At 31.7% G+C, this 100,117-nt stretch carries 86 protein-coding genes, 2 tRNA genes, 1 pseudogene and 1 riboswitch; of the genes and pseudogenes, 14 read left to right on the forward strand and 75 right to left on the reverse strand.

All coding sequences use genetic code 11. The features are described 5' to 3' along the window. Nucleotides 1–87 precede the first annotated feature (87 nt). A complete protein-coding gene (locus BLV79_RS05610; RefSeq protein ID WP_074716963.1) occupies nt 88–558 on the reverse strand; it encodes a hypothetical protein in 471 nt (156 codons plus the stop codon). Between the two features lie 136 nt (nt 559–694). Continuing rightward, the gene (locus BLV79_RS05615; protein WP_074716965.1) at nt 695–895 is read right to left on the reverse strand and encodes a hypothetical protein; all 201 of its coding nucleotides are present in this window, start codon (nt 893–895) and stop codon (nt 695–697) included. Between the two features lie 210 nt (nt 896–1,105). On the opposite strand from BLV79_RS05615, the gene BLV79_RS05620 reads away from it, so the two are divergent. Further along, nucleotides 1,106–2,092: a helix-turn-helix domain-containing protein gene (locus tag BLV79_RS05620; RefSeq protein WP_074716967.1), complete on the forward strand. Its 987-nt coding sequence runs from the start codon at nt 1,106–1,108 to the stop codon at nt 2,090–2,092. A gap of 87 nt (nt 2,093–2,179) precedes the next feature. Here the strand turns inward: BLV79_RS05620 and guaA are convergent, their stop codons facing one another. Beyond that, complete coding sequence (gene guaA, locus BLV79_RS05625) at nt 2,180–3,757, reverse strand: glutamine-hydrolyzing GMP synthase (protein WP_074716969.1); 1,578 nt, start codon at nt 3,755–3,757, stop codon at nt 2,180–2,182. Nucleotides 3,758–4,037: 280 nt separating this feature from the next. Between guaA and BLV79_RS05630 the strand changes: the two genes are divergently transcribed. The 3 genes from BLV79_RS05630 (at nt 4,038) to BLV79_RS05640 (ending at nt 7,773) form a co-directional block, all read left to right on the forward strand. Continuing rightward, nucleotides 4,038–4,880 carry an alpha/beta hydrolase family protein gene (locus tag BLV79_RS05630; protein WP_083354468.1) on the forward strand — a complete coding sequence of 281 codons (843 nt, stop codon included), beginning with the start codon at nt 4,038–4,040 and terminating at the stop codon, nt 4,878–4,880. Between the two features lie 116 nt (nt 4,881–4,996). Beyond that, complete coding sequence (locus tag BLV79_RS05635; protein ID WP_074716971.1) at nt 4,997–5,734, forward strand: glycoside hydrolase family 25 protein; 738 nt, start codon at nt 4,997–4,999, stop codon at nt 5,732–5,734. Between the two features lie 95 nt (nt 5,735–5,829). Then, a complete protein-coding gene (locus tag BLV79_RS05640) occupies nt 5,830–7,773 on the forward strand; it encodes an EAL domain-containing protein (RefSeq protein ID WP_074716973.1) in 1,944 nt (647 codons plus the stop codon). Between the two features lie 161 nt (nt 7,774–7,934). On the opposite strand, the gene BLV79_RS05645 is transcribed toward BLV79_RS05640, so the two are convergent. The 8 genes from BLV79_RS05645 to BLV79_RS05680 all read right to left on the reverse strand — a co-directional run bounded on the left by BLV79_RS05645 (nt 7,935) and on the right by BLV79_RS05680 (nt 19,775). Then, nucleotides 7,935–9,533: a xylulokinase gene (locus BLV79_RS05645; protein ID WP_074716975.1), complete on the reverse strand. Its 1,599-nt coding sequence runs from the start codon at nt 9,531–9,533 to the stop codon at nt 7,935–7,937. Between the two features lie 33 nt (nt 9,534–9,566). Then, nucleotides 9,567–11,066, reverse strand: coding sequence for an L-arabinose isomerase (gene araA / locus BLV79_RS05650; RefSeq protein ID WP_074716977.1), 1,500 nt, complete (start codon nt 11,064–11,066; stop codon nt 9,567–9,569). 525 nt (nt 11,067–11,591) lie between these two features. Continuing rightward, nucleotides 11,592–12,221 (reverse strand): ATP-binding cassette domain-containing protein, encoded by a 630-nt coding sequence (locus tag BLV79_RS05655; RefSeq protein ID WP_200795872.1) that lies wholly within the window; start codon nt 12,219–12,221, stop codon nt 11,592–11,594. Nucleotides 12,222–12,276: 55 nt separating this feature from the next. Then, a complete protein-coding gene (locus BLV79_RS05660; protein WP_074716981.1) occupies nt 12,277–13,968 on the reverse strand; it encodes a hypothetical protein in 1,692 nt (563 codons plus the stop codon). 159 nt (nt 13,969–14,127) lie between these two features. Further along, the gene (locus BLV79_RS05665) at nt 14,128–15,204 is read right to left on the reverse strand and encodes a GntR family transcriptional regulator (protein ID WP_330389938.1); all 1,077 of its coding nucleotides are present in this window, start codon (nt 15,202–15,204) and stop codon (nt 14,128–14,130) included. Next, a complete protein-coding gene (locus tag BLV79_RS05670; protein WP_074716985.1) occupies nt 15,197–17,971 on the reverse strand; it encodes a translation factor GTPase family protein in 2,775 nt (924 codons plus the stop codon). Before BLV79_RS05670 ends, BLV79_RS05665 begins: the two co-directional genes overlap by 8 nt. Before the next feature lie 154 nt (nt 17,972–18,125). Further along, nucleotides 18,126–18,854, reverse strand: a complete 729-nt coding sequence (locus tag BLV79_RS05675) for an ABC transporter permease (RefSeq protein ID WP_074716987.1) — start codon at nt 18,852–18,854, stop codon at nt 18,126–18,128. Between the two features lie 3 nt (nt 18,855–18,857). Further along, on the reverse strand, nt 18,858–19,775 hold the full coding sequence (locus BLV79_RS05680; protein WP_083354469.1) for an ATP-binding cassette domain-containing protein: 918 nt from the start codon (nt 19,773–19,775) through the stop codon (nt 18,858–18,860). 385 nt (nt 19,776–20,160) lie between these two features. Here BLV79_RS05680 and BLV79_RS05685 point away from each other — a divergent pair, with 385 nt between their 5' ends. Beyond that, the gene (locus BLV79_RS05685) at nt 20,161–21,489 is read left to right on the forward strand and encodes a DUF4317 domain-containing protein (protein WP_074716989.1); all 1,329 of its coding nucleotides are present in this window, start codon (nt 20,161–20,163) and stop codon (nt 21,487–21,489) included. A 136-nt stretch (nt 21,490–21,625) separates the two neighbouring features. On the opposite strand, the gene BLV79_RS05690 is transcribed toward BLV79_RS05685, so the two are convergent. The 6 genes from BLV79_RS05690 to BLV79_RS05715 form a co-directional block, all read right to left on the reverse strand. After that, complete coding sequence (locus BLV79_RS05690) at nt 21,626–22,228, reverse strand: hypothetical protein (protein WP_074716991.1); 603 nt, start codon at nt 22,226–22,228, stop codon at nt 21,626–21,628. A gap of 173 nt (nt 22,229–22,401) precedes the next feature. Then, nucleotides 22,402–23,196: an alpha/beta fold hydrolase gene (locus BLV79_RS05695; protein ID WP_074716993.1), complete on the reverse strand. Its 795-nt coding sequence runs from the start codon at nt 23,194–23,196 to the stop codon at nt 22,402–22,404. Between the two features lie 122 nt (nt 23,197–23,318). Then, nucleotides 23,319–24,182, reverse strand: a complete 864-nt coding sequence (gene map, locus BLV79_RS05700) for a type I methionyl aminopeptidase (protein WP_242871435.1) — start codon at nt 24,180–24,182, stop codon at nt 23,319–23,321. A gap of 96 nt (nt 24,183–24,278) precedes the next feature. Next, complete coding sequence (locus tag BLV79_RS05705) at nt 24,279–24,977, reverse strand: hypothetical protein (RefSeq protein WP_074716997.1); 699 nt, start codon at nt 24,975–24,977, stop codon at nt 24,279–24,281. Between the two features lie 51 nt (nt 24,978–25,028). Continuing rightward, complete coding sequence (locus BLV79_RS05710; protein ID WP_074716999.1) at nt 25,029–26,273, reverse strand: C40 family peptidase; 1,245 nt, start codon at nt 26,271–26,273, stop codon at nt 25,029–25,031. A gap of 871 nt (nt 26,274–27,144) precedes the next feature. After that, on the reverse strand, nt 27,145–27,387 hold the full coding sequence (locus tag BLV79_RS05715) for a Veg family protein (RefSeq protein WP_022749594.1): 243 nt from the start codon (nt 27,385–27,387) through the stop codon (nt 27,145–27,147). Between the two features lie 353 nt (nt 27,388–27,740). Here BLV79_RS05715 and BLV79_RS05720 point away from each other — a divergent pair, with 353 nt between their 5' ends. Then, nucleotides 27,741–28,442, forward strand: a complete 702-nt coding sequence (locus BLV79_RS05720) for a lysophospholipid acyltransferase family protein (RefSeq protein WP_330389939.1) — start codon at nt 27,741–27,743, stop codon at nt 28,440–28,442. A 93-nt stretch (nt 28,443–28,535) separates the two neighbouring features. On the opposite strand, the gene BLV79_RS05725 is transcribed toward BLV79_RS05720, so the two are convergent. The 5 genes from BLV79_RS05725 to malQ form a co-directional block, all read right to left on the reverse strand. Next, nucleotides 28,536–30,272 carry an alpha-amylase family glycosyl hydrolase gene (locus tag BLV79_RS05725; protein WP_074717003.1) on the reverse strand — a complete coding sequence of 579 codons (1,737 nt, stop codon included), beginning with the start codon at nt 30,270–30,272 and terminating at the stop codon, nt 28,536–28,538. 106 nt (nt 30,273–30,378) lie between these two features. Further along, a complete protein-coding gene (locus BLV79_RS05730; protein WP_242871436.1) occupies nt 30,379–31,272 on the reverse strand; it encodes a sugar ABC transporter permease in 894 nt (297 codons plus the stop codon). Beyond that, entirely contained in the window at nt 31,272–32,642 is a 1,371-nt protein-coding gene (locus tag BLV79_RS05735; RefSeq protein WP_173335726.1) for a carbohydrate ABC transporter permease, read from the reverse strand. The genes BLV79_RS05730 and BLV79_RS05735 overlap by 1 nt, the downstream gene beginning before the upstream one ends. Nucleotides 32,643–32,816: 174 nt before the next feature. Next, on the reverse strand, nt 32,817–34,064 hold the full coding sequence (locus BLV79_RS05740; RefSeq protein WP_074717005.1) for an extracellular solute-binding protein: 1,248 nt from the start codon (nt 34,062–34,064) through the stop codon (nt 32,817–32,819). 110 nt (nt 34,065–34,174) lie between these two features. Continuing rightward, the gene (gene malQ, locus BLV79_RS05745; protein WP_242871437.1) at nt 34,175–35,713 is read right to left on the reverse strand and encodes a 4-alpha-glucanotransferase; all 1,539 of its coding nucleotides are present in this window, start codon (nt 35,711–35,713) and stop codon (nt 34,175–34,177) included. 243 nt (nt 35,714–35,956) lie between these two features. Between malQ and BLV79_RS05750 the strand changes: the two genes are divergently transcribed. Both BLV79_RS05750 and BLV79_RS05755 read left to right on the forward strand, forming a co-directional pair. Continuing rightward, nucleotides 35,957–36,961, forward strand: a complete 1,005-nt coding sequence (locus BLV79_RS05750; protein WP_074717007.1) for a LacI family DNA-binding transcriptional regulator — start codon at nt 35,957–35,959, stop codon at nt 36,959–36,961. A 119-nt stretch (nt 36,962–37,080) separates the two neighbouring features. Beyond that, entirely contained in the window at nt 37,081–39,198 is a 2,118-nt protein-coding gene (locus BLV79_RS05755; RefSeq protein ID WP_143470219.1) for a hypothetical protein, read from the forward strand. A 125-nt stretch (nt 39,199–39,323) separates the two neighbouring features. On the opposite strand, the gene BLV79_RS05760 is transcribed toward BLV79_RS05755, so the two are convergent. The 34 genes from BLV79_RS05760 to BLV79_RS05925 form a co-directional block, all read right to left on the reverse strand. Continuing rightward, nucleotides 39,324–39,407, reverse strand: a tRNA-Leu gene (locus BLV79_RS05760). Between the two features lie 39 nt (nt 39,408–39,446). After that, nucleotides 39,447–39,528 (reverse strand) — tRNA-Tyr (locus BLV79_RS05765). A 574-nt stretch (nt 39,529–40,102) separates the two neighbouring features. Next, nucleotides 40,103–42,142 (reverse strand): ATP-dependent zinc metalloprotease FtsH, encoded by a 2,040-nt coding sequence (gene ftsH, locus BLV79_RS05770; protein WP_083354475.1) that lies wholly within the window; start codon nt 42,140–42,142, stop codon nt 40,103–40,105. Between the two features lie 45 nt (nt 42,143–42,187). Continuing rightward, a complete protein-coding gene (hpt, locus tag BLV79_RS05775) occupies nt 42,188–42,727 on the reverse strand; it encodes a hypoxanthine phosphoribosyltransferase (RefSeq protein WP_074717011.1) in 540 nt (179 codons plus the stop codon). Between the two features lies 1 nt (nt 42,728). Continuing rightward, entirely contained in the window at nt 42,729–44,222 is a 1,494-nt protein-coding gene (gene tilS / locus BLV79_RS05780) for a tRNA lysidine(34) synthetase TilS (RefSeq protein WP_074717013.1), read from the reverse strand. A 5-nt stretch (nt 44,223–44,227) separates the two neighbouring features. After that, a complete protein-coding gene (locus tag BLV79_RS05785) occupies nt 44,228–44,524 on the reverse strand; it encodes a septum formation initiator family protein (RefSeq protein ID WP_074717015.1) in 297 nt (98 codons plus the stop codon). Between the two features lie 14 nt (nt 44,525–44,538). Continuing rightward, the gene (locus BLV79_RS05790) at nt 44,539–44,778 is read right to left on the reverse strand and encodes an RNA-binding S4 domain-containing protein (RefSeq protein WP_074717017.1); all 240 of its coding nucleotides are present in this window, start codon (nt 44,776–44,778) and stop codon (nt 44,539–44,541) included. Nucleotides 44,779–44,919: 141 nt separating this feature from the next. Further along, nucleotides 44,920–45,195 carry an HU family DNA-binding protein gene (locus tag BLV79_RS05795; RefSeq protein ID WP_074717019.1) on the reverse strand — a complete coding sequence of 92 codons (276 nt, stop codon included), beginning with the start codon at nt 45,193–45,195 and terminating at the stop codon, nt 44,920–44,922. Between the two features lie 109 nt (nt 45,196–45,304). Beyond that, complete coding sequence (locus BLV79_RS05800) at nt 45,305–46,696, reverse strand: hypothetical protein (RefSeq protein ID WP_074717021.1); 1,392 nt, start codon at nt 46,694–46,696, stop codon at nt 45,305–45,307. Between the two features lie 85 nt (nt 46,697–46,781). Beyond that, nucleotides 46,782–48,128: a CCA tRNA nucleotidyltransferase gene (locus BLV79_RS05805; protein ID WP_074717023.1), complete on the reverse strand. Its 1,347-nt coding sequence runs from the start codon at nt 48,126–48,128 to the stop codon at nt 46,782–46,784. 166 nt (nt 48,129–48,294) lie between these two features. After that, on the reverse strand, nt 48,295–49,734 hold the full coding sequence (gene proS, locus BLV79_RS05810) for a proline--tRNA ligase (RefSeq protein ID WP_074717025.1): 1,440 nt from the start codon (nt 49,732–49,734) through the stop codon (nt 48,295–48,297). Nucleotides 49,735–50,091: 357 nt separating this feature from the next. Next, nucleotides 50,092–51,264, reverse strand: a complete 1,173-nt coding sequence (locus tag BLV79_RS05815) for a hypothetical protein (RefSeq protein ID WP_074717027.1) — start codon at nt 51,262–51,264, stop codon at nt 50,092–50,094. A 19-nt stretch (nt 51,265–51,283) separates the two neighbouring features. Beyond that, a complete protein-coding gene (locus BLV79_RS05820) occupies nt 51,284–51,991 on the reverse strand; it encodes an ABC transporter ATP-binding protein (protein ID WP_074717029.1) in 708 nt (235 codons plus the stop codon). Between the two features lie 246 nt (nt 51,992–52,237). Next, nucleotides 52,238–52,906, reverse strand: coding sequence for an RluA family pseudouridine synthase (locus tag BLV79_RS05825; RefSeq protein ID WP_074717031.1), 669 nt, complete (start codon nt 52,904–52,906; stop codon nt 52,238–52,240). Between the two features lie 77 nt (nt 52,907–52,983). Next, nucleotides 52,984–53,676, reverse strand: coding sequence for a response regulator transcription factor (locus BLV79_RS05830; protein ID WP_074717033.1), 693 nt, complete (start codon nt 53,674–53,676; stop codon nt 52,984–52,986). Next, nucleotides 53,669–55,156 carry a sensor histidine kinase gene (locus tag BLV79_RS05835; RefSeq protein ID WP_074717035.1) on the reverse strand — a complete coding sequence of 496 codons (1,488 nt, stop codon included), beginning with the start codon at nt 55,154–55,156 and terminating at the stop codon, nt 53,669–53,671. Before BLV79_RS05835 ends, BLV79_RS05830 begins: the two co-directional genes overlap by 8 nt. Before the next feature lie 124 nt (nt 55,157–55,280). Continuing rightward, entirely contained in the window at nt 55,281–56,399 is a 1,119-nt protein-coding gene (locus BLV79_RS05840; RefSeq protein ID WP_074717037.1) for a hypothetical protein, read from the reverse strand. Beyond that, entirely contained in the window at nt 56,386–57,810 is a 1,425-nt protein-coding gene (locus BLV79_RS05845; protein ID WP_074717039.1) for an HlyD family secretion protein, read from the reverse strand. The genes BLV79_RS05840 and BLV79_RS05845 overlap by 14 nt, the downstream gene beginning before the upstream one ends. 47 nt (nt 57,811–57,857) lie before the next feature. Further along, complete coding sequence (locus BLV79_RS05850; protein ID WP_074717041.1) at nt 57,858–58,712, reverse strand: carbohydrate ABC transporter permease; 855 nt, start codon at nt 58,710–58,712, stop codon at nt 57,858–57,860. Then, complete coding sequence (locus tag BLV79_RS05855; protein WP_074717042.1) at nt 58,702–59,556, reverse strand: carbohydrate ABC transporter permease; 855 nt, start codon at nt 59,554–59,556, stop codon at nt 58,702–58,704. The genes BLV79_RS05850 and BLV79_RS05855 overlap by 11 nt, the downstream gene beginning before the upstream one ends. Then, nucleotides 59,546–60,292: an ATP-binding cassette domain-containing protein gene (locus tag BLV79_RS13165; protein WP_330389944.1), complete on the reverse strand. Its 747-nt coding sequence runs from the start codon at nt 60,290–60,292 to the stop codon at nt 59,546–59,548. The genes BLV79_RS05855 and BLV79_RS13165 overlap by 11 nt, the downstream gene beginning before the upstream one ends. Next, a complete protein-coding gene (locus BLV79_RS05865; protein WP_074717046.1) occupies nt 60,264–61,172 on the reverse strand; it encodes a cysteine peptidase family C39 domain-containing protein in 909 nt (302 codons plus the stop codon). The genes BLV79_RS13165 and BLV79_RS05865 overlap by 29 nt, the downstream gene beginning before the upstream one ends. Before the next feature lie 3 nt (nt 61,173–61,175). Beyond that, complete coding sequence (locus BLV79_RS05870) at nt 61,176–63,302, reverse strand: hypothetical protein (protein WP_074717048.1); 2,127 nt, start codon at nt 63,300–63,302, stop codon at nt 61,176–61,178. Between the two features lie 67 nt (nt 63,303–63,369). Then, a complete protein-coding gene (locus tag BLV79_RS05875; protein ID WP_074717050.1) occupies nt 63,370–63,561 on the reverse strand; it encodes a hypothetical protein in 192 nt (63 codons plus the stop codon). A gap of 95 nt (nt 63,562–63,656) precedes the next feature. Beyond that, entirely contained in the window at nt 63,657–65,780 is a 2,124-nt protein-coding gene (locus BLV79_RS05880; RefSeq protein WP_074717052.1) for an extracellular solute-binding protein, read from the reverse strand. Nucleotides 65,781–65,848: 68 nt separating this feature from the next. Then, nucleotides 65,849–67,030: a methionine adenosyltransferase gene (metK, locus tag BLV79_RS05885; protein ID WP_074717054.1), complete on the reverse strand. Its 1,182-nt coding sequence runs from the start codon at nt 67,028–67,030 to the stop codon at nt 65,849–65,851. Between the two features lie 124 nt (nt 67,031–67,154). Continuing rightward, a riboswitch (SAM riboswitch) is annotated at nt 67,155–67,268 on the reverse strand. 202 nt (nt 67,269–67,470) lie between these two features. Next, nucleotides 67,471–68,763, reverse strand: coding sequence for a UDP-N-acetylglucosamine 1-carboxyvinyltransferase (locus BLV79_RS05890; protein WP_074717056.1), 1,293 nt, complete (start codon nt 68,761–68,763; stop codon nt 67,471–67,473). Between the two features lie 148 nt (nt 68,764–68,911). Further along, complete coding sequence (locus BLV79_RS05895; protein WP_074717058.1) at nt 68,912–69,415, reverse strand: shikimate kinase; 504 nt, start codon at nt 69,413–69,415, stop codon at nt 68,912–68,914. A 114-nt stretch (nt 69,416–69,529) separates the two neighbouring features. Continuing rightward, nucleotides 69,530–70,546 carry a peptidylprolyl isomerase gene (locus tag BLV79_RS05900; protein ID WP_074717060.1) on the reverse strand — a complete coding sequence of 339 codons (1,017 nt, stop codon included), beginning with the start codon at nt 70,544–70,546 and terminating at the stop codon, nt 69,530–69,532. 68 nt (nt 70,547–70,614) lie between these two features. Continuing rightward, entirely contained in the window at nt 70,615–74,220 is a 3,606-nt protein-coding gene (mfd, locus tag BLV79_RS05905; RefSeq protein ID WP_074717062.1) for a transcription-repair coupling factor, read from the reverse strand. A gap of 3 nt (nt 74,221–74,223) precedes the next feature. Continuing rightward, nucleotides 74,224–74,799: an aminoacyl-tRNA hydrolase gene (pth, locus tag BLV79_RS05910; RefSeq protein ID WP_074717064.1), complete on the reverse strand. Its 576-nt coding sequence runs from the start codon at nt 74,797–74,799 to the stop codon at nt 74,224–74,226. Nucleotides 74,800–74,948: 149 nt separating this feature from the next. Continuing rightward, nucleotides 74,949–75,215: a septation regulator SpoVG gene (gene spoVG / locus BLV79_RS05915; RefSeq protein ID WP_022749476.1), complete on the reverse strand. Its 267-nt coding sequence runs from the start codon at nt 75,213–75,215 to the stop codon at nt 74,949–74,951. Between the two features lie 54 nt (nt 75,216–75,269). Beyond that, nucleotides 75,270–76,388: a glucose-1-phosphate adenylyltransferase subunit GlgD gene (gene glgD, locus BLV79_RS05920; RefSeq protein WP_074717066.1), complete on the reverse strand. Its 1,119-nt coding sequence runs from the start codon at nt 76,386–76,388 to the stop codon at nt 75,270–75,272. After that, nucleotides 76,385–77,659: a glucose-1-phosphate adenylyltransferase gene (locus tag BLV79_RS05925; protein WP_278320465.1), complete on the reverse strand. Its 1,275-nt coding sequence runs from the start codon at nt 77,657–77,659 to the stop codon at nt 76,385–76,387. Before BLV79_RS05925 ends, glgD begins: the two co-directional genes overlap by 4 nt. A gap of 281 nt (nt 77,660–77,940) precedes the next feature. On the opposite strand from BLV79_RS05925, the gene murC reads away from it, so the two are divergent. From murC to BLV79_RS05945, 4 genes are all read left to right on the forward strand, one after another. Further along, the gene (gene murC, locus BLV79_RS05930) at nt 77,941–79,320 is read left to right on the forward strand and encodes a UDP-N-acetylmuramate--L-alanine ligase (RefSeq protein WP_074717067.1); all 1,380 of its coding nucleotides are present in this window, start codon (nt 77,941–77,943) and stop codon (nt 79,318–79,320) included. A gap of 284 nt (nt 79,321–79,604) precedes the next feature. Beyond that, nucleotides 79,605–80,828 (forward strand): DnaD domain protein, encoded by a 1,224-nt coding sequence (locus BLV79_RS05935; protein ID WP_074717069.1) that lies wholly within the window; start codon nt 79,605–79,607, stop codon nt 80,826–80,828. 29 nt (nt 80,829–80,857) lie between these two features. Continuing rightward, the gene (locus BLV79_RS05940; RefSeq protein ID WP_074717071.1) at nt 80,858–81,841 is read left to right on the forward strand and encodes an ATP-binding protein; all 984 of its coding nucleotides are present in this window, start codon (nt 80,858–80,860) and stop codon (nt 81,839–81,841) included. 295 nt (nt 81,842–82,136) lie between these two features. Continuing rightward, entirely contained in the window at nt 82,137–83,333 is a 1,197-nt protein-coding gene (locus BLV79_RS05945; protein WP_074717073.1) for a ribose-phosphate pyrophosphokinase, read from the forward strand. A 193-nt stretch (nt 83,334–83,526) separates the two neighbouring features. Here BLV79_RS05945 and BLV79_RS05950 read toward each other — a convergent pair whose 3' ends face one another. Together BLV79_RS05950 and mnmA are read right to left on the reverse strand one after the other, a co-directional pair. Further along, the gene (locus BLV79_RS05950) at nt 83,527–86,070 is read right to left on the reverse strand and encodes a hypothetical protein (RefSeq protein WP_074717075.1); all 2,544 of its coding nucleotides are present in this window, start codon (nt 86,068–86,070) and stop codon (nt 83,527–83,529) included. Between the two features lie 95 nt (nt 86,071–86,165). Continuing rightward, entirely contained in the window at nt 86,166–87,227 is a 1,062-nt protein-coding gene (mnmA, locus tag BLV79_RS05955; RefSeq protein ID WP_074717077.1) for a tRNA 2-thiouridine(34) synthase MnmA, read from the reverse strand. A gap of 175 nt (nt 87,228–87,402) precedes the next feature. Here mnmA and BLV79_RS05960 point away from each other — a divergent pair, with 175 nt between their 5' ends. Further along, nucleotides 87,403–87,768, forward strand: a complete 366-nt coding sequence (locus BLV79_RS05960; RefSeq protein WP_074717080.1) for an ArsR/SmtB family transcription factor — start codon at nt 87,403–87,405, stop codon at nt 87,766–87,768. Between the two features lie 33 nt (nt 87,769–87,801). Here BLV79_RS05960 and BLV79_RS05965 read toward each other — a convergent pair whose 3' ends face one another. The 3 genes from BLV79_RS05965 to BLV79_RS05975 are packed head-to-tail and all read right to left on the reverse strand — an operon-like array spanning nt 87,802 to nt 89,492. After that, nucleotides 87,802–88,281: a GNAT family N-acetyltransferase gene (locus tag BLV79_RS05965; protein WP_074717082.1), complete on the reverse strand. Its 480-nt coding sequence runs from the start codon at nt 88,279–88,281 to the stop codon at nt 87,802–87,804. Between the two features lie 27 nt (nt 88,282–88,308). Further along, complete coding sequence (locus tag BLV79_RS05970; protein WP_074717085.1) at nt 88,309–88,833, reverse strand: 2'-5' RNA ligase family protein; 525 nt, start codon at nt 88,831–88,833, stop codon at nt 88,309–88,311. 29 nt (nt 88,834–88,862) lie between these two features. Further along, on the reverse strand, nt 88,863–89,492 hold the full coding sequence (locus BLV79_RS05975; RefSeq protein ID WP_074717087.1) for a class I SAM-dependent methyltransferase: 630 nt from the start codon (nt 89,490–89,492) through the stop codon (nt 88,863–88,865). A gap of 207 nt (nt 89,493–89,699) precedes the next feature. Here BLV79_RS05975 and BLV79_RS05980 point away from each other — a divergent pair, with 207 nt between their 5' ends. Further along, nucleotides 89,700–91,451, forward strand: coding sequence for a glycoside hydrolase family 13 protein (locus BLV79_RS05980; RefSeq protein ID WP_074717089.1), 1,752 nt, complete (start codon nt 89,700–89,702; stop codon nt 91,449–91,451). A gap of 187 nt (nt 91,452–91,638) precedes the next feature. Here the strand turns inward: BLV79_RS05980 and BLV79_RS05985 are convergent, their stop codons facing one another. From BLV79_RS05985 to BLV79_RS06045, 14 genes and pseudogenes are all read right to left on the reverse strand, one after another. Next, nucleotides 91,639–92,109 (reverse strand): GNAT family N-acetyltransferase, encoded by a 471-nt coding sequence (locus BLV79_RS05985; RefSeq protein ID WP_074717091.1) that lies wholly within the window; start codon nt 92,107–92,109, stop codon nt 91,639–91,641. A 38-nt stretch (nt 92,110–92,147) separates the two neighbouring features. Further along, nucleotides 92,148–93,047, reverse strand: a complete 900-nt coding sequence (locus BLV79_RS05990) for an NAD-dependent epimerase/dehydratase family protein (RefSeq protein WP_074717093.1) — start codon at nt 93,045–93,047, stop codon at nt 92,148–92,150. Nucleotides 93,048–93,163: 116 nt separating this feature from the next. After that, nucleotides 93,164–93,709: a DUF2716 domain-containing protein gene (locus BLV79_RS05995; protein ID WP_083354473.1), complete on the reverse strand. Its 546-nt coding sequence runs from the start codon at nt 93,707–93,709 to the stop codon at nt 93,164–93,166. Nucleotides 93,710–93,723: 14 nt separating this feature from the next. After that, nucleotides 93,724–93,885 carry a GrpB family protein gene (locus BLV79_RS13345; RefSeq protein WP_408606286.1) on the reverse strand — a complete coding sequence of 54 codons (162 nt, stop codon included), beginning with the start codon at nt 93,883–93,885 and terminating at the stop codon, nt 93,724–93,726. Nucleotides 93,886–93,964: 79 nt separating this feature from the next. Continuing rightward, nucleotides 93,965–94,390, reverse strand: coding sequence for a hypothetical protein (locus tag BLV79_RS06005; RefSeq protein ID WP_074717097.1), 426 nt, complete (start codon nt 94,388–94,390; stop codon nt 93,965–93,967). A 53-nt stretch (nt 94,391–94,443) separates the two neighbouring features. Next, entirely contained in the window at nt 94,444–94,545 is a 102-nt protein-coding gene (locus BLV79_RS12875) for a flavodoxin family protein (RefSeq protein ID WP_143470220.1), read from the reverse strand. Between the two features lie 275 nt (nt 94,546–94,820). Beyond that, entirely contained in the window at nt 94,821–95,147 is a 327-nt protein-coding gene (locus BLV79_RS06010; RefSeq protein WP_330389943.1) for a hypothetical protein, read from the reverse strand. 84 nt (nt 95,148–95,231) lie between these two features. Then, nucleotides 95,232–96,086 carry a CPBP family intramembrane glutamic endopeptidase gene (locus BLV79_RS06015; RefSeq protein WP_074717100.1) on the reverse strand — a complete coding sequence of 285 codons (855 nt, stop codon included), beginning with the start codon at nt 96,084–96,086 and terminating at the stop codon, nt 95,232–95,234. A gap of 358 nt (nt 96,087–96,444) precedes the next feature. Continuing rightward, on the reverse strand, nt 96,445–96,810 hold the full coding sequence (locus tag BLV79_RS06020; RefSeq protein ID WP_074717102.1) for an ACT domain-containing protein: 366 nt from the start codon (nt 96,808–96,810) through the stop codon (nt 96,445–96,447). A gap of 29 nt (nt 96,811–96,839) precedes the next feature. Further along, a complete protein-coding gene (locus tag BLV79_RS06025; RefSeq protein WP_074717104.1) occupies nt 96,840–97,316 on the reverse strand; it encodes a pyridoxamine 5'-phosphate oxidase family protein in 477 nt (158 codons plus the stop codon). 10 nt (nt 97,317–97,326) lie between these two features. After that, on the reverse strand, nt 97,327–97,647 hold the full coding sequence (locus BLV79_RS06030) for a DMT family transporter (protein WP_074717106.1): 321 nt from the start codon (nt 97,645–97,647) through the stop codon (nt 97,327–97,329). A gap of 175 nt (nt 97,648–97,822) precedes the next feature. Continuing rightward, nucleotides 97,823–98,206: pseudogene (locus BLV79_RS06035) on the reverse strand (ATP-binding protein); the annotation flags it as partial. Nucleotides 98,207–98,325: 119 nt separating this feature from the next. Further along, nucleotides 98,326–98,544: a hypothetical protein gene (locus BLV79_RS06040; RefSeq protein WP_278320468.1), complete on the reverse strand. Its 219-nt coding sequence runs from the start codon at nt 98,542–98,544 to the stop codon at nt 98,326–98,328. 200 nt (nt 98,545–98,744) lie between these two features. Then, the gene (locus tag BLV79_RS06045) at nt 98,745–99,485 is read right to left on the reverse strand and encodes a class I SAM-dependent methyltransferase (protein ID WP_022750255.1); all 741 of its coding nucleotides are present in this window, start codon (nt 99,483–99,485) and stop codon (nt 98,745–98,747) included. Between the last annotated feature and the right edge of the window lie 632 nt (nt 99,486–100,117).

The following is a 100,117-nucleotide window of genomic DNA, read 5'->3' on the forward strand; positions in this document are numbered from 1 at the left end:
GATCATATAGAGTCAAAGATTATATTAAACCATCAGAGTAATTGTACATAATAATATAAAACTTTTTGTACATAAATACTTGACACTTTATATGTCTGCCGGTTCTACACTATACTCTCCTCTACTATCCTTACCTTTACTAACCTCAACTACACTACACTGTGCTGACATATGTCCGTCCATGGACGGTCCAGATTTCTTTACTAAATCAGAACGTTCTCTACGTTCTAACAATTCAACCTCCGGTTCCATTTGTAAGAGAAGATTGGTATATATACTATCTTTCTTACGGTCAGGTCTAATTCTGTTTTGTTCTCTCCAATCTGCAATATAAGTCACAAGATCTTCATTTAGAATTCTTACAAAGCCCTTACTGTATAACACTCTTAAATCATCCTCATTGGCTTTTATAAGATTGATTACCGAATACCCTTCTACAATTCCATCATCATCTGCATTCATTCCAAGATGGAAATACAAATTCTGCGAGGATACTGGCATTTTTAAGAACCTTGCACTTTCCACTACAGACTTAGCAAACATTCTTCGTTCCGCCATTAAAATATGCTCCTTTCTCTGAATTTTCTTGAAAAGAAGCACCTGCCATGCTAATATGAATTTACGAGATAACATGTTAGCAATGACATGTGCAGCCCCTTTGCAGAGGGGCTTTTTTCTTTTCTATCATCTTTCATTAGTGTGTTCCTGCCTTTAGGCATGCTTCTTCATACCAGATTCGATTCACTTTCCCAGCTACAACAATTGCACGTGGATTTTCCTTCTTTAATTCCTTATTCAGCTGTTTAATCACGTCATATGCTTTAGCTCTGGATACTCCCAAATCAAAAATCACGGTATCTACTCCAACAAATAGTGGCTGACGTTCCTCTGCCATAGGTCACTCCTCCTTTCCTTGTGTTCTGCCTATTTTGGTTCTGTACCGACATTTATATATGTCGGTTGTAATTATAATACATCCGAAATATATGCTTGTCAATATCAATAGTCATATTTTTATGTCTATTTATTATTTTATATCTTCCTTTTTTGTGTCTATTGTGTTAATATATAGGAAGAAATCTATGTTTATTATGAGGTGAAACTTATGACTCTAGGAGATAAAATCAGAAAATATCGTACCTTGCAGGATATGACCCAAAAGGATCTAGGATTAAAAGCTGGCTTTTCTGCAGCAACTGCTGATTCAAGAATACGAAAATATGAAAAAGATATTATGGCACCTAAGGATGATATCCGTCAGAAGCTTATTGAAGCTCTGGATGTGGATCCTTCTGCGCTATCTGATATCAATATTGAATCTTATGAAGATATCATGCAGGTATTCTTTTTATTAGAAGATGAACTAGGATTAGAAATCGAAAGAAATGATGAGACTACAAGCCTTATTTTAAAAAATGATAATCCTGGCCATGCGATTTTATTAAGCTATTTATATGCCTGGTACGTTCAAAAGAAGAATCTTCCAGATGAGGATAACGAAGCAAGTTTTAGTGCACACACACAATATGAAAAGTGGCAGGCTCGCTTTCCAAGAGATTTAAAAGAATTTTGGAATGAACAAAGAACTGCTGTAGATAATTTCTACAATCCGTTAGTCCATGATGCTGCTAACGAACCTAAGGTTAGTAGACTTTCAGAGTTTTTAGTTGATATTCGCGCTTTAATACAATCTGGAATTAGTATCAATGCGGATACAAAGTATTATGGAGTTGGAGATATCGGCCTGATTCTAAGCTTTACGGTTTCAGAATTATTAAATGGTGACAATAAAGTTTGTCATAAAGCATTTACTAAATTTCTTTGTGACATCAACACAATGAATGGATACGGCATGCCATACTACATAGATATGTATTCTAATGAATCAGGAACAAAAATATCCTACACATTAAGATGGTCTGCCCTTCCTGCATTTAAAAATACCATTTATAAAATGCAAGAACACGAGATTCAAAAAGAAACATTACCGGATTTTGAAATTGATTTATTCGAAAAGACATTATCATCTGACTTAAAGATGTATGACTTAGATTTAAAAGAAGAGATTAAAATCAGTTGTAATAAGAATTGAAAAAACAAAACCACTGATTTTAATAGACGAAATGTAGACGTAAAAAACGGGAGTCCGCTATTTATGCGGGCTCCCGTAGTTTATATGCTATTCCATCTCTATTGTTCCTGGTGGCTTACTTGTTAAATCGTAGAATACACGATTTATACCTTTTACTTCGTTTATAATTCTGCTCATTACTGTCTGTAATACCTCAAATGGGATTTCAGCAGCTTCAGCTGTCATAAAGTCAATTGTTTTTACTGCACGAAGTGCAACTGCATAATCGTATGTTCTTTCATCCCCCATAACACCTACTGAACGCATATTTGTAAGTGCTGCGAAGTATTGATCTGGTTTCCATGAAGGATTTTCATTGTTGTGCTGTGCTTTCCATTCTTTAGCAGCTTTATCAACTTCTTCACGATATATTGCATCTGCATCTTGTACAATTTGAACTTTTTTAGCATTTACTTCACCGATGATTCTAATTCCTAATCCAGGACCTGGGAATGGCTGACGATATACTAAATCTTCAGGAATTCCAAGCTCTAAACCAGCTTTTCTAACCTCATCTTTAAATAAATCTCTAAGTGGTTCAATAATCTCTTTGAAATCTACGAAATCAGGAAGTCCGCCTACATTATGGTGTGATTTAATTACGGCTGATTCTCCACCTAAACCTGATTCAACAACATCTGGGTAAATTGTTCCTTGCGCTAGGAAATCAACTGCACCGATTTTTTTAGCTTCTTCTTCAAATATTCTAATGAACTCTTCACCGATAATCTTTCTCTTCTTCTCTGGTTCTTCTACACCTTTTAACTTAGCATAATAACGATCAGCTGCATTTACTCTAATAAAGTTCAAATCGAAGTTACCATTTTCTCCAAAAACAGACTCAACCTGATTCCCTTCATCTTTTCTAAGTAAACCATGATCAACGAATACACATGTTAACTGTTTCCCAATAGCTCTTGAAAGTAAACCTGCTGCTACTGATGAATCAACACCACCTGATAACGCTAAAAGAACTTTTCCGTCTCCAACTTTTTCTTTAATCTCTTCAATAGTTCTTTCAACAAAAGAATCCATTTTCCATGTACCATTACATCCACAGATTCCTTTCACAAAGTTTTCAAGCATCTTTGTACCTTCAACTGTGTGAAGTACTTCTGGATGGAATTGGATAGCATATAAATTTTTATCTGCATTTTCTGCTGCTGCAACAGGGCAATCTGCAGTATGTGCGATAATCTTAAACTCTGGTGCTACATTAGAAATATAGTCAAAATGACTCATCCAACAAATTGTTTTCTCTGATACATTTGCAAATAATTTGGAAGTATTATCAACAAATACTTCTGTTTTTCCATATTCACGTACTGGTGCTTTTTCTACTTTTCCGCCTAAAACGTGCTGCATAAGCTGTGCACCATAGCATAATCCAAGTACTGGTATACCTAATTCAAATAATTCTTTTGAACAAGTTGCAGAATTTTCTAAGTAGCAACTATCTGGTCCACCTGTCAAAATAATACCTTTGGGATTCATTTCTTTTATTTTTGCAAGATCTGTTTTGTAAGAATAAATCTCACAGTAAACATTGCACTCTCTGACACGACGTGCAACTAACTGATTGTACTGCCCGCCAAAATCAATAACAATTACTTTTTCCTGATTCATTTCAGATATCCTTTCTAAAAATAATTACGCCTATTGCGTCTTTATCATTGAAACTATTATACTTGTCAATTCAAAGTATTACAAGATAATTTCTGACTTTTTTCTATATTTTTAATAATTCTCCATAAATCCACTCTAAGCACACCTCATATTAGTTGATTTTACAAGGTTTTTTTGTTTTTTTTAACCCTTTTCTATTTACAGATTACAAGGTCTATCGTACAATTATCTTATATAATTTTTCATTTTTTAATATATTTTGAGGAACAGGGGAAATAAAATGGAAACAACACTTAACTTACAAAATGATTGTGCAAAAACAGATATGGAATGTAACACATCAACTGACAATCATGCATTTAACACTGAAGAATTCCATATCAAAAACACTTTTTCAGCTGAAACAATTTATGGGAAAATCTATATTCCAAATGGCAACTTAAAACATTATCCAACTGTAATTTTAAGTCATGGATACAATGGTTGCTGTGATAACTTTATATCCGAATGCAAATATTTTGCTGCGAACGGATATGTTGCTATCGCTTTTGATTTTTGCGGCGGTTCAACACGTAGTCAAAGTAGCATGTCTACTATTTGCATGTCACTATTTACTGAGAAAAGTGATTTGCTGTCTGTGCTTAGCTATGCGAAAGAATTAAACTACGTTGATAATTCAAAGATTTTTCTATTAGGCGGAAGTCAAGGTGGATTTGTTACAGCTCTTACAGCTGAAGAAATCGAAGAGCAAATTTGTGGAATGATTCTTTATTATCCTGCATTTTGCATTCCAGACAATTGGCGCGATAACCTAAGCGAATTAAAGCAACTTCCAAAAATAATCAATTTTTGGGACATGCCAATTGGTGAACCTTATTTCAAATGCGCACTTTCTTTAAACACTTTTGAAGAGATTGGGAAGTTTTCAAAAAATGTTTTGATTATCCATGGTGATTTAGACACTGTAGTTCCACTTTCATACTCGCAAAAAGCCGTTGAATTATATCCAAATGCTAAACTTTTTGTTCTCGAAAATGAAGAACATGGTTTTTCCGAAAAAGGTACAAATTTTTCTAAACGTATAACATTAAACTTTATGAATGATATTATTAATAATTTATAATTGTAAATCGCCGCGCATAATTGAGCATAAAGTAAAAACTAACATAATTAGGTTTTAAAGTACGTTTTAAAATGTGTATCAAAAATATAGATAAATAGATAATATAAGGAACACATATGAAAAAAAGAAATATATATTTTATTTTTTTTATTATTATACTTGTATGCTTTATAGGTTCTTCTATAAAAGTCGGTATACTTATACATGAAAAGAAATTTAATAATTATTTTGTGTCAAAGAATTATGCAAAAGGCATAGACCTCTCACACTATCAGGGTGATGTCGATATGGCTTCAATGAAGAAACAAGGTGTTGATTTTATCTACACAAAAGCAACAGAGGGTAGCTCTTGTGTAGATTCTAAATTTTTTGCTAATTACAACAACTCTCGAAAACACAATATATATACTGGCGCATACCATTTTTTTTCATTCGAAAGCGATGGTGAAACCCAGGCTAAACACTATATAGATATTGTTGGAAATTTAAAAGGCGATTTAATCCCTGCCGTAGATGTTGAGTTTTACAAAAAAGATATAAAAATTGACAAGGAAACACTACACAGGGAATTAAAAAAATTTTTAAATGTCATTGAAAAACACTATGGTGTAAAAGCAATGATATATACAACACCTCGTTTTTATTACAAATATATAAACGGATACTTCAATTCAAATCCACTTTGGATAAGAAGCGTAAATGTGCCTGCACACATTATTACAATTGGTAAATGGACTTTATGGCAATATACTGACAACGAAGTGCTTGAAGGCTACAACGGCTACGAAAAACACATAGACAAAAACGTTTTTCGCGGCGATAAAAACAAATTATCTCAACTAATTATCTCCTAGCATATTTGATTAAACCTTTTTTATATTTATTATTATCATTAATAATTATATTGTCGATATTAAGGGTATGGAAGTATGCTAAGGAGGGTTTTTTTATGATAGATTGGCTTAGTACGTATAATTATGATTATGCAATTGCATCTATACCCATTCAACTCATAATTATAGTTTTTTATTTTTCTCACAAAAACTTACCAATAAGAAAAACACGTGTTTTCTTCGCGGTATTATTTAGTAATTTGGTTATGACATGCGCAGATATAATTTCATGCGAAATGAATGTTCTTCACAAAGAAATAAGCCTACCATTTTTGTATGGTATAAATATATTGTATTTTATAATGTTTTTTGTACGAAACTGGGCTCTATATGAATACACTGCTGAAGAATGTAAAATCAGAAAAATTTCACCTGGTTTTATGTTTTATCTTATGACAATTCCATTAATAATTACAATTTTGGTAACTTTATCAACTCCATTTACTCACTGGCTATTTTACTTTAATTCCACAGGATACCATAACTCCGTTATATATTCTATTTTATATACCACATCCTGGTTTTATCGTATAACATCCATTTTTGTTATTTTAGTAACGGTGAAAAGAAACCAAATGTCAACTAGTATTTCACTAATTGCAGTTAACTCTGTTTTAATGATTGGTCTTGTACTACGTAAATCATTTGCTAGCACATTAATTATGAGTTATTTTAGTGTTATCTCATTATTAATTATTTATTTAGCATCACAAAATCCAGACCTCTTCCGTGTCAGAAAAATAGATTTGTTTTCTGATGAGGCTTTTTCAAAAATTATACCTGATTTAATTCGAAAAAAAAGACCTTTTGAGTGCCTTTGTATATGTATTCAAAACTTTGCTACTGTAAACACACTGTATAATTCTTATAATGTAAACTTAGTTTTAGGACAAGTGGGCAAATGGTTATTACGCCAATTTCCACATTGCACAATTTTTTATTTTAGAGAAGGACAGTTTATTATTCTAAACGCACATAATAAATATGCTTTACAGGATAGAATTGATATCATTACAGATAGATTTTCGAAACCTTGGAAATATAAAGATTTTGAAATTTCTTTTACAATTACGTTTGCTTATATGCCAAAAGAATTAACAATGGATTCTGTTTCTACAGCATTTGAATGTCTTGAACTTGGAATGTCAGAGTGTTCTTTGCCTTTTAAAACACCAAATTCTGTAGTAATAATTAATGAATCTTATCTAGAAAAGGTACACCGCACAGAACAGGTTGCACGAGCTATAGGAAAAGCAATAAAAAATCGAAGTTTAATGATTTATCTGCAACCTCTTTATTCCTCAAAAGAGCAACGTGTAACCGCTGCTGAAGCTCTTGCTCGCCTGCATGACGATGAACTTGGTTTTATTCCACCTAATGAATTTATTGCTATTGCAGAAAATAACGGACAAATCATTGAATTAGGCAGGCAGATTTTTGATGAAACCTGCAAATTTATAAGTGAACATGATTTAGACGCTATGGGTATTGATTTTATAAACGTTAACCTTTCGCCAACTCAATGTATGAATGAAAATCTGGCTGATGATTTACTTGCAACTATTTACAAATATAATATTCCAACCTCCAGAATCAACTTGGAAATTACCGAATCTTCCATTGATGATATAGGCACTATTCGCAAGCAAATGGAACGACTTTCTAATATGGGACTAAGGTTTTCTATGGATGATTTTGGTTCTGGAACATCTAATGTTTCGAGACTAGTTGAACTTCCTTTTACAATTGTAAAACTAGATATGGCTCTTGTATGGTCATATTTTAGAGGCACAAGTAAAATTTTAAAATCACAAATTGAGATGTTTTTAAATGAACAAATGAAAATCGTTGCTGAAGGTGTCGAAGATGAACATATGGCCAATGAGCTTGTATCCCTCGGTTGCGAATACGCGCAGGGATATTACTACTCTAAACCCTTGCCTATAAATGAATTTATTGAATACATGAACTCCAACTCACATGTTAACAAAACAAAATAGATCATTGAAGAAATTAAATATCTCATCAATGATATTATCAAAAGAATAGAAGACACTGGGAATCACGTCAACTTGTTTCATTCCCAGTGTCTTTTTTTATTTTTATAATTTCATAAGAAGAATGGTCTTATATGAAAAGAAAAGCTATATTATATACAATACTACACAAGGGTTTCTACTGCTGCGCGCTCAATTTCCAATCCCTTTGTATATCTTTCTATGTATATATTAAATCCGTCAACATCGTTTTTTTCAGGACTAACTTCATAGCCTGTTTCACTTTTATAAACTTCATCTTGTAAGTAATCTGCAAGTGACTGATTATCTTTTTTATTTATCATGTAACTAGCCAGCAATGCCATTCCCCAGGCACCACCCTCACCTGCAGTTTCCATAACAGAAACTGGAGTATCTAATGCTGCTGCCAAAATATTTTGTCCTACGCCTTTTGTCTTAAACAATCCGCCGTGCCCGTATATTTTGTCTAATTTCACACCCTCTTTCTTTAATAAAATATCTAAACCTGTTTTTAAAACGCTAAGCGATGCATATAAATTAGTTCTCATAAAATTGGCAAGATTAAATTTACTTTCTGGAGTTCTTACAAAAACAGGTCTTCCTTCCTCAAAACCAGTAATATGTTCTCCTGAGAAATAATTGTATGCCACTAAATTTCCGCAATCAGCATCGCCCTTCATAGCATTTTTATATAACTTTGAATATAAATCATCAATAGTAATATCCACATCAAAAAGCTCTGTAAACTCTTTAAAAATATTTATCCACGCATTTAAATCTGATGTACAGTTATTACAATGAGCCATTGCTACCAAATCACCAGAAGGTGTTGTAACAAGGTCAATTTCATCATAAACTTTTGATAGTTCTTTTTCCAAAACCACCATTCCAAATACAGATGTTCCTGCTGAAACATTACCTGTACGAGGACGAACACTATTTGTTGCAACCATACCTGTTCCTGCATCACCTTCTGCTGGTGCAATTGGAATACCAGGCTGTAGATTACCTGTTACATCAAGTCTTTTTGCACCTTCATCTGTTAGCTTTCCAGCGATTTCACCTGCTACTGCAACATTTGGAAGCATTTTCCTTAAACTAATATCATAACCAGTTTCTTTTGCCTTTTTTTCAAATTGTGAAATCATTTTTTCATTATAATCATGTGTATTAATGTCAATTGGGAACATTCCACTGGCTTCGCCTACACCAATGACTTTCTTTCCTGTCATCTGCCAGTTAATGTATCCAGCTAAAGTCATTAATGTTTTTACTTTTTCAACATGTTCTTCTCTATTAAGCATTGCCTGATATAAATGAGCAATGCTCCATCTTTGTGGTATATGATAATTAAACAACTCTGTTAGTTCTTCAGATGCCTGCTCTGTGATTGTATTTCTCCAGGTTCTAAATGGCACCAATAATGTATCGTTTTCATCAAATGCCATATAACCGTGCATCATTGCTGAAAATCCAATCGCACCAAGCGATTTTATATCGCAATTGTATTTATTCTTAACATCTTCTAACATGTTGCTATAACAATCTTGTAAACCACTCCATATCGAATCTAAACTATATGTCCAAATGTGATCTACCAATTGATTTTCCCAAGTATGAGAACCACTTGCAATTGGCTCATTGTCAGGACCAATTAAAACAGCTTTTATTCTAGTTGATCCGAATTCGATACCTAATACAGCTTTTCCGCTTTCTATATAAGCTTTTAAATTTTTATCCATTTGTAATCGCCCCCCTTACCATTAGTATCCATTTTATTTATAAACAATGTCTCCTAATAATAAGTCTCTTCTAAAGTCTCTTATATTAGTATCTTTATCAATTACAACAGCTTCAATTCCCATCATATTAGCCCAGTCAACCATTTGTTCTGTTGTTAAATCATATGAAAATGCCGTATGATGAGCTCCTCCTGCCAAAATCCATGCTTCAGCACCAACTTTTAAATTTGGCTGTGGTGTCCAGAAATTCGTTGCTGTAGGAAGTTTAGGCATTTCTCTCTCTGTCTTGTGGCAGTCCACTTCATTGATAATAAGACGGAATCTGTTTCCTAAATCAATAAGTGATGTAGCAATACCTTTTCCTTCTTTTGATGTAAATACCAGCCTTGCTGGATCTTCTCTGTCTCCCATTGAAAGTGGTTGACATTTTATTGAAATAGGTCCATCTGCAATTGATGAACATACCTCAAGCATGTGTGACTGTAAAATTCCCTCTTTTCCTTTCACCAAATTGTAAGTATAGTCTTCTAACATTGAAGTACCTTTTGCATCTTTCATTCCAGCTGTCATTACCTTCATCAAACGAACCATAGCTGCAACTTTCCAATCACCTTCTGCACCAAATCCATATCCTTTTTCCATTAATCTTTGAATTGCAAGACCTGGTAGCTGTTTTAATCCACCTAAATCACCAAAATGTGTTACGATCGCCTGATAATTTTTCTCATCCAAAAATCTTTCAAAACCAAGTTCTATCTGTGCCTGTACAGCTACATGTTTTTTGAATTCCTCCGGATTTCTTCCTTCTAGTAAAATATTGTATTTATCATAGTATTCATCTACTAAAGCGTTTGTATCAGATACTGATACTGCTGATACTGCATCTGCAATCTCATTAACTGGATAAGCGTCAACTTCCCATCCAAATTTTTCTAGTGCTTCAACTTTATCACCCTCTGTAACTGCTACGTTTCTCATATTATCTGCTATACGCATAACTCTTATGTGGCTACTTTCTACAACACCTACAGCTGTTCTCATCCATGAGCCAATACGATCCTGAACTTCAGTATCTGACCAATGTCCTACAACTACTTTTCTCTCAATTCCCATTCGTGTTACGATATGTCCAAATTCTCGATCTCCATGAGCTGACTGATTTTCATTCATAAAATCCATATCAATTGTTTCATATGGAAGTTCTTCATTAAACTGTGTATGTAAATGAAGTAATGGTTTCTTATATTCTCTTAAACCTTGAATCCATGATTTTGCTGGTGAAAAAGTATGCATCCATGTAATTACTCCAGCACATTCAGTATCAATATTAGCATCATTAAAAGTTTTTCTGATTAACTCACTTGTAATAAGTGTTGGTTTCCAAATAATCTCAAATGGTAATCTTCCTGATTTGTTTAATGCTTCGACAATCTTTTTTGAATGTTCTGCAACATGTGCTAAACACTCATCACCATATAAATCCTGTGATCCTGTACAAAACCAGAATTTGTATTCTCTCTTGCGTAATTTCATTGTAACCCTCTCCTTTTTTGTTTTTCCTTATAATTATTACCTTAAATTTTTGTTTAATTATTTACCTTTTGATTTCCTTTTCTATGATTTTAGTATAATGCTTGTACATAGATATATACAAGTTGTTTTTTAACATTATTATTTTAGGAGTAAAGGCTTGAAAAATAAGGATATTTTCAAATTTTAACTTGTATTTTTTACTTTTTCTATGTATACAAGTTTGTAAAGTATTTTATTTTATTTTAAAATACTTTCTATTATTTACTGCTCTTTTTCTATTATTATTTTAGATTATATTAAAATTCATTATTTTTTTTTGAATATTTTTTCTTTATATATACAAAATGCACTAAGTTGTATACTTTCCTTTCTACAACTTAGTGCTGATTATTTCTTACATTATTTGGTCTGGTGTATTATTCCAGTTGATATTTAAAATCATATTTTTTATTTACTTTCAAATATTTGAATAGGCTAGAAAACTAGCTAATATCGCAATTGTCGGAGCTAAAAAGATTTTCAGCTTTACCCTTCTTTCTTAATTTCAACAACACGGGTTGCTATTTTTTTGAATTCTTTTATATGTGTAACCATAACTATTGCTTTTTCTTTTGATAGAACATATTTTTTTGAAAGACTAATTAATTTTTCCTGAGTATTCACGTCTAAAGCAGTAAATGGCTCATCTAGAATTAACAATTTATGTTTTTTGGATAGCATAATAGCCAAATTCACTTTACTTCTAGTACCCTGAGATAAATTTTTTATTAATGTATCTTTATATTTTTCTATTTCAAAATCTTTCAGATACTGATTTACCTGGTCAATAAAAACCGAATCTTCTTTAAAAATCTTTTGAAAGAAAACAATGTTCTCATTTGTCGTCATGTAATCATATAAAAAATCTTCACTCATAACAAACGAATTCTGCTTCAACAAATATCGATTTTTATATACCTCTTTGTTATTTATATAAATTGATTTTCCATTATTTAATAGTCCTGTCATACACTTTAAAAATGTTGTTTTTCCCGCACCATTCTCTCCTTCAATTAGTACTATTTCTCCTGGCTTTACTTCAAGAGATATATTATTTAGTACTCTATCTTCTTCGTAGCCAAAAACTAGATTTTTAATTTCAATTATATTCGACATCATCTTTACCTCATCTATCTACTTATTCACTATACGTATATTTTCTCTCAACCCTTTATTTTTCAAAAATTTTTGCAAAATCCGCAGACAAATCGCCTCTTTCAACAAAAGAACAAATATTTTTTCCTATTCTCTTCATTATGTAATGACATATCCCTATACCGATAACCGCATAGATTATTGTCGTTGCATAAAACACTTGCTTTGGAATAAAAAATATTGAAAGCGAATTAAAAATACAAACAAATATAATTTCCATTATTGAAATAAAATAGAATCCCGAATAATAGAAAGATAATGGCACGAATTCCTTTACTCCCACATCAATAAGCCCACTTTCTTCCATATACTGTTCGTATAATCTGTAATTCATTCTTGTATAAATCAAATTGTTATAGAAACAACACATTGGCAAAACAATGAATAACATTATACACAATGAATCACTAATTAGAAAAACATACCAATCACATTTACATGCATACATAAAGGCGTTTGCAATTGCTAAATAACAACCAAATCCTAAACTTTTAATCCCATAGAAAAATCTTATTTTTCCACTAATAATATTTCTAAAATCTAGACCGTTCGCCAAATATGATTGTAATGTTTGATATTCCGCTACAAAAGAATAATTAGTTAATAATTTCATAGTCGTTGCTGAAAAAATATCTGCGATTGCAAATGTAACAATAATTGGAATAATGAAAATCTGCTGATTTTTTACAGGATTATATAAAACTTGTAAAAACACTGCAATTAAGAAAGCAGTTGAACGATCTGGTCCTATTACAAAAAAATAATCTTTATACTTATAGCGAAAACTATCTGTGAACAAACGAATTTCCTTCAAGATTAGCACTAGTAGTTCTTCTTTATTTTTATATACACGTTCCATTATTTTTTTAAAAATAATAAGCGAATAAAAATATTTTAATGAATAATACTTATTTTCCTTATCAAGATAGTCACTCATCTGTATTTTTTTTAACGTCAAAAAGAAACCAACAAAGATTAACAAAGCATAAACACATACGCCTATTATAATTATCTCTTTATTGGCACCAATAAATGAATTAAGAATTTTTATGTTCTGTATTAATTCTTTTTCGATTCTACAATACGAAATTTGTTTATTTATTATATTCTTTGCTAAATATATTAAAGAACTAATGAGGGTAAAAAAGAATATTGTTGAAATTACCAAAGAACCAACGTAACTTATAAAACTATATATTTTTTTAGTTAAAAAAGTGCTATATCTTATGATAAATGCAAACATTTCACACAAAACAAACATCATACTAAAAATCATACTTACACAAATCAGCACAACCGGTGATACACTAAGAACTATTCCGGATAGTATTGTATAAAAAAAGATGTTGTTTTTTATTCCTAATCTATATATTATTATCCCCTTCAAAATATCTAATGCTCTTTTAGATGCCAACGGTTCTGCCATTTCAAAATCCGCTCTATCAAACAACTTCCAATCGTTTCCATCTACTCCAATAAGTAATGCAAACATCATTCCTATTGGTAGTATTATAAATATTTTAGTATTTTTAAAATAATAACAAAGTACTCCCATTCCTAGTAAGCATAAAACATACTCGTTAATTAAAAACCCAATCAAATACAGTATTTTATTCTTTTCTTTACCCATATTTAGGAATTTAAATCTTTCAAAAAACAAGTTCCTATTAAGTGCCCAATTCAAATTGATATATGGATTATTTATCATTTTTAAACCTCATTTCTAGTAATATTTATTATGTCTTTTTTAATATAAATGTATCATTTTTTTTAATCAATTTCAACCCTATTTGTATAAAAACTCAGTTTTATAGTACAAAACTGAGTTTTTTGATATCTTTGTAATTCTATAACCTCTCTCAAAGCTTCATCTCGTCGACTTTCTAATCACAATCTTTGGTTCCATTATGATATGATTCGAATCATTCTCAATTTTTTCACCTCTAATTAACCTAAGCATCAATTCTGCTGCCCTTTGACCTAGTAATTCCTGTGGGTGCGACACTGTTGTTATTGGAATTAAATTGTTTTTTGAAATCAAAGAATTATCAAATCCTGTCACAGAAACATCATCTGGTACTCTCACTCCATGTGCTTGAAATGAACGCACAACTTCAACGGCAACCTGATCATTATAACAAACAACCGCATCCATTTTTATTCCTTTTTTTACCAGAGAACCAATTACCTCTCTTGGTTTAACTTCTCTGTCTTCTGTATGAAACCATATAACTTTATCAGGATTATATAAAATTCCATGCTCCTGAAGGGCTCGGACATAACCTTTATGCCTATTTATACCCTGCACATCATCTACTTTAAAAACTCCATAAATATCCTTACACCCTCTTGATATCAAATAATTTGTAATCAAATATCCACCTTTTTCATCATCAACAAATACTCCCGGTCTGTCACTCAACTCCTCAAAATATCCCTGTATAAACAAATAAGGTATTGAATATTCGTCCATTTGTTCAAAAAGACTTAAATGTTTACAATAAATATGACTTTTACTTGGCTCTATAATAAGTCCGTCGATGTCTTTAGAAAGTAATTCTTCTATGCACCTTGCCTCCGCAGCCTGAGAATTTTTCGTAGTTTTCAACACAATACTATATCCGTTTTCTGAAAAAATCTTATCGATTCCCTGTATAACTCTTGGAAAAATATAATCTGATAGATATGTTGTAATAACTGCTATATTTTTTGAATTTTTGGTATGCCTTACAAGTTCTGATACAAATGTGCCCTTTCCATGAACAGCATAAATATAACCCTCATTTTCAAGGACTGTAAGTGCCTTTCTTACAGTTTGTCTACTTATTTCATATTCCCTAGAAAGCATATTTTCCGAAGGCAACTTGTCCCCCGGAAGATATTTTTTTTGCTTTATTTGAATTTTTAAATCCTCTATTATTTTATTATATTTAGGTTTATTCACGATTTTTACCTCTCTCGTACTGTTCCATTCCATTATTACATGTAAAATCTATTTCTTTTTTCAAAAGTCTTGCAGACAAACGTAGAGAACCAAATTTCATAGATGTAAGCTGTACTAAACCATCTGAAGAGGCAACTGTTATTGTGTATTTATCTTTTAGATTATTTACTGTTCTTTCAATGTAAGTATCCGCTTTTTCATCCTCTTTTGTATACACAACTGTCAGGTTATGATATTTATTTTTCTTACCTGGATTATTTTTGTTTTTATAAGCATCAAAAACTACAATTATCTCACAATGTTTAAATCCTTGATAATTAGCAAGCTCATCTAATAATTTATCTCTGGCTGAATCCATGTTTGTATTTGCCAGTTCATTTAACTCTGGCCAGCCAAAAATAATATTATATCCATCAACAATTAACATTTGTTCTTTATTTTTTTTATATATTGGATTACCATGTCTGTCTTTTTTGACTTTAACACCTTCAGTTTTCCTGTCGTCTGACTTATTCTTTTTAACCCATTTTTTTCGTTCGTAGTCTAACATATCATCTTTATTCATTCCAAATTCTCTTTGATAAATGGATTGAAGTTCAGCATCGACTTCATAACTATTCATTTTTTCAAGTTTTCTTTTTTCTTCTTCTTTTCTTTTACTTAGCGCGGTAAATGCCTGAATATCGAAATCTTCAAGTTCATCTCCATATCCTGAATAATCAAGTTCTCCGCCTTTATATACATAATCTAAGTGCATATAGTTTTCCACTTCAGCCCAAGGCACAACAAAGCCTGCTCCATGTGCACAAAAAACTGAATCCGCTGTATTTTTCAAATCCATTTCTGGATTATATCCACGTTCTGCTATAACCTCTTCTGGATTATGGCACACATCATAACCATCTAAATTGAGGGTAATTCTTCCTCGACCACTAGTATATTCATTTAGAACAGACTTATAATTAGCCACTGTTGAAACAGGTACTTTACCTGTTAAACGTGTCCATTCTTCTCCATTTATCTGTAAAAATTCTGGCGAATTATATTTTGCAAAATTCTGCTCCATATCAGAAAGTGTTCTTCCTAAATTTTCTTTAGGAACTTCTATTTCAAAACTAAAATATGGCTCTAAAAGAACATTCTTTGCCTTCATAAGAGCATTTCTTATTGCTCTATATGTTGCCTGTCTAAAATCCCCACCTTCAGTATGTTTTTGATGTGCTCTTCCAGTCAAAATTGAAATTCTCACATCTGTAAGTCCGCTTCCTGTAAGAACACCTTTATGCTCTCTTTCCTCAATATGCGTTGTTATTAAACGCTGCCAGTTCAGATCCAAAATATCCGTACTGCATTTTTTTCCTAAAGTTACTCCAGTTCCTCTTTCTCCGGGTTCTAATAAAAGATGAACTTCCGCATAATGTCTAAGTGGTTCAAAATGTCCCACTCCTTCTACAGGTTCAGCTATAGTTTCTTTATAGACAATGCTTCCTTCACCAAATGTTACATTTATATCAAATCGTTCTTTTATCAAATGCGTTAAAACTTCTATCTGAACCGGTCCCATCAACTGAACATGAATCTCTTTTAATTCTTCATTCCATACAACATTAAGTTTAGGATCTTCCTCTTCTAAGACTCTTAAATTCTGCAACATTTGAGTTTTAGTAATATTATCTGGGAAAAAAATCTGATAATTCAAAACCGGCTCTAAAATTGATTCGTTTTCATTTTTTTCAACCCCTAATCCCATTCCAGCTTTTGTTTTTGTCAATCCTACTACCGCACAAACAGTACCTGCCTCTACCACATCTACAGCCTCAAATTTTAAGCCTGAATAAATTCTTATTTGATCAACTTTTTCTGATACGTTACTGCCATTACTTGCATTATTGCATTTACTAGCATCACTGTCTCTATGAACGCTATTATCGCTATAATCTCTTATATCTATTAAATCCTTTACTTTAACTGTTCCTCCAGTAACTTTTAAAAATGTTAATCTTTTTCCAGAATCATCATGACTTATCTTATAAACTTTTGCTCCAAAATCAGAACCATATTTAGGCTGAATTGTATATTTTTCTAAAACTGAATATAATTCATCTACGCCCTCTAGCTTAAGTGCTGAGCCAAAAATACAAGGGAAAACTTTTCTTCCTTTTACCACTTTTGCAACATCAGATTCTTTCAATTCTCCTGTCTCCATGAATTTTTCTAGTAACTCATCATCACTTACTGCTATTTCTTCTTTCCACTCATTTAGTTTGGTATTTTTTACACTATCTTCTTCGAAAATGGGACTAAAATCCACACATTCGTTGGATAATCCACTTTTTAATTCTTCTAAGACTTCTTCCTTGTCTGCTCCATCTAAATCCATTTTGTTAACGAAAACAAAGGTTGGAACTTTATAATGTTTCAAAAGCTTCCAAACTGTTCTAGTATGACTCTGAATTTTATCTGTTCCTGATATAACTAAGACTGCATAATCTAAAATATCTAATGTTCTTTCCATCTCGGCCGAAAAATCTACGTGCCCAGGAGTATCTAACAATGTAATATCCATTTTTTCTGTTTTTATTCTTGCTTGCTTAGAAAAAATAGTGATTCCTCTTTGTTTTTCCATGGAATCTGTATCTAAAAACGCATCCTTATGATCCACGCGTCCTAGCTTTCTAATTTGTCCTGTTTTGTATAATAAAGCCTCTGAGAGTGTTGTTTTTCCCGCATCTACATGGGCTAAAATTCCTATATTTATCTTTTTCATAAAATCCTATCACCTTTTCACTATAATATCTATTTGTTTGATATTATCCTCTTGTTCTACTACCATTATTCATTTTACAATTGATACAGTTTTTTAGCAAATAAAAAAAGATGCAGGAATATTAATAATTCCCACATCTAGATTTAAATGATGATTAAAAATCTTTTCTTCTTAATAATACAAATGAAATAATAGAGAATAATAGTATGTATACCACTAACATTATTCCAATTCTTGCATAAGAACTATTTTTTAAAATACCTACCATCAATTCGTTACCATAATTTGAATACCAATATTTAGGTATTGTATTATTTTTTGCAGCTAATTGAATAACTGTAACTATAATATCTACAACAGATGGTCCAAAAATTGCTAGTGCTATAGCTTTTCCTACTTTACCCATCAAAATAGACGATAATATACTAACATTTGCAATAACAATAAATACTAATAGCTCAAGTATAATATTAATAAAAAGTTTTGCTGTAACATTAGAAAAATCTATTCCAGCTATTAATCCAACTATTACACCAACGCCTAATACTATTGCCACAAGGAAAACTGTACAAATAACTGAAATGATTTCTTTTGCAAAAAAGATTTTGCTTCTAGAATAGCCTTTTCCAATCATTGTTTTAATACAACCTGATTCCATTTCTTCGCAAACAAGTATTGGAATCACTATTGCAACCAATGTTGATAACAAACTCATAGGAAGAAGTTCTATCAAAAATCCATCTCCCTTTATACCCAAACTCTTGCCATTTAATCTTACTACAACAGCGTTAATTATCGCAACAATAGCACAAATTGCAGCACAAATATACACCGATTTTGCCGATATTGTTTTTTTAAATTCGTATTTTAATAATCCATTCATATTCTATCCTACCCTCTTTATGAAATAATCTTCCAAGCTTTGTGACTTGTAATAAATTGAATCAACTTCAATTCCATTTTTTACTAATAGACTGTTTATCTTTCCGCTCTTTATATCTGTTTCTCTTACACAAATATTAGAGTCACTGACTGAAATATTTTTTTCATTTATAATCTCTTTTAACATGCTAACTGCTTTTTCATTATTATCAGTCTCAATAACTATTTTTTTTACGCAATTATCCTGTAACTCTTCAGCTGTTACTTCTTCAATTAGATGTCCATTATCAATAAATCCAAATTTCGTTGCTACTTTTCCTAATTCATCTAATAAATGACTTGAAATAATAAATGTTACATGTTTTTCTTTATTTAAATATAAAATCAAATCTCTTACTTCTCTAATTCCTGAAGGATCTAAACCGTTAATTGGTTCATCTAAAATCAATAATTTGGGATTTCCTAATAACGCAATACCTATACCCAATCTTTGTTTCATACCTAATGAGAAAAACTTAGCCTTCTTCTCTCCTGTCCCTTCAAGTCCTATAATTTTTAAGATTTCATCAATTTCTTCTGGTGTTCCTCCATAAACAGTTGAAAATAATTCTAGATTTCCTCTCGCACTTTTGTTTCCTGCTATAGAAGGATATTCAATTAAAGTTCCTACTTTTTCTTGTTCTTTTATATTTTTGGATCCAAAAAATATTGCTTCTCCACTAGTTGGCTTAACCATTCCTAAACTAGCTTTCATAAATGTTGTTTTACCCGCACCGTTCTTTCCAATTAATCCATAAATATCTCCCTCTTCAACCGTAATTGAAACATTATCCAAACATTTTTTTGAGCCATAATATTTTGATAGCTTTTTTGTTTGTAAGGCTAAATTAGATTTTTTAGTCATATCGAATGTTTTTTCCATCTTTTCTCCTTTTCAATTCTACTTTATTGTCATTTTATTGCTTTCCCACAAAAGTACGAAAAATTTGTTTCTTTACAATTATACAGCAAAAAATACTTTATGTAAATTTATTTTTATTTATAGATAGTTTAAAACTATTTTAAAAAAAATAATATCGTCAAACTAACTGTACATCTACTTTTTCTTCTTCTAATCATCGATTCTGCATTCATAATTATGGAGTTTTCTCCCCAAATATAATATAATAATTACGGAAAAAGAGTTTTTTAGGCAAATTCATTGTCTAGATCTTATATCTACATTTTGAATACAGATTAATGAAATAAAAAATATTTATATTAGGAATTATTATTAACACCATAAATAAAAAAGAGAGGTATACATTTTGAACAAAAAAGAAGTTTTAGAACTTAAACGTCGTTTCAAACAGGATAAAGTTACTTTCACACGTCTTTGCGGTTGCTATGTGGATGCTAACCGTGATAAAGTTTGTAAATTTGGAAGTAAGTTTTTAAATCTAGAAGATGAAGAATTTCATAAATATCTTGAAATTGCCAACAAGTGTCTTTCAGGTAAAGTTGCTAATAACCTTTTAAACCTTGAATTTCCTCTTATCGAAGAAGAAGTTGGTGGCCGCCAACAAATTCTTATGGCACTTAGAGATAGTAATCTCGAAAATGAAGAGCTACTTGATAGTTTTTACGACCATGTAATTGATTCTTATGATTATGCTGGCAATTATTTGATTTTGCTTTTTAATGATGCTTATGATGTCATGACTAAAACTAGAGATAATATTGACTTAGACGAATCTGAAGAAGTTTATCGCTATATACTAGTAGCAATTTGTCCGGTAAATTTATCTAAAGCTGCTCTTGGATACAAAGAAAATGAAAATCGTATCGGTTCTAGAGACCGTGATTGGGTAGTTGGAATGCCTGATAGTGCTTTTCTTTTCCCTGCTTTCAATGACAGAAGTACAGACATTCATTCAACATTGTTTTATACCAAAAACACTAAAGAACCTCACACCGAATTTATCCAGAATGGCCTTGGCTGTAATCCAATAAAAACAGCTACTGAGCAAAAAATAGCCTTTCACTCTATCGTTAGAAATGTTTTAGGTCCAGAAGAAGAATCTACTGATGAGACTCTTTTAAATATTCAGCAAACTATCAACGATATGATTGAAGATTATGATCTTATCCACGAAGATGAAGAAGATAAATTAGTTTTAAACAAGGAAAATGTGGAAAAAGCTCTTCTAGACAGTAATGTTGCCCTAGAACAAACAGATAGAATCCTTAAATCCGTAGAAGAAACATTTGGAGAAGACGTTCCTGTAGCTGAGCATCTTATTGAAAAAAATGCGCTCGAAAAAAATGCTATTAAACTAGAAAAAATTGGTCTCGAAGATCAAGTCGGAGAGCTTACTCTTCAACTTGAAGAAAAGAATTCCAAAATTCAAGAACAAGAGGAAGAATTATCTGAGAAAAATATTGAATTAACTGAGAAAATTGTTGAACTTTCGCAGAAAACACAAGAACTAGAAAGCTTCGAAGAAGAGAAAAAATCGTATGATGTTGTTTTACATGTTAAGCCACAAAAAGCTTCTCAAATAACATCACAAAAAATAAATGGTAAAAAATGCATCGTAATTCCAATGGAAGAAAACGAAAACGCTACAATAAACGGTGTAAGCGTAAATAAATAACTAAATAGATAAATAAGACGGGAGCAATTATCATGAAGTTTTAAATCAACTAACATGATAATTGACTCCCGTCAATTGTTTTACTTATTTAAACTTTATTTTCTTAAAGTTTTCTTTTTTTTAAGTTTTCTTTTTTTTAAAGCTTTATCTTTGCTGATTCATCCTTAACTGGATATACATTACCTAGTTTAGATGTTTTTATTTCCGACATAAGTTTATTAAATAGCTCTAAAAATTGTGCCTCAACCTTCTCAAAAGGCTCAAATTCATAGCTCATATCACTTAAAATCATAGGTTCCTCTGGTCTTTGTTCTATTCCCATAAAATGCTTATACTCATAATAATAACAAGCATCGTTAATGCCCTTTATAAGAACAGAAGCCTCTCCCATAGGAACTTCTCCTAAAAACTTTCTATAAATAGCACCCTGTACCTGATTCTCAATCTGCAAATACATTGTCATATTTTTCTTAGAAGAACCGACTACATCTGATAAATATGCCTCACTTGCATCATGAAGAAGACAGCCTAATGACACCTCTGGAACATAATGTCTACTCATTGCTTCTTTGCAACACTGAATACTATGCTGTCCTACCGAAAAAAACGAAGGATAATGCCCATTTAACCTTACCATCATTGATAAAGCATGTGCTATATCTTCAATTTTTATATCCTCTAATTTAGGATCCATTGCATTAAATCTAATCTTTGAGTATGTAACAAAACCTTCTTCCATAGCATGTACCTCGTTCATAGTAAAGTTATTCACTATATATCATATCGACTTAGCCTATTTCTATTATTATAATTTCAGACTAATAATAGGAAATCTTCTGACATCTATTATTATAAACTCTAAAAAATAATAAGAAATTTGCCACCTATAAAATCATCGCAAATAAACAACTCTTAAACATTATATGTAAGCTGTTTATTCTCTCTAAAAGTATCCAAAAAAATATCTAACACCATTTCTTGTTGCTCGTTTGATGAAATGGATGCCTTGCCGTCTTTTTTTTGTTTTCCATAATCACCAAACTGCGAATGATTAGCACCAGGCAATTCATACAAAATAGCATCTTTGGGTAAATTTGCTTTATATTTTTCCAGTTTGATTTTATTCAAGACACCATCTTTGCTTCCATAAACAGATAACACTTTAACGTCTGTCTTCGATAAATCCTTGATTGAATACGCCGCAAGCAATACCAATCGATTAATTTTATCTTTATTTTTTGCAGTATAATTAGCTGCCATGGCTCCACCCATGGAGTGCCCCATAAGGGTCCACTTTTTGATATTACTATTCTTTTTACTGTTAATAATATCATCAGCTGCATTTTGTTTTAAAATAGCCAAACGCATTGGCATCTTAACAATAAAAAATTCATATCCACTTTCTGCAAATTTTGACGCTAATCTTGAATAAGAAGTTTCTTCAACTTTAGCTCCCGGATAAAAAATTATTGCCTCTGTTATATTCTTTTGTGTTGGCTTAAATAAATAATAATTATCTTTCTCCTCTACAATAACTTTTTCGTTACTTATAAGAGCTCTCTTTGCCACACTACTTGCTTTATAATAATCATTAATAAATAATAATGCTCCAAAAATAATGCTTACTATTATAACTGCAACAACCATTATCCTTGCAATCTTTTTTGCATCATTAGTAGATTGATTTTTTTTATTTTTACCTAACATAATTATACCACGTTTTACCCCTTAATTTTATCTATTTAATTATACTCATTTGCATACACAATTTTTCCTATGATTATTCATAATATATTTTCTTACACAATCTTTAGAGGAAAATAATTATCTTACCAGGAAATAACCTCTGTTCCTGTTTCAGTCACAAGCACCTGAATCTCCCATTGTGCTGAAGGAAGACCATCTTCTGTGTAAACTTCCCAATCTCCATCCTGGTAAATTTCTACTCCACCCATATTAACCATTGGTTCAATTGTAAACATCATTCCTGGAACTAACAACATACCAGTACCGGCTTTTGTATTATAACCAACCCATGGTTCTTCATGAAATTCATTTCCTACACCATGTCCACCAATTTCTCTAACTACAGTATATCCGTTAGCATATGCATGGTCATGCACAGCCTGTCCCATATCACCTAGGAATCCCCAAGGTTTAGTTGCTTCAAGCCCTTTTTGAACGCATTCTTTTGTAACTTCTACTAATCGTCTCTTTTCTGGACTAACTTCACCTATACAAAACATTCTAGATGAATCTGAATAATAACCATGATAGATTGTTGAACAATCAACATTTACAATATCGCCTGATTTTAAAACAACATCTTCTGATGGATAACCATGACATACCTGATCATTAACTGATGTGCAAACACTATAAGGATATCCCTCATAATTTAAATCTGCTGGAATACCTCCCATAGATGTTGTTATATCATACACCCATTTATCAATTTCGGCTGTTGTCATGCCCTCTTTAATGTGTTCTTCAATGTAATCTAACACTGCTACATTAATTTTAGCACTTTCTTTTATTTTTTCAATTTGTTCTGGTGTCTTAATTAATTCTCTTGGTGGAACCTCTGCACCTTGACGCTTAAATTGTTCGATTTTAGCATCAAATCTCTCATGACAAACCTTATACTTTTTTCCACTTCCACACCAACATGGGTCATTTCTTCCTATCTTCATTTTTACTTCTCTACTTCTTTCCGATTGCATCTCCCTAATGCTTCAAAATCACATTTTGTGCCTTATCAATACCTTAAAAGAATACTATACTTCTTTCTAGTGTTTCAAGGTCACATTTCCAAAATCGATTCTCATCCACACTTTTTTTACAATCTTATAATTATATTTTTCTAACAAGTTCTTGTAAGCATCTTGGTTAAAGTCATAATCTCCTTCATCCACGCCATCAAGTTGCTCACAGACGTATTGCTCTTTTTGAGCAATTGCCACCTTCTCCATTGTATCATAAATATCCTTTTTTTTAACCCCTAATAATTTATCTCCACCTCGATCTTTTAAATCTTCCCAAAAATCTTCTTGTGAATTTTTTAATACTTCCTTTTCTTTATCTGTTAATACCACTTTATCCTTCAACGCTTTCTTGTAAAAAAAATAATCGTGTATTCCCATATCAACGGTTGCATTTCTTGCGGCATACTTAATAAATTGCCCATTTGTATGTAATTTCCAATACTTTTCAGGATGTTTGCTATCGTAGACTTTTGCCTTTTTCTCAACTTCAGACTCTTCATATGCCACATAAAAAGCAAAATTGCGCAAAGTCAGGTCATCACCATCAACTACTGCGCAAACTCTATCAAGATTTTTTGAATAAATCAAATTTCTTTTATTATTAAAATTTATTTTTGAATATAACAACAATAATCCTAAGACAGACGCTAGGATTATTGTTATTAAAAAACGATTATTTTTATATGAAAACTTTTTAAATCTATTACCTAATGCAATATTCATATAAGCCTCCACTAAAAAACATCATAGAATATTCATATTTTTACGTATTCACTAAACTCTACGTACAGCTACAATTGGTTTGTAGTTTACTGAACAGTATGTAATACCCTTTTGGCTATTAAGAGCACTTAATAACTGTCCGCCACCTGCATAGATACCTACATGTCCATTATAACATACGATATCACCTGGTTGCATTGCAGAAGGGCTAACTGCTGTACCAACACCTCTCATTGCTCCTGAACTATGTGGTAAGCTCTTGCCATACTGAGCATATACAGCCATTACGAATCCAGAGCAATCACATCCGTTTGTTAAACTTGATCCACCCCAAACATAACGACCGCCTACGAAGCGACTAGCATATGATAATGCTGATCCGTTTGCTGGTGGAAGTGGTCCATTCGATGGTGTGTTAGATGCCATACCAGCACCACCTGTTTTTCTGTTGCTCTTTGATGTTTTAGCTTGTCCGTTTGAAGCACCATTATTATTTGTTGCCTGTGCTGCTCTTTGAGCTGCAACTTGTTGATTAATTAAAGCTTGTTGTTGTTTAACTGTTGCTGAATATGAAGCTGCTAATTGTTTAGCCTGTGCAATCTGTTGTTCAAATGAACCAGACTGTGCTTTTAAAGCATTAATTTTGTTATTTAATTCACCCTGCTGAGCATCATATTCTGATTTAGATTCCTGTAATTCAGCCATATCGTTTTGTAACTGTTTTGTTAAGTCTTCAACTTTTTTAACAGCTGCTTTATATTTTTCTAATAAAGTCTTATCTGTTTTATAAACTGAAGATACATATTCAATATTACTTAACATATCTGCAAAACTCTTTGAATCTACTACCGCTTCCCATAGAGAATCAGATGAACTGTTTTCATACATATATTTAATACGATCAATCATCGCATTGTATTCTTTTTTCTCTTCTTCTTTAGCTTTTGCTAAATCTTTATTTGCTTTATCAATTTCCTTCTGTTTGTTAGCAATGTCGTTTTTTAGTCCCTCTTGTGCACTCATAATCTGAGCTAACTCTTTTGTAGATTGATCTACCTGAGACTCTAAAGCCTGCTGCTGCTGGAAAATCTTATCAATTTTTCCATTAACATCTTTTAAATTTTTCTCTGCTTCAGCTTTCTTTTGTTTTGCATCAGTAGCATGAACGTTATGAACAAGTGTGCCTTCGAATAATCCTGCTGTTGGCGCACTAAATGCTAAACATCCAGCCATTACTACCGACATAATACCTTTTCTGTTATTCTTTACTACTTCTGTAAAATTACGCGATTTCATTTTATCCTCCAATATTATTGTTTATGCCTATGAGATATGTGTCTCAAACTTCTCGTTTACTTTTCCTAATACTATTGTTACACAAATGTTAAATAAAATCTACCCCTTTTTTCATTTTTTTGTAATATTTTTCATTTTTTTTTACATTTTCACAGAATGAACACACTTTATTCACAGAATATTCTTAATTTCGATCCGTTTTACACTTCTTTTTACATCAATCTATTACACGCTTCTACTAATTTATCTGCTCTTTTTTACAATTAATGAATTTCTGAAATATTTCACAACTTTTTCTCGGAGGATTTTGAAAAAAATGTGAAAATATTTCACTCATTTTTCCTGTTTTTTTTATAATGTTTTTTTAAATCTCTTAGAATAAATATAACCTTAATAAATAATAATATTTGGAGTTTTTAATCATTTCAATTCTGCGTTTTTTACTTTTTAATTACTTTTCAATTACTTTTTAATTTACACTATACTTTTTATTTTTAACTTCACACATAACACAACCAAATTCAATGTACATAAAAGAAATCAAGAATATATTACTCCTTATGTTAAAGGGGCAGATTTTTTTAACTGCCATAAAAAAATATAACGGAATAATTTAGACTATCACCGCTAATATATATATCGTTTTATTTTTTATTCTCATTAATACTTTTTTCATTTTTGTAAAAATTTTTTTTATAAATATATGTAAAAAGTATTTATAGTTTTTTACACTTGATGTACTTGATGTAATGATTTACAAAAAAAAACGCAGAGTTGTATTTTTCAACAACCTGCGATTTATTTATGTTACTTTTAAATTTTTAAACCTTTAAAACCCTCAAAACTCGTTAACCCTTTAAAGCTATTAAATTTAACACAATTTCATGCGTATGTCTTTTGTAATAATATCTGTATAACTAAAGGATAATAGCTGTGGCGGATTAGTCGCCTTGCTATCTTCTACTAAGACTGTAAAAACACTAGGATATGCTTTTTGAATAACCCCTTCTTGAATATCCACTTTGTTGCGCCCACGATCAAGTACAATCATAACTCTACTGCCACATTGCTGATTCACTGATGCGCGAACTTTGTTGATATCTGCTTTTTCCATTTTTAATCCTCCTCTGCTTGAGCATATTATAACATAACACAACTTCAAGTTAATTTTAGTATATCACAGCACTAAAATTTTTGCAATAGTTCGAATATAAGTATTTCTTTTCTTTCTTTTATATACATTTCATTTTATATATATAATATCACAAAAATAAGTCGTTTTTGTGTCTTTTGTGTGATTATTTTTCATTATAAACTTTTTTTGATTTTTTTTAGCTTTTTTTATGCATTTCTACTTATTGCATTTACGTATTCAACTAGGCTATAATATTATGTATAAATTAATAATGAATAAGCGAGGTTAATATAATGAGAACTATATTATGTATTCTCTTTATCACCATTTTTTTGATTTTTAGCTTACCTGTAATGCTGCTTGAATTTATTGTAGGTAAATTCAGTAAACATCACTCTGACAAGGTAATGCTTGCTTATGTTCAATTTGGATTTAAAGCTATACTTTTAATATCTGGTGTTAAATTAATTATCGAAAATGAGGAAAACGTCCCTAGAGATAAGGCTGTTCTTTACATTGGTAACCACAGAGGCTTCTTCGATATTGTAGCTACTTATTCGCGTTGTCCTAATTTAACAGGATATATTTCTAAAAAGAGTATTGAAAAAGTACCTATAATTTCATTTTTGATGAAGCGAGTATATTGTTTACTGATGGATCGTAGTGATATTCGTCAAAGCATGGGTGTTATTTTAAAAGCAATCGAATATGTCAAATCTGGCATTTCTATTTGTATTTTTCCAGAAGGAACACGTATAAAAACATCTGACAAAACAAAGACTCTTCCTTTTAAAGAAGGAAGTTTTAAAATTGCCCAAAAAGCGAAATGTCCTATTGTTCCTATGGCTATAACTGGAACAGACGATGTCCTTGAGAATCATTTCCCATGGATTAAGCGTGCTAAAGTTGTTGTGCGCTATGGAAAGCCTTTTTATGTTGAAGATTTAGAAAAGGATCAACAGAAGAAAGTCGGTCTTTACACGCAGACAATAATCGAAGATATGCTTATAGATATTGTTAACAAACATTATTAAATTCAAATTAAAAAGCTTTTATCAATTGAGAACTATATGTGTAACATATATCTATCTTAACGATAAAAGCTTTTTTCTTTCTATATTTTATTCTTATTTTAAAATTTCAATACAGTATTTTGGTAATTCTACAGTATTTCCTTTTTTGCTTGGATTATTCTCATCCACCTGCAATAAACCTCCTATTTTAGCCTCTTTAACAGGTTTTCCATTTATTTCTAGCCCTTTTAAATCAACCTTCACTGCCTTATCGGTCGTGTTAAAAATCAATAATATTTCTTTACCATTGTATTTCTTTTTCAATACACAAACTTTCTTATTAGAATATTCTTCCAAAAATTCTGTATCACCTCTTGCAATTTCAGGATAAATATTTCTCAATTTAACGGCTTGTTTTACATAATTTAAAATAGAATAATTGTCTGTCTCTTGCTCGCTAACACTAGGATAAATCATTTTTGTTTTTTCTGCATCAACTGGATCATTACAACGTCCTTTATACTTTGTACCATCTTTCCAATACATTGATAAACGTTTGTTTTCATCCTTTCCTGAGCCTTTCATGCCTATTTCTTCACCATAATATATAAACGCATTACCTGACATCATTAGATTCATTCCTTGCGCCATTTTTGTCTGGTTTTTTGCATTTTTTCCACCATAATAACCTGCGCTTCTGCACAAATCATGATTAGTATAAAATGGTGCGCTAATGCCATTTGGATTGTTTTTTTTCATCAATGAATCAACTTCTTGTATTGCCATTCCATAGGTACTTGCTCCATTGTCAGTTGTCTGAGACAATACTCTTGAAATATATCCATCTTTATCTGCAAAAGAAAAATCAAAGAAACTATCAATTCCACTCTTATAGTATTCTGTATAAATTGGATATTTTTCCCATACTTCTCCCACAGTATAGATATCTTGTTTTTGAGAACGAACCATGTCACTAAACCATTTCAAAATTTTTACATTTTCAGTTGTATTCCCTGATATATATTCTTTTGCGGCATCTAATCTAAATCCATCCACGCCTTTATCAATCCAGAATTTAGTAATCTGTGATATTTCATTTCTAACATCTTCATTATATAAATTGAGATCCGGCATTTTCTCCCAAAAAACAGATTCATATGAATATTCTGTACCCGCAATTTTATGATATCCTGATTTTGTCTTATCTTTTGTAAAATTGTAATAATTAACATATTTACATACTTTTGGATCCGGCTCTTCTCCTGCTTGTAAAGTCTTTAAATATTTAACAGCTTCTTTAAACCATGGATGCTCTGATGATGTATGATTCATAACGAAATCAATAATTACATGTATCTTTTTTTCATGACATTTTTTTACTAATGCTTCAAAATCTGCCATTTTTCCATAATCTTTATCGATGTCCATGTAATCTTTCACATCATATTTATGGTATGTTGTAGATGGCATTATCGGCATTAACCATATCTCATTTGCACCTAAAGATTTTATGTAATCTAATTTTTTTGTAACACCTTTTAGATCACCTTTTTTATCACCATCACTATCATAAAAACTTCCAACAAAAACTTCATAACAAGTTCTGTATTTATCTTCTATCACATTTAATTTCTGGTTGTTTACCTTCATCATGTATGGAATCTTTGTAGATTTCGAATCATTTTTTCCAAAAGAACAACCGCCTAGAGTACTCGCTAAGATACTTATTATGCATAGCAAACTCATTAATTTTTTGTTACTGTCTAATTTTGTTTTAAAATTATGACTATTTTTTTTTGTAAAACTCTTCTCTTTCTTTTTATTTAAAAATTCTAATCTATATAATTTCATAACTCGCCCACCTCTTGAAAAAAGACGCCTCGGAAGATTTCCGAGACGCCTCCTTGAATAAGATATTGATCTATAATTAAAAATTTCTATTTTTAACCTATAATCATTAACCTTTAACTGCACCTGATAATCCATCAACATAGAATTTCTGCATGAAGATGAATAAAAGAGTAATTGGTATTGATACAAGTACAGCACCTGCTGCCCATGATGTATACCATTTTTGGATGAATTCTCTTTCAAGCATGTTATACAATCCTACTGATACTGTCCAATACTGATCATTTGCACCAACAATAACTTTTACAAATATAAAGTCAAGCCATGGTCCTAAGAATGCAGTTAATATTGTGTAAACTATAATTGGTTTTGATAAAGGACAGATAATCTTATAGAAAACCTGGAATTGTGAACATCCATCCAATATCGCTGCCTCTGTAAGTGATTTTGGTACTGTATCAAAGAAACCTTTTGCAATATAGAAACCTGCTCCGGCTCCTGCTGAATAAATAAGTACCAATGCCAATTTGATTAATCCACCCTGTGTCAATCCTGCAAGTTTTAAAATAAAGTATACAGCTACCATTGACATAAAAGCAGGGAACAAACCTAATATCATTGCTAAATTCATAAAAGGTTTTCTCATTTTAAATCTTAATCTTGACATACAATAAGAAGTACATAAAACAAATAATGTTGCAATCATACATGAGAAAATTGAAATTTCTAATGTATTTAAAAACATTCTAGGGAAATTAATTACCTGTGTATCAGTAAATAATCTTGTATAATTGTGTAATGTTAAATGTTTTGGGAAGAAATAATTAACATTAACACCTGATTCCTTTCTAAAACTTGTCATTATTACCCAAAAGATTGGGAATAACCATATCAATGACAATACCGCTAATATAACATGTATTATAATATTTTTAACTTTTCTCGCACTACTAAAAGAACGAGTTCTTTTTGTCTTTTCCATTTTTACGTTCTGAGTCATTATTGGAATCCCTCCTCATCCTTATAAGATGCAGTATTTCTATATGTTACTAATGCAACTATAGATAGGACAATAAATGTCAAGATACCAATTACAGCACCTATATTATAGTATTTATAATCAATTGTCAGTTTATATAACCATGTTACCAACAAGTCTGTCTTACCTGCAGTCTGACCAATTGGTTGTGGTGCACCTCCACTTAATAAGTAAATAACGTTAAAGTTATTTATATTACCAGTGAACTGAGTAATAATGTAAGGACCCATAATAAACATGATATATGGTAGTGTTATTTTAAAATATATCTGAACTGGATTAGCTCCATCAATTTTTGCTGCTTCATATAATTCAGCAGGAACATTTTGTAAAACACCTGTAACCTGTAACATTGTAAAAGGTATACCAATCCAACAGTTTACAAGAATAATTGTAACTCTTGCCCATGTTGCATTTGTCCAAAATGGTAGTGCTTTTTTAATTAGTCCTGCATTAATTAACATTGTGTTAATTGCTCCATTTTCTTGTAGAAGAGTTCTCATTATAAGTAATGTAACAAACTGTGGTACAGCAATTGATATTACAAAGCACAATCTCCAAAGTGCCTTACAATGCGTTTCTTTTCTATTAATTACAATTGCTAAAATCATTCCTAAAAAGAAATTTGAAAATGTTGCACATACTGCCCAAATTAAAGTCCATCCAAGTACTGGCCAGAATGTTTTTCCTATTTTTCCACCTAAACCAAGTACTAATACGAAGTTCTTCAAACCTACCCAATCAAATAAGACTAGGTGATTTCCTATATCCGAATAATTTGTAAATGCCATTGAAATCATAAATAACAATGGTAAAATTGTAAAAATCAAAATACCTGTAAAAGGTAAAAACATTAAAAATTTATGTAAGTTACAATCGAATAAATCTTTGATATCGTCTTTAAAGCTCTTAATTTTCCAGCCTTGTTCTTTAAAGTACTGTGCTTTATAAGCACTCTTTATATTATCACATAAAAAGTAAATAAATAATACTGTCATTGCTATCGTAACAACACCATAAAGCAATAGCAAAACAGAGTTATCGCCTTCTACGTATTCATATACTCCTTTACTTGCGTTCCATACCTCTCCTTCTTTTCTATATCCAAGAGATGGAAACATCTTCAAGTAATATAATCCTTGTGTGAGCATAAACCCTATATAACTTATCTCTATTGCTAAATAAATCACACCTTTTATGAGTTGTCCACTTGCCATATTACCTAAACCCATAATAATAGCTGACAATCTAGTAAATATGTTACCTTTTGAAAGCGCATTTTTTAGGGTAAATGGTGTGGCGAAATCTGATTTCTGTTTAGCTATTTTCATCCTAAAACCTCCTGATTAAGATTTTCTCTTAACCTATTTATCATTTCATTTTACACACATTTTTTACATTTGTGACAGAAGTAACGATATTTCTTACTCCCGCCACAAATGATTTTCATAGTTAGTATTTATTTCATGTTAGTATTTTCGCTCTTATTTCGTTTGTATTATATATTATGAAATTTTTGAACCATTAACCTGTTTGTTGAATTCTTCTGTCTTATCTTTGTAGTTGCTTTCTGTTACTTCATTGTTAACAAGTGCTTTACCAAATGGTTGTGCAGCATCCCAATATCCCTGCATACCGAATAATGGTTGTACAATTGTTGACTCTTTGCTTGCTTTAACTAATGCTGAAACTGCTGCGTTGTCTAAGATTTCTTTCTTAGATGTTAAGTTTTTGTTTACTGGAGCCTGTTTTCTTGTATCAAAGTGAGCCTGCTGTGCTTTTTCACCACCTAAGTATTTAGCTAAAGCAACTGCAACTTCCTGGTTTTTGCATTTAGGGTTAACACCGATTGCTTTTGAACCAAGGAAGCCTTTCATCTGCTGATCTTTTCCATCAATCTTGATTGTTGGAAGAACAGCTGTTCCTACGTTCTTTTCTCCACCAAGTGCTTCAACTACTTTGTCATAGTTCCAGTTACCATCAAAGATAGCATTTACAGCGCCTGTTCCTAATGGTGTAATTGAATCTCCATCATCACCAACTACTACAAAGTTAGGGTTTTTAACTAATCCCATTAAGTATTTTGTAACTGGTGCAGCTTTTTCTGATGATAAATCAATTTTATCTTTTTCTGTAGCACCATCTTTACCATAGAATGTACATCCGTTAGCTGTGTACATTGCTGATAAGTACCAACCATTTGTAAGTGGGAATGATACTTTACCTTTTTCTAACATTTTATCTAAGCTCTTAACATCATCTTCTGAGAACACTCTCTTGTCATAGTACATAAAGAATGCATTTGATGTATAAGGAATACCATAGTAGTGTCCTTTGTATTTAACTGAGTTAGCAATATTTTCATCATTTGATTCTTTTACGTATTTTTCTGTATCTCCACCAAGTTTAGCAATACCACCAGCTTTAACAAGATCTACAAGCTGATCATTTGCAAACATATATACATCTGGAGCTGCTGAAACGTCTTTTGTTACAACTTGTTTAGCATCAGACTCTGATGATTTCTGATATTTGAATTTAATTTTCCATTCTTTGTGCTCTTTAGCAAAGTTTTTACACTGTGTCTGTAGCCATTCTCCGTTATCTTTTGCCTGATCTTCTGCTGGACCCATTACTGTAAGTGTAATTTCATCATTTCCTGATGTTTTTTTGTCATTTGTTGCTCCACAACCAGCAAACATTGTTGTTGCCATTGTTCCTGCTAATACTAGTGGTAATACTTTTCTTTTCATAGTTTTCCTCTCCTTTTTTACCTTATTATATTAATTTTATTTATATAAAATGCTTCATGCACTTTATAGTCTATTTTTTATTATGTTAATAGCCACTCCCTATAAAAAAACTATCTTCTATATATTGCTGCAAGATTTCTAATCCATGTCCTTCGTTTTTCGCTTAAGCGATCACTGTTAAGTCTCCATCTCCAATTATATCCTACTGTTGATGGATAATTCATTCTCGCTTCATTTCCCAGCCCCAAGATATCTTGCATTTGGATTATCGCTATAGCTCCAATACTCTGATATGCTGCTCTAATTATTCCATCAGGTATCTCTTTTCTATCTGTAATATTCAGATACTCGTATAAATATGCCAGCTCAAATTCAGTTTTGTTTCTAAAGAAACCAACCAACGTGTCATTATCATGCGTACCTGCGTATACAACAACTTCTGTATTATCATAATTATGTGGCAAATACTCATTCGACGTATCATCATCAAATGCAAACATCAATACTTTTGTTCCTAACCAGCCTGCTTTTTTTAAGAGTTTATTTACTCCCGGTATTAATGCCCTACCACAGTAAGTGTCTGCTATAATTGGCGTCTCTCCAACGACCTGATTGATTGCATTTACAAATTTTCTTCCTGGTCCCTTAAACCATTTTGCTTTTTTTAAATCAACAGCTTTATATGGTACCGCATAATCTTTTATAATTCCTGAAAAATGATTAAACTTGATTATATCAAACTTTTCAGCTGCCCATTTAATTCTCGACTGCCACCATTTAATAATTTCCTCTTCATTCGATGCCCAATCATACAGTGGCATTCCCCAAATCTGACCTTTGCTTGAAAACTTATCAGGTACAGAAGCTGAAACATAATCAGGTTTTCCATCGCTGTCTATTCTGAAACGTTCGGGATTACACCATACATCGCAACTATCAAGTGCCACATAATATGGTATATCTCCCACGATACTTACTCCTCGAGAATTTGCATACTCTTTTAATCTTATCCACTGCTTCCAAAATTCGTACTGACAGAACTTTACGAAGTTTATTTGTGAAAAGTTTTTCTTTTTTTGTAGTTCTAAAACTTCCTTATTTCTATCCTTGATGCTTTGATCCCAACTAGTCCAACTTCCGCTATTTCCAGTTTGTTTCAGTGCTACAAAAAGTGAATAATCATCCAACCACCAATCATTATTCTCATCAAATTCTCTAAAATCATCATCATTGATATTAAATCTTTCGAAGGCTTTATAAAGCACCCTATATCTACTTTCATATATAGCTTCATAATCAACTCTAGAATACTCTGATCCCCAATTGTATTCTCTGATTTCTTCACTTTTCAAAAGTCCTTCTTCTACCAGCAAATCCAAATCAATCAAATAATGATTACCAGCAAATACCGAAACCGTTTGATATGGACTATCACCATATGTCGTTGGTCCAATAGGAAGAACTTGCCAATATTTTTGTTTTATATCAACTAATAAATCTACAAAACCATAGGCTTCCTTGCCTAATGTTCCAATACCATACGAGGATGGTAAGCTAGATATTGGGAGCAAAATCCCTGCTCCACGAATCATCATATAACTTTCAACTCCTTCACTCTTGATATTTGAAAATACATACTTTATAGTCACATATCTTTCGCGTTTTTTCGTTTCTAAGTATATTTTAGTTTTTTAAGCCCTATTTTGTCAACGATTTTCGAATAATAACTTTAATTTTATGTAAATTCACCTTTTTTGTATCCCTTTTTTAGTAAAAATCACAACATTATTAGCCCTTTTTTTCGAAAAAAAACTACCTTTTTTGATTGATAAGTTTTATTGAATCACATATAATATAATTACAGATACAAATATATTTTTAGGAGAATTCAGATGGTTACAATTAAAGAAATTGCAGATAGACTTGGCGTATCAATCAGCACTGTTTCCAAAGGCTTAAATGGTGCAAGTGATATTAGCGATGAATTAAAACAAATCGTTCTTGATACTGCTGTCGAAATGGGTTATTCAACCAAAAGATCTAGAAGTGAAAAATACAGAAAGGTTGCTATTTTTGTTGAAAATATGGAGTATAACGACATCGATGACTTTGGTTACGATATCGTACTTGGCTTCAAGCAGAATGCTTTTAGACAAAAATTTGAAGTAGATGTAATTCCTGTCACTCCAGCTTTGCAACAACAGGAACGATATGATACTTATTTACTAAAGAATCAATATTGTGGAGCTTTTCTTATTGGATTTGCCCTTCATGATGAATGGATGAAACAACTTGAAACAACAACAATGCCAACAGTACTACTAGATAACTTTATACCTGAGAACCCAACAGTTGGTTATGTTGGTACAGACAGTAATGAGGGTATTGATATGGCTGTTAAATATCTACACAATTTAGGACATACAAATATAGCTTTTTTGAATGGTTCTCTCCATTCTAAAGTATCTGACGATAGACAAACCGCTTTTGAAAACAGTATGAAAAAATGCGGACTCGTCCCACAAAAAAATCTAATGGCTCATGGTTTTTATGTTGCCGATAGTGCAAAATACCATGTACCGGGCTTTTTATCTAATGGTGCAACTGCTATTATTTGTGGTAACGATTTAATAGCAAGTGGTGTAATTAATGAATGTAAAATGCGTGGTTTTAGAATACCTGAAGATATTAGTGTTATTGGTTTTGATGACATTCCTATTGCATCAACCACTGAACCAACTCTCTCTACTATCCGTCAGGAACGTAATGAGTTAGGTCGCTGTGCTCTTGTTGCACTTCTTTCTTTAATTAACCACATTCCAATCAGTATTACTTTACTTAGACCACAATTAATTATTCGTGATTCTTCTGGATGTGCACCTGTCGAAAAAAAATAAATATACAACTTTAAACGCTTTACAAGCGCCTAAAAATTGATAACTAAGGAGGTATCATTATTATTTCACGAAAGAAATTAATACAACTGTTTGCTCCTATAGTTTTAACACTTTGTCTCTTGTTTAATACAACAGGTTGTTCAAAAGTAACTGAATTGTTCTCATCTCAGGATAATGCTTATTATGATTCTCCAAAATTTTGGGAAGCTACAACTCCTGACCCAAAACAAAAAGGCTTGTACAAATTAGAGAATCCTTTTTTTGAAAACAAGCCTTATAACAATTTAGCTAATTTTGGAAACAACATACTTTTAATTGGGGAAGCTCGTTATGATTCAATTAAATCTGATCTTCCATTATATTCTTTTGACATTTATGACCCTTGGGAAAATGAGATTAGTCAATCTTTAGATGCCAAAGATTTGTTATGTACAAAATATGAAATATCAGATGATCACCTTTTATGTTTTAGTGGCAAAAACAAAACTTTATCTATTTATGATAAAGAATTATCTTTAGTTTACCGCTTGAAAATTAAGGATTTAATCGGAAAGGAAGATTATAAATCTTTTACATATTCTTTTAATAGTAGTAACGAAAAATTATTTGCCCTAAAAAAGGATGGTACTTTGTACACAATTACCTTGTCAGATAAAATTCATCATAATAAGCTATTTAAATTTTTTGAAAAAAATGAAAGCTACAGTAACGCAAGTTACAAAAAAACAGATTCAAAGTACAGAGATTGCTATATCATTGGCGATAATGAAGCTAAAAATAAATTCTTTGTTCGTGGCGTTAACACCAATTCATATCGTTATTCCTACGGTGTTTTTAACACAGCCAAAAATGCTTTAACAAATACCTACCCTGGAACAGCTTATTATAGAGGTGACTCATGCAACGAACATATAATTGTTCAGGTGGATTACAACAGAAATTATTGGAAATTCATTGACACCAAAGATAATACATCCAAATATTTTTATGCTAAAAATTGTGTAAAAGCAAAACCTTATGGCAACAATAATCTTATGCTACGCAGAGATATCGGATACGACCAGGCTGTAAAAAGACAAAACATTACTTCAGTATTTACTGCTTATTCTTCTTCTGGCAAAGCTATATCTTCAATCAAATTGGACTTTGGCAACGCCGAAAAAGGAAAAGAGAACTATTTATCAAAGGATCAGATTTACTTGGAAAAAAGCGGATGCTGTTTTATCCTAAAATACGACTTAAAAGGTAATCCTTTTATTTATATTTGGAAAATTAATGCATCCTCACTAAAGCAAAACAACAATTCCGACACGAGCAATAGTGTTTCTAGTGACAGTAACAGCTCTGACGATAACTCTAACAGCGATTACACTATCGAGGATTTATCTTTTTTCGATAATCTATTAGATTTACAAAATTCAAAATCCAACGAAACCGGTGTAATCATCAACAATTTGATGGATAACAATACCTATAAATGGGATAGTTTATCAGAAGCCAGAAAATTTGCTGATAAAATAGAAAATGATTACGGTATTAAGGTGTTTATTGGGCCTCAAGTTCCCAAAAAAATCGATGTTTTTAGTGTCAAACAAAACTTAGATGCTGACGAGATAATGGAAAGTCTTGAATCATTAAATAAGATTCTTTCCTCTTATCCTAAAGATTTTTTCAAACAACTTTGTTTTTCTGACATCTATGGCATCAGGATTTATATCGCTAACTCAATAGGTTCAAAGCACGACAACACGATTGCCGATCCAAGTGGTTTTGTTAATACCATTGATTCTTATCTTGTTATGGTCCTAGATTCATCCTACAGCTGGGATTGGCCATACACCGTCAACCATGAGTTTTCTCATATGATTGACCGAAAACTTGAATTTGAGCATTCCTATAATCCATCATTAACCTATAATGAGGAAGAGTGGAACAAGTATAATCCAGCTGGTTTTGAATATCTACAGACATACAATAATTACTCTAAAAGTAAAGGATATTCAAAAAATCCAAAATACTTTATTGATAGTTACGGAACAACTTTTGCAACCGAAGATAGAGCTGAAATATTCGGATCTGCTATGGCTTATCATTTGAATGGCTCAAACAAGCAATATTTTGCTCAAAATAGCCCTATTAGAGCTAAGATGGAATACTATTGTCAATGTATACGACAAGGATTTCCTTCGTCAAATTGGGATAAAGTAATGCCATGGGAAAGATGTTTAAACGAATAGATAAGTAAAGAATAAAATTCCTTATTGCTTAACAAACCAACCGCAAGTAGGTGAATGGTTCTGTTATGGCAATAAGGATTTTTTATACAAAAAAATCCATAATCTTACGATTATAGATTCAATCATGCCGGCGACCGGAATCGAACCGGTACTGTGTCGCCACAACAGGATTTTAAGTCCTGCGCGTCTGCCAGTTCCGCCACGCCGGCACGTTATTTATATATAACAAGAGAGATTTGATAAATTAATGGGCAGTGGTGGATTCGAACCACCGAAGCAATTTGCAGCAGATTTACAGTCTGTCCCCTTTGGCCACTCGGGAAACTGCCCATTCGGTCATCAAGATTTCTCCTGACAAGATAGAAGTATATCACCTTTAATCATAAAATGCAAGTACTTTTTTCAATTTTTTTCTTTTTTTTAATTTTTACGGAATTATGATTTTTATTCTGCTTTTTTCTGTTTTATATAAAAACTATACCTCAGCCTAAGCCATACAGATTTAGCTAAATAATAATGACTTCTCTTTTAATATTTTAGACAGATAATAGTAGCTCCTTTTCTATGCAAAAAAAAGACAGCGAACGCTGCCTTTTTAGGAGAAGGTATTTTTACTATGGGGTATAGCAAAAACTATATATAATGTATTGGGGGGTTTTTACAGGTATTATAATACCATCTTTAGATACAAAAGTGTCAACAAAATTACACTTATTTTTTACTTTTTTTTGTGCATATTCACTTATTTTTCACAGTTTTTATATTTCTCAAAAAACTACTGTTTTTTTCGTATTTTTTTCTGCGATTTTTTACAATTTATAAAAAAAGCTCAACCAATAGATAATAATCTATCAGTTGAGCCTCTAATTCCATTATGATTAAATATAATCATAATCCAATCTAATTATGATCTAATTAAATCATCAAATCCACTCATATCATAATCTGAATCACTGGTATCGTTTGAACAATTTGAGCCGTCTGTATGCTTAGCATTACCTGCGTCGTCTTTTTTATTGATATTACTTGAATCATTTGTAGCATTTCCATCTTTGTTTAATTCAATTTTAAATGAATTGCTATCTTTTAATTCTGCATCTACAACATCGTCATCGAATAATGCTTCAAACTCTTTGCGTGAAATCTTTTCTTTCTTCAAAAGAAGAGCTGCACATCTTTCTAAGACATCCATATTTTCGTTAATAATCTGAACTGCACGCTCATGTGCTTTATCAATTATAACTTTAACTTCTCTATCAATTTCTTCGGCAACGCCTTCGCTATAGCCTCTAGAACGTCCAAATTCATTGCCAATAAAGACTTCTTCATCATCGTTGTCATAGCATACTAACCCAAGCTTATCTGACATTCCAAAACGTTTAATCATTGCTTTCGCCATTCTTGTTGCCTGTTTAATATCTTGAGAAGCACCTGTTGTGATATCATCGAAGATTATTTCTTCTGCAACACGTCCTCCTAAATCAACGATAATCTCTTGGAACATTTTACCTTTGGTATTAAACATTTCATCTTTTTCAGGAAGAGGCATTGTATAACCCGCTGCTCCTTGTCCTGTTGGAATAATTGAAACTGAATAAACTGGTCCAACATCTGGCAAAACATGGAACAATATTGCATGTCCAGCTTCATGATATGCTGTAATTTTTTTCTCTTTTTCAGAAATGATTTTACTACGCTTTTCTTTTCCTAAACCTACTTTTATGAAAGCTTTTTTGATATCTTCTTGCATAATAAACGCTCTATCATATTTAGCTGCAAGAATTGCTGCTTCGTTCAATAAGTTTTCAAGATCCGCACCTGTAAAACCAGCTGTTGTCTGAGCAATCTGTTTTAAATCAACATCATCACTCAAAGGTTTATTTTTAGCATGTACTTCTAGAATTTCTTCACGACCACCTACATCAGGACTTCCGACATATACTTTTCTATCAAAACGACCTGGACGCATGATAGCTGGATCCAAAATATCTACACGGTTGGTTGCCGCCATTACGATGATTCCTTCATTAACTCCAAAACCATCCATCTCTACAAGCATCTGGTTAAGAGTCTGTTCTCTTTCATCATGGCCACCACCCATTCCAGCTCCACGTTTACGAGCAACTGCATCAATTTCATCTATAAAAACAATACATGGTGCATTTTTCTTCGCATCTTCAAATAAATCTCTAACACGCGATGCACCAACACCAACAAACATCTCTACAAAATCAGAACCGGAAATACTAAAGAAAGGTACTCCTGCCTCTCCTGCAATAGCTTTTCCTAATAATGTCTTACCTGTTCCCGGAGGTCCTACTAAAAGGATTCCTTTAGGAATTCTTGCACCAAGTCTTGTATATTTCTTAGGTGCTTTTAGGAAATCCACGATTTCTTCAACTTCTTCTTTTTCTTCCTTCAATCCGGCTACATCATTAAAAGTAATATGGTTATTTTCTTTTGTTGAAAGTCTAGCACGACTTTTTCCAAAATTCATCATTCTACCACCGCTACTATTATTTGCTGAATTGCTATTTGACATAAGTAGTCCAACACATACAATCAATACGCCTATAAGGATAATAGGTAAATATTTTAGAAATACGTCTTCTCGCTTCACATCAGACACATGATAATTTTTAAAGTTATAATCATTAATTATCTGCTGCTCAACGTTAATATTTGAAGAATAAAGTACTCTATGCTCTCCTCCCTCAAAAACGACTTCTATTTTACCTGTTGGAACCTGCTCATTTTGAACAATTGTTACCTCTTTAATTCTATTGTTCTTATTTGCATTACCCTTTACTGTTTCTTTGATTTCTTTTCTAAATTCTTCACGAGTATATGTATTTGTCACTGTATTGCCTGTCCACCAATACCAAATGCCAAACAATAATAGCAATACCATAAAATATACTCCAAGCCCCTGAAATCTGTTCATTTTCTTATTCAACTTATCCCTCCTCCTTTACATTTTTATCTAAAATTACTCTATATCTTCTACAAAACCAATATATGGTAAATTTCGATATCTCTGATCAAAATCAAGACCATATCCAACTACAAATTTATCTGGAATAACAAATCCTGTATAGTCTACATTTACATCATCAACAACACGTCTATCTGGTTTATCTAATAAAGTACAAAGTGTTAATGTCTTAGGATTTCTACTTTCAAATAATTTTAGTAATCGACTTAATGTATTTCCTGAATCTATAATATCTTCAACAATAATTACGTTTTCACCTTCAACAGATTCTTCTAAATCTTTCTTTACATTGATTACACCCGAAGATTTAGTTGCTGCTCCATAACTAGAAACAGTCATAAAGTCAATAGTCATTGGTAATTCTATTCTTTTTGCTAATTCTGTTGTAAAGAAAATAGAACCTTTCAAAATACATACCAAAAATACTGACTCACCTTTAAATTTTTCTGTGATTTCTGCACCTATTTCAGCAATTCTTTTATTTAATTGCTCTTCTGTTAAATATACTGAAATATTATGTTTAGTTGTATCCATTTTAATTTCCTCCGTTATATTGAATTTCAAGAATACTTTCGGTCATATCAGAAATCCTATATGAATATCCTATTCTCATTCCTACTATCCATATTATTTCTGAATCTTGTGTCAACAATGGAATGTGGTCTCTTTCACTAGCTAAAACTTTCTCATCAATAAAATATGATTTTAGCTTTTTATGGTGTCCATCTGAATCGCTAACAATAAAATCGCCACTTCTTCTATTGCGAATTTGAAAGCCTTTTTTTATCTTATCATAATCTAAGTATTTAGTATACTTTTTTTTAATAAGGTCCTCGGGATTAACAGATGCATGTAACAATCGAACGCTGAAATAGCTTTTCGTTCCATCATTCAAAGAAATAATAAGTTTCTCTCCATCTACTAACTCCTCAAGTTTTTCAAAAAAATCAGATTTTATCTCTATAACATTCCTTACGTCTTTATAATCGACATTTTTCTTGTTTTCTTTCACTTTATTTTTCAAAAAAACTTTTATCGTTTCATATGACACTACAGCTTGAATATTATAAGGCAACAAAACCTTACGCCCTGTCTGCTTATTTATCAAATCAAGTACTGCCATCACATGCTTGTTAGTTATATCTTTTTTCTTTTTGGCACAAGAAATAATAGTAGTTCTAATTACTTCCTTTGCTATCGCTATATCGCACTCCGACAGTTTATTGATATTAATATTATAAACTTCATTGCCATGTTTATCATGTTCTATCGAGACTATTTTTTTATACTCTCTATCTGCTTCCTTCCTAAAATAATTACGAATTTCACGCAATTTATTTGCTGTCTCGTTTATATGTAAAACAGCTTGATTATTTATTTGATTCAATTGCGGCAAAATATTTTTTCTAATACGATTTCTGTCATATTGAATATCACTATTGGTAGAATCCGTGCAAAAGTCCTGATTCTTTTCTGCCAAAAATCGTTCAATTTCCGCTCTGCTTACGCCCAATAGAGGTCTGATATAGTACACATTTTTGCTGACATGTCGGATTGGTTCTATTCCACACACACCGTCAATTCCTGTTCCTCTTGCCATCTGAAACAATATTGTTTCTGTATTATCTTCTAAATGATGTGCAATCGCAATTTTTACGGAGTCTGATTTTTCTGCACGCGAAAATGCCACCTTTTTGAACTTTTCATAACGCAAAATTCGTGCAGCTTCTTCCTCACCCAAGCCATGAGACTTTGCATAATTTATTACATCAACATGAAAAATATTAATTGGTATTTCTAGATTTTTGCATAATTTTTCCACAAACCTTGCGTCAGATAAGCTCTGTTCTCCACGAATTCCATGTTCTACGTGGACAACTTCTAAATAAAATGACAAACTCTTTTTAAGTTCATTTAAAATCAATAACATAGCAACAGAATCTGCCCCACCAGAAACTGCCGCAATAATCCTATCATCTTTCCCTATCAACCCATTTGGGATTATATATTTTTTTATTTTATTTATCATAAAAATTATTTACTTTCTTCCTTAAAAATAATTTCATTATCGTTAGCTAACCCAAGTTTGGATTTTGCAGTATTTTCTATATATTCTTTAGACTTAGTATATTCTTCGTACTTTTTAATCTGTTTGGTTCTTTGTTTCTCATTTTTAATTTTCTTTTTTAAATTCTTCTGTTCCTGTACATACTCTTTATTCTGTTTTTTCATTGAGTAAACATTGTACGACATTGCACCAACAAATACGACCGCTATAACACCTGCAATAGCAAATATTTTCGTGTTTCTTACTTTTCGTCTAATTTTCATATTCTATCTACCCCTTATACATATTCAAATAAATCCTTTGCCTGTTCCTTTTTTGTTGTATCCTGGATATCTAATACTCTTACTTTTACTGTCTTTTGTCCAAACGCAATCTCAATTATGTCACCTACTTTTACTTTAACAGAAGCTTTTGCCGGTTTACCATTAACCATAACTCTACCCGCATCACATGCTTCATTTGCAACTGTACGTCTTTTTATTAAACGTGATACCTTTAAAAACTTATCTAATCGCATTCTATCCTCTCCTTAAGTATAACACTTTTCCGTTTTAAATAATTATTTTTTACAAATATATTTTTTCTTATAGAAAAAAGTGGAACGCTCCAATTGCGTCCCACCATAATTCTATAAATATAACACTCTAATTATTCGATATTAGTTATTAACTTGCTCTTTTAAACTTTTACCTGGTTTAAATTTAGGTGCTTTTGATGCAGGAATTTGCATTTCTTCTTTAGTCTGTGGATTTCTACCCATTCTTGCAGCTCTTTCTACAACTTCGAATGTACCAAATCCAACTAATTGGATTTTTTCACCCTTCTGTAATTCTTCTACAACAACCTCCTGAAATGCTCTTAAAGCGTTTTCAGCGTCCTTTTTAGATAACATAGCTTTATCTGCCATTGCTGCAACTAATTCTGTTCTGTTCATTATTATTTCCTCCTCTGGATATTATATTTTATAGAGTCCCGCTCCTAAAATCTATTACAAGAATATATATACTTGTTTTTCAAGTTTTTGTCAAGAAAAAAGTTGTTTTTTAGGATGTCCCTTTATTTCTAAGTAGTTCCGTCAATGTTTGGATATAATCCTTAAGCTGATCTGTTGTTATATTACTATTATTTGAATTATTTTGTGACTGAGTATTGTTTCCATTTTGTGATGTTCCATTTGTTCTACCATTGGTACTTCCACTTGAATTTGTACTACCGTTTCCCTGACTGTTTGAACTATTGTTACCATTTTGTCTATTTTCACGTTGCTCAACAACTTCTTCATGATTTTTTGGCAGGTTAGATTGGGTATTATTTTTCGCCGCCTGTTCATTAGTTTCCATTGTAATAGCAACTGTACCCTCTGGAGAATTCACATATAAAACTTTATTCATTGTTGCGTATCCATTTGCCATTATTTTCAATGAATGTTTTCCATATCGTAGCGATATCGGATTTGAATAATCAATCTGTTTGCCATCAATAAAAATCTGAGCATTTAAAACATTTGGTGCAAACAAAATCTTACCATATGATGGTCCCGGTCCTTTTAACTCATCAAGGTTAACCTCTGTGGTTTCTCCTCTATTTATTACTATTTCTTTACTTCCACCCCAACCATCATTGGCAACAGCCAATAGGTATTTTCCTTCCTGAACATCCATTTCCATGTCCTTTGTAATATTTACAAATGCTCTATTATCTAGTTGTAAAAAACTGCCTTCAAATAGACTAGTATTTTTTAATTGTAATTTTCCATGTCCTGTTGTAACAACTATCGAATATATTTCTTTTCCTTTGCCCTCTGCCTCTAGTTCATCCTTTTGACTTAACTTGTTTAATTCTATTATTTCGTTTCCTGAAAAAACAAGCAATTTATCATTATAGTTATAGATATTCTCACCTATTTTTATCTGTTTTTTTGCTTCATCAATACTAAATTTTTTAATGTTCGTGTAATTCCACGTATTAGATGATACATTGATTTTTCCTACTTTTCCAACCTTATTAACAGATCCTATATTAACAATTTTTCCCGGAGAAATTTGTCCCAAAGATATTTCGTTTCCAAATTTGTTAGTAATTTTGGTATCTGCGCCTATATAATATTGATATTCGAGATTATCTTTTCTGCTATAAAGCTTTATTGAACAGCCCTCAGAATCGACATCTATTACCACAAAATCTTCCTTATTGTTAGTCTTTTTCTTCTTCTTACTGTTATTTTTTTGTTTATTGGAGTTTTCATCGTCTAAAAGATTATCACTTTCACTACCATTTTCATCATTATTTTTTGATTCATCTCCTGAATAATACTCGACTCCTAATGAAATTTCACGGTCTTTTGTAAGTCCGCAGCCATACAATAGACCTGAAATCATTAAGAAAAAGATACCTAATATCAAAACTCTAAATTTCATACGAGTTCTTTCACCCATAATTATCCCCCTTTTTGAAGTTTTGCATATTAATAAAAGTTTCTCTAGTTACAATCGAACCTACTTTTTCACCATCGTATTATCACTACTTATTATTATCTTTTAAAAAAGAATTCTTTACTATCTTGGTTAGTTTTTCTTTTTCGTTTAATTCTGGCGAATCTAAAACCTTCTCAAAGAGTTTTCTTAAAACATCCCCGATTTCTTTGCCTGGATTAACTCCTAATTCAATCAAATCATTTCCATTAATCATCATATCCTTTAAGGCTACACACTGCCCTTTATCCACTATACTCCTATATATATCGACATATTTTCTCAAATACTCAGCTTTTTTTTCACGATTATACTCGCTTTGTGCTAAATAATCTGCTTTTTGAATGTCAAATAAATCCGGATAACACTCTAAACCGTTATTATTCATTGCATGACGAATGCTTTTTTCATCTAATTTAGGTCTATCATCATGTGCTTTTATCAAACGAACAACCTGATTTATTGTTGCATTGTCAAATTTTAATCTCTTTAAAATATTTTTAGCCATTTTAGCGCCTTCTTCTTGATGTCCCTTAAAATGGTCTGCTCCATTCTTATCTGTTATCTTGCAAATTGGCTTAGCAACATCATGAAGAAGCATTGTAAGTCTTAAAACCTTATCTTTCTTTACATTCTGTACAGCTTTTACTGTATGTTCTCCCACTGTATACATATGATGTTTACTATTTTGAGTAGTCTCCATCATTTTATCAAACTCTGGGAAAAACACTTTTGTCAAGCCTAATTTATATGCTGTAAGGATTTCTTCAGGATGATCAGAAACTAATAGTTTCACCATTTCGACCTGAATACGTTCCGCACTCACTTTTTTTATTGTTGGAGCTAAAGATTTTATTGCTTTTTGTGTATCCTCATCAATTGTACACCCTAATTGTCCAGCAAATCTAATTGCTCGAAGCATTCTTAAAGCATCTTCTTGAAATCTTTCCATAGGATTTCCTACACAACGAATAACTTTTCTCTGTAGATCTAATTCTCCTTCAAATAAATCTACCAATCCATTTTCTTCATTATATGCCATTGCATTTATTGTAAAATCTCTTCTTTTTAAATCTTCTTCTAGTTTTGGTGTAAAAAACACATTTTTAGGGTGTCTGGCGTCTTCATATTCCCCGTCTATTCTATATGTTGTTACTTCATATCCAACATGCTGGTCCATCACTGTAACCGTGCCGTGTTCTATTCCTGTATCTATTGTGTGTGGAAAAAGCGCCTTAACTTCTTCTGGCTTTGCAGAAGTTGTAATATCCCAATCTTGTGGTTTCCTTCCAAGGATGGTATCTCTTACACATCCTCCAACCGCGTATCCTTCGTATCCATTTTGTTTTAATACATCAATTATTTTTTTTACTGATTCTGGTAAAATTATATTCACGTTTTTCCTCCGTTATATTTAGCAAAAATAATATCTCATATCATTTATCCACTAAAATTGTGCCAAAAATTATTATTCGTAATTCTAAACATTTTTACATTATTCACCCAAAAAAAAGCCACCCTACAAATATAGGATGGCATTAATTTTATGTTAATAAATAATTCTAGTATGCCTTGCCCCAATATACAAGTTTGTGAGCTGGCTTACCACAGCAAGCACATACTTCTGAAATTCTTTCTTGATCTTCAAATGGCATACAACGACTTGTTACTGATAAATCTTCTTTAATCTTATTCTCACAAGCCTCGTCTCCACACCACATAGCTCTAATAAATCCAGGTTTGTTTTCTGCAACATCCTTAAATTCTTCATAATTATGAGCATCCCATATGTGAGAGTCTCTATGAGCTTTTGCTCTTTCAAACATATCTTTTTGAATTGCTTCAAGAATTTCTGGTACTTTTGTCTCAATATCATCAAGTGATACTTCGATTTTTTCTCTTGTGTCACGTCTTACAACAACACATTTATTATTTTCAATATCTTTTGGTCCTAATTCAATTCTTACTGGAATACCACGCATTTCCTGCTCAGAGAATTTCCAACCTGGTGTCTTATCTGAATCATCTATCTTAATTCTGCATACATTACTTAGTCTTGAAACTACTTCATTTGCTTTATCTAATACACCATCTTTTTTCTGTTGAATTGGAATAACCATTGCCTGAACTGGTGCAATTCTTGGAGGTAAAACAAGTCCTGAATCATCACCATGTACCATGATTAACGCTCCAATAATACGTGTTGTCATACCCCATGATGTCTGGTATGCATAATGTAATTTATTATCTTTATCTGTATATTGAATTCCAAATGCCTTAGCAAAACCATCACCAAAGTTGTGGCTTGTACCAGATTGAAGAGCCTTACCATCGTGCATTAATGCTTCAATTGTATATGTAGCTTCTGCACCTGCAAATTTCTCTTTTTCTGTTTTCTGTCCACGTACAACTGGAATTGCAAGAACTTCTTCACAGAAATTAGCATATAAGTTAAGCATTTGAACTGTTCTTGCTTCTGCATCTTCAGCAGTTGCATGAACTGTATGACCCTCTTGCCATAAGAATTCTCTTGTACGAAGGAATGGTCTTGTTTCTTTCTCCCATCTTACAACGCTACACCATTGGTTATATACCTTTGGTAAATCTCTGTAAGACTGGATTAAATTTTTATAAAAATCACAGAATAAAGTCTCTGATGTAGGTCTTACACATAATCTTTCTTGTAATTCGTTTAATCCACCATGTGTTACCCATGCAACTTCTGGTGCAAAACCTTCAACATGATCTTTCTCCTGCTCTAATAAACTTTCTGGAATAAAAATAGGCATATATACATTTTCAACGCCTGTTTCTTTGAATCTTTTATCTAACTCTTTTTGGATATTTTCCCAAATAGCATAGCCTGCGGGCTTAATTATCATACATCCTTTTACACTAGAATAATCAACTAACTCAGCCTTTTTCACAACATCTGTATACCATTGTGCAAAATCTTCCTCCATGGAAGTGATGGCTTCTACTAATTTTTTCTCTTTAGCCATGACAATCTCCTTTATATTTTATTTTCACCCGCATTATTGGGTAAATCTGTAATTGCTCATCAAAACATACTAATATCTATTTTATTTTATACTTTTTAATATGTCAAGTCACAGTTTAGCACTCCTCTCGGCTAAAACTATGGGCTTTACGGCGTATTTTTGTAAGACTTAGTATTCTTTTAATTCTTTCTTAAATCACTCGATAAACCTTTTTTGCAATTAAAAGATTTACAACATATAAAATAAAGAACATTATTACTGCTACTCTAGAATAAATGCCAAACATGACGAACAAAATAATACACTACTCCTACAAGTAAAAATCTTAACACTCCTACAAGTCTAGCTTTAAGCTTTTTATTTTTCATCAAAAATCTCCTTCCATTTCTTTAATTTATGATAATTCTTTTTATAATATTTTAACAACCTATTTATTGCCTTCGCTGTCAACACAGCATTAGATTTGCAAAATAAAAAAGTAACACTATATATAATGACTATTTCTCTCACTTTCAAATTCTGAGTCACTATTAAGGCCGTATTTAGACAAAATGTTGCCAATAAACACACTTCAAAAAAGAATTTCATTTTTTCTTTAATATATTTTTTTTCATTAAACATAGCTAAATAATATGTCACATAATGCGCTCTTTCTAGCCTAAAGTTATTTATTCCAAGAACTATCATTATATTTATTATAAAAAATATTGTAACTAATGTTATACTTGAAAAATCTGGTCTGTTTTTGCTGATTGCAATAGGTATTACATATAGCATAATCGATGCAACAATGTATTTTAGTGAATCAAAATCTCTTATTATTAACAACCAGTTTTTTTTATAAAACGAAACCTGTTTTGATTTACGAAAGTATCTAATAACTTTTACTACATACAATATTTCCAACATAATTACACAAAGCACAGCTTTTGATCCTGTCAAACTAAAACTGCAATCTTTAAAGTTCACATTATTTATGTGACTATATAACGATATTGATGCGATAATTTCTTCAATTGATACAATAATTGCTATTTCTTTATATATATCTTTCTTTATAATACTCTTAAGACACAATTCGAATAAAAGAATTTCTCCAAATACTACAAAGGTTACTGCCAAAACAACAATAGTATTCATAGTACCCCATTCTACAATTATTGGCTCTAAAAAATTTCTGCAAATTATAAATACTACAATATTTGAAATTATGACATTTTTTAAAAAGTAGTACATATAAATTTTTTTTCTTTCTAGTCCTGCCATATAGAGCATAATTTCATCTTTCCTAAACAAAATCTGTTTATAAATTTGCATTGGAAAAAATAATAATTCTGACATAGCAATAAATATATAAATTATATTACATTCATTAACATGAAAATTCACATGTTTTTTTAATAACAATCTACATCCCTCAAACATGAGTAGCATAATTATTACTATTACACTTAATATTATTCTTACATATTTTTGCTGTCTTAAGTCGCAGGTATTTATTAACCAATTTGCTTTAAATATTCTTTTCATTGATTTACCTCTATCACTTCTATATCAAGTACTCCTTAAACATGTCTGTAAATGTTCTATCACTATCGTATTCTTCCATTGCGATAATTTTACCTTCTTTTAAAAATATAGCATCTGTGCAAATGTCGTTTACAACATCTAAATCATGCGATGAGAAAACAATACTATTATTATTTTTACTTACAAATTTCTTCATCCACTCTTTCATATTGATAATACTTACTGGATCTAAGCCTGTAAACGGCTCATCTAGAATCATAATATTGGGATTATGTATCATTGCTGACATAATTGAAATCTTTTGTTTCATACCTTTAGAATATTCTTCTATCCTAGTATCAATTTTATCCTTAAATTCAAACATGCTTATATATTCTGTAGTCTCTTTATCCAAGTCTTTTACCGAGCTTTCTTTATTTTTCCCTTCCATTCCATAAATATACTTAATATATTCCAACTGTTCTCTACCTGTTAATTTTTCTATTAACATTGGTTCATCTGGAACATATCCTATTTTCCATCTATTATCAATCAAATTCTCCCCATCTAATTTAACTTCTCCACTATCCTTCTTTTCTATTCCTAACATGATTTTTATAGTTGTCGATTTCCCTGCTCCATTCTTTCCAAGCAATGCATATATACGATTAGATTTTATTTTTAAATCTGGAATATTTAATTCGAAATTATTCTTTCTCCTTTTGATTACGTTTTTTAATTCTACCATATTTACCTCACACAAACAAAGACGCCACTAGTAATATTTCAAGTAACCTGGATGCATCTAAATTAGTAAAAAATATATAACATATATTTTTCCGTTATATTATAAAAAAAAAAAAAAAGTCAAGTATTTTTTTATAAATTATTTTTTTTATTACGTAAAAAACTCTACAAAGCAAATCTTATATTAATCACCTTGTAGAGCCCATATTCTTATTCATTTTTAAAAAACTATAAAACTTACTACAAACTAAAACTGTTCAATAAATTCCTTAAAAACCTTATTCTGAGGTTTTATCTCAAAATGCATCTTTTCATTAGTACTTGGATGTACAAATGTTATTCTATATGAACATAAACCTGGTGTTCTTATTCCCTGAACTTTACCATTTCCATATTTTTGATCTCCTAAAAGTGGACATCCCATATGTGCCATTTGCACTCTAATTTGATGCTGTCTACCTGTTTTTAATGAAACATCTATCATTGCGTGATTTCCTCTAGTGTAAACCACGTTGTAAGCCAAAACAGCTTTTTTGGCATTTTTTCTTTCCTTACCAACAACAGTAGTTATATTTGTTTTTCTATCTGTAAGCAGATAATCTGTCAATGTTCCCATAACACTCTCAGGAATACCATCTGTTACTGCATAGTAATGTTTACCTATTCCATGAGTTCTCATCTGCTCAGATAAATTTGCTGCTGCTTCCTTATTTTTTGCAAAAAGCATTACGCCTTCTACCGGTTGATCTAATCTGTTAATTATTCCTAAATAAGTACTTTCATTATTTTCAGCTAAATGATTTCTCAGAAGGCTATCCATGTCCTGTTGTCCTAATCTCGCAGTCTGCGTTGCAACTCCTGCAGGTTTATAACAAACAATAATATCATTATCCTCGTGTAAAATGTTTAATTCCATGTTAAGCCTCCTATTCTTTATCTAGCATTACTTTTCCTATCAATATTATAATACTCTTACCTCTATTATAATACAATTTACATTCTAAAGCGATAGCCAACTCCCCAAATTGTTTCTATATACTGTGGTTTTGTTGTATTAAGCTCAACTTTTTCTCTGATTTTTTTTATATGGACAGTTACTGTTGCAATATCACCCACAGATTCCATATCCCATATTTGTTTAAATAAATCTTCTTTAGTAAAAACATGATTTGGATTACTAGCCAAAAAAGCAAGTAAATCAAATTCTTTGGTTGTAAACTGTTTTTCTTCATTGTTAACCCACACACGTCTGGCTGTCTTATCAATTTTAATGCCTCGGATTTCTATAACATCATTCCCATATTGAGTTGTACTTCCGATTAATCTCTGATATCTTGCCAAATGCGCTTTAACTCTTGCAACAAGCTCACTTGGTGAAAATGGTTTGGTTATGTAATCATCAGCGCCTAATCCTAATCCTCTGATTTTATCTATATCATCCTTTTTTGCAGAAACCATAATGATTGGCGTGTTCTTTTTATTCCTTATTTCTTTGCACATTTCAAAGCCATCAATTCCTGGTAACATCAAATCTAATATAAACAAATCATAATCATCTGCTAGTGCCTTTGCCAAGCCATTTGTTCCATCATTTTCAATTTCAACTTCAAATCCACTCAATTCAAGATAGTCTCTCTCTAAATCCGCAATAGCTGCCTCATCTTCCACGATTAAAATCTTATTCATCTTGCACCTCCTGATATTTTCGAATTATAAAGTACATGGTGGTCCCATAACCTTCTTTACTGGTTACCCAAATTCTTCCACCATGGTCTTCTACTATTTTTTTTACTATTGAAAGCCCTATTCCACTTCCACCTGTGGCAGAGTTTCTTGATGCATCTGCCCTGTAAAATCTATCAAAGACGTATGGTAAATCTTTTTGTGAAATACCTTTTCCGTTATCTTCAATTTCAGTCTGAACATAATCACCTACGTCTTTTACTCTAATATTTAAAAATCCACTAGCTTTATCCATATATTTTACGGAATTTCCAACAATATTATTAATGACTCTGTTTAACTGTTCTGGGTCAGCTATTATTATGGTATCGTCATCAGCATAATTATAATATGCCAATCCCAATCCTCTGTTCTCTAGATCCAGACTTATTTCTTCAATACAGTCATTGTAATATTCTTTTACATTCAATTTTGCAAAATTATATGGAATCCTGTTATTATCTATTTTTGAATACAAGGTAAGTTCATTTATCAAAGAATCCATATCATTTGCCTTGTTATATATTGTTTTTATATATCTTTCTACTTTTTCTGGTGAATTTGCCACTCCATCTATAATACCCTCTGCATATCCCTTCACTGCAGTAATTGGAGTTTTTAAATCGTGTGCAATATTGCTTATTAATGCTCTATTCTCTTTTTCATCATTGACTTTATCCTGTGCATTTGCTTTAAGTTTCTTTCTGATTTGATCTAATGCATCATTAAGTCTTGCAATTTCATCATCTTTTTCTTTAAATACCTTTGCATCATAATCAAGATTGCCATCCTTAATATTCTCTGCAACTTCTCTTGTTTTTTCTATTGGATAAACAAAATTCAAATATATCCATGAAGTTATACATATAGCTGTTACAATTAGTATAAAAAGAATACTGATAAAAGTTGTCATTATCATATCAGCTCTTTGTGGAATCAATGAATCAAGTTCTGTAACAACATATACATTATTTATTCTCTTTTCTCTTGTTTCAAAAGTTAACTGTTTTATAAGATATTTTTTTTCACCATTAATCAAAGTTACAAGATAAATATTTTTATCTGACACTTTATTATTCTTTATTGTTTCAACTACCTTATCAACTTTATTTTTTCCAACATAAATAACATTATCCTGCTCCTTTAATACGATAAACGAATTTTCTTTTTCTAATTTTTCATTGATTTCTTCTATATACTCTATTTTTTTTAAATTATCAACATTTTTATTGATTTCATCCCTTGTGCTAGTATAAACTTTAGATAAATACTTATTAAAAAAAACTATATTCTCGTACGCACTGTGACTGCTTTCAAATTCATACGTCTCTTCTAAATCCTTAGTTTGTACATAAGTATACAGTTTCGTAACTAAAAATACTAAAACAAGTGGAATTAACACAATCAGTATAAAGGTTACTGTAAGTTTCTTCCTCACTTTCATATTTTTGCCTTCCTCTCATAATAAGGAATTTCTATAGTATATTTATCGTAATTTTTATACATCGCTTTAACATTGTAAATTAAAAATTAATTTTTTATTAAATTTTTTTACAAAAAAAAGATCATCAACGAGTGATGATCTTAGTTCCAACCAAAACAAACATCATAATAGATACGTTCTTTAAATTATACATACATATTTTAAATGATTCTATTATTTGATATTGATTATCTAATTTATTTATTAATTCAAAATGTTTCCACGTTTCTAATTCTTGCCATGCTAATTCTTTAAAAAAGACAAAATCTGACCATTGTGTAGCCAAAAAATCTTTTGGAATGGTTATACTCCCAAATATAATCACACATACAACGATAACAAATACTGCAACTATTTTGGTATACCATCCATTATAATCAGGAGTATTGTCAAAAACATCCCATTCTCTAAATGGTGTCTTTTGAATTAAATCATATCCCTTACTTGCTAACCATTTACAGCCGTTAATTATTTCTATCTTTTTTTGTCTACAAATAAAAACTATCAATAAAATTAGCTGTATTAATATCATTATTTTTATCAAACTATCTGCATAAAAATATAATCTTTCATATGCATATCGATTTTTTTCCATAGAAAAAGAAATCATATCCGTCTGAGTTCCTTCTTCTAACGATGTAGCATATGGCTTATATGCTGTACCACAAAGTAAAACATTTTCATTTGCTTCCTTAGATTTATCGTTTACCTCAGCAAATATTCCTTCCTCAACATCTTTTGCCACATCCGAAACCGTATACTCTATTCCGTTTATTTGGAGTTTTGTTCCTTTTACATTTAGAGTTCCTACGAGATCATATGCTGTCTTTTTTCCTAAAATACAGCAATTATTGTCATCCATAAATAGCTCTGCATTAGAATTAACTATATTTTTACTGTTTCCACAAAAATATATAATTCTTTGATTACTTGAGGATTCTAGCCCTTCAACCTTAACAGATTTATATCCAGCATCTCCCCAAAAAGTGTATTTATAAGAATTATTTTTCAATAATTGCAAATTTTTACTGACCTGTTTAGGTGATAAAGGCATATCTTCATATGAATAGTCAATTCTATCTTTAGCAATCGCTATATTGTTTTTTTGAAAAATTGCAGATACTTCCATAAAAAGCATTGCAGCAATTACAAACACTACAAAGATATGAATACTTTTTATGTATTTCAATTTACTTTTTATCAACTTTATCTCCCTCACTTATGGCCTTTGTTGCAGTTGTGACAATTGGTGTAGTATAGTCTAAATCACCTGAAACTGCTACTTTATCTGCATTTTTATCTAATACTTTAACATTAACTTTCTTTATAACGTTAGTTGTACCTAAAACAGTATCCTTCTCATCTAAAACATATACACAATAATCGCCATTATCCTGTCTTAAAGCTGTTCTGTCTAATACGTACCGATAGCTTTTAGAGCCTGTCTCAATTTTTGCCTTCACAGATTCTGAAATCTTTACGTCATCACTTGAAGTTTCTAGAATTGCCACATAACTTGTTGTTCCACTGTCTGTTGCTCCTCCTGCATCTGTTGGAACTCCACCATCAGCTGACATATCACCTGATTGTCCAACATCACCTGCATCTGTAGAACCCGAAGTTGAACCATTATCATTAATACTAGATGTCTTTGGACCTACTGAAATCAAATCTGCTTTAATCTTTTTATCCTTTGAATTGTATATTTTAATCTTACCTTTTACGTTTAAAAAATTATATTCTTGTTCATTCAAAGTGACTTCTATTTGCTTCGCATCATTCTTACTTGCCATATGAATAAAAGCTTCCGCAGATGTCATGTTTCCATTTTTTATAGAAACCTCTGTGACAATTCCATCTTCCGGTGCCTTTATAGTTCCACCATTTGCTACTACTTCATTTACTTTATTAAGCGCATCCTGTTTCTCTGCTAAATCACTTTTTTGAGTACCTTCGTCTTGTTGTGGAAGTGCTGATTCATCTACCGCCTTTTTTGCATTATCGATTTCTATTTTCGCATTACTTACCGCATCATTATATTCTTGTTGTTTTTGCTTAACATCATCCTGTAAATTTTTCTTTGTCTCTGCAATTGTTTTTGCGTCATCATCGGCAGATGGTTTATAACTATTTAATTGATTCTGAGCATCCACCAAATTTTGTTTTGCCTGTGCTACTTTTTGATTATTAAGATTTACAGCATTATCATAGTCTGTTTTTGCCTGAGCTGCCTTCATGTTGTTAGTTTCTTTGCTTACATCTAAACTTGATTTTGCTGCATTATACTCATTTTGAGCCTTTTTCTGAAGATCACTTAAAGTTTTTTGTTCAAACTCAATTAACGTCTCACCTTTACTAACTTCCTGTCCAACCTTGCACTTCACTTTAGAAACTCTTAAATTTTCTATACTATATAAAGCAATATCTGACTCTGATTTTACTTTACCTTGTTCTTCAAAATCATTATCTAAAGAGCCTTCATTAGCCATAATTGTTTCTACTAAAGGTGTGCACAATGAACTTATCTGTCTTGATGCATAGGTACATAATGCTATTACTACTAATACTGTCAAAAAAAGTTTCTTTCTTTTTTTAGTAATCTTTTCTCCTATCATAATTCCTTCCTCTGTCTTGCTAACTTATGTTAATTACTCTGTTTTACTTATTTACTTTCTCCTAGCGAAGCAACTCCATTTTCCAATTCTTCCGAGAACTCTCTAAAGAGTGCTATACACGGAATAATCATTATTACTGATGCTCCAAAAGCATACTTTGCATTTGCTAAATCTATCTTTGGTAAAAACAAAGATAACGTCCACAAACTTTTTGTTTTTAAAAAAATCATTGGTTGTTCAACTATATTCCAATATTCAAGAAAATTTAAAATCATTGATGAAATAATTCCAGGCATTGCAAGTGGAACAGCTATTTTAGTAAATATTGTAAAATCATTTGCACCATCAATTTGAGCTGCTTCAATTAAACTGTCTGGAATATTCTTGAATGAACCTAGCATCAAAAAAACTGGAAACGATTGGAAAATTCCAATTACAATTATTCCAACTAGGGTATCTAACAAACCTAATTTATCTAAAATTATATATTGTGGCAACATTACTGTCTGAAATGGCAAAAACATTATAATCAAATATAAGAACTCAACTATTTTTTTGCCCCTAAATTTATATTTTGCCAAAGCCCATGCTGCCGGCATACCCACTATCACCTGTCCAACAGTTACACTTATCGCCACTTTCATCGAATTCCAAAAAGCCACAAAATACTCTGGACTATCAAAAAGCACTTTTATATAAGCCCTAAAGGAAACCTCGATAGGGAAAATAATCCAACTAATATATGATGATTTTTTTTCTGAACTTAATGGTCCTAAACAATGTAATAACGTTGCATCTGTCATACATGAGCCCATAAAAAGTAATACTATTGGCATAACACAAAACAGCATCAGAATTAGCATTATTATGTTAACCCCTATGCTTGATTTTTTATTTTTCATAATTTACTGCTCCTAATTTTTTCACAAATAATGCAAGAAGAGTAATTACTATTAAGTTAATAGTTGCTGCTGTAGCCATCTTACTTATCTCTAATTCTCTGAACCAGTTATTAAATAAATGCTGCAACATATATATTCCATCTGCCGGATAATCTCCAGCAATCAAATATGCTTCTCTATAAACTTTAAAAGAATTAATCACTCCTAGGATTATTTGAAGTACAATTGTTGGGATAATATTTGGTATAGTTATATACCAAAATTTAGTAATGCGTCCAGCACCATCAATATCTGCTGCTTCATATATTTCCTCCGGAACAGCTAGAAGTCCAACTAACCATATAATTGTACAATAACCAAGATTTTTCCATATGAAACTTAACACTAATACATAAAATGAAGCATTCGTGGTCAACCATTTCACTCCCGATATACCAAAAATATTTAAACACCCATTAATAATTCCTTTGTTTTCAAAAAGAAAACGCCATATAATAATCAATGATACAACTGGTATCGTCATTGGAAGTAACAAAACATGCTTCAATTGTTTTTCTAGCCACACATTATATGTTATTTTTACAGCAATCCATAATGAAATAATCAAAATGATTGGTACACCTATAAGAATAAACCTTATTGTATTTACTGCTGCAAGCTGAAAAGCTTCATTATTGAATACTTCTATATAGTTGTCTATTCCAACAAATTCAGAGCCTTCACAATTAACAAATGATCTTCTTACAACATCAAGCAATGGATATATGTAAAAAATACACACTCCTATAAAACTTGGTATTAAGAAAAACCATGCTTTTGAAATTTTGCTTTTCTTATTTTTCATTTCTTACTCCATCTAGCTTAATTATATTGTCACACATATTTGAAAGTTCTTTGTTATGTAAAATAAAAATTGTTGTTTTATTTTTACGATATTCTTTTATGAATTTAATAATACTTTTGCTACTTACCTTAATATCACCTTGATTACATTTATAAAAACCCACCAATAATTTTGCTAGTGTTGTCTTCCCACAACCACTCTTTCCAACTATTGCGGTAGTAATTCCTTGCTTAATAAAAAAGGTTTTATTCTCAAAAACTATTTTATTGTTATATTCAAAACAAAGGTTTTTAAACTCTATATCTCCATCTTTAAATCTAATTTCTTTTGTATGATTCCACTCTTCTTCTTCATTTTCAATATTTAATATATCATCTAATCTTGCAAATGAAACGACTGAATCCTGTAAACTTAGTTGAATTCTAACAAAAGAAACCACTGGTTCAACAAAATAACCTTCTACAGAAATAAATAATAAAAGTGTTCCAACAGTTAATTCTCCGTTAATAATACTGTTCATACCAATTGCCAACATAGCAATTGCAATCACATTATCTAGAATATCAACAACAAATGAATATTTGATGTTAGCAGCTTTCCCTTTTATTACGTTATCTTGATATTCATCAACTTTTTTTACTAGTCTAAGTTTATTCTTTTTTTCATACGATAAAGTTTTTATAGTAATTAATGAATCTAACGTTTCTTTAACATCTGTAAATAAGTTTGTATCTATCTAATACTGTATATCTAATATGCTTCACTTTTTTTATATAGAAATATGATACAATTAAAAAAATCAAATTTGAAATACTTTCTATTTCTTCAAATCTAGACAATATTTCTCCTGTTCTATAATTATCCAACATTTTAATTGGCGCACTCATAATTTTTGTTATAAATTTATTCTGAAGATTAACACCAATTTTTTTTGCCATATTCGCCGAAACACTGTCTCTGAGCATTTTACACAAACTCATAATAACATACATAATTCCAAGCCCGATTAATGTTATAAAAAACATATCAGTTTTTCTATCATAAATGTATGAATCCATTATATCTTGGTATGCAAATGCTACTACATATTGCAAAACCATAATAATTATAGCTAGTACCGTAGAAATTACAATTGCCTTTTTATGAGCAAAAATAATTTTTAAATATTCATTAAATAATAAAGCTTTTTTGTTATTTTGTTTTATTTTTCCAGAATGCTCAAATGTAATGATATACCCTGTCCAAAATCTCAAAAATTTTTCTATTGTCCATTTCTCATTTCCACACGCAGGATCAAAAACAAATACCTTTTTTCTTGTTATTTTCCTCACTACAATAAAATGGCAAAAATTGTTTTCTGAAATTCCATGTGCAATAAAAGGGCCACATATTTCTTCCTCTAACAATTCTTCGAAACTACCTTCTAATGGTTCAGTTTCAAATCCATATTTTTTAGCAACTCTACAAATATCATAAATACTTACGCCACTTGTTGTCACCTGAAAACTTTTTCTAAAATTGGAAAGTCTATCTCTTATGCCCCAATATTTACATATTGAGGCAAAAGCTGCGACTCCACAATCCTTTTCATCATGTTGTCTCACTCCAAAAAACATAACTTAGTTTTCCTTCTGATATAACTTAACCTTCTGTATTACATTCTTAGTTGCATCATCTATAGTAACTTTACCCTTATTTAATTGATTAACTTGCTCATAAACAATATATTTGATTGAAGAATCAACTATTACAGGATTTTTTAAATTTTTAAATGTTTCAATCCACTGAACTTGCTGTTCGGATGTAATTGGTTGAAGTTGTTGATTTTTACCAATAAAAACTGATGTCTCGTACGACAAATACTTATTTAATGCTTCAACATTAACAGGAAAACCATCCAACATATCAGTAGCCTGGTTTTCTTTGCTTACAGCTTCTTCGATAAAATCCTTAGCTTCATCTACACATTTACACTTCTTACATATTGCCATTCGTTCTATTGGTTCGTAATAATTGTTATTAATTATCATACTCTCTATACCAGATTTTTCTTTTATTAATTGTAGCTGTGAAATACCTCCACTAGTTATTTCTTCTTCAATAGTAGCTTGCACATCTCCTGAATAAATTTTAGATACACTCTCACCTTGATAATGAACATCCTTAGTTCCATGCATATCAAATGTTAATTCATTATCTTCTGAACCAGTTTTCTTTTTTATATTCATTAACTTGTTAGCAAGTTTAAAATAATAATTAACATCGCTTTCTTTCAAATTATTTTTTTCTATTCCTGATGCAATATAATTTTTATAAATACAATCTAAAATATCGCAATAGTTTTCTGTATAAAAAGCTGGTTTTGATTTTTTACCCATTTCAGAAAACTTATCATAATACTCTTTCACTGAATCTGCTTTACAAAATTCTTTAGTTCCAACCTTCGTTGAAATGCTAAAATGTGTTGGGATTTCATAAGCTTTATTTGTGTTCTCATCAACAATGTTATTTAATAAATTGTTTTGTGATTTAATTTTACTTCTTAGAGTTGTTAAATCTACTAACATTTTTTGTTTAATCAATTTATCAACTGATAACCCATCAAGCATAATAATATCAGGTCCATCGCCTGCCAACATTTCAGTATTAAGTTTTTTTATAGCATCCGATGGTGTTTTATTGTCATCCTCATCATCAATTCCTATTTCCATTTCAATACTTGTATCTGGATTCTTTGAAGCATATTCTGATACAATAGTATTTAAGTACTCATTCTGATACAATGAATAAACTCTTAAATTATTTTTTTTCTTCATTTTTTTATCCGATACGTATACTAGTTTATCATTTATTTGATTAGATGTTTGCACTAGTAATCCATTCTCAAATGATTTACTGTCCTTTATAATAGTTGCTCTAGAATTAATTGTTGCATTAACAAGTTTCTTTTTGCTTTCAAGTTTTCCATTTGTAAATGTATAAACATTATTCTGTGTTAACATTTTTATTCTATCTTTATCATCAGAAGACATTGTTACATTCATGGTTCCATCTTCTGATACTTTATTTAATTTCTTTATTAATCTATCATTTTTCACTTCTTTATAAGTTTTCTGTTCAAAAGCTTTGACACTTCCTTCTTGTTCAAGATAATACAGGCCGTTTGCCTTAGTTAATGAATCAATTCTTCCTGAAAACTGACCATGTGTACTAAACATTTTTTCACCGTTTTCAGAATAAACAGTTCCTTTTTTCACAAAAAAGACATCATCTCCTACTATTTTTAATTGATCTATGCCTTCGTTATTAACTGATTGCTCTTTTCCATCCACAATTTTATTTAAAGCATAATTATCTGGCTCTTTAGAATTTTCTTCTGTGTTGTTTTGTGACACATTATCTGTCAAAATATAACTATCACCATTTGTTTTTAATACCGCTTGATCAATTCTAGAATTCACTTCTGGACTATTCTTATCAAGTTTTTCCCATTTCTTTCCAAAATCAGATGTTTTATATATTCCAACATATTTTTTATCTGTATCTGTTCCAAAAATATAAATACTATTTTTATCTGTTGTAAATGCGGCTACACTTGAAACTTCATTTGGAAGCGCAACTTGATTTTCATATATTTTAGCTATATCATCTTCTTTTTTTGATTTTCCACATCCAGTAATTCCGGTAGTACATAGCATCATAATCAAACTAAGACCGATACATATTTTTCTGTTTCTTTTTAACATTTTATCTCCTTATACTCAAAACAACCGAGGTACTTAGTTCCCCCGGTTTTGATTATTTATATTATCATTAGTAGTTTTCACACCAAATAACTCTAGTTCTATGTGAACCGCCGTATCTTCCTGTATGTCTACCTGCTGCCCTTAAGCATGAATTGTAATTGCTTCCATAATTGTATCCTAAATATCTGGTTTTTTCACAAATCCAATGATATCCTCCACCAACTATATTCTTTGTGTTTTTTTCTGATATTTTCTTCATATTCAAGCCTCCTTTCTTTGTCTTTTAGTATTATATCACCTTTTTTTTTAATTTCAAGCCATTTTTGTCATTATAGTTAAATTTTATGCGGGATTTTAGTTTTCCTTCTGATATAACTTAACCTTCTGTATTACATTCTTAGTTGCATCATCTATAGTTACTTTGCCCTTATTTAATAAGTTTACCTGTTCGTATACAATATCTTCGCATGAAGAATCAACAATTATCGGTTTTCTTAAACCCTTCATAAATTCAGTATACTTCATTTGTTGTTCAGCATTTAAACATGGTAACTGGTCAGTTCCTTCGAAGATATCTGTAGATGATGAATAAAAACTATCTAAAGCATCTAAATTTACTGGAATGCCTTCCAATTTGTCGCTTTCTTGATTTGATTTATTAATGGACTCTATTATAAAATCTTCTGCAACTTTCTTATTTTTACTTTTTTTATTAATTGCCATTCGATACAATGGCGTATACTTATTCTCTTTAATCACCTTATAAGTTAGATTTGAGTTTTGATCTAATTTTGCTAATTCTACAAGTCCACCATTTGCAACTATCGCTTCAATGCTTGCCTGTGCTTTTCCTTTATTTACACTATGACAGCCCGATTCTTGATAAATCATACCCTTCATAGAAAGCATATCAAAAGACAACTCTTCATCTTCAGCACCTGTTTTCTTTTTTATATTTATAAGTTTATTTGCCAATTTGAAATAATCACGTATTTCGCTTTCATTTAACTTCCCGTTTTCTATATTAGTTGAAAGATAATTTTTATATATCTGCTTCATTATTTCACAATATGTCTCTGTAATATATGCTGGTTTTGATTTCTTACCCATTTCATCAAAATCGTTATATATTTTTCTTATAGAATCTGCATTTGTGAATTTCTTAGTTCCAGCTTGAACTGAAAAACTAAAATGAGTCGGAATTTCATATGCTGTCTTTGAATCCTCTTCCAATATATTATTAAAAACATTATACTTAGATTCAATCTGATTTCTTAATTCAGTTACATCTTCTAATACTCCACTTTTTTTCATTTTTTTAGTTGATAATCCATCCATTATAATAATATCTGGTCCATTACCAGATAAGAGCTCTGTATTTACTTTTTTTATAGCATCTGATGATGTTGTATTTTCATCATTTTCAGGAATCCCCACTTCTAATTCCACATTTGTTTCTGGATGTTTAGATGCATATTCCCTTACAATATTGTTTATATAAATATTCTGATATAACGAATATATTTTTATATTATTTTTTCTCTTTATTTTTTTATCAGAAATATACACAAGCTTATTTGTTATATCATTCGATGTTTGAACTAATATCCCATTTTCAAAATATTGACTATCCATTAAAATTGTTGTTCTAGAATTAATTGTTGCATTAACAAGTTTCTTTTTGCTTTCAAGTTTTCCATTTGTAAATGTATAAACATTATTCTGTGTTAACATTTTTATTCTATCTTTATCATCAGAAGACATTGTTACATTCATGGTTCCATCTTCTGATACTTTATTTAATTTCTTTATTAATTTATCATTTTTCACTTCTTTATAAGTTTTCTGTTCAAAAGCTTTGACGATTCCTTCTTGTTCAAGATAATACAGGCCGTTTGCCTTAGTTAATGAATCAATTTTTCCTGAAAACAGACCATGTGTACTAAACATTTTTTCACCGTTTTCAGAATAAACAGTTCCTTTTTTCACAAAAAAGACTTCATCTCCAACTATTTCTAATTGATCTATACCTTCGTTATTAACTGACTGCTCTTTTCCATCCACAATTTTATTTAAAACATAATTATCTGGCTCTTTAGAATTTTCTTCTGTGTTGTTTTGTGACTCATTATCTGTCAAAATATAACTATCACCATTTGTTTTTAATACCGCTTGATCAATTCTAGAATTCACTTCTGGACTATTCTTATCAAGTTTTTCCCATTTCTTTCCAAAATCAGATGTTTTATATGTTCCAACATATTTTTTATCTGTATCTGTTCCCAAAATATAAATACTATTTTTATCTGTTGTAAATGCGGCTACACTCGAAACTTCATTTGGAAGCGCAACTTGATTTTCATATACTTTAGCTATATCATCTTCTTTTTTTGATTTTCCACATCCAGTAATTCCGGTAGTACATAGCATCATAATCAAACTAAGACCGATACATATTTTTCTGTTTCTTTTTAACATTTTATCTCCTTATACGCAAAACAACCGTGGAAATTCCACGGCTGTCTTTAGTTACTATTATCTATTTTTTATAAATATTTTTTTAATTCGTCAACTTTATCTGTTGCTTCCCATGGTAAATCTAAATCAGTTCTACCAAAATGTCCATATGCTGCAGTACCCTTATAAATTGGTCTACGTAAATCTAACATTTTGATAATTCCAGCTGGACGTAAATCAAAAAGTTCTCTTACAATTTCAACTAATTTTTCACTTGATAATTTACCTGTTCCAAATGTATCGATATTTATAGATGTTGGTTCTGCAACACCAATAGCATATGATAATTGAATTTCACATTTATCTGCAAGACCTGCTGCTACAATATTCTTAGCAACATAACGTGCTGCATAAGCAGCTGATCTATCTACTTTAGTACAATCTTTTCCTGAAAAAGCTCCGCCACCATGACGTGCCATTCCGCCGTATGTATCAACGATTATCTTACGTCCAGTAAGACCTGCATCTCCATGTGGTCCACCAATTACGAAACGTCCTGTTGGATTAATATAGAATTTTGTTTTATCATCAATTAATTCTTTTGGTAGAACTTCATCAAATACATATTTCTTAATATCTGCATGGATCTGTTCTTGTGTAACTTCCTCGTCATGCTGTGTAGATAATACAACTGTTTCAAGTCTCTTTGGCTTACCGTCTTCATCATATTCTACTGAGACTTGAGTTTTACCATCTGGTCTTAAGTATTTTAATGTACCATTCTTTCTAACTTCTGTAAGTCTACGTGATAATTTATGTGCTAATGAAATTGGATAAGGCATTAACTCTGGTGTTTCATTTGTAGCATATCCAAACATCATACCTTGATCTCCCGCACCTGTGTCAAGATCATCTTTATGTGTTCCTTCTCTTGCTTCTAATGATTTATCAACACCCATTGCAATATCTGGAGACTGTTGATCTAATGCAACCATTACTGCACATGTATTTCCATCAAATCCTGTCTTAGCATCATTATATCCGATTTCATTAACAGTTTCTCTAACTATTGCAGGTACGTCTAAGTGTGCTTTTGTAGAAATTTCTCCTGTAACTAAAACAAATCCTGTACAACTTGTTGCCTCACAAGCAACACGACTCATAGGATCTTGTCTCATGCATTCATCTAAAATTGCATCTGAAATTGCATCACAAACTTTATCTGGATGACCTTCTGTAACTGATTCTGATGTAAATAATAATTTTTCCATCTTTTGTCCTTTCTTAATAAAAAATAATACATATATTTAATAAATCTCTATACTTCCTTAGCTAAAATGCACATAAAAAAAACCACTTGCACAACAAGTGGACTAATTACCCTAATAACCAATCCTCTTATTGTTCGAATTATTCGCTCAGGTTGGCACCTTCCTGTAGATATTGCTATCATAACGGGGTTGCCGTGACTTCACAGATCCTTTGTATCTCCATCACTCTGAATAAGAGAAGTATAATATTTTTTTACTGTGTGATTATATCACTTTATCTTTATCCTGTCAATAATATAATCGACATTCAGTACTTCTATCTTTAGATGATATATCGAAAAAAGGCACAATCATTAATTGCACCTTTTTTATAAATCTTATATCATGTATTCAATTATAAAAAATCTTCAATATATTATCATAAATGTACTTTATTACAATTATGAAACTTTCAAAATAAATTTCTGTAAGTCTTTTTCTGAAGAAACCTTATCAACAACTGCTCCTAAGCCACGAAGTTTTTCTTCTAAAGCTTCATATCCACGTTCTACAAAATGAATATCATCAACAACTGTGATTCCTTCGCCTGCTAAACCTGCAATAACAAGTGCTGCACCGGCTCTTAAATCTGGAGCATTAACTCTTGCTCCTGTATATCTATCAATACCATTAATGATTGCGACATTACCTTCAACCTTAATATCTGCACCCATTCTTGTAAGTTCATCAACATATTTGAAACGATTTTCAAAAATGCTCTCTGTAACTGTACTAATTCCTGATGCCATACCAAGTACTACAGCCATCTGTGGTTGCATATCTGTTGGAAAACCTGGATAAGGTAATGTTGTAACTTGAGTATGTTTTAATTTCTCTGGAGCGATAACTCTTACTGCTTCATCAAATTCTTCAATAATACATCCTGCTTCAATTAACTTAGCGCTTGTAGCTTCTAAATGTTTAGGAATAACATTCTTTACAACAATATCTCCACCTGTTGCTGCTGCTGCACACATAAATGTACCTGCTTCAATCTGATCAGGAATCACAGCATATTCAGTTGCATGTAACTTAGGTACACCAACTATACGAATAACATCTGTACCAGCACCACGAATATTAGCACCCATGCTATTTAAGAAGTTAGCAACATCTACAACATGTGGCTCTTTAGCTGCATTTTCAATAACTGTCTTACCTTCAGCCATTGAAGCTGCCATCATAATGTTGATAGTTGCACCAACTGAAACCTTATCTAAATAAATATGTGTACCGTTTAACTTCTCAGTCTGTGCTATAACAAGTCCATGTGCAATCTCAACACCAACTCCCATTGCTTTGAAGCCTTTAATATGTAAATCAATTGGACGACTTCCAATATCACAGCCTCCTGGAAGTGCAACTTCTGCATGTTTATACTTACCAAGTAATGCTCCAATTAAGTAATATGATGCTCTAATTTTTCTAATAAATTCATTATCAACACAATAGCTTCTAATTGAAGAGCTATTAATTGATACTTTATGTGGACCTTTTCTTTCCACTTTGGCACCTAATTCTTCAATCGCCTGTAATAATACATTAATATCTCTAACATTAGGTAAATTTTCAATTACTACTGTTTCATCTGTCATTGTGGCTGCTGCTAAAATAGCAAGTGCAGCATTCTTCGCCCCACCTATTTCTACTTCGCCATGTAAAGTATGGCCGCCCTTTATCACGTATTGTTCCATCTCACACCTCAGTATTTAATACTCATCAGCTTGAGTTTATATTCTATTTCCTAACAACTTATTATAGTTTGTAAACTCATTTTTTGTCAACTTGAAAAATTGCTAATATTTATAATTTTTTTATAATTTTTTTAGCAATTATTTATTTTTATTTTAAAATTTCAAGTAGACTTTTAACTGTCTGTTCAACACATTGTCCTTCTTCATCAATTGTGACATCAGCATATTTCTCATACAATGGCACTCTTTCATTATATAAATCTGTTAATGTCTGACCTTCTTTTAAAACTACACCTCTTACTTCTAAGTCACCAAGTCTGTTTTTTAAAACATCAAGGGATAATTTAAGATATACAACTGTTCCAATTTCTCTTAAATGTTCCATCGCTTTTTCACCATATACAACACTACCTCCTGTAGCAATTACTGTCTTTTGGCAATCAATCGATGCGTTAACTTCCTCTTCTATCTTAATGAAACCATCTATACCTTCTGATGCAATTATTTCTTGCAAAAGTCTTCCTTCTTTTTCCTGAATTAACAAATCCGGATCAACGAAATTATATCCCTTTACTTTAGCTAATATAACACCTATAGTACTTTTTCCGACACCAGGCATTCCTATTAAAACTATATTATTTCCTTTTTTCATAATATCTCCTAAAAAAGCATCTAGACCATAGCCTAGATGCTTAAAATTTATAATATCTTAATTATTTTACAACTTATTAATTTACAATGCAACAAAAATTTATTCTTTTTTTGTTTATTTTTCTTTCTGCTTCTTAGAAAGATCATTTTTATATGATACTTTCTTTACAACTGATTTTTTAACTTTCCAACCATCCTTCTTTTGCCATGCTTTTAAGACTTTTTCATATTCGTCTTGCTTTCTTTTCTCTACAATCTGTTTTTTGTTATCAGCTGTAGCTTTTTCATCTGTTTTTTTGTCTAATCTTACGATATATGATGCGTCTTGTGTCGAAATAAGTTTAGATATTTCGCCTTCTTTCATTGTATTTAATTGTTTTTTTACAGCATCATCTAGATTTTTGTCATCTTTTGAATATGTTCCGTCTGAAACTGTATAACCATATTTTTCTGCTGTAGCTTTCATATCTGCGCCTTTTGAAATCTCATCTGACATCTGTTGAGCTGTAGCAATTATTTTATTTCTCTCATCTTCTGTATAAACAGATTGTTGCCCTGTTTGCTGATCATATTTTCTGAGCGTATCAACTCTGATAAGTGAGAATGCGCTCATATTAGCTTCTTCATCAGATACTCGTGTATCTACATCTTTTACAATCTCTTTATACATTTTTTGTTTTATCGTACAAAGACTTAAATAGTCGTTTACAATACTTTCAGATGCTGTCATTTCATCTAGGACCTCTTGCTTGTTATCCTTTACGAACTTTTTAGAAGATTCAGCAATTTTAGACTTTTCATCCTTTGTAAGTTCAACACCTTTTTCTCTTTGATGATTTTTTAAAGTAATCATTTCATGGTATTCATCTAAGGTTTGTTCAATCTCTCGATCTGCCAATGTTGTGCCGTTTCCTGATATATCCATATTCCAAACGTCGCCTGATGATTGTTGTTTATAAAGACTTCCTTTTGTTAATTGATTATATCTTGCCGCAAAATTAAAATCTCCTAATTTAACTTCTCCATCTTTATATGTAGCAACAACCTCATCTTTATTTAACCCGCATCCAGTTAATGCTGCTAATCCAATAACCCCTGCCATTAAAAGTGAATATACTTTTTTTGTTTTCATTTTTCCTCCTAGTCAACTTATCCTATTTAGGATTTTTATGTCATACATGTATTAATTATAGTGCTTTTCTATGAATCAAGCAATATTTTTACCATATCGTTTAGTAATTTTTCTAATACTTCTATAGTACTTTGAGTTGATTTTTTCTCAATATTTTTTGAAACATTTCTAGGCACACCCCTTGATAAGGCATTAGGTCTTCTTCTTAATGGAGTACTATTTTTTTCTTTTGGTGTAATATACTCAAAATAAACGCATTTAGGTTCTGAAATGAAGCGCATTTTATTTTTATATAATTCAATAATTCGAGGTATGTTTGCCGGATTTATTTTTGCCTTTTCATACATCTTTAGCTTTATTTCATTATTTCGTTGAATAATTTCTACTATATAAAGCTTATGTGCTAGGATTTTTAATCTAGCTATTTTCAATAAGTTCTGTACAACAACTGGTGGTTCACCAAATCTATCAATCAGCTCTTCTAATATTTCATCAGCCTCTTCTTCTGAAAGTATACTTGCAATTCGCTTATAGATTTCAAGTTTTTGAAATTCATTGACTATATATGTATCTGGAATAAAAGCATTTTCTTCGATATCAACAGATGTTTCGAAGCTTTCTTCTACTTTTTCTCCCTTCGCCTCTTTTACAGCCTCATTCAACAATTTACAATATAAATCATAACCAATTGCTTCCATGTGACCACTCTGCTGCTCACCCAAAAGATTACCAGCACCTCTTATTTCAAGATCTCTCATCGCAATTTTAAATCCGCTGCCCAAATCAGAATACTCTTTCATCGCTGCTAGCCTTTTTTCTGCAACCTCTTTAAGCATTTTATTTTTTTTGTACATTAAAAATGCATATGATGTTCTATTACTTCGACCTACTCGACCTCTAAGCTGATATAATTGAGAAAGTCCTAAGTTTTCTGCTGATTCTATAATCATTGTATTAACGTTAGCAATATCCAACCCCGTTTCTATAATAGTTGTTGAAACCAGAACGTCTATATCACCGTTTATAAAATCATACATTATATTTTCTAGTTCTGTAACTCTCATTTTTCCATGGGCAAAAGCAATATTTGCATCTGGCAAGAGTTGTTGCAATCTATCCGCAACTTCATCTATATCTTTTACCTGATTGTAAACATAGTAAACCTGTCCACCTCGTGCAAGCTCTCTATTAATAGCTTCTCTTACCATTTCTTCATCATATTCTGTAACATATGTCTGAATTGGAATTCTATCTACGGGTGGTTCCTCTAAAACACTCATATCTCGTATTCCTATCAGACTCATGTGTAGAGTTCTTGGAATTGGAGTTGCAGTCAATGTTAAAACATCAACATTTTCTTTCATCTGTTTAATTTTTTCTTTATGCGCAACTCCAAAACGTTGTTCCTCATCTATTATAAGTAATCCTAAATCTTTAAACTTCACATCTTTTGAAAGGATTCTATGTGTTCCGATTACTATATCAACTAATCCTGATTGTAATCCTTCTATCGTTTTATCTTGCTCCTTCTTTGATCTAAAACGACTTAAAGATGCAATATTTATAGGAAATTCTCTCATTCTTTGCACAAAATTGTTATAATGTTGTTGAGCTAAAATCGTAGTAGGCACAAGATATGCAACCTGTTTTCCTTCTTGCACAGCTTTAAATGCCGCTCTTATTGCTATTTCTGTTTTTCCATATCCAACATCACCGCAAATTAGCCTATCCATTATTTTGGTGCTTTCCATATCTTTCTTTGTTGCCTCAATTGCAAGCTCTTGATCGGTAGTCTCCTCATATGGAAATAATTCCTCAAATTCTTTTTGCCAAATTGTATCTTCTCCGTAGGCAAATCCAGCTTCTTTGCTTCTTTTTGCATACAATTTTACTAAATCTTCTGCTATTACTTTTACAGATTTTTTTACTCTTGATTTGGTCTTATTCCATTCCTGTCCACCTAATTTATTTAATTTAGGTTTTCTTGAATCTTTCCCTGCATATTTTTGAATCATCTCTAATTGTGTAGCTAAAATATACAAATTCCCATTTCCAGCATACTCAATTTTGATATAATCTTTTACTTTTTGATCTACCTCGATTTTTTCGATTCCACGGTAAATTCCCAATCCATGATTCTCATGTACAACATAATCTCCTATGTGCAGATCCGAAAAACTTTGTATATTTTCGCCTTCATATACGCGTTTTTTCTTTTTTCTTTTACCTTTTTTACCGAAAATATCTGTTTCCGTTATAACAACAAATTTAAAATCTGTATATTCAAAGCCATTATGAATCGAGCCATTTGTGACCATTAATTCACCATTTTTAAGTATTTTATCCTTATCTTCTGAATAGAAACAATTTATACCATTATCCTGCAAGTCATTTGCCAAACGTTTAGCTCTTGTCCTTGATGGTGACAATAAAACAATTTTATATTTTTTTTCTTTAAATTTAATTAACTCTTTCATCAACAGTTCAAAACTTTTGTTATAAGAGCTTATACTTTTGCACTTTATGTTATATTCATCTAAAAAATCAAATCCATATGTTTTATTATCTAGCATTGCAAGACTAATAAGCTTATATTTGTTTAATTTTGCATTTAATTCTTTATAACTGAACAACTCCTCGATTTGTCTTGGTAAAATATAACCTTTAGTCAATCGATTTTCCATGCTTTGACTGAATTCTTGTTCTGATTGTTTGCCTCTTTCTATGCACCTGTGAAGTTCATCAAAAATGATTACCGTATCATCTTTGTCAAAATAATCTAATAATGAAATTTTATCATTACAAAAATATGATAAATACGCTTCAATAGCATTTAAATTGATTTGATTATCCCATTCCTCGATAATTTCGTCTATATGAGATTTCAACCGAAACGCTTCTTCTGTTCTCATTTGTTTTCTAAGTTTCTCAACTTGTTTTGCAGCATCTTTTTGAATCAGTTTAATTCCATTATCTAATTCTTCTTTATCTAAAACAATCTCAGTTGCGGGAAAAATTTCTACTTTATCTAGATTCTCTATTGAGCGCTGAGATTGTAAATCAAATGAACGAATTGTGTCGATTTCATCTCCCCACATCTCAATTCTTATAGGATTCATCTCTGTCAAAGGATATATGTCAAGTATTCCACCTCTAAGTGCAAACTGCCCCCTGATTTCAACCTGATAGTTTTTTTCATATCCTAATTGAATTAATTTTTTTACAAAATCGTCTAGTAAAATTTCATCTTCTGGGCGCAAAATCATAACCGTATCAAGCATCATTTTTCTAGATGCCACAGTATTCATTAACGCATCATATGTCGTAATTAATGTGCATTTTTCACAATTACGAATTTGTTTTAATGCATTTATTCTTTCTGCTGCAAGCTGATTTCCTCTAATATCTGATTGGTAAAAGAGGACATCTTTTGCTGGATAATACACAGCATCATCATCAAAAAATTTATAGTTTTCATAAAATTCTTTTGCTTTTTGCTCTTCACTTAAAACTATTAATTTATGCCTTTTTTCTTTATCAAGCACATATGCCAAATGTGGTTTACTCGCATCTAAACATCCTGTAATCGTTATTATTCCAGATTTGTTTTTATAAATATCTGAAATTTCTTTATTTGCGTCAAATTGTTTTATTCCTTCTATAAATGTTTTCACGTTTTACCTCTGTTTTTTTTGATTAAAATCGTTCATCGCTTTATCAATCTCATCCATCACAATTAAACTTGTAGCTTCACACACATCTTCTAATGCTTCCTCGACTAATTTCCTATCAGCATTATTAAAGTGTCCTAATACATGATCTGCCAAATCCCATCCTGCAGGTTTCTCACCAACTCCGATTTTTACACGTTTAAAAGCACTTGTACCAGTTTGTGCAATAATATCTTTTATACCGTTATGTCCGCCAGCACTTCCCTTTTTTCTAATTCTAATATTTCCTGGTGCTAAACTTATATCATCAAATAATACAACCATTTCATCTTCTGGATCTATTTTGTAAAAATTAATAATTTCTCTAACACTTTCTCCACTCAAATTCATAAATGTCTGTGGTTTTGCCAAAATAACTTTTTGTCCATTTATAACACCTTTTCCACAAATTGCTTTATGTTTATTATCAGTAACACTAATATGATATTTTTCTGCTATATAATCTATAGCATCAAAACCAATATTATGTCTTGTTTTTTCATATTTTTTTCCTGGATTTCCTAAACCTACTATTAAAAACATATTTATTTCCTCATTTTCTTAATCAAAATATTCAACTCATTTGTTTTTAGAATAGCAAAATACTATTTATTTGTCAAAATGTGTTTGTTTTTTATATGCAAAAAGGATGCCATACCACTGTATGACACCCTCTAGCCTATTACTTAATACTATTCGTTTGCTTCAATTAACTCTTGATATTTTGTAAGTATCATATTCTGTAATCCTTCTCTTGTGCGAGAATTGATTGGATGTGCAATATCTCTGTATTCACCATCCGCAGCTTTGCGACTAGGCATAGCTATAAATAACCCTTTCTCTCCTTCGATTACTTTAATGTCATGAACTACAAACTCATCTTCGATTGTTATTGATACAACCGCTTTCATTTTTCCTTCTTTTTCGACCTTACGGATACGAATATCTGTAATTTCCATGGCTTTTGCCTCCTCGTCATTTGTCCATTATTATGGATCTATTGTCATTGTTAATCAGAGCATATAACGCTCATTTTGTTCAGAAACAATTTTGATTTCATTTTCCCCACAATAGTATGTATTGGCCTTAAGCGTTCCTCTGCTTTCAACAATACAATTCTCTACGTGAGTATTGTCTCCAATATATGCATCGTTTAAAATGATAGAATTCTTTATAACACAATTCTTTCCGATGAAAACTTTTTTAAATAAAATTGAATTTTCAACTTTACTGTTAACGATACAACCACTAGCAATAAGGCTGTTACTAACCTCTGAACCTGTATTATACTTAGCTGGAGGTAAATCGTCAACCTTTGAATAAATTTTAGGCTCATCTCTAAAGAAATACTGACGTACATCTCTCTTTAAAAAGTCCATATTTGTTCTATAGTAATCATCTACCGATGCAATATTACTCCAGTAATCCGTAAACTTATAACCATAAATCTTTTTCACATTTTTGTAACGGATTAAAATATCGGTTACAAAATCATATCGATTCTCTTCTTGAGCTCTTTCAAGCATCTCGATTAACTGTCTTCTTCTTACTACGTAAATTCCAGTAGATACTGTATTTGACTGCGCTACAAGTGGTTTTTCTTCGAAATCAACAATTCTTGATTCCTCATTCATTTTAACAACGCCAAATCTTCTGACATCATAATCACTTGGCATATCCTTACAAACAACTGTAATATCTGCCTTTTTTTCAATATGATAGTCTAACAATTTATTGTAGTCCATCTTATAAACACAATCTCCATTAGCTATTATAACATAAGGTTCGTGTCTTTTCTTCAAAAAATCGATATTTTGATACATTGCATCTGCTGTTCCTCTGTACCAATCACTATTTTCTGTTGTGATAGTAGGTGTGAACAAGTACATTCCGCCTTGTTTTCTACCGAAATCCCACCATTTTGATGAGCTTAAGTGTTCATTTAATGAACGTGCATTATACTGAGTTAGAACTGCAACTGTTTGTATGTGAGAATTGCTCATATTACTTAATACGAAATCAATACTTCTATAGTTGCCGCCTACAGGCATCGCAGAAGTTGCTCTGTTTACTGTAAGCTCTCTCATTCTTTTATTATTACCACCTGCCAAAATAATACCTATTGTCTTCATTTACTGTCACCTGCCTTAATAATTGCTTCTCCGCCTGCTAAAACTCCATCTTGGTAATCATCCATTGTAGTTTTACCTACAATTGCAGTATTCTTTCCAATTCTTACTCCCTCTGGAACTACTGATGATTCACCTATTGTTACCAATCCAAATGCGTAAATTTTCGCATTGTATTTACTTGGTACTTCATCTCCAAATCCTAGCACGGAATTACTTCCTATGTCACAGGCTTCAGCTATAATAGATTTCTCTACAGTGACATTATCGCCTATTTTGGTATCTTTCATGATAATAGAATCTCTAACTACAGTTCCCTTTCCAATGTATACCCCGGCACCTATAACTGAGTTCACCACTTCACCATAAATTTCTGACCCCTCGCCGATAATACTTCTTTCGACATGTGCTTCAGGTGAAATATACTGTGGCTCAATATTATCACTATTTGTATAGATTTTCCAGTACTCCTCGTATAAATTAAACTCTGGAATTAAATCTATAAGTTCCATATTAGCTTCCCAATATGAACCTAGAGTTCCAACGTCTTTCCAATATCCGTTGTACTCATATGCAAACAAATTCTTTCCATGTTCAAAACAATATGGAATAATATGTTTACCAAAATCACAATTGCTTTGATCTTTCATTGTATATAAAGCATCTCTTAAAACTGGCCATGAGAAAATGTAAATACCCATTGACGCCAAGTTACTTCTTGGATGTTCTGGTTTTTCTTCGAATTCTTTAATCTTCTTGTTTTCATCTGCGATTACGATTCCGAATCTGCTTGCCTCCTCAATTGGAACTGGCATTGTGGCTATTGTCACATCTGCATTGTTTTCCTTATGGAAATCAAGCATAACCTCATAATCCATCTTATAAATATGATCGCCTGACAAAATCAAAACATAATCTGGATTATAACTTTCCATATACTTCATATTCTGAAAAATTGCATTTGCTGTACCTGAATACCACTCGCTGTTATCGCTTCTTTCATATGGTGGTAAGACGCTTACCCCTCCGTTGTTGCGATCCAAATCCCATGGAATACCAATTCCAATATGGGAATTTAATCTTAGTGGTTGGTACTGTGTTAAAACACCTACTGTATCAATCCCCGAATTAATACAGTTACTCAATGGAAAATCGATTATACGATATTTTCCTCCAAATGCCACCGCTGGTTTAGCGACATCTGCTGTAAGTACTCCTAGTCTGCTTCCCTGTCCCCCAGCTAGAAGCATTGCTATCATTTCCTTCTTAATCACGTCTTTCACTCCTCGTCTGTCAGTACTACTGCTATATTTATTACTCTCCCAAATATTATAACATAACTTGTTTTTATAAAACAACAGTTTTCGCACTTTTTTACACAATTTATTTATTTTTTTTATTATATCGCTCTTCTAGCCTTATTTCCCGTTTTTTTTGTTTTTTTCATTCTAAAAAAATATATTATTTATTACAATATTATTTGCATTTTATTTCATAGTGATTATAATATAGAAGTGATTCTATTTTTATTATATAGTTAGGAAGGTAATTGATTATGTATGAAATAAATTTTAAAACACCAATACATGTTCATTTCATTGGAATTGGTGGAGTTAGCATGAGCGCACTTGCTGAAATTTTGTTTGATCAACACTTTACAGTAACTGGTTCAGATATGAAGGAGTCAGATTACACACGTTCTTTAGCTAACAAAGGGATTAAAATCTTTTATTCACAATCTGCTGACAACATTTCAAATGATATTGACTTAGTTGTCTATACTGCTGCAATAAATGAGAAAAATCCAGAATTTGTAGCCACAAAAGAAGCTAATATTCCAATGCTTACTCGTGCTCAATTGCTTGGACAAATTATGTCTCATTATGCTAAATCTATTGCTGTTGCAGGAACACACGGAAAAACTACAACAACTTCTATGATTAGTCAAATTTTATTAGAGGCTCAAGCTGATCCAACCATCTCAGTTGGTGGCGTTTTCCCTGCAATTGGAAGCAACTTACGCTTAGGTAAATCTGATGTATTTATCGCTGAAGCTTGCGAATATACTAACAGTTTTTTAAACTTTTTCCCAAAATACAGCATTATTTTAAATGTTGAAGCTGAGCATCTTGATTTCTTTAAAGATTTAGATGATATCAGAAATTCATTCCGTAAATTTGCCGGAAATACTCTTGAAGACGGCGCAACTATTATCAACGGTGAAATCCCTAATTATAAGGAAATCATTGCTGATATGCCTCAAAAGGTTGTTTCATATGGCTTAAACGATACATGTGAATATCACGCAACTAATATCACATTCAATCACAAAGCATGTGCTTCTTTTACAGCTATGCACGGTGATGAAAAATTATTTGACGTAACTTTAAACGTTCCCGGTACACATAATGTCTCTAATGCCATGGCAGCTATCGCTTTATGTGATATCTTAAAATTAGATAGAACAGCTGTTATTAAAGGATTGTTAAAATTCGGTGGTGCCGGAAGACGTTTTGATTATAAAGGTGAGAAAAATGGTGTAACTATCATCGATGATTATGCACACCATCCAACAGAAATTCGTGCAACTTTAACTGCTGCACACAATTATCCACATAAAAGACTTGTTCTTGTATTCCAACCTCATACATACTCTCGTACAAAAGCATTTTTAGATGATTTTGGTGATGTATTATCACTTGCTGATGTCGTTGTACTTGCTGATATTTATGCCGCAAGAGAAAAAAATACTATTGGAATCTCTTCAAAAGACGTTTTAGAAAAGGTTAAATCTCATGGAACAACATGTTATTATTTCCCTTCTTTTGAAGAAATTGAGAAATTCTTACACGAAAATTGCACTGAGGGCGATTTGTTGATAACTATGGGTGCCGGAAATGTAGTAGAAATCGGAGAACATCTCTTAAATAACTAGTTATCCACGTTATCCACATTGGAATGTTTATATTTTTCACATTCCTGTGTGGATTTTTTTTTATAACTCTGTGGATAACATCAAAAAAAGACACACAAAAACCTCCTTATATATCAAGGTATTCGCGTATTTTAATTATTCTTCCACAAAGTTATCCACGTTATCCACATTTTTTTCACGAATTTTAATTAGCTTTATAAATATTTTTCCCCAAGTTATGCTATCTTTATTTTTTAACTTTTGTATGCTATAATTCGAACAGAAAAATTAGGAAGGTAATATTTATGTCACTTATTCAATTACATAACAACAACGCAAACTCTTTCACTTGCGTTTCAAATTACTTTATCGACCATTATATGCCAGAAGCTAATGGTGAATATGTAAAAATTTATTTATATATACTAAAATGTATCAGTATGGCTGAACCAGCATGCTCTATCGCTATCATTGCTGATTACTTTGAGACTACTGAAACAGATGTAATTCGTGCATTAAAGTATTGGGAAAAAGTTAACCTTATTAAATTAGACTATTCGAAAAATGAAATAACTGGTATTCGTTTACTACCTGTTACTTCACCTAAGGGGAAAAAAGCTAGTGCGTCAGATTCTATTAAGGCTGATACGCATTCAACACTGTCTAACTCTGAGGAAAGTAATCAGACAAACGCCAATGCCAACAATATAATAAATGATTTTTCAAACTCTGAAAAAGAAAACAAAACAATTAATTTTTCAGATTCAAAAAATTCTCAATCCGATGTTCCTGCCAAAAAAGATTACTCTGCAAATGAAAGAGCTAATTTCGTGAATGATCCTGATATTTCTGAATTATTCTTCGTTATAGGAACATATTTTAATAAAATTTTAACTCAAACAGAAGTTGATACTATTTTATACTGGATAGACCAACTCCATTTTACGCCGGAATTGGTTACATATCTTGTTGAATACTGTATCTCTAAGGATCACACAAGTCTTAGATATATGGACAAAGTTGCTATAGCTTGGCACTCAAACAACATTACAACTGTTGAACAGGCCAAGGAAAATTCCAAAAAATATAGCAAAACATACTACGGAATAATGAATGCACTTGGTATATCTGGTCGTAACCTTATTCCTGCTGAACTTGATTTTGTAAAAAAATGGACCAAAAACTATGCTTTTTCAATGCAAGTTATAGAAGAAGCATGTCGACGTACAATTTCATCTATTCACCAACCTAGTTTTGAATATACCGATCAAATTCTAAGCAGTTGGTTTAAGAAAAAAGTACATTCTTTAGATGATATAAAACAACTAGATATAGCTTATGAACGAAGTAAAAAATACAATACGAAGGCTCTTGATAACACTAAAAACAACGCTCAATCTCAAAAGAATGCTTCTTCTAAGCTAAACAACCGTTTTAATAATTTTAACCAAAGAAGTTATGATCCAAACAAACTAGAGCAGTTCCTTCTTAATTCAAACTTTAAAGCGGACGATAATACCAAAAAATAATATCATATAATGTATTAAAGGGGTGGCTTATGTCAATTTCAAACACACAATACGATACGATAATGCGAACTTATAACGCACAACAACTTAAAAACCAACATGAATTTGAAAATCGTCAAAAGGAAGTTTATGCTAAAATTCCTGAAATACAAGAAATTGATCATGCTGTAAGTTCTGCATCCATTTCTGCTGCCAGGAAAAGATTAAATGGCGATATGGACTCTGTAAAAGAACTTAAAGAACAGATTAAAACGTATAATTCAAAACGCCATGAATTATTACGACTTAATTCTTATCCTGATGACTATTTGGAGATTAAATATAAATGCAATGATTGTAAAGATACTGGCTACATCAACGGCAAGCAATGCCGTTGTTTCAAACAAAAAGTTATAGACCTTGTATATTCTCAATCAAACATTAAAGATTCCATAGCAAATGAAAGTTTTTCAGATTTTTCTATGGATTTTTATTCAGATAAACAGATCGACCCTTCAAGCAACATGAGTTCCTATGCTCTAGCAAGCATGGCATATCAACGCTCACTTGAATTTGTTTCTGAATTTGAAAATATACACCCTAATGTTTTATTTTATGGTAACACTGGTGTCGGTAAAACATTTCTATCTAATTGCATTGCAGAAAGTCTTCTTCGAAAAGGACACTCTGTTTTATATTTTACCGCTTATCAACTTTTTGAAACTTTGTCAAGCGGTGTTTTTTCTCGTGATTCCGCTGCAATTTCGAATAATAAAAGTATTTTTGACTGTGATTTATTGATAATTGATGATTTAGGTACAGAGCTTACCAATACTTTTACTAATTCACAATTATTCCTTTGCGTTAATGAAAGACTTTTGCGAAAAAAATCAACTATTATTTCAACAAACCTTTCACCAAACCAATTGATTGATACATATTCTGAACGAACTTTTTCTCGAATAATCAACAATTATTCAATTTTAAAGCTATTTGGTGAAGATATACGTATGAAAAAACGCAATATAACATAATCTGTAATTATGTATATGTTAAATTTGACTAATGTCATGGGTATTTTTACGTCATTTATTTAATTATTATCTAAAAATTAAGATTTTTACCTTTTTATTTAATTTTGCACTTTGTTTTCTTTCAATTTTGTGATAAATTATGTATTGGTGAATATTTGTGGATATGATTTTAGATTTGACTTACTTAAATTTTATATTCCTAACACTTATAACGATAATAATATTGTATTATTTTTCAATAATACTTAATTATATATAATATATAAACTCAATTTATTTATGGAGGAACCCCTAAATGCCAAACGATGAAAGAATATTAGAAACAATGCCACAAGGTATCCTTGGACTTGTTCCAACAGAAAGTTGTAGTGAATTAGCTGAGAAAGTTGATTTATATCTAAAAGAATGGAGAGAAAATCGTGAACACAAACATCACAATGAAAGTGCTTTCCAGAATTATTACAAAGATAGCTATATTATCAAACCATATACTCCAAGATTTGGTTCTGGTGAAGCTAAATGCGTAATCAAACAATCTGTACGTGGATACGATTTATATATCATGGTTGATGTTACTAACTATAGTCTTACATATAGCTTATGCGGACAGACTAACCACATGTCTCCAGATGACCATTATCAGGATTTAAAACGTATTATTGCCGCTGCTGGTGGAAAAGCCCGCAGAATTACAGTAATACTTCCATTTCTATATGAAAGCCGTCAACACAGACGTTCTGGACGTGAATCATTAGATTGTGCTCTTGCACTTCAAGAACTTCAGCAATTAGGTGTTGATAACATCATCACTTTCGATGCTCACGATCCACGTGTACAAAACGCTATTCCTCTTGGTGGCTTTGAATCAGTTATGCCAACTTACCAATTTGTTAAAGGCATTTTCAAAAATGTACCAGATATTCAAATTGATAAAGATCACCTTATGATTATCAGTCCTGATGAAGGTGCTACTAAACGTGCTATTTACTTAGCTAACGTTTTAGGTGTTGATATGGGTATGTTCTATAAGAGAAGAGATTACAGTGTAATTATTGATGGAAGAAATCCAATTGTTGCACATGAATTTCTTGGTGACTCTGTAGAAGGAAAAGACGTAATGATTATCGATGATATGATTTCTTCTGGTGAAAGTATGATTGATACTGCTAGAGAATTAAAGAAACGTAAAGCAAGAAGAATCTTCGTTATTGCTACATTTGGTCTTTTCACAAACGGTTTAGAATCATTTGATAGAGCTGTAGAAGAAGGTTTAATTTACAAAGTTGTAACAACTAACCTTTGCTACCAGACACCAGAATTATTATCTCGTTCTTACTATATCAGCTGTGATATGAGTAAATACATTGCATACATCGTTGATACACTTAACCACGATACATCAATTAGCGATTTATTAAATCCATATGAGCGTATCAAACGTTACGTACAACGCTATAAAAAAATGCAAGAAGATAACAAAATTTTCGAATAATATTCTATCATAAATTAAACGAGTAAAACAAAGACTCTCTTACAAGATTCTTTATAACAAAAATAAAAGCGCAAATCCTTTAGTATATCTTATTGATATTTACTATTTAGATTTGCGCTTTTATATTTTTGATTTTTTAGTTTTAAATTACTATTTCAATCTCATTCCAATATTTATATATCAAGATTAATAACTATCTAGAAAATGGATTATTTGGATTAACTCCATTTGGATTTTGCATTCCTGAATTTACTCCTGGGTTTATTCCCTGATTCATTCCTGGATTCATTCTTGGATTCATTGGCATTCCATTTGGTGCCTGCATTCCTGGATTTACTCCCATTGGTACCATCCTAGAATTTAGCATATCATAATAATTTCTTTGCATTTCAGCATTTTTATCTTTAAGATCATCTTCAACTTTATCATTTTCGTAGACATCTATGTATTTCTTTTCAAAATATGAATAAATAAAGCTAATTAACGCACATAACAAACCACTTACTAAAAATCCAATTGCATATCCTAATAATGCCCCTGAAGCCAAATCGTACAGCATCATCTTAAGCACACACAACAAAGCCATAACAAGACCTGCTCTTCTTAACATCTTTGATCTGAATTTTTCTAAGAATCCAATAAACACATACAAAGTTGACACTACAAATATTGCTATAGAAACAATATATCCCTTCGCGCTATAAGAAATTAATACTCCTATAAGCACAGCATACACTTTTACTGCATTTGATATTATAAAAGTAGATGTAACCTTTTTCTTAATTAAAACTTCTATAAGATCAATTCCAATTAAAAACAGTGCTAAAACTGTTCCTAACAATTTGTTAAATTGAGTCCTTTCGCTAACAAACGTATTCACCAACACAAGATACATTAATCCATCAGCAATTCTCATAATAATATTAAATACTACAATGCTACTCTTTTGCTTTACTTCATAAAATTTTATAATGCTCAATACTTTGTGCATCAAAATTATTACTGTTAATTCAATAAGAAACACTACATCTCCATTATTTTCAAAAGATTTAGCCCCTAAGTACCACAGTCTAAAGTTATTCATACTAACGATTGCCAATGTCAAAAACGCAATATACTGTATAATATAATTTTCTAATGTATGCTCTTTTTTTCTGTAAAAATCAAACATCATCACAATGTAATTCAAAAAGAATGCATAAAAACAAATACATAACACTAATGCAAAATTATTTATATTATACAATCGAACTAATAGTAAGTTAAATGAACCAATAAATGTAGAAACAATCATTACGGCTGCAAATCTTATTGTATAAAAATCTTTTTTTGCAATAATTGTAAAAATAGCTAAAACCGTTAAAACAATATAAAATTCTATTGAAAATGTTTTTAAATACTCATTATGCCAAAACCAACTAAAATATCCTACTTTTATGGTTGAGCATATCATTGCGAAAATGATAATATCTGAAACAATTTTACATACTTTGTAGGCTAAACCCAAGTTTTGTTCTTTTTTTTCACCGATTCTGTTTCTTGCCAAATTGATTATATCTTCTAACAGAACTATTGAACCTAGAGCAATTATATAACCTGTTCCTCCAACAAAACCATTTCTATAAATATACAATGTTATAATAAACATTATTTTTGTTAGTACAGAAAAAATAATAACTTCAACTGTTTTATCATTTTTCCAAGAAAATACTAATGAATAAATAAATAACAATCCAAATAGTACTACACCACATATTCGAAATTCCATTGTATAATGCGATTTAGAAGACACTACTGACACTATTGCCGCACAATACGCATAGAATAATTCTATTGAACAAATTATCATACTGCAATATTTAAGTTCGTTTTTAAAGTTAATTGCTATACTTAGTACAACATATAATGCTGTATATATCATAACAACAAAACCAGCTCTTTCATTCATCTTACCCACTATCATCAAAAAATTAATGGTAAAGAACGTTCCACTAGTTGTAACTATAATCGACATTATGCTGTCTTTATACATTAATGCCATGGCGCCTAGTGTCCAGAGCGCAAACATACCCGTAATTACTAGAAAATCTAAATTGAACGATTTGTATGTTGATATTTCCAAAAAATATGTTGCACATATGCCTGAACACATTATTGTCTTATACCAAAAATCATTCGTATTCTTTATACTTTTTATAAAACCAAATAATGAAATTCCTATAAACACTGTATATAAAACTGAATACACAATCACTTTTTCAAAATCATCAAATAAGATTTTTCCAAAAAGCACTATAGAAACGACTATCATAATGCTTGCTAAAATAACCATTCCTCGTGTTCCAATCCACGATTCAATAGTTCTTTCCTTCTTAATTCCATCTGAATTATTATTCATATTTTCGTTTAAATAATTATTAGGAATTGCGCGATTATTAAAAGGATTTCCATTCATTGGACCATTGTTTGGCATTGGATTGCCATGCATTGGTCTATTGTTTGGCATTGGATTACCATGCATTGGACCATTGTTTGGCATTGGGTTACCATGCATTGGACCATTGTTTGGCATTGGGTTACCATGCATTGGACCATTGTTTGGCATTGGGTTACCATGCATTGGTCTGCCTGATATTGAACCGTTATTTAACATTGATTGATTATTATAATTCGTACTTCTATTCGGTTGATTATTAAAATCAGCATTCATAGATGACTCATTATCAACTTTTTTCATCACTTTCTCCTCTCTTTATTCTCCTATAACATTTCTTTATAAAATATATTTATCACATTATATCACACTTTTTAAATTTATCATAACTAAATTAATTATACTATTATCCCCCCACCTATAATGTAACTACTTGAGTCATAAAAAACAACCGATTGACCTGGAGCTACCGCTCTAACATTTTCTGCAAAATCAATAGTTATTTCATCCGCTCCTGTTCTTTGAATTAAAGCCTTTTGTGAATTATGATGATACCTGACTTTAACATTTGCTTCTATTTTTTCTCCCTCTCTTAAATCTTCAATACTCATAAAATTTAATTTATTGCATTTTATACGTTTTGAAAAAAGTGCATCATTCCCTGATAAAACCACTTCGTTTGTGTCTTTTCTAATTTCTTTTACATATGTTCTTTTTCCCAATGAAATTCCTAACCCTTTTCGTTGACCTATTGTATAATGAATAATTCCTTTATGTTTTCCAAGTTTATTTCCTTTTTCATCAACAAAAAAGCCTTCTTCTGGAAGTTCTCCATCATAATTGTTCTCTATATATTCGCCATATTTTCCTTCTGTAACAAAACATATTTCTTGTGAATCTGGTTTACTTGCGACCTCTAAATTAAGGCTTTCTGCAATTTTTCTTACTTCTTTTTTACTCATTTTTCCTAGCGGCATTATCGTTTTTGCTAACTGTTCTTGCGTTAATTTGTACAACATATACGTTTGATCTTTATCTATGTAATCTGCTTGTTTTAATGTATAACGACCGTTTTTTAATTTATCAATTGTAGCATAATGTCCCGTGGCTATATAATCAGCGCCAAAAACGTCTAATGACTCTATCATCTTAGCCCACTTTATTTTTCTATTGCACCATACGCAAGGATTAGGAGTTAACCCTTCAACATTTTCCTGTATAAATGGATTAACTACATTTTCCTTAAATTCATTTACGCAATTAATTACATAATATGGAATATTTAACTGCCATGCCACCCTTCTGGCATCATCTATTTCGCAACATCTGCTCTCTTTTCCATCTGCAGATAGCCATGTTCTCAATGTCACTCCAATAACCTCATGTCCAGCTAATTTTAACAAATACGCTGCAACAGCACTATCTACTCCACCAGACAATCCTACTATTACTTTTGCCATATTCTCACACTCTCTTTTAAAAAATTCTAATTGTTATATTTTTCCACAATCAGAATGTAATTCTATCACTTTTATTCCTACCATGTCAATAGGAATTGACTTTTGTATTTATCTTTTTTGAGTTTGCTTTTTTTGCTATAATATAATTATAAAATGCATTATTAAGGAGGCACCTATGAGCAAAATAGATTTACCACATAATCATAATTTAAATGAAAAAGACAATGAAATAATTTCACATCTTCCAAACGAAGATACTATAACATCTGTAGCTGAAGCAATGAAACATTTAGGTGATCCAACTAGATTAAAAATTTTTTGGATTTTATGCCATACAGAAGAATGTGTTTTAAATATTGCAACTATGATTTCTATGACATCTCCAGCAGTTTCACATCATTTACGTGTTTTAAAAGCTGCTGGTTTATTAACTACTCGCAGAAATGGAAAAGAAGTGTACTATACTGCTGCAAATACTCCATTGGTACAGAAACTTCATCACACCATCGAAGATTTGGCTGAAATACAATGTATAAAATAAAAAACGATCTATTTATATGATCGTTTTTTACTACTATAATTCTTTCTCATAACAAAGCATAGGCTGATTATAAAGCTCACACTCTCCAACTTTATCGAATCCAAACGCATCATAACATTTTAACGCCTTTAAATTTGTTTTATTTACCAAAAAGTGAAGACTTTTAAACCCTCTTTTTTTTATTTCCTTCATTCCATGAATAATCATTTTTTTTGCAAGACCTTGGCTTTGATAATCTATTGCAACTGCTAAACGCGAAAGCTCCGCACCCGGCTGAAGTCTTGGTGTCCAATATGGCAAATTTGTCACACTTTCATCATCATCTATGGATATTGCTGCAATTATTTTTCCTTCATCTCTCATAACAAATAGTGAATCTCTCGATAAATCAAAATCTATTTCTTGAGCTTCAGGATAATATTCATTCCATGGACAATATTTTTTCCCCAACTGTGATTTATATAACTGTAAAATTTCTTCTTTGTCATTACTTTTTGCTAATTCAATATTCATTTAATTAAATAACCCTTTCAAAAAACTTTATATAAAATATTTTTCCGCTAAATCTATATACGGATTTGGTTTTGATAAACCTAATTTTACAATTTTTGCTTCAATAGGATGAAACAACTCCAATAATTTTTCAAATGCCCTACTCATTTGATTAGGCGTTAATTTCTTACCTATTGTAACATGTGGAATCCACTGCAATGGCATATAATACTTACTGCATTTTGAATCCGGAAACATCTTAATATTTTGATAAATTTTTTTACTCAAATCGTACAGATATGGATTTTGAACAACTTCTGCATATATCACATTTGGGCAAAAAGCACCTATTGCCGGAATATATATTGTTTTGCTTTGTAAATCTCCCGCAAATGATTGAAAAATTTCAATAGCTTTTTTTGTATTTTTTTGTTCAAATGCGCAAATAGTTAAATGTGGTGGAACATTGTTTCTTATCATATAATCATTCCCAGTTTCCTCTGCCACTGCATTTATCAGATTTTGCAATTTCTGCACTGAATCCTGGTCAAAGTAGGCACTTACCAAATACATTTATTTACTTCCTTTTATTTTATTTATCATTAATTTCGACATTCATTGCTAATTTTCAAAAGCCCTGAACAATATGATTCTTTTATGAATTCGAGATTTGGAAAATCTACTTGTAGCTCATCAACCACACAGTATTCTTCCTCGTCATCCCATCTTTCACCCTCGTCTTTTTTACATTTTTCTATATCTTCTCTTTTCTGAAAAATAACATCCCCTATCAATATTTTGCCATTTTCATTTAATCTATCTTTTAATGCTTTAAAAAATGACACCTTCTTATCATCTGGTAAATGATGAAATACGTATGTTCCAATAATATAATCAAATTTTATTCCTTCTAATTCTTTAACCAAGCCATCCTCAAAATTACCTACATATAATTTTGCATTAGGAACTCTCTTTTTTGCTTTTTCTAACATTTTTTTTGAAAAATCCTGTCCAAAAACTTCACAATCAAATGCACTTAATAATGAAAGCAATTCACCTGTTCCACATCCCATATCAAGAATTCTTGCATTTTTTTTGCTTTTCACTTCTTTAATAATATCAACAAAGATTTGGCTACGTGCAACAAATGGATATTTATTTGTCATCTCCATATTTACAACAGCCTTATCATAATCCTCTGCCCAAATATCAAATTCTTCTGAACTATTCATAAAAAATTTCTCCTCATTTCTCTTTTTAGCCGACTTTTTATTTCTTCATATATTCAAAATTAAATTTAACATTATTTCTTCTTTTTTTCAACTAACAATATCAAATTATCTAAACTTTATTTATAAAAATTTGCTATTGAATTTTTACTATATACAATGTATTATGAAAGTAAGAATTTTAGAAAATTTTAGCAAAGGGGTTTTTTTATGATTTATGCTGGTATTCTGCATTATGCAGATCAAAGAGACTGCTTTTTTTTGGAAAATGGAAAACTACGTATTCGCCTTATGGTTGCGAAAAATGATATAAGTGCCATATATTTGCACACGAGAGACAAATATTTAACTGTTGAGCAAAAAGACACTAGAGCTTGTTGTGAAATGACAAAATATGCTACTGATTTTGGTCATGATTATTTTATGGCCGATGTAACTGTCAATTCAATAGAAGGTACCGAAAATGCTCATAATCCTGATATTCTTTGTCTTAGATACTTTTTTGAACTCGTAGACAGTGCTGGGGCACGAATATGGTATGGTGACTCTCGATTTTTTTCATATGAACCACAGGATATTGAAACAATGTTTGACTGTCCAATATTATCACGACAAGAACAGACTTTTATGATTCCTAATTGGGCAAAAGACGCCGTTGTGTATCAAATTTTTCCTTCTCGTTTTGCTGCTACAGAGGAAATTGATGGCTCTATATGGTATCAGGAACCTATTTCATGGGATGCCAACTTGCATGGTACTCTACAGGGAATAACGAATCGACTTCCTCATTTGAAAGAATTAGGAGTAGATGTTATTTATTTGACACCTATTTTTAAAGCAAATACTTCCCACAAATATGATACTATTGACTATTATCATGTCGATCCAGAGCTTGGCACAGATGATGACTTACATACACTGATTGAAAGTGCACATGATTGCGGACTTCGCGTCATGTTAGACGGTGTATTTAATCACACCTCAACTGACTTTTTTGCTTTTAAGGATATACAAGAACACGGAAGAGATTCTAAATACTTCAACTGGTATTACATCGATTCCTTACCTCTTAATTATGGTTCAAAACATGAAGTTCCATCATATCAGAGTTTTGCTTTTTTTGGTGGTATGCCAAAACTCAGAGTCAGCAATCCAGAAGTTGCGGATTATATTATCGATGTAGCAAAATACTATATTACAGAATATCAAATTGATGGTTGGCGCCTTGATGTTGGTGATGAAGTTGGGCATGATTTTTGGAGACGTTTTCGTAAGGAAATCAAAACTGTTAACCCTGATGCATTGATTGTTGGAGAAGTTTGGCATTATGCTCCCGACTTTTTACAAGGTGACCAATGGGATTCTGTAATGAATTATGCTTTTTATAAGAGTGTTTCCTCTATGATTTGTGATGAGACACTAAGGCCATCTGATTTTCTAGCTGAGCAGGGATTTCTACAAGGTCAGTACCATACTGCTGTTTTACCTGTGATGTGGAACTTGATAGATAGCCACGATACGAGCCGCTTTTTATATCGGGCAGGCGGTGATAAAAGAAAATTACGCCTTGCTGCTGCAATGCAAATGCTTCTTCCAGGAACTCCATTCCTTTATTATGGAGATGAAGTTGGAATGACTGGTGGCAATGACCCGGACAATCGCCGTGGAATGCTTTGGGATGAAAATCGTCAAGACCTTGACTTATACGCATGGTATCAGCGTTTAACTTATTTTAGACATGTCTTAAATGCTATTCCACGAGGTTCTTACAAATTTACAACTTACGATAATGTAAAAAGAATCTTAGAATACCATTTGACATCTGGAGAAATTCTTATTTTCCATCCCGGCAATCAGGAAACAACTGCAAAGGAATATCTAGGTTATAAGGAATTGCTTGGTGATGAAACATTTGATGGTAATTTACATGGTTATGATTGTGTTCTCTTAAGACGTCAATAATGCGTCTTCAATAATTTTGTAAAGTAAAATTCATCGAAAAAACAAAAACATGTCTATTAATAAAAATGCTTGTTCAAGAGATCAAAGGAGAATGTTGCTTGAGACATTCTCCTTCTTTTGCGTATTTATATTATCACATTGTTGTATAACTATATTATTATATAATTATATTTTTCAATATTTTCTACTATTTATTTAATTCCATTTCATTTTTCATTTTTTCAAATCCATATTTTTCGTACAACGCTCTTCCCATATCTGTTGCCTCAAGGCTTATTTCTACAATATCTCTTTTTTTTGCATCTTTTACAAGTAAATCTAATGTTTTAAATGCTATGCCCTGTCTTCTATACTCTGGTAATGTATACATATTCATGATGTATGCCTTTTCTCCGGTTTGATTATGATAAGTCGACATAACCCTATAATAACTCACACCTCCTGCCCCAATAAATTTTTCTCCATCAAATACCAAATATGCAGTATGACTACCATTAACTAACGCTTTACTGTAATACTCGCTCGACTGCTGCATAACTTCTGACATATCTACACTTTTATCAAGTTTATTTGCAGCACGAAGCACTTCAATTCTTGTTTTAACCAAAAGTTCCAAATCGTCTATAGTCGCTCTTCTATATTCTAAATTATTTTTCATAAAATTTCACTCCTGTAATAATTTTTCTCCTATTCTTATCAGCTGAGCTCTCTATCTATATATTCAAAATATGGTTTCTTGTTTACTTCTGTTTCATTTTTTAAATACCAGTCAGCGGATTCTCTTAGTCCAGTTTCCATATCAATTGTCTCTTTTAAAAGTTTTTGCTGTTTTTTTACATCTAAATAATACTCATAATTGTAAAAAGGAAAGTACTTACGTTGTTCAATATCTTTAGAAACTTTTTCAAAAACAGGCACCTTGTCAAAACATTTATAACACAATATAACCCAATCTTTTATTGAAATTGTATCTACGTTTCCAACATTTAACACCTGATTCTCAGGTTTTGTTATCATTATATTTTCAATTATTTTACACAAATCATGTACATGTAAGAACTGTAACTTCATTTCACCGTTACCTGGCAAATAAAACTTGCGATCATTTCTTGCACAATCAAAAACAAAAGCTTCCCTATATATATTATTCATCGGGCCATATAGATATGGCGGTCTTAAAATATATGCATCCGGAAAATTTTTTAACACTGCCGATTCTGCTTTTATTTTATCCGTACCGTACTTTCCCCAAAATTTATTTTTCGACACTTTACTATTTTCAGCAAATGGTTGATTTTCATACTCAGGATAAACTGCGCTAGAACTAATCATAATATACTGACCAACTTTACCAAGTGCTGTAGATAAATCCATCACATCTTCTTCATTATATGCTGTAATATCCAACACTGTATCAAACTTAAAATCACAGATTTTATTACCTAGATTGTGTCTATCTTCCTTTATTATTTTAACACCTTCAACCTGTGGTTTAGTATTCCTATTTAAAACATATACTTCATTCCCTTTTTCAACAAAGTATCTTGCAACAAACTTACTTACGAAAGTTGTTCCTCCTGTAACTAATATTTTCATAATTCTCCTCCTTAAAACATATTAAAAATAACTATCTTGCTCACAATACAGCCTCCCTTCAGTTATTTCTCCGTTATCCTGAAAGATAATGTCAGTTCGCATTATTAAGTATAGTACTAGTTATCTCCGTTATTTTCCATGAAGCTTAATCCTAATGTCTTCGCATTCATATTAATGTGTTCTATCAAATCTTCTCCAAAAACAGCAATTTGTTTGAGCCAAGGATGACCGAAGAATCCAAATCGCCAGTTCGGGTCCACAAAGAAATGGTAGTCACCATTAGGATAGTAATTTGGAAAATAAACATTACAGTCTCTTGCCTCATCATAATACTCTTTAACCAGTTTTTCATAATCATTTGGAGAGAATACAAAGCAATCATGTTGCCAATCCAGCGCATAAAGTTCTTGACTTCCCAATTGAACAAAAAGTGAATTAATGTCATTGTTCCAATCATCTTCATAAGTTGATAGTTCCAACTGATACACTCTCGAAGGTGACGGGAGATTAATCCACCAATACGGAAACTCTGCATATTTTGGAATAAACTTAAATTTTTTAAATATTGTATTCCAAACAGACTCTTCTATATCTTCTCCCAGTAATGAATATCCATATTTTTCTCTATTTGTCATTATGATAACCCCTTTCTGCAAAGCCATCTTTTGTATATCCTTTATTGAGTGAAATCCGTCTTTTTTTCCCAAATGTCCTTTATCGCTGTGCTTCCAATATGACCAATTCTTTTAACCGGACACCCTTCAAAAAGTTCTGTAATCTCAGCTTCTATCTCTTTGTAGTATTCGTCCCACCGATCATCGTGCTGAACAAGGAAAATAGAGAATAATTCTCACAATTCTTCCAAGGTCATTTCTGACAGTTCTTTACCCATAGTAAGGACCTCTCCTAATTTGAATTTATTTAATACGATATATCATATCACCTTTATTCCATATACGCATAATTGCAAATAATGGTTTATTATCGCCTTGCCATATCCATCCCTGAAATGTTGTGTCATATCCGCAATACCCTTCCGTAATAATCTCAAAGTGTACGTTTGGATATTGTATGTTAAATTCATCGAAAGACAACGATTTTCCAACAAACGATTTTTCTCCATCGTATCCATATGGTGCATTAAACAGCATGATATCGCAAAATTCTATGTCAACTTCTGTAAATTCGATTGTTCCTTGATACCATTTTTCTTCCTCTTCAGTACACTGAAATATTCGGTCTATCTTCAAAGACAGATTAGACTCATTGATTTCAAGCTGGGTTATCTTACTATCATGTAAACTAAAGGGAATATTACTCTTCCTGTCTCTAATATAATCCATGTTCCTCTCCTCAAACTCCGATTCTTAAATCTCACCACTTCAACGCATTAATCTCATTCTGAAGATTCTGTAAAAACCTTCCTGCATGTGCTCCATTCATCTGCTATATACTCTGTGTTACCTTCTAATGAGAAATAAACTACAATTCTTTTCATGCCAGAACCTTTCTTGCTTTGTTACACCATTTCAAGTATGCCTCATAGGTTTCTATTCCAGAAAAACCTTATACTTCCGTCGATCTTTTTTTATATCATATCCGGTCAGATTATCATGGGATAACAATCCCAGAATCACCATAAATGGTGCTATCCAGCAAAGATAATGGCATGTTGCCCTCCTTCCATGTATCAGTGACGGAAGCACCAGTATCAAAAGTACTACACGTCACATTGCAAAAGCTGAATCGTATCTTCAAAAGAAATTTTCCTTTTTATAAGTTTTTTGCAATTTCAAATACTTTTCTTAGATACTTACCAGCGTTTTTATCCCGATTAGCATCATTACCATAGCCTCTGGTCATCTCATCAAAAGCATATGGTCTTATATTTCTTGTTAAATTCGGGATGATCACACAAACACAAGAAGATATAATCTGACCATCAATCTCATTTACAATCAAATGGTGATTCGAATCTTCAATGATCTGATTCCATATTTTTTCAAGATGTTCATCATGCTTGGGAATACTGTCTTCATGTAAGTAAAGATACAGTTCCAAAAGTGCTTCCAAATCTTCTTTTTTTGCTTCTCGTATCATCAGCTGATAATCCTTACCTCCTTAACCTGGAATATATTCCAATTTTATGCTCCAACATTCATCCCAAAAAACTTGAATTTGTTATTAAATCTCACCTTTCTTCCATTTTCTCATATTCATAATTAAGACCACATCTATAATTATGAAACCGAGTCCACCGATAAAGCCCAAAAGATCTGGCCCCAAAAACATATTTGGTTTTTTAGACATAAAAAGCGTAGATGGAGCCCAACGATCCATTCCATTTATAGAGGCGTGAAACAAAACAGCAGGCCATATAGAGCGCACTTTATAGGTCAAAAATCCAGATATAATCCCCAAAACAGTACAGAAAACTGTCATTGCAAAAATACCGGCAATCGGATTATTTGTGCCGTAATTATAGCCCATTGCTATAATCGGTGCGTGCCACAGTCCCCAAATCACTCCAGTAAAAACAGATGCAGAAAGTGGAGAAAGTTTTTCTCCGATTTTTGGTAGCAGATACCCTCGCCATCCCAACTCCTCGCCAAAACATTGTATCATTCCCATAATAGGATTCACTATGATTGCAAGAGGAATCAAAATGCACAGCGTTTTCAATAATTCGCTAGTCGATATGATTGATTCCTGTATTGCAAAAGCAGATTGCAATGGCGAAAAGTCACTTCCAAAGATAAGGAAATATACCGCTGCGCCGAAACAAGCGATAAAAGGCGGAGCAAAATATGCTGTGAAATACCACTTTAAGTTTCTCCTTAAATGAGGGCGAAGCAGCATTCTTTCAAAGCCCTCATTTCTGACGACTCTGGTAATTACAGAAGCAACCGCTGGTAACAGCATCATTACCAAGAGGATAGTATCAGATTTCATAATGTAATAAATGTAGCTAAACACCCACATCGGTACGAAAGATAATATCAAAAACAAAATGATACTGTTTCTTGTCTCTTTTTCCATTATGTGTTATCACCCCGTCAATTCCGATTTGTTATCGTCTATAAAACTGAAATATAATTTGCCTCTAAAAATCCCGATTTGCTTATTTCATTATCCTGAAAGTTAATCTATTCAGAAATACTTGAATTTTTACTTTGTAGCAACTATTTATAATTATACCTATATCTACCATCCTGTTCAATATTATGTGCATAAAACAAGGGCGTTTTCACGCCCCTGCCTATTGCTCATCAGTGTATTTCGTACGGTAGAAAGCTCAAGACTACTGTACACAACTGGTGACAACTTTATATCTGTTTTTTTCCAATACCTTTCGTCTTTACAAACCGAAATTGTCGTACTCATTTATATAGGCGATTTATGTTACTGTATATCCTCCAGAAGCCAAGATCTTCATAGCCTTCTCAAAGTTTTCTTCCTTCACAAGGATATAATCTGTGTTGTATGTTGAAACCGCGAAGATACCGATTTTATGTTCAGCAAGAATGCCTGATAGTTTTGACAAAATACCAATCAGGGAGAAATCCAGCGTTCCCTGGATACGAAAACCTTTCCATCCATCATCACGCTCAATTGTACCAGCCGGAGTATCCTCCGTTTTACAGACTAAAGATATTTCTTCATCTGTTTTTCCCACAAAATAAAACTCAGATGACATATCAATATCCAAAACATCATGTACTTTACAAACAGTCAGATCATGCTCTATTCTTTTCAACTCCATTTGATTATCTCTCCTTCCTGTTCAGCTTCCTATGATTCATTAACCAGCTTACCCGTCATATGCTCAGGAATTAACCCCAAGCACTGAACATTACGGAAAGAATTCTTTATCTCCTGCTCCAGATATGCCTGATCATCAGTAAACTTCCTAGTAAGTTCAGAGCAAATCCGAAGAGCGACCTCCTCATCTTCTACCAAATGAATTCTTCCAAATGTGATCACGCTTGTAATGTTCAGAGCCCAATCGCCTTCCTTGCGGTAGCCTTCATTATAAACACAGTAGCTTGCCTTATCGCATGCCTTGATTGCATCTATCTTATGTCCTTCCTTTGCTCCGTGGAAATAGATTTTTCCATCCTCTTCGCAATACCAATGATCAATTGGGATTCCATATGGATATCCATCATCGCCTATCAGAGAAAGAACACCTCTCTTGGTACTCTTCAATATCTCTATGCATTCAGCCTCAGAGATCTGCTGCCTAAATCTTCTCATTTTTCTAAACATTGTAAACACCTCAATCTTTCGCCAAAATCTTAAGTCCCGCTATTCCATCTACAATCAGTATAGCACAGATAACCTGCGGAACAGACAATTTCTCATGGAAAAGAAATACTCCAAGTAAGGTCGTTCCCACAATTCCCATGCCAGTCCACATAGCATAGGCAGATCCTAACGGAAGCTGTTTCAATGCAATTGCCAGAAAAACTGCGCTGGCAATATAACCTACTCCTGTAATAATCAAAGGTATCAGCACAGTAAAGCCATTCGACATTTTCATAGCCACTGCCCAGATAATCTTAAATGCACCTGCAATCAGCAAATAAATCCGTCTCATATAAATCTACCTCCAAAACTAAAAAACGTCATTCCTTTACCTGCTAAGACCTAACGGTAAAAGAATGACGTAAATCCCACTACTCGGTAGCAATGGGCGTCTGTTTAATTCAATTGAATAGATGATACCATAATAGGTCAGAATCGTCAATACTATATTACGGGATAATATTCAATCAGAATGCTGCCCCCAAAATAAACTTATAAGCAGGTATCACTTCTATAGTAAGTCCATCTTTTGTAATCGTGCGTTCTCCCTCATTAGTAACTATAATAAGGCGACGTATTCCCTTTGTTTTCTCTGCAAAAGATACAAGACTCTTTGTCTCTCTGTCTTCTTCCGTTTCTAAGCTGTAGGCAACCTGAATTGCGCATTCTTCTCCCGGAATAAAGAAATCAATATCTATTCCCGTCTGCGTGGATTTGAAGTAATATACTTCTTCGCCAAACCTACGCTTTAAATATACCGCAACTGCATTCTCCAAAAGAGCAGATGGCTTATCTACAAGTAACAGCGACAAAAGTCCATTATCGTAAAAATAGAATCTTGGAGTGCTCTCTTTTTCTTTATCATAAGCCTGAGGGCCATCTTATTATTTACTTTTTCACGTTCTATAATGTCTCCAAGGAAAACCTTCTCGTAGACACTCTTAATATATTCTCTTTTGTTGGATAAAAGCTACGCTTCAGGAAAGCCACCACTCAAAATATATTCTTGGCATCCTCTGTGAACCTTTGCCACTTTAGATGTTGTCAGAAGTGCCTTTTCGTCATGAGCTATCTCCTTGTAATCCAGTGACTCACTAAGAGAAAAAGGCATGATCATTTTAGACAAATATCTGCCCCCAAGAACCTTTTTCATTTCAGAGCTAAGCATCTTAGCATTGCTTCCCGTAATGTATACCTGCTGCGTACGGTAGAAAGCTCAGGGCTACTGTATGCGGCTGGTGGCAACTTTAATAACTGCGATCAAAAATAATACTCTTATTTTACTTTCTACTCATTAAATCTTTGTCTGTCTTTTGTAAGATTATCTTCCGATAAAACTCATTATCGACATATACTGACAAACCCGAAATTATTTTATTATCCTGAAATTCACTTTTTCGCCTTAATCAAAAGAAAATCCGGCTTATGAAAAAGATCTTCCTGGTCAGGAAACCTCTCTAATATCTCTTCAGTAGGGATAGGCTCTATCATCTTTTCTATAATGAACCCATTTTCAGTTAGGGTATTAATGATGGTTGAGAACATGCGATGGTATTTCTTTATTCCTTCAACAAACCACTCAGACTCACGCTCTCCTTCCCTAGCATAGTTGGCTAGATTAACATAGATTTTCTTTCCATTTTCATCTTTGGTCCAACGAGGAATTCCACCACAATAGGTTGTATTAATGGGATTTTCCTGTGAAAAGATAAAACACCCATCTGTATTTAGCTTGTCATAGATTTTTCTAACCACTCCTTCAAAATCCTCAACATAATGAAATGCGAGCGAGCTTATTACCACATCAAACTTACCTTCCACCTCTTCAATGTCTTCTATTGGAAGAAGCATATAAGTAATCGCTGGATTGGAGTGCTCCTTCTTAGCAACCTCTAGCATCTTCTCAGATATATCGATTCCAACAACCTTAGAGGCACCTTTGTTTACAAACTCCACGCAATGCTCACCAAAGCCACATCCAAGGTCTAATACGCTCGTCCCCTTGAGATTAGGAAGTAATGAAAAAAGAGCTGGTATCTCAAAGAGATCATTTGCATTGCCTTCCCTGTCCCTTATAGCCTTATACCCCTCAAAGAAGGTCTCATTATCAAAAATATTTTGTTTTGCCATTTTTCATATCCTCCATTTTTGCCTAATAAACAGTTATCCTGGATTATACATCAATAGACCTATCTTTCAAGTAGCAATATCACCAAAATCTCTATTGTATTAGGTCAAAATAGATCTCTATCATTTGAATTCTTTAATAAGGGCAATTAAATCAGTATTTCTTCCTCAATTGATAATACACCACTTTATCTATTAAAATCTGTATAATTAACAATCCAAACAAATACCAAACTATAGTCTTATGGTTGATAATCATTCCTGCTTTTCCAAGAATAGAGAATGTCACCTCGGAAATGCATATCAAGAAAAAAATGATATTATAAGCTATTCTACCCGATTTGTCGCGTAGTTTCTCGTTCAATTCATCATGTAGACTAATATCTTCCTGTTCCTTAATTTCACTGTATCTTATCTTGTTTTTGGGAGCAGACCAGTAAAAATGCTTTACAATCCATACAATACCGGGTCCTAAAGTGCCTCCCGCCAACCCCCAGAGCAAGCTGTCTACCGCACTCTCGGTAAAAACCGCTGCTAGAATATAAAGTTATACTTATTTATGTACAAAAAATATTAAATAAAAATGTACAAATGATATGATATATGAGTTAAACAGGAGGAACTCACAATGATTA

The sequence above is a fragment of the Lachnobacterium bovis DSM 14045 genome (assembly GCF_900107245.1).
Classification (GTDB): domain Bacteria; phylum Bacillota; class Clostridia; order Lachnospirales; family Lachnospiraceae; genus Roseburia; species Roseburia bovis.

Coding starts and splice junctions, on each gene's coding strand:
- BLV79_RS05610 (WP_074716963.1), bottom strand. CDS start 558: ATGGCGGAACGAAGAATGTTTGCTAAGTCTGTAGTGGAAAGTGCAAGG.
- BLV79_RS05615 (WP_074716965.1), bottom strand. CDS start 895: ATGGCAGAGGAACGTCAGCCACTATTTGTTGGAGTAGATACCGTGATT.
- BLV79_RS05620 (WP_074716967.1), top strand. CDS start 1,106: ATGACTCTAGGAGATAAAATCAGAAAATATCGTACCTTGCAGGATATG.
- guaA (WP_074716969.1), bottom strand. CDS start 3,757: ATGAATCAGGAAAAAGTAATTGTTATTGATTTTGGCGGGCAGTACAAT.
- BLV79_RS05630 (WP_083354468.1), top strand. CDS start 4,038: ATGGAAACAACACTTAACTTACAAAATGATTGTGCAAAAACAGATATG.
- BLV79_RS05635 (WP_074716971.1), top strand. CDS start 4,997: ATGAAAAAAAGAAATATATATTTTATTTTTTTTATTATTATACTTGTA.
- BLV79_RS05640 (WP_074716973.1), top strand. CDS start 5,830: ATGATAGATTGGCTTAGTACGTATAATTATGATTATGCAATTGCATCT.
- BLV79_RS05645 (WP_074716975.1), bottom strand. CDS start 9,533: ATGGATAAAAATTTAAAAGCTTATATAGAAAGCGGAAAAGCTGTATTA.
- araA (WP_074716977.1), bottom strand. CDS start 11,066: ATGAAATTACGCAAGAGAGAATACAAATTCTGGTTTTGTACAGGATCA.
- BLV79_RS05655 (WP_200795872.1), bottom strand. CDS start 12,221: ATGTCGAATATAATTGAAATTAAAAATCTAGTTTTTGGCTACGAAGAA.
- BLV79_RS05660 (WP_074716981.1), bottom strand. CDS start 13,968: ATGATAAATAATCCATATATCAATTTGAATTGGGCACTTAATAGGAAC.
- BLV79_RS05670 (WP_074716985.1), bottom strand. CDS start 17,971: ATGAAAAAGATAAATATAGGAATTTTAGCCCATGTAGATGCGGGAAAA.
- BLV79_RS05675 (WP_074716987.1), bottom strand. CDS start 18,854: ATGAATGGATTATTAAAATACGAATTTAAAAAAACAATATCGGCAAAA.
- BLV79_RS05680 (WP_083354469.1), bottom strand. CDS start 19,775: ATGGAAAAAACATTCGATATGACTAAAAAATCTAATTTAGCCTTACAA.
- BLV79_RS05690 (WP_074716991.1), bottom strand. CDS start 22,228: ATGGAAGAAGGTTTTGTTACATACTCAAAGATTAGATTTAATGCAATG.
- BLV79_RS05695 (WP_074716993.1), bottom strand. CDS start 23,196: ATGTTAGGTAAAAATAAAAAAAATCAATCTACTAATGATGCAAAAAAG.
- map (WP_242871435.1), bottom strand. CDS start 24,182: ATGAAGATAGGAAGAAATGACCCATGTTGGTGTGGAAGTGGAAAAAAG.
- BLV79_RS05705 (WP_074716997.1), bottom strand. CDS start 24,977: ATGAATATTGCATTAGGTAATAGATTTAAAAAGTTTTCATATAAAAAT.
- BLV79_RS05710 (WP_074716999.1), bottom strand. CDS start 26,273: ATGAAATCGCGTAATTTTACAGAAGTAGTAAAGAATAACAGAAAAGGT.
- BLV79_RS05715 (WP_022749594.1), bottom strand. CDS start 27,387: ATGGAAAAAGCAGATATCAACAAAGTTCGCGCATCAGTGAATCAGCAA.
- BLV79_RS05725 (WP_074717003.1), bottom strand. CDS start 30,272: ATGAAATTATATAGATTAGAATTTTTAAATAAAAAGAAAGAGAAGAGT.
- BLV79_RS05730 (WP_242871436.1), bottom strand. CDS start 31,272: ATGACTCAGAACGTAAAAATGGAAAAGACAAAAAGAACTCGTTCTTTT.
- BLV79_RS05735 (WP_173335726.1), bottom strand. CDS start 32,642: ATGAAAATAGCTAAACAGAAATCAGATTTCGCCACACCATTTACCCTA.
- BLV79_RS05740 (WP_074717005.1), bottom strand. CDS start 34,064: ATGAAAAGAAAAGTATTACCACTAGTATTAGCAGGAACAATGGCAACA.
- BLV79_RS05750 (WP_074717007.1), top strand. CDS start 35,957: ATGGTTACAATTAAAGAAATTGCAGATAGACTTGGCGTATCAATCAGC.
- ftsH (WP_083354475.1), bottom strand. CDS start 42,142: ATGAACAGATTTCAGGGGCTTGGAGTATATTTTATGGTATTGCTATTA.
- hpt (WP_074717011.1), bottom strand. CDS start 42,727: ATGGATACAACTAAACATAATATTTCAGTATATTTAACAGAAGAGCAA.
- tilS (WP_074717013.1), bottom strand. CDS start 44,222: ATGATAAATAAAATAAAAAAATATATAATCCCAAATGGGTTGATAGGG.
- BLV79_RS05785 (WP_074717015.1), bottom strand. CDS start 44,524: ATGAAAATTAGACGAAAAGTAAGAAACACGAAAATATTTGCTATTGCA.
- BLV79_RS05790 (WP_074717017.1), bottom strand. CDS start 44,778: ATGCGATTAGATAAGTTTTTAAAGGTATCACGTTTAATAAAAAGACGT.
- BLV79_RS05795 (WP_074717019.1), bottom strand. CDS start 45,195: ATGAACAGAACAGAATTAGTTGCAGCAATGGCAGATAAAGCTATGTTA.
- BLV79_RS05800 (WP_074717021.1), bottom strand. CDS start 46,696: ATGGGTGAAAGAACTCGTATGAAATTTAGAGTTTTGATATTAGGTATC.
- proS (WP_074717025.1), bottom strand. CDS start 49,734: ATGGCTAAAGAGAAAAAATTAGTAGAAGCCATCACTTCCATGGAGGAA.
- BLV79_RS05815 (WP_074717027.1), bottom strand. CDS start 51,264: ATGAAAAGAATATTTAAAGCAAATTGGTTAATAAATACCTGCGACTTA.
- BLV79_RS05820 (WP_074717029.1), bottom strand. CDS start 51,991: ATGGTAGAATTAAAAAACGTAATCAAAAGGAGAAAGAATAATTTCGAA.
- BLV79_RS05825 (WP_074717031.1), bottom strand. CDS start 52,906: ATGGAATTAAACATTTTACACGAGGATAATGATATTATTGTTTGTTAT.
- BLV79_RS05830 (WP_074717033.1), bottom strand. CDS start 53,676: ATGAATAAGATTTTAATCGTGGAAGATGAGGCAGCTATTGCGGATTTA.
- BLV79_RS05835 (WP_074717035.1), bottom strand. CDS start 55,156: ATGAAAGTGAGGAAGAAACTTACAGTAACCTTTATACTGATTGTGTTA.
- BLV79_RS05845 (WP_074717039.1), bottom strand. CDS start 57,810: ATGATAGGAGAAAAGATTACTAAAAAAAGAAAGAAACTTTTTTTGACA.
- BLV79_RS05850 (WP_074717041.1), bottom strand. CDS start 58,712: ATGAAAAATAAAAAATCAAGCATAGGGGTTAACATAATAATGCTAATT.
- BLV79_RS05855 (WP_074717042.1), bottom strand. CDS start 59,556: ATGAAAAATAAGAAAAGCAAAATTTCAAAAGCATGGTTTTTCTTAATA.
- BLV79_RS05865 (WP_074717046.1), bottom strand. CDS start 61,172: ATGTTTTTTGGAGTGAGACAACATGATGAAAAGGATTGTGGAGTCGCA.
- BLV79_RS05870 (WP_074717048.1), bottom strand. CDS start 63,302: ATGTTAAAAAGAAACAGAAAAATATGTATCGGTCTTAGTTTGATTATG.
- BLV79_RS05875 (WP_074717050.1), bottom strand. CDS start 63,561: ATGAAGAAAATATCAGAAAAAAACACAAAGAATATAGTTGGTGGAGGA.
- BLV79_RS05880 (WP_074717052.1), bottom strand. CDS start 65,780: ATGTTAAAAAGAAACAGAAAAATATGTATCGGTCTTAGTTTGATTATG.
- metK (WP_074717054.1), bottom strand. CDS start 67,030: ATGGAAAAATTATTATTTACATCAGAATCAGTTACAGAAGGTCATCCA.
- BLV79_RS05890 (WP_074717056.1), bottom strand. CDS start 68,763: ATGGAACAATACGTGATAAAGGGCGGCCATACTTTACATGGCGAAGTA.
- BLV79_RS05895 (WP_074717058.1), bottom strand. CDS start 69,415: ATGAAAAAAGGAAATAATATAGTTTTAATAGGAATGCCTGGTGTCGGA.
- BLV79_RS05900 (WP_074717060.1), bottom strand. CDS start 70,546: ATGAAAACAAAAAAAGTATATTCACTTTTAATGGCAGGGGTTATTGGA.
- pth (WP_074717064.1), bottom strand. CDS start 74,799: ATGTTTTTAATAGTAGGTTTAGGAAATCCAGGAAAAAAATATGAAAAA.
- spoVG (WP_022749476.1), bottom strand. CDS start 75,215: ATGGAAATTACAGATATTCGTATCCGTAAGGTCGAAAAAGAAGGAAAA.
- glgD (WP_074717066.1), bottom strand. CDS start 76,388: ATGAAGACAATAGGTATTATTTTGGCAGGTGGTAATAATAAAAGAATG.
- murC (WP_074717067.1), top strand. CDS start 77,941: ATGTATGAAATAAATTTTAAAACACCAATACATGTTCATTTCATTGGA.
- BLV79_RS05935 (WP_074717069.1), top strand. CDS start 79,605: ATGTCACTTATTCAATTACATAACAACAACGCAAACTCTTTCACTTGC.
- BLV79_RS05940 (WP_074717071.1), top strand. CDS start 80,858: ATGTCAATTTCAAACACACAATACGATACGATAATGCGAACTTATAAC.
- BLV79_RS05945 (WP_074717073.1), top strand. CDS start 82,137: ATGCCAAACGATGAAAGAATATTAGAAACAATGCCACAAGGTATCCTT.
- BLV79_RS05950 (WP_074717075.1), bottom strand. CDS start 86,070: ATGAAAAAAGTTGATAATGAGTCATCTATGAATGCTGATTTTAATAAT.
- mnmA (WP_074717077.1), bottom strand. CDS start 87,227: ATGGCAAAAGTAATAGTAGGATTGTCTGGTGGAGTAGATAGTGCTGTT.
- BLV79_RS05960 (WP_074717080.1), top strand. CDS start 87,403: ATGAGCAAAATAGATTTACCACATAATCATAATTTAAATGAAAAAGAC.
- BLV79_RS05965 (WP_074717082.1), bottom strand. CDS start 88,281: ATGAATATTGAATTAGCAAAAAGTAATGACAAAGAAGAAATTTTACAG.
- BLV79_RS05970 (WP_074717085.1), bottom strand. CDS start 88,833: ATGTATTTGGTAAGTGCCTACTTTGACCAGGATTCAGTGCAGAAATTG.
- BLV79_RS05975 (WP_074717087.1), bottom strand. CDS start 89,492: ATGAATAGTTCAGAAGAATTTGATATTTGGGCAGAGGATTATGATAAG.
- BLV79_RS05980 (WP_074717089.1), top strand. CDS start 89,700: ATGATTTATGCTGGTATTCTGCATTATGCAGATCAAAGAGACTGCTTT.
- BLV79_RS05985 (WP_074717091.1), bottom strand. CDS start 92,109: ATGAAAAATAATTTAGAATATAGAAGAGCGACTATAGACGATTTGGAA.
- BLV79_RS05990 (WP_074717093.1), bottom strand. CDS start 93,047: ATGAAAATATTAGTTACAGGAGGAACAACTTTCGTAAGTAAGTTTGTT.
- BLV79_RS05995 (WP_083354473.1), bottom strand. CDS start 93,709: ATGGCTTTGCAGAAAGGGGTTATCATAATGACAAATAGAGAAAAATAT.
- BLV79_RS06005 (WP_074717097.1), bottom strand. CDS start 94,390: ATGGATTATATTAGAGACAGGAAGAGTAATATTCCCTTTAGTTTACAT.
- BLV79_RS12875 (WP_143470220.1), bottom strand. CDS start 94,545: ATGAAAAGAATTGTAGTTTATTTCTCATTAGAAGGTAACACAGAGTAT.
- BLV79_RS06010 (WP_330389943.1), bottom strand. CDS start 95,147: ATGATACGAGAAGCAAAAAAAGAAGATTTGGAAGCACTTTTGGAACTG.
- BLV79_RS06015 (WP_074717100.1), bottom strand. CDS start 96,086: ATGGAAAAAGAGACAAGAAACAGTATCATTTTGTTTTTGATATTATCT.
- BLV79_RS06020 (WP_074717102.1), bottom strand. CDS start 96,810: ATGGAGTTGAAAAGAATAGAGCATGATCTGACTGTTTGTAAAGTACAT.
- BLV79_RS06025 (WP_074717104.1), bottom strand. CDS start 97,316: ATGTTTAGAAAAATGAGAAGATTTAGGCAGCAGATCTCTGAGGCTGAA.
- BLV79_RS06030 (WP_074717106.1), bottom strand. CDS start 97,647: ATGAGACGGATTTATTTGCTGATTGCAGGTGCATTTAAGATTATCTGG.
- BLV79_RS06045 (WP_022750255.1), bottom strand. CDS start 99,485: ATGGCAAAACAAAATATTTTTGATAATGAGACCTTCTTTGAGGGGTAT.